The sequence below is a fragment of the Pseudomonas sp. C8002 genome (assembly GCF_013385765.1).
Classification (GTDB): domain Bacteria; phylum Pseudomonadota; class Gammaproteobacteria; order Pseudomonadales; family Pseudomonadaceae; genus Aquipseudomonas.
Map to the genome: position 1 here is coordinate 310,231 of NZ_JACAPJ010000003.1, position 113,787 is coordinate 424,017.

Annotated in this window: 105 protein-coding genes (1 of these 105 only partly in view); 78 read left to right on the top strand and 27 right to left on the bottom strand. The window is 61.2% G+C overall.

The features are described from left to right. The first annotated feature begins 227 nt into the window (after nt 1-227). The 23 genes from HX814_RS04865 (at nt 228) to HX814_RS04975 (ending at nt 21,844) form a co-directional block, all read left to right on the top strand. Nucleotides 228-1,598 (top strand): flagellar hook-length control protein FliK, encoded by a 1,371-nt coding sequence (locus HX814_RS04865; protein WP_177008381.1) that lies wholly within the window; start codon nt 228-230, stop codon nt 1,596-1,598. Nucleotides 1,599-1,821: 223 nt separating this feature from the next. After that, the gene (gene fliL, locus HX814_RS04870; protein ID WP_003214560.1) at nt 1,822-2,322 is read left to right on the top strand and encodes a flagellar basal body-associated protein FliL; all 501 of its coding nucleotides are present in this window, start codon (nt 1,822-1,824) and stop codon (nt 2,320-2,322) included. Nucleotides 2,323-2,331: 9 nt separating this feature from the next. Further along, nucleotides 2,332-3,300: a flagellar motor switch protein FliM gene (gene fliM, locus HX814_RS04875; RefSeq protein WP_003214559.1), complete on the top strand. Its 969-nt coding sequence runs from the start codon at nt 2,332-2,334 to the stop codon at nt 3,298-3,300. 34 nt (nt 3,301-3,334) lie between these two features. Next, a complete protein-coding gene (gene fliN / locus HX814_RS04880) occupies nt 3,335-3,802 on the top strand; it encodes a flagellar motor switch protein FliN (RefSeq protein WP_003214557.1) in 468 nt (155 codons plus the stop codon). A gap of 1 nt (nt 3,803) precedes the next feature. Beyond that, nucleotides 3,804-4,238: a flagellar biosynthetic protein FliO gene (gene fliO / locus HX814_RS04885; RefSeq protein WP_023659254.1), complete on the top strand. Its 435-nt coding sequence runs from the start codon at nt 3,804-3,806 to the stop codon at nt 4,236-4,238. Next, a complete protein-coding gene (gene fliP, locus HX814_RS04890) occupies nt 4,238-4,981 on the top strand; it encodes a flagellar type III secretion system pore protein FliP (protein WP_003214554.1) in 744 nt (247 codons plus the stop codon). The genes fliO and fliP overlap by 1 nt, the downstream gene beginning before the upstream one ends. Before the next feature lie 3 nt (nt 4,982-4,984). Next, nucleotides 4,985-5,254 carry a flagellar biosynthesis protein FliQ gene (fliQ, locus tag HX814_RS04895; protein WP_003214552.1) on the top strand — a complete coding sequence of 90 codons (270 nt, stop codon included), beginning with the start codon at nt 4,985-4,987 and terminating at the stop codon, nt 5,252-5,254. Between the two features lie 13 nt (nt 5,255-5,267). After that, complete coding sequence (gene fliR / locus HX814_RS04900; protein WP_003214551.1) at nt 5,268-6,044, top strand: flagellar biosynthetic protein FliR; 777 nt, start codon at nt 5,268-5,270, stop codon at nt 6,042-6,044. Between the two features lie 3 nt (nt 6,045-6,047). Further along, nucleotides 6,048-7,184, top strand: a complete 1,137-nt coding sequence (gene flhB / locus HX814_RS04905; RefSeq protein ID WP_008430191.1) for a flagellar biosynthesis protein FlhB — start codon at nt 6,048-6,050, stop codon at nt 7,182-7,184. A gap of 388 nt (nt 7,185-7,572) precedes the next feature. Then, complete coding sequence (gene flhA / locus HX814_RS04910) at nt 7,573-9,687, top strand: flagellar biosynthesis protein FlhA (RefSeq protein WP_023659255.1); 2,115 nt, start codon at nt 7,573-7,575, stop codon at nt 9,685-9,687. Between the two features lie 11 nt (nt 9,688-9,698). Next, nucleotides 9,699-11,015, top strand: coding sequence for a flagellar biosynthesis protein FlhF (flhF, locus tag HX814_RS04915; protein ID WP_003214543.1), 1,317 nt, complete (start codon nt 9,699-9,701; stop codon nt 11,013-11,015). A 120-nt stretch (nt 11,016-11,135) separates the two neighbouring features. Further along, a complete protein-coding gene (gene fleN / locus HX814_RS04920) occupies nt 11,136-11,969 on the top strand; it encodes a flagellar synthesis regulator FleN (protein ID WP_003192912.1) in 834 nt (277 codons plus the stop codon). Next, nucleotides 11,966-12,706, top strand: coding sequence for an RNA polymerase sigma factor FliA (gene fliA / locus HX814_RS04925; protein ID WP_177008380.1), 741 nt, complete (start codon nt 11,966-11,968; stop codon nt 12,704-12,706). Before fleN ends, fliA begins: the two co-directional genes overlap by 4 nt. Nucleotides 12,707-12,876: 170 nt before the next feature. Continuing rightward, a complete protein-coding gene (locus HX814_RS04930; protein ID WP_005790040.1) occupies nt 12,877-13,251 on the top strand; it encodes a chemotaxis response regulator CheY in 375 nt (124 codons plus the stop codon). Between the two features lie 18 nt (nt 13,252-13,269). Then, nucleotides 13,270-14,058 carry a protein phosphatase CheZ gene (locus HX814_RS04935; protein ID WP_003214538.1) on the top strand — a complete coding sequence of 263 codons (789 nt, stop codon included), beginning with the start codon at nt 13,270-13,272 and terminating at the stop codon, nt 14,056-14,058. 11 nt (nt 14,059-14,069) lie between these two features. Beyond that, nucleotides 14,070-16,280 (top strand): chemotaxis protein CheA, encoded by a 2,211-nt coding sequence (locus HX814_RS04940; protein WP_177008379.1) that lies wholly within the window; start codon nt 14,070-14,072, stop codon nt 16,278-16,280. A 49-nt stretch (nt 16,281-16,329) separates the two neighbouring features. Further along, nucleotides 16,330-17,451 (top strand): chemotaxis response regulator protein-glutamate methylesterase, encoded by a 1,122-nt coding sequence (locus HX814_RS04945; RefSeq protein ID WP_008434810.1) that lies wholly within the window; start codon nt 16,330-16,332, stop codon nt 17,449-17,451. Then, a complete protein-coding gene (locus tag HX814_RS04950) occupies nt 17,451-18,191 on the top strand; it encodes a flagellar motor protein (RefSeq protein WP_003210645.1) in 741 nt (246 codons plus the stop codon). Before HX814_RS04945 ends, HX814_RS04950 begins: the two co-directional genes overlap by 1 nt. A gap of 15 nt (nt 18,192-18,206) precedes the next feature. Next, nucleotides 18,207-19,094, top strand: a complete 888-nt coding sequence (gene motD / locus HX814_RS04955) for a flagellar motor protein MotD (RefSeq protein WP_003210644.1) — start codon at nt 18,207-18,209, stop codon at nt 19,092-19,094. Between the two features lie 51 nt (nt 19,095-19,145). Next, entirely contained in the window at nt 19,146-19,934 is a 789-nt protein-coding gene (locus tag HX814_RS04960; protein WP_003210643.1) for a ParA family protein, read from the top strand. A 151-nt stretch (nt 19,935-20,085) separates the two neighbouring features. After that, a complete protein-coding gene (locus tag HX814_RS04965) occupies nt 20,086-20,889 on the top strand; it encodes a CheW domain-containing protein (protein ID WP_177008378.1) in 804 nt (267 codons plus the stop codon). 73 nt (nt 20,890-20,962) lie between these two features. Beyond that, nucleotides 20,963-21,448: a chemotaxis protein CheW gene (locus tag HX814_RS04970; protein WP_003210641.1), complete on the top strand. Its 486-nt coding sequence runs from the start codon at nt 20,963-20,965 to the stop codon at nt 21,446-21,448. After that, nucleotides 21,449-21,844 (top strand): DUF2802 domain-containing protein, encoded by a 396-nt coding sequence (locus HX814_RS04975; RefSeq protein ID WP_008434800.1) that lies wholly within the window; start codon nt 21,449-21,451, stop codon nt 21,842-21,844. Between the two features lie 33 nt (nt 21,845-21,877). Here the strand turns inward: HX814_RS04975 and HX814_RS04980 are convergent, their stop codons facing one another. The 3 genes from HX814_RS04980 to HX814_RS04990 all read right to left on the bottom strand — a co-directional run bounded on the left by HX814_RS04980 (nt 21,878) and on the right by HX814_RS04990 (nt 25,177). Beyond that, entirely contained in the window at nt 21,878-23,041 is a 1,164-nt protein-coding gene (locus HX814_RS04980; protein WP_102604690.1) for a hypothetical protein, read from the bottom strand. 226 nt (nt 23,042-23,267) lie between these two features. After that, nucleotides 23,268-23,597, bottom strand: a complete 330-nt coding sequence (locus HX814_RS04985; protein WP_003210638.1) for an EscU/YscU/HrcU family type III secretion system export apparatus switch protein — start codon at nt 23,595-23,597, stop codon at nt 23,268-23,270. Further along, nucleotides 23,594-25,177: a flagellar hook-length control protein FliK gene (locus HX814_RS04990; protein WP_032899324.1), complete on the bottom strand. Its 1,584-nt coding sequence runs from the start codon at nt 25,175-25,177 to the stop codon at nt 23,594-23,596. Before HX814_RS04990 ends, HX814_RS04985 begins: the two co-directional genes overlap by 4 nt. Before the next feature lie 252 nt (nt 25,178-25,429). Between HX814_RS04990 and ccmA the strand changes: the two genes are divergently transcribed. The 10 genes from ccmA (at nt 25,430) to HX814_RS05040 (ending at nt 32,743) form a co-directional block, all read left to right on the top strand. Beyond that, nucleotides 25,430-26,011 carry a cytochrome c biogenesis heme-transporting ATPase CcmA gene (ccmA, locus tag HX814_RS04995; RefSeq protein WP_003210636.1) on the top strand — a complete coding sequence of 194 codons (582 nt, stop codon included), beginning with the start codon at nt 25,430-25,432 and terminating at the stop codon, nt 26,009-26,011. Further along, complete coding sequence (ccmB, locus tag HX814_RS05000; protein ID WP_003210635.1) at nt 26,008-26,676, top strand: heme exporter protein CcmB; 669 nt, start codon at nt 26,008-26,010, stop codon at nt 26,674-26,676. Before ccmA ends, ccmB begins: the two co-directional genes overlap by 4 nt. An 85-nt stretch (nt 26,677-26,761) precedes the next feature. Next, nucleotides 26,762-27,517, top strand: coding sequence for a heme ABC transporter permease (locus HX814_RS05005; RefSeq protein WP_177008377.1), 756 nt, complete (start codon nt 26,762-26,764; stop codon nt 27,515-27,517). Further along, entirely contained in the window at nt 27,514-27,690 is a 177-nt protein-coding gene (ccmD, locus tag HX814_RS05010) for a heme exporter protein CcmD (RefSeq protein ID WP_008434788.1), read from the top strand. Before HX814_RS05005 ends, ccmD begins: the two co-directional genes overlap by 4 nt. Then, on the top strand, nt 27,687-28,142 hold the full coding sequence (gene ccmE / locus HX814_RS05015; RefSeq protein ID WP_008434786.1) for a cytochrome c maturation protein CcmE: 456 nt from the start codon (nt 27,687-27,689) through the stop codon (nt 28,140-28,142). The genes ccmD and ccmE overlap by 4 nt, the downstream gene beginning before the upstream one ends. A gap of 3 nt (nt 28,143-28,145) precedes the next feature. Further along, nucleotides 28,146-30,134: a heme lyase CcmF/NrfE family subunit gene (locus HX814_RS05020; protein WP_087694319.1), complete on the top strand. Its 1,989-nt coding sequence runs from the start codon at nt 28,146-28,148 to the stop codon at nt 30,132-30,134. Further along, complete coding sequence (locus HX814_RS05025; RefSeq protein ID WP_177008376.1) at nt 30,131-30,667, top strand: DsbE family thiol:disulfide interchange protein; 537 nt, start codon at nt 30,131-30,133, stop codon at nt 30,665-30,667. Before HX814_RS05020 ends, HX814_RS05025 begins: the two co-directional genes overlap by 4 nt. Further along, nucleotides 30,664-31,137 (top strand): cytochrome c-type biogenesis protein, encoded by a 474-nt coding sequence (locus tag HX814_RS05030; RefSeq protein WP_003210629.1) that lies wholly within the window; start codon nt 30,664-30,666, stop codon nt 31,135-31,137. The genes HX814_RS05025 and HX814_RS05030 overlap by 4 nt, the downstream gene beginning before the upstream one ends. Then, on the top strand, nt 31,130-32,323 hold the full coding sequence (gene ccmI / locus HX814_RS05035; RefSeq protein WP_177008375.1) for a c-type cytochrome biogenesis protein CcmI: 1,194 nt from the start codon (nt 31,130-31,132) through the stop codon (nt 32,321-32,323). Before HX814_RS05030 ends, ccmI begins: the two co-directional genes overlap by 8 nt. Before the next feature lie 15 nt (nt 32,324-32,338). Beyond that, nucleotides 32,339-32,743, top strand: a complete 405-nt coding sequence (locus HX814_RS05040) for a hypothetical protein (protein ID WP_003210627.1) — start codon at nt 32,339-32,341, stop codon at nt 32,741-32,743. A 185-nt stretch (nt 32,744-32,928) separates the two neighbouring features. Here the strand turns inward: HX814_RS05040 and HX814_RS05045 are convergent, their stop codons facing one another. Continuing rightward, nucleotides 32,929-34,128, bottom strand: a complete 1,200-nt coding sequence (locus HX814_RS05045; RefSeq protein ID WP_087694340.1) for an MFS transporter — start codon at nt 34,126-34,128, stop codon at nt 32,929-32,931. A 135-nt stretch (nt 34,129-34,263) separates the two neighbouring features. Here HX814_RS05045 and HX814_RS05050 point away from each other — a divergent pair, with 135 nt between their 5' ends. Then, nucleotides 34,264-35,160: a LysR family transcriptional regulator gene (locus HX814_RS05050; RefSeq protein ID WP_177008374.1), complete on the top strand. Its 897-nt coding sequence runs from the start codon at nt 34,264-34,266 to the stop codon at nt 35,158-35,160. 130 nt (nt 35,161-35,290) lie between these two features. Here HX814_RS05050 and HX814_RS05055 read toward each other — a convergent pair whose 3' ends face one another. Beyond that, complete coding sequence (locus HX814_RS05055) at nt 35,291-35,713, bottom strand: NUDIX domain-containing protein (RefSeq protein ID WP_177008373.1); 423 nt, start codon at nt 35,711-35,713, stop codon at nt 35,291-35,293. A gap of 394 nt (nt 35,714-36,107) precedes the next feature. On the opposite strand from HX814_RS05055, the gene phnC reads away from it, so the two are divergent. From phnC to HX814_RS05130, 15 genes are all read left to right on the top strand, one after another. After that, the gene (gene phnC / locus HX814_RS05060; protein ID WP_087694468.1) at nt 36,108-36,941 is read left to right on the top strand and encodes a phosphonate ABC transporter ATP-binding protein; all 834 of its coding nucleotides are present in this window, start codon (nt 36,108-36,110) and stop codon (nt 36,939-36,941) included. 32 nt (nt 36,942-36,973) lie between these two features. Beyond that, nucleotides 36,974-37,975, top strand: a complete 1,002-nt coding sequence (phnD, locus tag HX814_RS05065) for a phosphonate ABC transporter substrate-binding protein (protein WP_003210622.1) — start codon at nt 36,974-36,976, stop codon at nt 37,973-37,975. A 148-nt stretch (nt 37,976-38,123) separates the two neighbouring features. Further along, on the top strand, nt 38,124-38,906 hold the full coding sequence (phnE, locus tag HX814_RS05070; protein WP_003210621.1) for a phosphonate ABC transporter, permease protein PhnE: 783 nt from the start codon (nt 38,124-38,126) through the stop codon (nt 38,904-38,906). Between the two features lie 36 nt (nt 38,907-38,942). Continuing rightward, on the top strand, nt 38,943-39,647 hold the full coding sequence (phnF, locus tag HX814_RS05075; RefSeq protein ID WP_023659262.1) for a phosphonate metabolism transcriptional regulator PhnF: 705 nt from the start codon (nt 38,943-38,945) through the stop codon (nt 39,645-39,647). A gap of 11 nt (nt 39,648-39,658) precedes the next feature. Then, the gene (gene phnG, locus HX814_RS05080; RefSeq protein ID WP_003210619.1) at nt 39,659-40,096 is read left to right on the top strand and encodes a phosphonate C-P lyase system protein PhnG; all 438 of its coding nucleotides are present in this window, start codon (nt 39,659-39,661) and stop codon (nt 40,094-40,096) included. After that, nucleotides 40,096-40,686, top strand: coding sequence for a phosphonate C-P lyase system protein PhnH (gene phnH, locus HX814_RS05085; protein ID WP_063028147.1), 591 nt, complete (start codon nt 40,096-40,098; stop codon nt 40,684-40,686). Before phnG ends, phnH begins: the two co-directional genes overlap by 1 nt. Then, nucleotides 40,686-41,762, top strand: a complete 1,077-nt coding sequence (locus HX814_RS05090) for a carbon-phosphorus lyase complex subunit PhnI (protein ID WP_134327103.1) — start codon at nt 40,686-40,688, stop codon at nt 41,760-41,762. The genes phnH and HX814_RS05090 overlap by 1 nt, the downstream gene beginning before the upstream one ends. Then, nucleotides 41,755-42,621 carry an alpha-D-ribose 1-methylphosphonate 5-phosphate C-P-lyase PhnJ gene (locus HX814_RS05095; protein ID WP_177008372.1) on the top strand — a complete coding sequence of 289 codons (867 nt, stop codon included), beginning with the start codon at nt 41,755-41,757 and terminating at the stop codon, nt 42,619-42,621. Before HX814_RS05090 ends, HX814_RS05095 begins: the two co-directional genes overlap by 8 nt. Beyond that, entirely contained in the window at nt 42,582-43,391 is an 810-nt protein-coding gene (gene phnK, locus HX814_RS05100) for a phosphonate C-P lyase system protein PhnK (protein WP_085984643.1), read from the top strand. The genes HX814_RS05095 and phnK overlap by 40 nt, the downstream gene beginning before the upstream one ends. Beyond that, complete coding sequence (phnL, locus tag HX814_RS05105; protein WP_177008482.1) at nt 43,391-44,110, top strand: phosphonate C-P lyase system protein PhnL; 720 nt, start codon at nt 43,391-43,393, stop codon at nt 44,108-44,110. The genes phnK and phnL overlap by 1 nt, the downstream gene beginning before the upstream one ends. Further along, nucleotides 44,100-45,245: an alpha-D-ribose 1-methylphosphonate 5-triphosphate diphosphatase gene (locus tag HX814_RS05110; protein WP_177008371.1), complete on the top strand. Its 1,146-nt coding sequence runs from the start codon at nt 44,100-44,102 to the stop codon at nt 45,243-45,245. Before phnL ends, HX814_RS05110 begins: the two co-directional genes overlap by 11 nt. Beyond that, nucleotides 45,245-45,808 carry a phosphonate metabolism protein/1,5-bisphosphokinase (PRPP-forming) PhnN gene (phnN, locus tag HX814_RS05115; RefSeq protein ID WP_087694466.1) on the top strand — a complete coding sequence of 188 codons (564 nt, stop codon included), beginning with the start codon at nt 45,245-45,247 and terminating at the stop codon, nt 45,806-45,808. The genes HX814_RS05110 and phnN overlap by 1 nt, the downstream gene beginning before the upstream one ends. Further along, nucleotides 45,799-46,548: a phosphonate metabolism protein PhnP gene (gene phnP / locus HX814_RS05120; protein ID WP_003210610.1), complete on the top strand. Its 750-nt coding sequence runs from the start codon at nt 45,799-45,801 to the stop codon at nt 46,546-46,548. The genes phnN and phnP overlap by 10 nt, the downstream gene beginning before the upstream one ends. Before the next feature lie 348 nt (nt 46,549-46,896). Then, nucleotides 46,897-48,393 carry a M10 family metallopeptidase C-terminal domain-containing protein gene (locus HX814_RS05125; RefSeq protein ID WP_177008370.1) on the top strand — a complete coding sequence of 499 codons (1,497 nt, stop codon included), beginning with the start codon at nt 46,897-46,899 and terminating at the stop codon, nt 48,391-48,393. A gap of 388 nt (nt 48,394-48,781) precedes the next feature. Next, nucleotides 48,782-50,821, top strand: coding sequence for a M10 family metallopeptidase C-terminal domain-containing protein (locus HX814_RS05130; RefSeq protein ID WP_177008369.1), 2,040 nt, complete (start codon nt 48,782-48,784; stop codon nt 50,819-50,821). A gap of 157 nt (nt 50,822-50,978) precedes the next feature. On the opposite strand, the gene HX814_RS05135 is transcribed toward HX814_RS05130, so the two are convergent. Then, nucleotides 50,979-52,175, bottom strand: coding sequence for an MFS transporter (locus HX814_RS05135; protein WP_032899318.1), 1,197 nt, complete (start codon nt 52,173-52,175; stop codon nt 50,979-50,981). Nucleotides 52,176-52,353: 178 nt separating this feature from the next. Here HX814_RS05135 and HX814_RS05140 point away from each other — a divergent pair, with 178 nt between their 5' ends. Further along, a complete protein-coding gene (locus HX814_RS05140) occupies nt 52,354-52,968 on the top strand; it encodes a DUF5666 domain-containing protein (protein ID WP_003210601.1) in 615 nt (204 codons plus the stop codon). 160 nt (nt 52,969-53,128) lie between these two features. On the opposite strand, the gene HX814_RS05145 is transcribed toward HX814_RS05140, so the two are convergent. The 8 genes from HX814_RS05145 to gcl form a co-directional block, all read right to left on the bottom strand. Beyond that, nucleotides 53,129-54,133 (bottom strand): sulfate ABC transporter substrate-binding protein, encoded by a 1,005-nt coding sequence (locus HX814_RS05145; protein WP_003210600.1) that lies wholly within the window; start codon nt 54,131-54,133, stop codon nt 53,129-53,131. A gap of 107 nt (nt 54,134-54,240) precedes the next feature. Then, a complete protein-coding gene (locus tag HX814_RS05150; protein ID WP_177008368.1) occupies nt 54,241-55,065 on the bottom strand; it encodes an ion transporter in 825 nt (274 codons plus the stop codon). Between the two features lie 31 nt (nt 55,066-55,096). Then, the gene (locus tag HX814_RS05155) at nt 55,097-55,972 is read right to left on the bottom strand and encodes an urea transporter (RefSeq protein ID WP_177008367.1); all 876 of its coding nucleotides are present in this window, start codon (nt 55,970-55,972) and stop codon (nt 55,097-55,099) included. A 129-nt stretch (nt 55,973-56,101) separates the two neighbouring features. Then, nucleotides 56,102-57,517 (bottom strand): pyruvate kinase, encoded by a 1,416-nt coding sequence (gene pyk, locus HX814_RS05160; RefSeq protein ID WP_177008366.1) that lies wholly within the window; start codon nt 57,515-57,517, stop codon nt 56,102-56,104. Further along, nucleotides 57,507-58,802: a glycerate kinase gene (locus HX814_RS05165; protein WP_003210596.1), complete on the bottom strand. Its 1,296-nt coding sequence runs from the start codon at nt 58,800-58,802 to the stop codon at nt 57,507-57,509. Before HX814_RS05165 ends, pyk begins: the two co-directional genes overlap by 11 nt. A gap of 152 nt (nt 58,803-58,954) precedes the next feature. Further along, complete coding sequence (locus HX814_RS05170; protein WP_003210595.1) at nt 58,955-59,845, bottom strand: 2-hydroxy-3-oxopropionate reductase; 891 nt, start codon at nt 59,843-59,845, stop codon at nt 58,955-58,957. Between the two features lie 176 nt (nt 59,846-60,021). Then, entirely contained in the window at nt 60,022-60,804 is a 783-nt protein-coding gene (hyi, locus tag HX814_RS05175) for a hydroxypyruvate isomerase (RefSeq protein WP_003210594.1), read from the bottom strand. Between the two features lie 10 nt (nt 60,805-60,814). Further along, a complete protein-coding gene (gene gcl / locus HX814_RS05180; RefSeq protein WP_003210593.1) occupies nt 60,815-62,590 on the bottom strand; it encodes a glyoxylate carboligase in 1,776 nt (591 codons plus the stop codon). A 267-nt stretch (nt 62,591-62,857) separates the two neighbouring features. On the opposite strand from gcl, the gene HX814_RS05185 reads away from it, so the two are divergent. Then, the gene (locus tag HX814_RS05185; protein WP_003210592.1) at nt 62,858-63,298 is read left to right on the top strand and encodes a heme-binding protein; all 441 of its coding nucleotides are present in this window, start codon (nt 62,858-62,860) and stop codon (nt 63,296-63,298) included. Between the two features lie 126 nt (nt 63,299-63,424). On the opposite strand, the gene HX814_RS05190 is transcribed toward HX814_RS05185, so the two are convergent. Together HX814_RS05190 and HX814_RS05195 are read right to left on the bottom strand one after the other, a co-directional pair. Beyond that, nucleotides 63,425-63,883, bottom strand: a complete 459-nt coding sequence (locus HX814_RS05190) for a transposase (protein WP_177008365.1) — start codon at nt 63,881-63,883, stop codon at nt 63,425-63,427. 211 nt (nt 63,884-64,094) lie between these two features. Beyond that, nucleotides 64,095-64,700, bottom strand: coding sequence for a TetR/AcrR family transcriptional regulator (locus tag HX814_RS05195; protein ID WP_003210590.1), 606 nt, complete (start codon nt 64,698-64,700; stop codon nt 64,095-64,097). Between the two features lie 241 nt (nt 64,701-64,941). Here HX814_RS05195 and HX814_RS05200 point away from each other — a divergent pair, with 241 nt between their 5' ends. The 7 genes from HX814_RS05200 (at nt 64,942) to HX814_RS05230 (ending at nt 77,747) form a co-directional block, all read left to right on the top strand. Beyond that, nucleotides 64,942-66,069 carry an efflux RND transporter periplasmic adaptor subunit gene (locus tag HX814_RS05200; RefSeq protein ID WP_177008364.1) on the top strand — a complete coding sequence of 376 codons (1,128 nt, stop codon included), beginning with the start codon at nt 64,942-64,944 and terminating at the stop codon, nt 66,067-66,069. Nucleotides 66,070-66,082: 13 nt separating this feature from the next. Continuing rightward, nucleotides 66,083-69,145, top strand: a complete 3,063-nt coding sequence (locus tag HX814_RS05205) for an efflux RND transporter permease subunit (protein WP_177008363.1) — start codon at nt 66,083-66,085, stop codon at nt 69,143-69,145. A 5-nt stretch (nt 69,146-69,150) separates the two neighbouring features. Continuing rightward, complete coding sequence (locus HX814_RS05210; RefSeq protein WP_177008481.1) at nt 69,151-72,276, top strand: efflux RND transporter permease subunit; 3,126 nt, start codon at nt 69,151-69,153, stop codon at nt 72,274-72,276. After that, entirely contained in the window at nt 72,273-73,694 is a 1,422-nt protein-coding gene (locus HX814_RS05215; protein ID WP_134327093.1) for an efflux transporter outer membrane subunit, read from the top strand. Before HX814_RS05210 ends, HX814_RS05215 begins: the two co-directional genes overlap by 4 nt. A gap of 66 nt (nt 73,695-73,760) precedes the next feature. Beyond that, nucleotides 73,761-74,666 (top strand): DUF808 domain-containing protein, encoded by a 906-nt coding sequence (locus tag HX814_RS05220; RefSeq protein ID WP_177008362.1) that lies wholly within the window; start codon nt 73,761-73,763, stop codon nt 74,664-74,666. A gap of 34 nt (nt 74,667-74,700) precedes the next feature. Next, the gene (locus HX814_RS05225) at nt 74,701-75,684 is read left to right on the top strand and encodes a GlxA family transcriptional regulator (RefSeq protein WP_177008361.1); all 984 of its coding nucleotides are present in this window, start codon (nt 74,701-74,703) and stop codon (nt 75,682-75,684) included. 71 nt (nt 75,685-75,755) lie between these two features. Beyond that, nucleotides 75,756-77,747: an FUSC family protein gene (locus HX814_RS05230; protein WP_177008360.1), complete on the top strand. Its 1,992-nt coding sequence runs from the start codon at nt 75,756-75,758 to the stop codon at nt 77,745-77,747. Nucleotides 77,748-77,777: 30 nt separating this feature from the next. On the opposite strand, the gene HX814_RS05235 is transcribed toward HX814_RS05230, so the two are convergent. After that, nucleotides 77,778-78,566, bottom strand: a complete 789-nt coding sequence (locus tag HX814_RS05235; protein ID WP_003210582.1) for a VacJ family lipoprotein — start codon at nt 78,564-78,566, stop codon at nt 77,778-77,780. Next, on the bottom strand, nt 78,559-79,857 hold the full coding sequence (locus HX814_RS05240; RefSeq protein ID WP_003210581.1) for a hypothetical protein: 1,299 nt from the start codon (nt 79,855-79,857) through the stop codon (nt 78,559-78,561). Before HX814_RS05240 ends, HX814_RS05235 begins: the two co-directional genes overlap by 8 nt. Before the next feature lie 236 nt (nt 79,858-80,093). Here HX814_RS05240 and HX814_RS05245 point away from each other — a divergent pair, with 236 nt between their 5' ends. Continuing rightward, on the top strand, nt 80,094-80,462 hold the full coding sequence (locus tag HX814_RS05245) for a hypothetical protein (RefSeq protein ID WP_003210580.1): 369 nt from the start codon (nt 80,094-80,096) through the stop codon (nt 80,460-80,462). A 98-nt stretch (nt 80,463-80,560) separates the two neighbouring features. Here HX814_RS05245 and HX814_RS05250 read toward each other — a convergent pair whose 3' ends face one another. Next, nucleotides 80,561-82,114: a glycosyl hydrolase family 17 protein gene (locus tag HX814_RS05250; RefSeq protein ID WP_177008359.1), complete on the bottom strand. Its 1,554-nt coding sequence runs from the start codon at nt 82,112-82,114 to the stop codon at nt 80,561-80,563. Nucleotides 82,115-82,444: 330 nt separating this feature from the next. On the opposite strand from HX814_RS05250, the gene HX814_RS05255 reads away from it, so the two are divergent. From HX814_RS05255 to HX814_RS05265, 3 genes are all read left to right on the top strand, one after another. Continuing rightward, entirely contained in the window at nt 82,445-83,296 is an 852-nt protein-coding gene (locus HX814_RS05255; protein WP_008433997.1) for a glycine betaine ABC transporter substrate-binding protein, read from the top strand. Nucleotides 83,297-83,535: 239 nt separating this feature from the next. Next, complete coding sequence (locus HX814_RS05260; protein ID WP_003210577.1) at nt 83,536-83,847, top strand: DUF485 domain-containing protein; 312 nt, start codon at nt 83,536-83,538, stop codon at nt 83,845-83,847. After that, entirely contained in the window at nt 83,844-85,502 is a 1,659-nt protein-coding gene (locus HX814_RS05265; RefSeq protein WP_003210576.1) for a cation acetate symporter, read from the top strand. The genes HX814_RS05260 and HX814_RS05265 overlap by 4 nt, the downstream gene beginning before the upstream one ends. A 162-nt stretch (nt 85,503-85,664) precedes the next feature. Here HX814_RS05265 and gltA read toward each other — a convergent pair whose 3' ends face one another. Next, nucleotides 85,665-86,954 (bottom strand): citrate synthase, encoded by a 1,290-nt coding sequence (gene gltA, locus HX814_RS05270; RefSeq protein ID WP_003210575.1) that lies wholly within the window; start codon nt 86,952-86,954, stop codon nt 85,665-85,667. A gap of 363 nt (nt 86,955-87,317) precedes the next feature. On the opposite strand from gltA, the gene sdhC reads away from it, so the two are divergent. The 10 genes from sdhC (at nt 87,318) to brnQ (ending at nt 100,445) form a co-directional block, all read left to right on the top strand. Beyond that, nucleotides 87,318-87,692 carry a succinate dehydrogenase, cytochrome b556 subunit gene (sdhC, locus tag HX814_RS05275; protein WP_008433998.1) on the top strand — a complete coding sequence of 125 codons (375 nt, stop codon included), beginning with the start codon at nt 87,318-87,320 and terminating at the stop codon, nt 87,690-87,692. Beyond that, a complete protein-coding gene (sdhD, locus tag HX814_RS05280; protein WP_003210573.1) occupies nt 87,686-88,054 on the top strand; it encodes a succinate dehydrogenase, hydrophobic membrane anchor protein in 369 nt (122 codons plus the stop codon). The genes sdhC and sdhD overlap by 7 nt, the downstream gene beginning before the upstream one ends. Nucleotides 88,055-88,057: 3 nt before the next feature. Beyond that, nucleotides 88,058-89,833, top strand: a complete 1,776-nt coding sequence (sdhA, locus tag HX814_RS05285) for a succinate dehydrogenase flavoprotein subunit (RefSeq protein ID WP_003210572.1) — start codon at nt 88,058-88,060, stop codon at nt 89,831-89,833. Between the two features lie 11 nt (nt 89,834-89,844). Beyond that, nucleotides 89,845-90,549 carry a succinate dehydrogenase iron-sulfur subunit gene (locus HX814_RS05290; protein ID WP_003210571.1) on the top strand — a complete coding sequence of 235 codons (705 nt, stop codon included), beginning with the start codon at nt 89,845-89,847 and terminating at the stop codon, nt 90,547-90,549. 262 nt (nt 90,550-90,811) lie between these two features. Next, nucleotides 90,812-93,643 (top strand): 2-oxoglutarate dehydrogenase E1 component, encoded by a 2,832-nt coding sequence (locus HX814_RS05295; RefSeq protein WP_003210570.1) that lies wholly within the window; start codon nt 90,812-90,814, stop codon nt 93,641-93,643. A gap of 44 nt (nt 93,644-93,687) precedes the next feature. Further along, nucleotides 93,688-94,920, top strand: a complete 1,233-nt coding sequence (gene odhB / locus HX814_RS05300; protein ID WP_008434003.1) for a 2-oxoglutarate dehydrogenase complex dihydrolipoyllysine-residue succinyltransferase — start codon at nt 93,688-93,690, stop codon at nt 94,918-94,920. 95 nt (nt 94,921-95,015) lie between these two features. Then, on the top strand, nt 95,016-96,452 hold the full coding sequence (lpdA, locus tag HX814_RS05305; protein WP_003210568.1) for a dihydrolipoyl dehydrogenase: 1,437 nt from the start codon (nt 95,016-95,018) through the stop codon (nt 96,450-96,452). Between the two features lie 214 nt (nt 96,453-96,666). Continuing rightward, nucleotides 96,667-97,833 carry an ADP-forming succinate--CoA ligase subunit beta gene (sucC, locus tag HX814_RS05310; protein WP_003210567.1) on the top strand — a complete coding sequence of 389 codons (1,167 nt, stop codon included), beginning with the start codon at nt 96,667-96,669 and terminating at the stop codon, nt 97,831-97,833. Then, nucleotides 97,833-98,714, top strand: coding sequence for a succinate--CoA ligase subunit alpha (gene sucD / locus HX814_RS05315; protein WP_003210566.1), 882 nt, complete (start codon nt 97,833-97,835; stop codon nt 98,712-98,714). Before sucC ends, sucD begins: the two co-directional genes overlap by 1 nt. A 417-nt stretch (nt 98,715-99,131) precedes the next feature. Continuing rightward, nucleotides 99,132-100,445 (top strand): branched-chain amino acid transport system II carrier protein, encoded by a 1,314-nt coding sequence (gene brnQ, locus HX814_RS05320; protein WP_003210565.1) that lies wholly within the window; start codon nt 99,132-99,134, stop codon nt 100,443-100,445. A 149-nt stretch (nt 100,446-100,594) separates the two neighbouring features. Here brnQ and HX814_RS05325 read toward each other — a convergent pair whose 3' ends face one another. Further along, nucleotides 100,595-100,837: a hypothetical protein gene (locus HX814_RS05325; protein WP_003210564.1), complete on the bottom strand. Its 243-nt coding sequence runs from the start codon at nt 100,835-100,837 to the stop codon at nt 100,595-100,597. Between the two features lie 157 nt (nt 100,838-100,994). Between HX814_RS05325 and HX814_RS05330 the strand changes: the two genes are divergently transcribed. From HX814_RS05330 to HX814_RS05345, 4 genes are all read left to right on the top strand, one after another. After that, the gene (locus HX814_RS05330; protein ID WP_003210563.1) at nt 100,995-101,471 is read left to right on the top strand and encodes a PaaI family thioesterase; all 477 of its coding nucleotides are present in this window, start codon (nt 100,995-100,997) and stop codon (nt 101,469-101,471) included. After that, nucleotides 101,468-101,920 (top strand): PaaI family thioesterase, encoded by a 453-nt coding sequence (locus tag HX814_RS05335; RefSeq protein ID WP_003210562.1) that lies wholly within the window; start codon nt 101,468-101,470, stop codon nt 101,918-101,920. The genes HX814_RS05330 and HX814_RS05335 overlap by 4 nt, the downstream gene beginning before the upstream one ends. An 89-nt stretch (nt 101,921-102,009) precedes the next feature. After that, nucleotides 102,010-103,914: a molecular chaperone HtpG gene (gene htpG / locus HX814_RS05340; protein WP_003210561.1), complete on the top strand. Its 1,905-nt coding sequence runs from the start codon at nt 102,010-102,012 to the stop codon at nt 103,912-103,914. Nucleotides 103,915-103,980: 66 nt separating this feature from the next. After that, nucleotides 103,981-104,709: a dienelactone hydrolase family protein gene (locus HX814_RS05345; RefSeq protein ID WP_008434010.1), complete on the top strand. Its 729-nt coding sequence runs from the start codon at nt 103,981-103,983 to the stop codon at nt 104,707-104,709. Between the two features lie 135 nt (nt 104,710-104,844). On the opposite strand, the gene HX814_RS05350 is transcribed toward HX814_RS05345, so the two are convergent. Both HX814_RS05350 and HX814_RS05355 read right to left on the bottom strand, forming a co-directional pair. Then, nucleotides 104,845-105,717: a pirin family protein gene (locus HX814_RS05350; RefSeq protein ID WP_003210559.1), complete on the bottom strand. Its 873-nt coding sequence runs from the start codon at nt 105,715-105,717 to the stop codon at nt 104,845-104,847. A gap of 64 nt (nt 105,718-105,781) precedes the next feature. Next, entirely contained in the window at nt 105,782-106,198 is a 417-nt protein-coding gene (locus HX814_RS05355) for an OsmC family protein (protein ID WP_003210558.1), read from the bottom strand. A gap of 140 nt (nt 106,199-106,338) precedes the next feature. Between HX814_RS05355 and HX814_RS05360 the strand changes: the two genes are divergently transcribed. Both HX814_RS05360 and HX814_RS05365 read left to right on the top strand, forming a co-directional pair. Next, the gene (locus tag HX814_RS05360) at nt 106,339-107,343 is read left to right on the top strand and encodes an amidohydrolase family protein (RefSeq protein WP_008434016.1); all 1,005 of its coding nucleotides are present in this window, start codon (nt 106,339-106,341) and stop codon (nt 107,341-107,343) included. Nucleotides 107,344-107,491: 148 nt separating this feature from the next. After that, complete coding sequence (locus HX814_RS05365; RefSeq protein WP_003210555.1) at nt 107,492-109,117, top strand: methyl-accepting chemotaxis protein; 1,626 nt, start codon at nt 107,492-107,494, stop codon at nt 109,115-109,117. Between the two features lie 503 nt (nt 109,118-109,620). Here the strand turns inward: HX814_RS05365 and fabB are convergent. The 4 genes from fabB to HX814_RS05385 all read right to left on the bottom strand — a co-directional run. Beyond that, nucleotides 109,621-110,841: a beta-ketoacyl-ACP synthase I gene (gene fabB, locus HX814_RS05370; protein ID WP_003210553.1), complete on the bottom strand. Its 1,221-nt coding sequence runs from the start codon at nt 110,839-110,841 to the stop codon at nt 109,621-109,623. An 11-nt stretch (nt 110,842-110,852) separates the two neighbouring features. Then, nucleotides 110,853-111,368 carry a 3-hydroxyacyl-[acyl-carrier-protein] dehydratase FabA gene (gene fabA / locus HX814_RS05375; RefSeq protein WP_003210552.1) on the bottom strand — a complete coding sequence of 172 codons (516 nt, stop codon included), beginning with the start codon at nt 111,366-111,368 and terminating at the stop codon, nt 110,853-110,855. Between the two features lie 248 nt (nt 111,369-111,616). After that, nucleotides 111,617-113,518, bottom strand: coding sequence for an ATP-binding protein (locus HX814_RS05380; RefSeq protein WP_003210551.1), 1,902 nt, complete (start codon nt 113,516-113,518; stop codon nt 111,617-111,619). Continuing rightward, nucleotides 113,515-113,787 carry the end of an ABC transporter substrate-binding protein gene (locus HX814_RS05385; protein WP_052024261.1) on the bottom strand. The gene runs 639 nt beyond the window's last position, so 273 of the gene's 912 nt are visible here — the last part of the coding sequence; the start codon falls outside the window, past its right edge — the gene reads right to left on this strand; it ends in the stop codon at nt 113,515-113,517. Before HX814_RS05385 ends, HX814_RS05380 begins: the two co-directional genes overlap by 4 nt.

The window sequence follows — 113,787 nt, forward strand, 5'->3', positions numbered from 1 at the left end:
CCAGAATGCCAGCGTCATCGTTAACGACCTTCGCGAGCAAGCCCGCTCCCACATTTGGACCGTGCCCGCTTTTGATTGGCTGTTGCTTTTGCTCTTCAACACTCAAGACCCCATACAAGCCATCACCCAAATAACGGATATACACCCTTAAACCAAAACCTGGCCCAACTCTTGCTCTACCTCCTGTTACCGCACCCTCGACCCCTGTGCGGCGGAGACTCTTGACTATGGCAATCACCCCGAATTCGCTCCTTCAGGCAGCCCCTGCGGCCAAGCCTCAAGCGCCCGCTGCCAATCCACCGGCAGTGGCTGCGAACCCGCGGGACAAGGCCCCGGGCTTCGCTCAGGTGTTCGCCAACCAGGCCCCTGCGCCTGCGGCAAAACCTGTCGACACCCCCATCAAATCCACCCGCGACAAGCCTGCGGACAACAGCCCCAAGCCCGCCGCCAACAACGACAAGCCTGCCGCCGGTACCCCATCGGTTGCCGATAACGGCAAGACTTTGCCTGCCAACCCGCCGGCCAAGGCGGACACCCCGGACACCACCGCCAAGTCAGACGACGATGCCCCGGCAGACGATCCGTCCCTGGCCCAGCAACCTCCGGTCGACCCCGCCGTAGACCCGGCGCTGATAGCCGCGGTAGTCCCTGTCCCCGTCCCCGCTACGCCGGCGCCCGTCGAGACCACGACGCCGGCCACCGCGAAGGATGACAAAAACCAGCCAGTCGTGGCGCCACCGATTGCCGCGACCGACGACGCCAAGCCCGCCTTCGACCCCGAGGCCGATCCGCTGGATGCAATGCCTGCCGTGCGCCTGGCCATGGAACAGGGCGGACACGTGTCCGCCAGCAGCCAGGCCCCGGCAAAAACCGCCCCGGCCCCGACCCAGGATCAGCCGACCGCCGCGCAAAACTTCGTCACAGGCCTGGCCAATATGGTCGACCAGCAAGCGTCCAAGGACAGCACCGACCAGGGCGGCGACAAAGCCTTTGCCGGTCTGATCGACGGCGGCCTCAAGGATTTGAAGGACGCCAGCAGCGACACCCGTGTCGATGACTTCGCCAACCGCCTCGCCGCGCTGACCCAGGCTGCCACGCCGAAAACTGCGAATGCCCTGCCGCCGGTGGCCAACGCGCCATTGGCCATGCACCAGAGTGGCTGGACCGATGAGGTGGTGAACCGGGTCATGTACCTGTCCAGCGCCAACCTCAAGTCGGCAGAGATCCAGTTGCAGCCCGCTGAGCTGGGTCGCCTGGACATCAGCGTGAAGATGTCCGCCGACCAGCAGGCGCAAGTCACCTTCATGAGCGGCCATGCGGTGGTGCGTGAAGCCCTGGAAAGCCAGTCGGGCCGCCTGCGGGAGATGTTTGCCCAGCAGGGCATGGGCCAGGTCGACGTTAACGTGTCCGACCAGTCCCGTGGCTGGCAGGGGCAGCAGGGCCAGGACCAGCAACAGCAGAACCAGGCTCGCGGCGTCAGCGGCAGTGGCGGGCGGGGTGATGGGGTTGATGGCGGCGGTATCGGTGAGGTGGCTGAAGTGGCCGCGCCGGTGGTGCAGTCGGTGATTGGCTCCAGTGCCGTGGACTACTACGCCTGATCCGAGGCCTGGCGATGATCAAAAGGTGGGAGCGGGCTTGCTCGCGAATACGGAGTGTCAGTCACCGTTACAGGTGCTGATCTACCGCTTTCGCGAGCAAGCCCGCTCCCACATTGGTTTTGCAGTGTCGGCGAAACCGTGACCGAACTGACAACTCTGGCATAACACTTGCTCTTGCCTTTCCCCAGAACTATGAATCCCAGAATAGTGACGGATTATTGGCATGGCGAAGAGCGACGACGCAGCAAAAGCACCCGCAGGCAAGGGCAAGCTCAAGCTTATCCTGCTGATTGTCCTGGCCTTGTTGCTGGCGATCGGCCTGTCCGTGGGGGCTACCTGGTACTTTATGCACAGTGCCCAGAGCAAACCGGCCGCCACGGCCGAGGTCAACCCCAACGTCAAGCAACCGGCAATCTTCGAGCCGATGCTGCCGGCGTTTGTCGCCAACTTCAATCAGAACGGCCGTCAACGCTACCTGCAGGTGAGCATTACCCTGCTGGCGCGTAACCAGGCAGACCTGGATGCCCTCAAGGTGCACATGCCAGTGATCCGCAACAACCTGGTGATGCTGTTTTCCGCCCAACCCTTCGACACCCTCGCCACCCCGGTGGGCCAGGAAATGCTGCGCCAGAAGGTCACTGCCAGCGTGCAGGAAGTGGCCCAGAAGGAAGTCGGCAAACCGGTGATCGAGCAGGTGCTCTTCACTAATTTCGTATTGCAGTAGGATCACGACATGGCCGTGCAGGACCTGCTGTCCCAGGATGAAATCGATGCGCTGCTCCATGGCGTCGACGATGGTCTGGTACAGACCGAAATGGCTGCCGAGCCCGGCAGCGTCAAAAGCTACGACCTGACCAGCCAGGATCGCATCGTCCGTGGACGCATGCCGACCCTGGAAATGATCAACGAGCGTTTTGCCCGTTACACCCGTATCAGCATGTTCAACATGCTGCGCCGCTCGGCGGACGTGGCAGTGGGCGGCGTGCAGGTGATGAAGTTCGGTGAGTACGTGCACTCGCTGTACGTGCCCACCAGCCTCAACCTGGTGAAGATCAAGCCGCTGCGCGGCACCGCGCTGTTCATCCTCGACGCCAAGCTGGTGTTCAAGCTGGTGGACAACTTCTTCGGCGGCGATGGCCGTCACGCCAAGATCGAAGGCCGTGAATTCACCCCGACCGAGTTGCGGGTGGTGCGCATGGTGCTGGAGCAGGCCTTCATCGATTTGAAGGAAGCCTGGCAGGCGATCATGGAAGTCAATTTCGAGTACATCAACTCGGAAGTGAACCCGGCCATGGCCAACATCGTCGGCCCCAGCGAAGCCATTGTGGTCTCCACCTTCCACATCGAACTCGATGGCGGCGGCGGCGACCTGCACGTGACCATGCCGTACTCGATGATCGAGCCGGTGCGCGAGATGCTCGATGCCGGTTTCCAGTCCGACCTCGACGACCAGGACGAACGTTGGGTGAAAGCCCTGCGCGAAGACCTGCTGGACGTCGACGTACCCCTGAGCGCCACCGTGGCCCGTCGCCAGCTGCGTTTGCGGGATATTTTGCACATGCAGCCGGGGGATGTGATTCCCGTCGACCTGCCGGAAGAACTGATCATGCGCGCCAACGGCGTGCCGTCGTTCAAGGTCAAGCTCGGTTCTCACAAAGGCAACCTGGCGTTGCAAGTGATCGAACCGATCAACCGTCGCTGATCCACCTTAATTTCTGCTCCGCCGAGGACATGTAATGGCTACCGAACACGAAAACACTTCCGCCGAAGACCAGGCCCTGGCTGACGAGTGGGCGGCTGCCCTGGAAGAAACCGGCGATGTCGGCCAGGACGATATCGATGCATTGCTGGCGGCCGATGCGGCCACTGCACCGGTCGGCAACCGCCTTCCCATGGAAGAGTTCGGCAGCGTGCCGAAGAACAATGACCCGGTGACCCTCGACGGTCCGAACCTGGACGTGATCCTCGACATCCCGGTGTCGATCTCCATGGAAGTCGGCAGCACCGAAATCAACATCCGCAACCTGCTGCAGCTCAACCAGGGGTCGGTGATCGAGCTGGACCGCCTGGCCGGCGAGCCGCTGGACGTGCTGGTCAACGGCACGCTGATCGCCCATGGCGAAGTGGTGGTGGTCAACGAGAAGTTCGGCATCCGCCTGACCGACGTGATCAGCCCGAGCGAACGCATCAAGAAGTTGCGTTGATATGAAGCGCTCATTGGTAGGACTGTTATCGACGCTGCCCTTGAGCGTAATGGCAGCAGAACCGGTTGCCCAGGCGGCTGCGCCGGCACTCGGCAGCGGTGTGGGCGGGCAACTCACCCAGTTGGTGCTGGGGTTGTTGCTGGTGGTGGGGCTGATCTTCGTGCTCGCCTGGGTGCTGCGCCGCGTGCAGCGCATCGGCCCGGGCAATGCCCAGGTCATCGAGCTGGTGGGTTCACGCGCCCTTGGCCCGCGGGACAGGCTGGTGCTGGTGCAGGTCGGCGACGAGCAGATCCTGCTGGGCATCACCCCCGGCCGCATCACCCCGTTGCACGTGCTCAAGTCGCCTGTGGAAGTGGCCCAGACCCAAGCGGCCACGCCGGAATTCGCCCAGCGCCTCATGGAGTTGCTGGGCAAGGATCAGAAGGATAAGAAGTAATGCGCGTTTTATTGACGCTCATGCTGTTGCTGGCAGCGCCGCTGGCGTACGCAGCAGACCCGTTGTCGATCCCGGCGATCACCCTGGGCACTAACGCGGCGGGCGCGCAGGAGTATTCGGTCAGCCTGCAGATCCTGCTGATCATGACCGCGCTGAGCTTCATCCCCGCGTTCGTGATGCTGATGACCAGCTTCACCCGCATCATCATCGTGTTCTCGATCCTGCGTCAGGCCCTCGGCCTGCAACAGACGCCGTCGAACCAGATCCTCACCGGCATGGCACTGTTCCTGACGCTGTTCATCATGGCGCCGGTGTTCGACAAGGTGAACCAGCAAGCCCTGCAACCGTACCTGGCGGAGAAAATGACCGCCCAGGATGCGATCGACAAGGCCCAGGGCCCGATCAAGGATTTCATGCTGTCGCAGACCCGTTCCAGCGATCTTGAGTTGTTTGTGCGGTTGTCCAAGCGTACCGACATCGCCAGCCCCGACATGGCGCCGCTGACCATCCTGGTGCCGGCGTTCGTGACCTCGGAGTTGAAGACCGCGTTCCAGATCGGCTTCATGATCTTCATTCCGTTCCTGATCATCGACCTCGTCGTGGCGAGTGTGCTGATGGCCATGGGTATGATGATGCTGTCGCCGCTGATCATTTCGTTGCCGTTCAAGATCATGCTGTTTGTGTTGGTGGACGGGTGGGCGCTGATAATCGGCACCCTGGCCGGCAGTTTCGGTGGGGTGTAGGCCATGACGCCAGAAGTAGCAGTCGACCTGTTTCGCGAAGCCCTGTGGCTGACCACCATGATGGTCGCCGTACTGGTGGTGCCGAGCCTGTTGGTGGGCCTGTTGGTGGCGATGTTCCAGGCCGCGACCCAGATCAACGAACAGACCCTGAGCTTTTTGCCGCGCCTGCTGGTGATGCTGATCACCCTGATCGTTGCCGGCCCGTGGCTGGTGCAAACCTTCATGGAATACATCCTGCAGCTGTACGGCAGTATTCCGCAGTTGATCGGCTGACCCCGTGAATTCGATGCTGGCCTTGACCGACACCCAGATCAGCACCTGGGTGGCCTCGTTCATCCTGCCGTTGTTCCGGGTCACGGCCGTGCTGATGACCATGCCGGTGTTCGGCACCACCCTGGTACCACGGCGCATCCGTCTGTATTTCGCGGTGGCGATCACCGTGGTGATCGTGCCGGGCTTGCCGCCGATGCCACCGGTGAATGCCCTGGACCTCAGTGCAATGATGTTGATCGCCGAGCAAATCATCATCGGCGCCTTGCTGGGCTTCTCCCTGACGCTGTTTTTCCAGGCCTTCGTGATCGCCGGGCAGATCATCTCGATCCAGATGGGCATGGGCTTCGCGTCCATGGTCGACCCTACCAACGGCGTGTCGGTGGCGGTGATCGGGCAATTCCTGACGATGCTGGTGACCTTGCTGTTCCTGGCCATGAACGGCCACCTGGTGGTGTTCGAGGTGATGACCGAAAGTTTCACCACCTTGCCGGTGGGCAGCGGGTTGGTGGTCAATCATTTCTGGGAGCTGGTGGGGCGCTTGAGCTGGGTGCTCGGTGCATCCTTGCTGCTGGTATTGCCGGCGATCACTGCGCTGCTGGTGGTCAACATCGCCTTTGGCGTGATGACCCGGGCGGCGCCGCAGTTGAACATCTTCTCCATCGGTTTCCCGTTGACCCTGGTGCTGGGCATGGGGATTTTCTGGGTCGGCATGGCTGACATTCTCAATCAGTATCAACCGCTGGCGACCGACGCCTTGCAGTTTTTACGTGACTTGGCGCGGGCGCGATAAGCCATGGCCGAGAGCGAGAGTGGCCAGGACAAGACAGAAGACCCCACGGAGAAACGTAAAAAGGACTCCCGGGAAAAGGGCGAGATTGCCCGCTCCAAAGAGCTCAACACCCTGGCGATCATGCTCGCCGGTTCCGGCGGCCTGCTGATCTACGGCGGTGGCCTGGCCCTGGACCTGATGGAGTTGATGCGCCTGAATTTCTCCCTGCCCCGCGACGTGCTGCTGAGCCCGGGCGCCATGGGTTTGTACCTGCTGCACTCGGGCAAGATCGCGATCCTCGCGGTGCAGCCGATCCTCATCACCTTGTTGCTGGCGGCCCTGATCGGCCCGATTTCCCTCGGCGGCTGGCTGTTTGCCGCCGGCAGCCTGGCGCCCAAATTCAGCCGGATGAACCCGGCGGCCGGGCTCAAGCGGATGTTTTCCACCAAGGCCCTGGTGGAGCTGCTCAAGGCCTTGGCCAAGTTCATCCTGATCCTGTTTGTGGCGTTGACGGTGTTGTCGTCCGACATCGACGACCTGCTGCGCATCGCCCATGAGCCGATCGAGCTGGCGATCATCCACAGTGTGCAAGTGGTGGGCTGGAGTTCGCTGTGGATGGCCTGCGGGCTGATCATCATTGCTGCGGTGGATGCGCCGATCCAGCTGTGGGAAAGCCACAAGAAACTGCTGATGACCAAGCAGGAAGTGCGCGACGAACACAAGGACCAGGAAGGCCGGCCCGAGGTCAAGCAGCGGATTCGCCAACTGCAGCGCGAGATGTCCCAGCGCAAGATGATGGCCTCGGTGCCCGATGCTGATGTGGTCATCACCAACCCGACCCACTACGCCGTGGCGCTCAAGTACGACCCGGAGAAGGGTGGGGCGCCGATGTTGCTGGCCAAGGGCAGTGATTTCACGGCGTTGAAAATCCGCGAGATTGCGGTAGCCAATGACATCCTGCTGCTGGAATCGCCGGAGTTGGCGCGGTCGATCTTCTACTCCACCGACCTGGACCAGGAAATTCCGGCCGGGTTGTATCTGGCGGTGGCTCAGGTGTTGGCGTACGTGTATCAGATCCGCCAGTACCGCGCGGGCAAGGGCAAGCGGCCAGATCCGCTCAAAGACCTGCCGATTCCACCGGATCTGCGTCGGGATTCCTGATTTTGTAGCGTCCCTCCTGGCCTCTTCGCGAGCAAGCCCGCTCCCACATTTGACCGTGTATATCCTGTAGAAACGCGGTCAAATGTGGGAGCGGGCTTGCTCGCGAAGGCGTCCGCCCAAACAACAAAAATCCCCCTGAGCGTTCCCGCAATTGCATCTCGCACCGTGTAAGTCGCGGGCGAGGGCGCTACCTCAATCAGCGTGGCGAGGGAGCAAGCTCCCTCGCCACAGGTGATGTGCACGCGGCGGTCTGTCGTTGCTGGCCGCCGGAACGATCTGCTTCCTCAAGCAAAAGTTGGAAGGCTTCTTGCAATACCGCCTCCAGGACGCTTCCCGGCGTCAAAAGTTTGCTTCAAGGAAACGAGGAATACCGGTGGATCGCTCTCAAATGCTCAGCACGGCCCGTGGCACCCTGACTGACCTCTCGCGAGGCAATCTGGGTGTGCCGTTGTTGTTGCTGGTGATGCTGGCAATGATGATGTTGCCGATGCCGCCGTTCCTGCTGGATGTGTTCTTCACCTTCAACATTGCGCTGTCGGTCGTCGTGTTGCTGGTGTGCGTATACGCCCTGCGGCCGCTGGATTTCGCGGTATTCCCGACCATCCTGCTGATCGCCACCCTGCTGCGGCTGGCGCTTAACGTGGCTTCCACCCGGGTGGTGATGCTCCACGGCCAGGACGGCCACGCCGCCGCGGGCAAGGTGATCCAGGCCTTCGGCGAGGTGGTGATCGGCGGTAACTACGTGGTCGGTATCGTGGTTTTTGCGATCTTGATGATCATCAACTTCGTGGTCGTGACCAAGGGCGCCGGGCGGATTTCCGAGGTGAGCGCGCGTTTTACCCTCGACGCGATGCCCGGCAAGCAGATGGCGATCGACGCCGACCTCAACGCCGGCCTGATCGACCAGAACCAGGCCAAGGCCCGTCGCCTTGAAGTCGCCCAGGAAGCCGAGTTCTACGGTTCCATGGACGGTGCCAGCAAATTCGTGCGCGGCGACGCCATCGCCGGCCTGTTGATTCTGTTTATCAACCTGATCGGCGGCATGGCGGTCGGCATCTTCCAGCACGGCATGACCTTCGGCGACGCCGGCAAGGTTTACGCCCTGCTGACCATCGGTGACGGTTTAGTGGCGCAATTGCCATCACTGTTGTTATCTACAGCTGCGGCGATCATGGTGACCCGTGCTTCGGGCTCCGAAGACATGGGCAAGCAGATCAGCCGGCAGATGTTTGCCTCGCCCAAGGCGCTGGCGGTGGCGGCAGGCATCATGGCGATCATGGGCATCGTGCCGGGCATGCCCCATGTCTCGTTCCTGAGCATGGCCGCCATGGCCGCCGGCGGTGCCTACCTGTTCTGGAAAAAACAAAACAACATCAAGGTGATTGCCCAGCAGGAAGTGGCGCGCCAGCAGGAACTGCTGCCATCGCCGGCCCGCGCCCTGGAAACCAAGGAGCTGGGCTGGGACGACGTGACCCCGATCGACATGATCGGCCTGGAAGTCGGCTACCGCCTGATTCCCCTGGTGGATCGCAACCAGGGTGGGCAATTGCTGGCGCGGATCAAGGGTGTGCGCAAGAAGTTGTCCCAGGACCTGGGCTTCCTGATGCCCACCGTGCACATTCGCGACAACCTCGACCTGGCCCCGAGCGCCTACCGCCTGACCCTGATGGGGGTGATTCTGGCCGAGGCCGAGATCTACCCGGACCGCGAACTGGCGATCAACCCGGGCCAGGTGTTTGGCAGCCTCAACGGGATTACCGCCAAAGATCCGGCTTTTGGCCTGGAAGCGGTATGGATCGAAATCAGCCAGCGCAGCCAGGCGCAGTCGCTGGGCTACACCGTGGTCGACGCCAGCACTGTGGTCGCCACCCACCTCAACCAGATTCTGTACAAGCACTCCCACGAGCTGATTGGCCACGAAGAAGTCCAGCAACTCTTGCAATTGCTGGCCAAGGCCTCGCCAAAACTCGCCGAAGAGTTGGTACCGGGTGTGCTGTCCACCTCGCAACTGCTCAAGGTGCTGCAAGCGCTGTTGGCCGAGCAGGTGCCGGTGCGGGACATTCGCAGCATTGCCGAAGCTATCGCCAACAATGCCGCCAAGAGTCAAGATACTGCCGCCCTGGTGGCCGCAGTGCGCGTCGGATTGTCGCGTGCAATCGTCCAAAGCATTGTAGGGCTTGACTCCGAGCTGCCTGTTATCACCTTGGAACCAAGGTTGGAACAAATATTGCTCAATAGTATTCAGAAGGCTGGGCAGGGCGCTGATGAGGGCGTGTTGCTGGAGCCAAGCATGGCAGAGAAGCTGCAGCGTTCGTTGATCGAGGCCGCGCAGCGCCAGGAAATGGAAGGCCATCCGGTGATCCTGCTGGTGGCTGGCCCCGTCCGGGCGATGTTGTCGCGGTTTGGACGCCTGGCTATACCGAATTTGCACGTATTGGCTTACCAGGAAATTCCTGACAATAAGCAAGTGACTATCGTCGCGACAGTAGGGCCCAACGGCTGAGGTAGTGGGATATGCAAGTGAAGCGTTTTTTCGCCGCCGATATGCGTCAGGCCATGAAACTGGTACGTGATGAGTTGGGCGCCGACGCTGCGATTATCGGTAACCGTCGTATTGCAGGCGGTGTGGAGCTGACGGCTGCCCTGGATTACAAACCCTCGGCCCTGGCGCCGCGCGTGCCGAACATGGAACTGGAAGACGAGCTGCGCAAGACCGCTTCGCGCATTGTCTCGGCCCAGGCTGAACTGAGCATGCGTGGCGACAGCGACGCCTCGACCAATCGCCAGCTGTTCGCCGGGCTGCCGTTGACCGCGTCCGAGCCGCTGGTAGAGCCGACTTTTGTTGAACCACCGCGTCCTGCTGCGCCAGCCCCGGCGCCGGCGGTAGACCAGCGGGTGTTCGACTCGATGCGTTTCGAACTCAACGGCCTGCGTGAACTGCTGGAAGTGCAGCTGGGTTCGCTGGCCTGGAACCAGTTGCAGGGCAGCCAGCCACAACAGGCCAACCTGTGGCGTCGCCTGCAACGCATTGGCCTGTCCGGCCCGTTGTCCCGCGACCTGCTGCAACTGACCACGCAAATTGAAGAACCTCGCCAGGCCTGGCGCATGCTCCTGGCCCACCTGGCGCGGATGATCGTCACCCCGGAAATCGAACCCCTGGAAGAAGGCGGTGTGATTGCCATGGTCGGCCCGGCCGGCATGGGCAAGACCACCACCCTGGCCAAGCTGGCCGCACGTTACGTGCTCAAGTACGGCGCCCAGAACATCGCGCTGGTGAGCATGGACAGCTACCGCATCGGCGCCCAGGAACAACTCAAGACCCTGGGCCGCATCCTCAATGTGCCGGTGACCCACGTCGACCCGGGCCAGTCCCTGGCCAACGCCCTCGACCCATTGCTGCGCAAGCGCGTGGTGCTGATCGACACCGCCGGCCTGCAAGCCAGCGACCCGGCCCTGCGCATGCAGCTGGAAAGCCTGGCCGGGCGCGGGATCAAATCCAGAAACTATTTGGTGCTTGCCACTACCAGCCAGAAGCAGGTATTGACCGCCGCCTACCACAGCTACAAGCGCTGCGGGCTGGCGGGTTGCATCCTGACTAAACTGGATGAGACGGCAAGCCTGGGCGAAGTATTGAGCCTGGCAATCAGTCATGAATTACCGGTCGCCTACCTGACCGACGGGCCGCGGATCCCGGATGATCTGCATCTGCCGCGCCGTCATCAGTTGGTCAGCCGGGCTGTCAGCGTGCAAATGCAGGAAGAACCCAGTGAGGAAGCTATGGCTGACATGTTTGCTGACCTCTACCACAGCCCGAACAAGCGAGTTGGCTGAGGCATCATGGCTTTCTATTTAAAAATGACAGTGAAAAGTATCTACATCGATGGCCTGCCAGCAGTTCGCGCGGCCAACTTATGTAGCCTGCGTCTAAGCAAGACAAGGTAAAGAAATAAAATGGGCAGCATGCATCCCGTACAGGTGATCGCGGTGACCGGCGGCAAAGGTGGCGTCGGAAAAACTAACGTGTCAGTGAATTTGTCCCTGGCCCTGGCAGAGCTTGGCCGTCGCGTCATGCTGCTGGATGCTGACCTGGGGCTGGCGAACGTCGACGTTCTGCTGGGACTGACGCCCAAACATACCCTGGCCGATGTCATCGAAGGCCGCTGTGAGCTGCGCGACGTACTGTTGCAAGGCCCCGGCGGGATTCGCATCGTGCCGGCCGCTTCCGGCACCCAGAGCATGGTGCACCTGAGTCCGGCGCAACATGCCGGCCTGATTCAGGCGTTCAGCGACATTGGCGACAACCTCGACGTACTGGTGATCGACACCGCCGCCGGGATCGGCGAGTCGGTGGTCAGTTTCGTGCGCGCAGCCCAGGAAGTGTTGCTGGTGGTGTGCGACGAGCCCACCTCGATCACCGACGCCTACGCCCTGATCAAACTGCTCAACCGCGACTACGGCATGAACCGCTTCCGCGTGCTGGCCAACATGGCCCAAAGCCCGCAGGAAGGGCGGAATCTGTTCGCCAAGTTGACCAAGGTCACGGATCGCTTCCTCGATGTCGCCTTACAATACGTTGGCGCAGTTCCTTACGACGAGTGTGTGCGCAAGGCCGTGCAAAAGCAGCGTGCGGTCTATGAAGCGTTCCCTCGTTCGAAGTGCGCATTGGCGTTCAAGGCTATTGCCCAGAAGGTCGATACCTGGCCGTTGCCCGCCAATCCCCGGGGGCATCTGGAGTTTTTCGTCGAGCGATTGGTGCATCAGACGAGCGCAGGACCGGTGCTATGACAGCCAGCGGCTACAACCTTTACAAGAAGTCGGCACGTGACAGTCAAGTCGAATTGATCGAGCGCTATGCGCCCCTGGTCAAGCGCATTGCCTATCACCTGCTGGCGCGCTTGCCTGCCAGCGTGCAGGTCGAGGACTTGATCCAGGCCGGGATGATCGGCCTGCTTGAAGTGTCGACCAAGTACGACGCGAGCAAGGGCGCGAGTTTCGAGACATACGCGGGTATCCGTATCCGTGGGGCCATGCTCGATGAAGTGCGTAAAGGTGATTGGGCGCCGCGATCAGTGCACCGCAATACGCGGATGGTGAGTGACGCAATTCGCTCAATTGAAGCAAAAACCGGTCGCGACGCTAAAGATCATGAAGTTGCGGCCGAACTCCAATTGAGTCTCGACGATTACTACGGGATTTTGAACGATACCTTGGGCAGCCGGCTGTTCAGTTTCGACGACCTTTTACAGGACGGCGAACATGAAGGGCTGCACGAGGACGGCGCGAGTGCCCATCTCGAACCGTCACGGGACCTGGAAGATGAACGCTTCCAGAGCGCGCTGGCGGACGCGATAGCCAGTTTGCCGGAGCGTGAGCGACTGGTGTTGGCGCTGTACTACGACGAAGAGCTGAACCTCAAGGAAATCGGTGAGGTCCTGGGAGTCAGCGAATCGCGGGTCAGCCAGTTACACAGCCAGTGCGCGGCCCGCTTGCGGGGGCGTTTGGGAGAGTGGCGAGCGCGCTGACAGGCAGTGTGGGGACACTGCGAACGATACCGTCCAGGCCCTGCGCCCGGACGGGCTTGGCCCGTGGTGCGCCCCCGGTAGTCCTTTTTGTGTAACGCCTGTTGATTGATATGGCGCGCCCAGGTGCTGGGCGCGTTTAAGACTGCTTGGAGGTCGAATTGGACAAGAACATGAAAATCCTCATCGTTGATGACTTCTCAACGATGCGGCGGATCATAAAAAACCTGTTGCGTGACCTTGGGTTCACTAACACGGTCGAGGCGGATGACGGTATTACGGCGATTCCGATCCTCAACAGCGGGAGCATCGACTTTCTGGTAACGGACTGGAACATGCCGGGCATGACCGGTATCGATCTGCTGCGCCACGTGCGCGCTGATGAAAAACTGCGCAGCCTGCCTGTGCTGATGGTGACCGCTGAAGCCAAGCGTGAACAGATCATCGAAGCCGCCCAGGCCGGGGTCAACGGCTACGTGGTCAAGCCATTCACTGCACTGGCCTTGAAAGAGAAGATCGAAAAGATCTTCGAACGCATCGGTCATTGATGCTGCCACGGGGGAGCTATGGAGCATAAAGAATCATCGCAGGCCGACTTTGAGTCGACCCTGAAAAAACATGCTCATCAACTCGTCGAAAGCCTTGAAAGAGGCCAGTTCGGCGACGCGGTGCAGTTGATCCATGAGCTCAACCAGACCCGTGACCGCGGCCTGTACCAGGAAGTGGGCAAGCTCACCCGTGAGTTGCACAGTGCGATAGTCAATTTTCAGATTGACCCGCACATGCCCCAGGCCGAGGAAATCTCGCAGATCACGGATGCCACCGAACGCCTGTCCTACGTGGTCAGGCTGACTGAGGCGGCGGCCAACCGCACCATGGACCTGGTGGAAAACGCCACGCCTCTGGTCAACGGTATGGCCAGTGAAGCCAAGGCCCTGAGCACTGACTGGGGCCGGTTCATGCGTCGGGAAGTGGGCGCTGAGGAGTTTCGTGAGCTGGCGCGTCGGGTCGAGGGCTTTTTGTCCCGCAGCGAGCAGGAAAACCGCACGGTTTCCAGCAACCTCAATGACATTCTGCTGGCCCAGGATTACCAGGACCTCACCGGTCAGGTGATCAAGCGTGTGACCCAACTGGTCACCGAAGTGGAAAGCAACCTGCTCAAACTGGTGTTGATGGCGGGCCAGGTCGACCGGTTTGCCGGCATCGAACATGACCGCGCAGCGATCCTTTCTGAAAAAGATCCACAAAAACACCTCGCCAAGGGTGAAGGTCCGCAGATTCATGCCGATAAACGTGAAGACGTTGTATCCGGGCAAGACGACGTAGACGATTTGCTGTCCAGTTTAGGCTTCTAAGGAGCACACCCATGAGCTTCGGCGCCGATGAAGAAATCCTTCAGGATTTCCTTGTAGAGGCCGGCGAAATTTTAGAGCAACTGTCCGAACAACTGGTCGAGCTGGAAAGCCGACCGGATGATGCGAACCTGCTCAATGCAATTTTTCGCGGTTTTCATACTGTAAAAGGGGGCGCCGGCTTCCTCCAGCTCCACGAGCTGGTGGAGTGCTGTCACATCGCCGAGAACGTGTTCGACATCCTGCGCAAGGGTGAGCGGCACGTCGACTCGGAACTGATGGACGTGATCCTGGAAGCACTGGACGCGGTCAACGGCATGTTCAGTGAAGTGCGCGAGCGCGCACCGATCACTGCCGCCACGCCGGAACTGCTGGCCGCCCTGGCGCGCCTGGCGGAACCTGCGGCCAACGCTCCCGTGGTGGAAGCGGTGGCTGAGCCGGTTGCCGAGCCTGCGGGCGACGTGACCGACAGCGAATTTGAACAACTGCTGGACTCGCTGAACGCCGTCAAGGCCGAAGCCGAAGCGCCGGCAGCCAGTGCGCCGGCCATGGTGCCGACCACCGAAGACATTACCGACGCCGAGTTCGAGTCGTTGCTCGACCAGTTGCACGGCAAGGGCCAGTTTGCCCCGGACGCGGTGGCCGCAGCGCCAGCGCCAACGGAAGCCGCGGCGCCCGTCAGCAATGAAATCACCGACGACGAATTTGAAGCGCTGCTGGACCAGTTGCACGGCAAAGGCTCGTTTGCCGCCGAGGCTCTGCCGGAAGTCGCCGCAACGGCCGCCGCGCCTGCGGCACCCGCTGCTGCGCCGGCCGCCGATGGACTGATCTCCGATCACGAATTCGAAGCCCTGCTGGATGAACTGCACGGCAAGGGCAAGTTCACCGAAGTGGTCGGCGCTGCTGCACCGGCTGCTGCCGCGGCTGTCGCAACACCGGCTCCTGCCGCCAAGGCTGCCGCGCCTGTCGCAGCGAAAGCGGCTCCGGCTCCGACTCCAGCACCGGCCCGGGCTGCCGCGGCTGCCCCGGCCCCGGACAAGCAACCGGCCAGTGAAGCCGAAACCACCGTGCGGGTTGATACCGCGCGCCTGGACGACATCATGAACATGGTCGGTGAACTGGTGCTGGTGCGTAACCGCCTGGTGCGCCTGGGCCTGAACAGTGGCGACGAGGCCATGCAAAAGGCCGTGTCGAACCTCGACGTGGTCACCGCAGACCTGCAGACCGCCGTCATGAAGACCCGGATGCAGCCGATCAAGAAAGTCTTCGGCCGTTTCCCGCGCCTGGTTCGCGACCTGGCACGCCAGCTCAAGAAAGAGATCAACCTGGAACTGGTGGGTGAAGAAACCGACCTCGACAAAAACCTTGTCGAGGCCCTGGCCGACCCGCTGGTCCACTTGGTGCGCAACGCGGTCGACCACGGTGTCGAGACGCCGGAAGAGCGCGAAGCCTCGGGCAAGAACCGCCAGGGCAAAGTGATCCTGGCGGCCGAACAGGAAGGCGACCATATCCTGCTGTCGATCACCGATGACGGCAAAGGCATGGACCCCACGGTACTGCGCAACATTGCAGTCAAGCGTGGGGTGATGGACAAGGACGCCGCCGACCGCCTCACCGACACCGAGTGCTACAACCTGATCTTCGCCCCGGGCTTCTCCACCAAGACCGAGATTTCCGACGTGTCGGGCCGTGGCGTGGGCATGGACGTGGTGAAGACCAAGATCAGCCAGCTCAACGGCTCGATCAACATCTACTCGACCAAGGGCCAGGGCTCGAAGATCGTCATCAAGGTGCCGTTGACCCTGGCGATCATGCCGACCCTGATGGTGATGCTGGGCAACCAGGCGTTCGCCTTCCCGCTGGTCAACGTCAACGAAATCTTCCACCTCGACCTGTCGCGCACCAACGTGGTGGACGGCCAGGAAGTGGTGATCGTGCGCGACAAGGCGTTGCCGCTGTTCTACCTCAAGCGCTGGCTGGTGGCTTCGGCCAAGCATGAAGAGCAGCGCGAAGGCCATGTGGTGATTCTTTCCGTGGGCACCCAGCGTATCGGCTTCGTGGTCGATCAACTGGTGGGCCAGGAAGAAGTGGTCATCAAGCCTTTGGGCAAAATGCTGCAGGGAACCCCGGGCATGTCGGGTGCGACCATTACCGGTGACGGTCGGATCGCGCTGATTCTGGATGTTCCGAGCATGCTCAAGCGTTACGCCGCACGGCGTATTTGATTCGGCCCGGGCAGGGCGGTTGTCCCTCGCCCGGCCTAACGGAGTGTTTATGGTAGTCAAGGTCCTGGTGGTGGACGATTCGGGTTTCTTCCGCCGCCGCGTCTCGGAAATTCTTTCATCGGATTCCAATATCCAGGTGGTCGGCACGGCCACCAACGGCAAAGAGGCGATCGATCAGGCCCTGGCCCTCAAGCCGGACGTGATCACCATGGACTACGAGATGCCGATGATGGACGGCATCACGGCGGTGCGGCACATCATGCAGCGCTGCCCGACGCCGGTGTTGATGTTCTCTTCGCTGACCCACGAAGGCGCCCGGGTCACACTGGATGCGCTGGATGCCGGCGCGGTGGACTTCCTGCCGAAGAATTTCGAAGACATCTCGCGCAACCCCGAGAAGGTCAAGCAGATGCTCTGCGAGAAGGTGCACAGCATCTCCCGCAGTAACCGTCGCAGCCTGTTCAGTGCGCCGGCGCCCGCACCCGTTACGCCGCCACCGGCCGCCCCGAGCACCTTTGGTCGCCCGGCGCCGGCACCGGTTGCGCGCCCGGCCGCCGCCCCGGTGCGTACGGCTGCGCCCGCCGCACATTCACCTGCGCCCAAGCGCAAGGCCTACAAGCTGGTGGCCATCGGTACGTCCACCGGCGGCCCGGTGGCCTTGCAGCGGGTGTTGACCCAATTGCCGGCGAACTTCCCGGCGCCGATCGTGTTGATCCAGCACATGCCGGCCGCGTTCACCAAGGCGTTCGCCGAGCGCCTGGACAAGCTGTGCCGCATCAGCGTCAAGGAAGCCGAGGATGGCGACATCCTGCGTCCGGGTCTGGCGCTGCTGGCCCCCGGTGGCAAGCAAATGATGGTCGATGGCCGTGGTGCGATCAAAATCCTGCCGGGTGACGAACGCCTGAACTACAAGCCGTGTGTGGATATCACCTTCGGTTCCGCGGCCAAATCCTACGGCGACAAAGTTTTGGCGGTGGTGTTGACCGGCATGGGCGCCGATGGCCGTGAAGGCGCGCGCCTGCTCAAGCAGGGCGGCAGCGCGATCTGGGCCCAGGATGAAGCCAGCTGCGTGATCTATGGCATGCCCATGGCCATCGTCAAGGCCGACCTGGCCGACGCCGTCTACAGCCTCGACGACATCGGCAAGCACCTGGTGGAGGCTTGCCTCTGATGGATGTATTGAGCCTGATTGGCATCATCATGGCGTTTGTCGCGATTATCGGCGGCAACTACCTCGAAGGCGGCCATCTGGGCGCCCTGGCCAACGGCCCGGCGGCGTTGATCGTGATCGGCGGCACCGTGGGCGCGGCGTTGTTGCAGTCGCCCATGAGTTCGTTCAAGCGCGCGATGCAGATCCTCATCTGGATTATCTTCCCGCCGCGTGTCGACTTGCCGGGCGGCATCGACCGCGTGGTCAACTGGAGCCTCACGGCGCGCAAGGAAGGCCTGCTCGGGCTGGAAGGCGTGGCCGATGCCGAGCCCGACAGCTACGCCCGCAAAGGCCTGCAACTGCTGGTGGACGGCGCCGAGCCGGAAGCGATTCGCAGCATCCTCGAAGTGGACTTCTACACCCAGGAAAGCCGCGACATCAACGCTGCCAAGGTCTTTGAAAGCATGGGCGGCTACGCGCCGACCATCGGCATCATCGGTGCGGTGATGGGCTTGATCCACGTGATGGGCAACCTGGCCGATCCGTCGCAACTGGGCAGCGGGATTGCCGTGGCGTTCGTCGCCACCATCTACGGCGTGGCCAGTGCCAACCTGGTGTTGTTGCCGGTGGCCAGCAAGCTCAAGTCGATCGCCCTGCGCCAGTCGCGTTATCGCGAGATGTTGCTCGAAGGCATCCTCTCGATTGCCGAGGGTGAAAACCCGCGCTCCATCGAATTGAAGCTCCAGGGCTTCATGGATTGATGGGAGGTATTTGTTGTGAGCCGTCGCCGCCGCGAGCCTGAAGAACACGTCAACCATGAACGCTGGCTGGTGTCCTACGCCGACTTCATTACGTTGCTGTTCGCGTTTTTTGTGGTGATGTACTCCATTTCCTCGATCAACGAAGGCAAGTACAAAGTCATTTCCCAGGCGCTGATTGGCGTGTTCAACGACGCTGACCGCGCCCTCAAGCCGATACCCATTGGCGAAGAACGCCCCAAGACCGTGACCCCGGCCAAGCCGCTGGTCAACGACAGCGATGAAACCGCCGCCGGCATCGGTGGCACCAGCGACCCGCTGAAAAGCATCGCCGATAACATCAGCGCGGCCTTTGGCGACCTGATCAGCTCCAACCAGATGACCGTGCGCGGCAATGAGTTGTGGGTCGAGATCGAACTCAATTCCAGCCTGCTGTTCGCCAGTGCCGATGCAATGCCCAGCGACCAGGCGTTTACCATCATCGACAAGGTGGCGGCGATCCTGAAGCCGTTTGAAAACCCGGTCCACGTTGAAGGCTTTACCGATAACCTGCCGATCAGTACCGCGCAGTACCCGACCAACTGGGAGCTGTCTTCGGCCCGGGCGGCGAGTATTGTACGAATGCTCGCGATGCAGGGTGTGAACCCCGGGCGCCTGGCGTCGGTGGGTTACGGCGAGTTCCAGCCGGTGGCCAATAACGCCACGGCGGAAGGCCGTGCGCGCAACCGACGGGTGGTGCTGGTGGTGTCGCGCAACCTGGACGTGCGCCGCAGCCTGACCGGTACCGGCACTGCCAATGCAACACCGGATGCCGCCTTGAAGCGGGCTGGCACACAAACTGCACCAGCGCCCGTAAAGGCGCCGGTTCGCGGGAGTGCCGTCAATTCTCCGTCACCGGCTCTATAACCCCATGCAATTTCTCGGTCGAGCCTGTGCCTGCCGGGAGGAACAATCCGAATGAGAGTCTGGGCAGTTGCCAATCAAAAGGGTGGTGTCGGTAAAACCACCACGTCCATCGCCTTGGCCGGCTTGCTGGCCGAGGCCGGCAAGCGTGTGGTCGTGGTCGACCTGGACCCCCACGGCTCCATGACCAGCTATTTCGGCTATGACCCGGATGCCCTGGAACACAGTTGCTACGACCTGTTCCTGCACAAGGGCAGCGTGCCGGCCGACTTGCCGGGGCAACTGTTGCTGCCTACCAGCAATGAAAAGATCTCGCTGTTGCCGTCCAGCACCGCCCTGGCCACCCTTGAGCGCCAGTCGCCGGGGCAGAGCGGCCTGGGCCTGGTGATCGCCAAGACCCTGGCGCAGCTGTGGCAGGACTTCGACTACGCGATCATTGACAGCCCGCCGTTGCTCGGCGTGCTGATGGTCAACGCCCTGGCCGCCAGCCAACAGCTGGTGATCCCGGTGCAGACCGAGCACCTGGCCGTCAAGGGCCTGGAGCGCATGGTCAGCACCCTGGCGATGATCAACCGCTCGCGCAAGCAAGCGCTGCCGTTCAGCATCGTGCCGACCCTGTTTGACCGCCGTACCCAGGCGTCCCTCGGCACCTTGCGGGTATTGCGCGATGCTTATCCGGACACCATCTGGCAAGGCTACATCCCGGTGGACACGCGCCTGCGGGATGCGAGCCGGGCAGGGCTGACGCCGTCGCAGTTCGACGGCAAGAGCCGTGGGGTGCTGGCGTATCGGGCGTTGCTCAAGCACCTGTTGTCCCAGCAACTTGTGGCGCAGGTGGCGTGATGGTCATAAACAGCCCTGTAGGAGCCTGGCTTGCCAGCGATGCAGACGCCGCGGTTTTCCTGACCAAACCGGCTCTCGATTCAAGTCCGGACACTCACAGGCCGATAACCTCTGAATACAGGGTTGATGGGGCTTGCGCGTGGGCATACAGATGAACCGTCCCGTTGATTTCAAGACCCGGCCGCAACTGGCGCTGGAGTCCTACCTGGACGCCTTGCTCCAGGACGCCACCGAGGACATGCCGGAACCGATTCTGATCCTCGATGAAGTCATCGAGCCTGAACCTGCTGCCCTGGACGAGTTTCAGTTGGCGGTCCTGGAAGAACAGGCCCGTGATGCGTTGGTGGTTCCCGTAGCCGTTCCTGTACCGGTTGCTGTGCCCGTCGAGCCTGTGGTGATTGCGCCTGTAGTGGTGGAGCCGGTGGTTGAGGTTCACCTCCCGCCGAGCATTACGCCGCAGCCGGTACAGGGCGACGGTCGCCCGGTGTGGGCTGCGGAGCCGTTCGAATGTTTGCTGTTCGATGTCGCCGGGTTGACCCTGGCCGTGCCGCTGGTGTGCCTGGGTTCGATCTACTCCCTGGAAGGCCAGGAGTTGACGCCGTTGTTCGGCCAGCCGGATTGGTTCCTCGGGATCCTGCCGAGCCAGCAGGGCAACTTGAAGGTATTGGACACCGCGCGTTGGGTGATGCCCGACCGCTACCGCGATGACTTCCGCCAGGGCCTGCAATACGTTATTTCGGTCCAGGGCTACGAGTGGGGGCTGGCGGTGCATCAGGTCAGCCGCTCATTGCGCCTGGACCCGAACGAAATCAAATGGCGCAGCCACCGGGGCCAGCGGCCATGGCTGGCGGGCACTGTGATCGAACACATGTGCGCGTTGCTGGATGTCGCCGAACTGGCGGAGTTGATTGCCAGCGGCGCGGTAAAAGCCATGCCGCTGAACAAACGCACTTGATAACAAGCAGCAGCGCTAAGGCGCTGCCCAAGAACACACACCGTAACCAACGGTATTTGAAGGGGTCTGGAGTATGAACAAGTCAGTGTCCGCACAAGGTCTGGTGGATGATCCAATCCTGCAATGGGTCACCTTCAAGCTGGACAACGAGTCCTACGGCATCAACGTGATGCGTGTGCAGGAAGTGCTGCGCTACACCGAAATCGCTCCGGTTCCGGGTGCCCCAAGCTATGTGCTGGGCATCATCAACCTGCGCGGCAACGTGGTGACCGTGATCGACACCCGCCAGCGTTTTGGCCTGGTGCCGACCGAAGTCAACGACAACACCCGCATCGTGATCATCGAAGCCGACAAGCAAGTGGTCGGGATCATGGTCGACAGCGTGGCGGAAGTGGTTTACCTGCGCCAATCCGAAGTCGAGACTGCGCCGAACGTCGGCAACGAAGAATCGGCCAAGTTCATCCAGGGTGTCTGCAACAAGAACGGCGAACTGCTGATTCTGGTTGAGCTGGACAAGATGATGAGCGAAGAAGAGTGGCAGGACCTGGAGAATATCTGATTGTTTCTTGAGGTAGCGGTGATCGTCCTGGCCATCCTTTGGGCCGGGACCCTGGGCTTCCTGCTGCGTTATGTTCGCCAGCAACGGGAATTGGCCACTCGACAAGTCGAGCGCGACGCTGTGCGCGACCGGCGGATCCTGGAGCTGGCCAAGCGGGTCGACCACTTCCAGCAAAGTGCGGTGCGTGTGGGTGATGAAGTGCACGAGCTGCGTTCGGTGCTGGCGCCGTTGCCGGACAAGCTGTCGGCACTCGAGCAGCGTGACCCGTCGAGCCTCTCATTCGCCCAGGCGGCGAAGCTGGTGGGCATGGGCGCCACGGTGGATGAGCTGACGCAGTCCTGCGGGTTGACCCAGGCTGAAGCGCAGTTGATGAGCCGGTTGCACAAGGACAACTGAAGGTTACGAGCTGCAAGCGCTATTGCTTGCAGCTTATAGCCGGTGCCGGTTGCTCAGCCATTCGGCCATGGTCGAGTCCTCCAAAGCATATTCACCACGGTTGGCTTTCCAGACCAACTCCTTCTCCCGCAGCACTTCCAGTGCTTTCTGCACGTTTGGTGTGCTGGCGTTCGGCTCGACCTGGGCCTGTTCCAGCTTGCGGTTCACATCCTGGAAGGTTTTCTCCGCAAAAGGCGAGAACGCCTGCTTGCCCAGGGTTCGTTCGCCCATCACTTCAAGTACCGCCTGTTGCAGCGGCGAGAGGTCGTTGTAGGCGCTCTCGTAATCGCTCCAGATGCCGGCCTGGTGATTGAGTGCCCCGGTCCTCAGCAACTCGCCAAGGTTGCTGGCTTCGCCAAGACCCACGCTCACTTCGGTCAGTAGTGTGTTGAGCATTTCCGGGCGCCGGCCAACGAGCTGGAAGGCATAGTCCATGTCCTCCAGGTTGAACTGGTTGGTCGCGGCCAGGCGCTGGTTCCAGAGGTCCGTCACGAACTCGACGAAATCCCGGCTCAACAGCGGGAACGGTGTGATGTGGGCGCCGAAGAACGGTTGTTTGCTCTTGAGTACCAGGTTGGCCAGTTTGTCCCGGCTGGAGCCGGTGAAGACCAGGCGCAGGCCATCGGCCGTGCTGCTGCCGTTGAGATGATCCCGTGCCGCCTTGAGGGCGAACATGGCGTTCACCCCGCCTTCGCTGTTGAGGGCGTGCTGGGCCTCGTCCACGATCAGCACGATCATTTGCCCCGAGACCTGGTGCAGCACGTCCAGGGCGTGGCTGAGTGTAGTGCCGGCGGGCAATTGCGGTTTGGTGAAATCCCAACTCAAGGTGCGCAGCAGGCTGATCTTGTCGATACCGGCTTTCTTGGCCGCCTTGCTCACTGCGCTTTCGAACTCGCCCAGGGCTTTGCCGATGGCGCCGGAGATCAGTTCGGCGGGGTCGACTTCGCGGTTCATCCACAGGTCCACGTACACCGGCAGCCAGCCCCGGGCCTTGCACTCGGGGATAAGGTCGTTGCGCAGGAACGTACTCTTGCCGGTACGGCGCGGAGCCGCGAGGAACATGCCGGAGCTGTAGTCGGCAAATGACTCGCCTGCCAGATCACGGGCGAGCGCTTCGGCGAGTAGCTTTCGACTGAGAATCGGGCGGGTAGGGCTCATGGGTTTATCCTGAACTATCGGGTTCGAGATAATCTATACCTCGAAAGATATAATTGCTATACACCACCCACCGCAACTGATCATTCCCACGCTCTGCGGGGGAATGCATCCCGTGACGCTCCGCGTTACCCCTGCGCAAGACTTGAACGTTGCAGCGCCGGTTGGACGCGGAGCTCCGAGGCGGCGTTCCCACGCAGAGCGTGGGAACGATCAGCCGGCACCCACCTTAATAATCGTCGCCTCTTTCCGTCACATCCCGCTCCACCGGCCCCGCGTCCGGGTCGTAGCCCACCGGGAACTTGCCCTTCAGCGTCCAGGCAAACGCGATGATCTCGGCGACGGTGCGGTACAACTCTTCCGGGATGCTGTCGCCCAACTCCATGCGTGCCAGTAATTTGACCAGCTCGGCATTTTCGTAAATCGGGACTTCGTTCTCCCGGGCCAGCTTGAGGATGGCTTCGGCCAGGGCATCGTCGCCCTTGGCGGTCAGGGTCGGCGCTTGTTGCCCGTCGTATTTGAGGGCGATGGCCTGGCGGGGCGGGTTGGGGTTTTTCATGCGGTTTCATCCACCCAGCGTTGTTCAAGCCCGGTTTTCGGGCCCCGTGGCGGGGTACCGAGGTGGCAGTCGAGGTCGCCGACGTTGAGTCCCGACGACACCAGGCGCTCGCGCAGGCTGCCCAGGTGGCTTTCGATCAGGCTGGCGGTGAAGGGCCGGGTCGCCCACAACTGGCTCGACAGTTTGCCCTGGCTCAGTTGCGCCTGGACCTGCAACGGGCCGAGCGGCTCCATGTCGAGCGCCATTTCCACGCGCCAGAGCATTTGCTTGGGATCCTTGCTGTCCTTGCGTTCCGGCTGTTCCTTGTCGGGCGCCGGTTCTTCCCGCTGGAACTTGACCTGCAACGGCACGATGTCCTGCAAGGTGCGCATGGGGATTTCCAGCTGCCAGGTGGTCAAGAGCTTGCCGTCGGCGGTGGTACCGGTCTGCTCCAGGCTCGACAGCTGATGGCTTTGCAGGCGGGAGATGGCCCCGGCGGCCAGGCGCAGCAGGTTTTCCAGGTCACTTTCACCTTCCAGGCGTTGCATCAGCCGATCGGGCAGCGGAAAGCCTGCGGGCGCCTGCCTGGCGCCGACCTGGCCGAGGGTGCCCAGCGGGCTGCGTACGAAGCTGGGCAGCAATTGCGCCAGGGTGTTGGCAGCGAGGATCGCATTCAGATTGGTGCTGGCGGGCAGGGATGGCAGCAGGTCGGCGACGAAGCGCAGCAGCGCGCCTTTCATGTCCAGCGGCGGTATCTGCGGGTTTTGCCCGGCCAGCAACTTGGCTTCGAGGAAGGTCCCGCTGTTCTGGATCAGTTGCGCCAGCACCTTGGGGTTGCTGGCCTGGGCCAGGTCGGGCAGGCCGGCGAGCAAACGCTCGGCGGCGGCGCGCAGGTCGGCCCCGGTGCTGTCGCTGCTGGTCGCCGGCAGGCTTTGCAGCGCGGTGAACACCACGTCCAGCGAGCCCTGGCGGCTTTGCTGGGTGGAGAGTTGCTGGGCCACGGCCAATTGGTCCTGGCGCCCGCTCAGCGGTACAAAGCTCAAGGTCTGCGCACTTTGCACCACGGCGCTGAGCAGGCTGCCGACGCGCAAGGGCTGCGGGCTTTCGACGGTCAGGGTCGCGCCGCTGAGGACGTTATTGAGCACCGACACCAGTGAGCGATACACCACCGGCTGGTTGGCGCCCTGTGGCAGCGCCTGGGTGGTCAGCACCTTGCCTTGCAGCAGGGTGCCCACCGGTAACTGGCTGGTATCGATACGCGTCAGCGCGGCGACGCTTGAACTCAGGGCCTGCTGCAGGCTGATGGACAAATTGCCCGACGGCGTCTGACTGACTTCCACCTGGGTACCCAGCGGCAGCGGCTGGCTGCTGCTGGCCTGCACCAGGGTTTGCCGGCCGCCTTCCAGGGTCAGCTTGAGCAGCAACTGAAATGCATCGCCGCCTTGTTTCAGTGCCAGCACCTCGGCATTTACGGTTTTTCCGGGGTCGATCAGGCCGGTCTGCGGCTCCAGCAGTTTCAGCAACTCGCCCGCTGCAGGCGCGGGCGCAGGCCCGGCCGGAAGCGTCGGGGGGAGCGTGGGAAGATTGATCTCACCGGTCATCGTGCGCGCCGTCTCAGGGGAAATTGCCCTCTTTAGAGTAGGGCATCACATGTATAATGCCGCCCGTCTTCAAAGAGAGCGTTAAAAACAACACAACTGATTGATCCAGCTCTCTAAAAACGGTCGCCAAAGCAGTTAATGTGCATCTCTTTAACGGCCGTTCCACCGCCGACTTGAACCGTAAAGGCCCGCGATCTCTTGACCAGCCCTCTTCTAGAAGCCGTAGCGCTCGCCTGTGAACGTGACCTGCGGATGCTGTTCGAACACCTCGAACTGCGTCTGGCGGGCGGCGACATGGTGCAGGTCAGCGGCCCCAACGGCAGCGGCAAGACCAGCCTGTTGCGCCTGCTGGCCGGTCTGATGCAGCCGACGGCGGGCGAAGTGCGGCTCAACGGCAAACCGTTGCACGAGCAGCGCACCGAGCTGGCGCGCAACCTGATCTGGATCGGCCACGCCGCCGGAATCAAGGATGTGCTTACCGCTGAAGAAAACCTCAGTTGGCTCAGCGCCCTGCATCATCCCGCCAGCCGCGAGGCGATCTGGCAGGCGCTGGCCGCGGTTGGCCTCAAGGGTTTCGAAGACGTTCCCTGCCACACCCTGTCCGCCGGCCAGCAGCGCCGCGTGGCGCTGGCCCGTTTGTATCTGGACGGCCCGCCGCTATGGATTCTCGACGAACCCTTCACCGCCCTCGACAAACAAGGCGTTGCCCAATTGGAAGAACACCTTGCCGCGCACTGCGAGCAGGGCGGCATGGTTGTCCTGACCACTCACCACACCTTGACGCGCATGCCCGCCGGTTACCGCGACCTCGACCTGGGCCGGTGGGCGGTATGAGCGTATTTGCCCTGTTGGTCGCCCGCGAAGCGCGGTTACTCTGTCGCCGTCCGGCCGAATTGGCCAACCCGCTGGTGTTCTTCGCGATTGTGATCGCGCTGTTCCCGTTGGCGGTGGGCCCCGAGACTAAACTGTTGCAAACCTTGTCTCCGGGACTGGTCTGGGTGGCGGCGCTTTTGTCGGTCCTGCTCTCGCTGGACGGGCTGTTTCGCAGTGATTTTGAAGACGGTTCCCTCGAACAGTGGGTCCTTTCGTCGCACCCCCTGCCACTTCTGGTATTGGCCAAGGTACTGGCACACTGGGCGTTTTCCGGCCTGGCGCTGGTATTGCTCGCGCCGCTGCTGGCGATGATGCTGGGGTTGCCCACCGAATGCCTGCCGGTGTTGCTCCTTTCCTTGTTGCTTGGCACGCCGGTTCTCAGTCTACTGGGCGCCGTAGGTGCGGCACTGACCGTCGGTTTGAAACGCGGTGGCCTGTTGTTGGCCCTGCTGATCTTGCCTTTGTATATCCCGGTGTTGATCCTGGGCAGCGGCGCGCTGCAAGCCGCGCTCCAGGGCATGCCGGCGACCGGTTACCTCCTGTGGCTTGGCAGCCTGGCCGCCCTGGCGGTAACCCTGACACCCTTTGCTATAGCGGCTGGCCTGAAGATCAGCGTCGGCGAATAATGAGGTCTGGTTAAGCGATAGAACCTTAACCAGTAAAGACCCTAAGCTTCTCGCAACGACGAGAAGCAACCGTGATGGAAACAGCATGAACTGGACCTGGTTTCACAAGCTCGGCTCGCCCAAATGGTTTTACGGCATTAGTGGCAAACTGCTGCCGTGGTTGAGCATCGCCACGGTATTGCTGATCGGCATCGGCCTGGTCTGGGGCCTGGCCTTTGCGCCGCCGGACTACCAGCAAGGCAACAGCTTTCGCATCATCTACATCCACGTGCCTGCCGCGATGCTGGCCCAGTCCTGCTACGTGATGCTGGCGGTGTGCGGCATCGTCGGCCTGGTGTGGAAGATGAAACTGGCGGATGTGGCCCTGCAATGCGCCGCGCCCATCGGTGCCTGGATGACCGCCGTGGCGCTGGTCACCGGCGCGATCTGGGGCAAGCCGACCTGGGGTTCGTGGTGGGTCTGGGACGCGCGCCTCACCTCGATGCTGATCCTGCTGTTCCTGTATTTCGGCCTGATTGCCCTGGGCAACGCCATCAGCAACCGTGACAGCGCCGCCAAGGCCTGCGCGGTGCTGGCGATCGTCGGCGTGATCAACATCCCGATCATCAAATACTCGGTGGAGTGGTGGAACACCCTGCACCAGGGCGCCACCTTTACCCTCACCGAAAAGCCGGCAATGCCCGTGGAAATGTGGGCGCCGCTGCTGCTGATGGTGCTGGGGTTCTACTGCTTCTTCGGCGCCGTGCTGCTGATGCGCATGCGCCTCGAAGTGCTCAAGCGAGAAGCCCGCACCAGTTGGGTCAAGGCCGAAGTGCAAAACAGCCTGGGAGCCCGTGGATGAGCTTCAACTCTTTCAGTGATTTTCTCGCCATGGGCCATCACGCCCTGTACGTCTGGACGGCCTATGGCATTTGCCTGGCGGTGCTGGCCCTCAACGTCGCCGCGCCGATCCTGGCCCGCAAGCGTTACCTGCAACAAGAGGCGCGTCGTTTGCGCCGGGAGACCGAAAAGTGAATCCGCTGCGTAGAAAGCGTCTGTTGATCATCCTGGCCATCATGGCCGGTGTCGGCATTGCCGTGACCCTGGCCCTGAGCGCCCTGCGGGAGAACATCAACCTGTTCTACACCCCGACCCAGATCGCCAACGGCGAAGCGCCGCTGGATACCCGAATCCGTGCCGGTGGCATGGTCGAGAAGGGCTCGCTGCAACGCTCCGGCGACTCCCTGGACGTCAAGTTCATCGTCACCGACTTCAACAAATCCGTGACCATCACCTACCGCGGCATCCTCCCGGACCTGTTCCGCGAAGGGCAGGGCATCGTTGCCCTCGGCAAGCTCAACGCCGACGGCGTGGTGGTGGCCGACGAAGTGCTGGCCAAGCACGATGAAAAATACATGCCGCCGGAAGTCACCAAGGCCCTCAAAGACAGCGGCCAATCCGCCCCGACCCCTGCCAAGGAGGGCTAAGTCATGACGTCCGCACTGTTTATTCCGGAGTTGGGCCAGTTGGCGATGATTCTCGCCCTGTGCTTTGCCATCGTCCAGGCCGTGGTCCCGTTGCTGGGCGCCTGGCGCGGTGACCGTTTGTGGATGAGCCTGGCCCAGCCGGCTGCCTGGGGCCAGTTCGCCTTTCTGGTGTTCGCTTTCGGTTGCCTGACCTACGCCTTCATGACCGACGACTTTTCTGTCGCCTACGTCGCCAATAACTCCAACAGCGCCTTGCCCTGGTACTACAAGTTCAGCGCCGTGTGGGGCGCCCACGAAGGTTCGTTGCTGCTGTGGGCATTGATCCTCGGCGGCTGGACCTTTGCCGTCTCGATCTTCTCCCGCCAACTGCCGCAAGTGATGCTGGCCCGGGTGCTGGCGGTGATGGGCATGATCAGCATCGGCTTCCTGCTGTTCCTGATCATGACTTCCAACCCGTTCACCCGCATCCTGCCGCAGATCCCGGTCGACGGGCACGACCTCAACCCGCTGCTGCAAGACATCGGCCTTATCGTGCACCCGCCGATGCTTTACATGGGCTACGTCGGTTTCTCGGTCGCCTTCGCCTTCGCCATCGCCGCCTTGCTCGGCGGGCGTCTCGATGCCGCCTGGGCGCGCTGGTCGCGGCCGTGGACCATCGTCGCCTGGGCATTCCTCGGCATCGGCATCACCCTGGGCTCGTGGTGGGCCTACTACGAACTCGGCTGGGGCGGCTGGTGGTTCTGGGACCCGGTGGAAAACGCCTCCTTCATGCCCTGGCTGGTGGGCACCGCGCTGATTCACTCGCTGGCAGTCACGGAAAAACGCGGCGTGTTCAAAAGCTGGACCGTGTTGCTGGCCATCGCCGCGTTTTCCCTGAGCCTGCTGGGTACGTTCCTGGTGCGTTCCGGCGTGCTGACCTCGGTGCACGCGTTTGCCTCCGACCCGGAGCGCGGCGTGTTCATTCTGATCTTCCTGCTGTTCGTGGTCGGCGGCTCCCTGACGCTGTTCGCCCTGCGTGCGCCAGTGGTCAAGAGCCACGTGGGCTTCAACCTCTGGTCCCGGGAAACCCTGCTGCTGGGTAATAACCTGGTGCTGGTGGTGGCGGCCTCGATGATTCTGCTCGGTACCCTGTACCCGCTGGTGCTGGATGCCCTGAGCGGCGCCAAGCTGTCCGTCGGCCCGCCGTACTTCAACGCGCTGTTCATCCCGTTGATGGCGCTGCTGATGGTGGTGATGGCGGTCGGCGTACTGGTGCGCTGGAAAGACACCCCGGTGAAATGGCTGGTGGGCATGCTCACCCCGGTACTGCTGGGCAGCGCCGCATTGGCGGTGATCGCCGGGATTGCCTACGGCGACTTCAACTGGGCCGTGCTTGCCACCTTCATGCTCGCGGCCTGGGTATTGCTGGCCGGTGTACGCGACCTGATCGACAAGACCCGCCACAAAGGTTTGATCAAAGGCTTGCCGACCATGACTCGCAGTTACTGGGGCATGCAGGTCGCCCACATCGGCATCGCCGTGTGCGCCCTGGGTGTGGTGTTGTCCAGCCAGAACAGCGCCGAGCGCGACCTGCGCCTGGCCCCCGGCGAGTCCATGGACCTGGCCGGCTACCACTTCATTTTCGAAGGCGCCAAGCACTTCGAAGGCCCGAATTTCACCTCCGACAAAGGCACCGTACGTGTGGTGCGCAACGGTAAGGAAATCGCCGTGCTGCACCCGGAAAAACGCCTGTACACCGTGCAAAGTTCGATGATGACCGAAGCCGGGATCGACGCCGGTTTCACCCGCGACCTCTACGTCGCCCTGGGTGAACCGTTGGGCGATGGTGCCTGGGCCGTGCGGGTCCACGTCAAACCGTTTGTGCGCTGGATCTGGTTCGGCGGCCTGCTCACCGGCTTCGGTGGTTTGCTGGCAGCGATGGACCGGCGCTACCGGGTCAAGGTCAAGAGCCGGGTGCGTGAAGCCCTCGGTCTGCAAGGAGCGCCAGTATGAAGCGTTGGTTGATGGTGTTACCGCTGGCGGCGTTCCTGGTGGTGGCGGTGTTCCTGTATCGCGGGCTGTACCTGGACCCGGCCGAGCTGCCGTCGGCCATGATCGGCAAGCCATTCCCGACGTTCTCGCTGCCGACGGTGCAGGGCGACAAGACCCTGACCCAGGCTGATTTGCTGGGCAAACCGGCACTGGTCAACGTGTGGGGCACCTGGTGCATTTCCTGCCGCGTGGAGCATCCGGTGCTGAACAAGCTGGCGGAGAAGGGCGTGGTGATCTACGGCATCAACTACAAGGACGACAATGCTGCCGCCCTGAAGTGGCTGGCTGAATTCCACAACCCGTACCAGCTGGATATCCGCGACGAAGACGGCAACCTCGGGCTGAACCTTGGTGTGTACGGCGCTCCGGAAACCTTCTTCATCGACGCCAAGGGCGTGATCCGCGACAAGTACGTGGGCGTGATCGACGAAGTGGTGTGGCGCGAGCAACTGGCCGCCAAGTACCAGGCGCTGGTGGATGAGGCCAAGCCATGAAGCGTTGGTTAGCCGCCGCTGTGTTGGGCTTGAGCATGGTCGGCGTGGCCCACGCCGCCATCGACACTTACGAATTTGCCAAGGACGGAGACCGCGAGCGTTTTCGCGAACTGACCAAGGAGCTGCGCTGCCCCAAGTGCCAGAACCAGGACATCGCCGACTCCAATGCACCGATCGCCGCCGACCTGCGCAAAGAGATTTTCCGCATGCTCGGCGAGGGCAAGGACAATCAGCAGATCATCGACTTCATGGTCGACCGCTACGGTGACTTCGTGCGCTACAAGCCGGCGCTCACCGGCAAGACTGCGCTGCTGTGGTTCGGCCCCGCCGGGTTGTTGCTCACAGGCTTAGTCGTTATGGCGGTGATTGTGCGCCGCCGTCGTGTCGCCCCGGCCGATGGCTCGGACTCGCTTTCCGTCGACGAGCGTCAACGCCTCGACCAACTGCTGGACAAAAAAACTGATGATTGATTTCTGGCTCGCAGCAGGTCTGCTGCTTCTGATTGCCTTGAGTTTCCTGCTGATCCCGGTGTTACGCGGCCGCCGTGCCCAGCTTGAAGAGGATCGCACCGCGCTGAACGTGGCGCTGTACCAGGAACGTGTGGCGGAACTGCAAACCCAGCAGTCCGAAGGCGTGCTGGATGCGGCCCAACTGGACAGCGGTCGCGCTGAAGCGGCCCGTGAGTTACTGGCGGATACCGAGGGTGTGGAAAAGCCCCGGGAATCGCGCCTCGGCAAACCGTTGCCGTTGCTCGCGGCGTTTCTGGTGCCGGTGCTGGGCGTGGCGCTGTACCTGCATTACGGTGCCAGCGACAAGGTCGAACTGACCCGCGAATTCTCCCAGCCGCCGGTGTCCATGGAAGACATGACCCGCCGCCTGGAGCGCGCCGCAGCGGCCCAGCCGGATTCGCCGGAAGGCCTGTACTTCCTCGGTCGCGCCTACATGGCCCAGGACCGTTCCGCCGATGCGGCGAAAATCTTCGAGCGCACCGTGGCCCTGGCCGGTCGCCAGCCCGAGTTGCTCGGCCAGTGGGCCCAGGCCCAGTACTTTGCCGACAACAAACAGTGGTCGCCCAAGGTCCAGGCCCTGACCGACGAAGCACTGAAACTCGATCCGAAAGAAGTCACCAGCCTCGGCCTGCTGGGCATCGCCGCCTTTGAAGGCCAGCGTTACCAGGAAGCGATCGACTACTGGAACCGCCTGCTGGCGCAACTGCCACCGGACGACAATTCCCGTGCCGCGCTGCAAGGCGGGATCGACCGGGCCGCCGAGAAGCTCAAGGAGAGCGGCGGCAGCGTGGCGCCCGTGAAGGCAGAAAAACAGATGCAAGTGCGGGTGGACCTGGCCGCCGATGTGAAGGCCAAGGCCCTGCCGACCGACAGCGTGTTCATCTTCGCCCGTGCCGTCAAAGGCCCGCCGGCGCCATTGGCGGCCAAGCGCGTGACCGTGGCCGACCTGCCGATCACCGTCGAGCTGGGCGACAGCGACGCGATGATGCCGCAGTTGAAACTGTCCAACTTTCCCGAAGTCCAACTGGTTGCGCGCATATCCCGGGCAGGTGTTCCCACAGCTGGCGAGTGGATCGGCCGCAGCCAACCCCTGGCCAGCAGCACCACTGCGCTGCAGCAGCTGACCATCGACAGTCCGGACCAATAATTCGAGGAAATGCCCATGACCGCTATCGCACGTATCACCCTGCTCAGCCTGGTACTGGGGTTGAGTGCTTGTGCGGTCCATCGGCCTCCGTCGCCTACCGGGCCGACTATTCCACCGACAGGGCCGTCGACCCAGCCGAGCACACAGCCAGGCACCCAGCCCTCAGGCCCGGTGATCAAACCGTCGAAGCCGGTGCCGAGCTCCTCGCCGACCTTCGCACCGCCACCGGGTGCGGCCAGTCACTGGGACGGGAAGATGCAGGTGTACGTGCTGGACGAACAGCCGGATACGTTCTACCGCCAGCGCACCTACTACCGCTGGAGCAACGGCTGGAGCCGCTCCATCAGCCCGAACGGGCCTTGGGAAGAGACCGATGTCCATGGCGTACCGCCGGGGTTGAGCAAGCAGTACGCACAATGAAAAAAGGCGACCTTCGGGTCGCCTTTTTCATGGCTGGTTTGGAATACAGTCCACCCAACAACAAAGCTCAAATGTGGGAGCGGGCTTGCTCGCGAATACGGCGTGTCAGCCAACAAATCGGGCACTGATATACCGTATTCGCGAGCAAGCCCGCTCCCACATTTTGAATCTCGTTTGATTTGAAATTACGCCAGCTCCTCAGTCTGCCTGGGCGCGCTTGTCCAGTGGACCACCCCGGCAATCACCCCCAGCATCACCCCAAACTCCACAATCCCCATCCAGCCCAACCGCGCCATCAACCAGCCGCTGACTGTCGCCCCCACCGCACCGCCAAAAAACGTCGCCGTCATGTACAAACTATTGATGCGGCCCTGGGCTTTCGGGTCCACCGCAAACGCCCGGGTCTGGTTGGAAACCAAGCCCGACTGCACGCCGATATCCAGCACGATCACCCCCAGCACCAGCAAGATAATCGAAGTCTCGGCACCCGCCAGCAGCAGGAACGCCAAGGTCACAATCCCGATACTCGCCCCAATCACCTTGCGCGAACCCAGCCTGTCGGAAGCCCGCCCACCGAGCGACGCCGCCAACGCACCCGCCGCACCGATAATCCCGAAGCCACCGGCCCAGGCACTGCCCAATTGCCATGGCCCATGAGCCAACAGTGCTGCCAGATTCACCCAAAACGCATTGAAGCAAGCCCACAACAACGCCTGCACCATCATTGATTGGCGAATCGGGCTGTTGTCGCGCATCAGCGGCCACAGCGAAGCCAGCAGGCGAGGGTAGGACAGGTTGGTGCTCGGCACGCCTTGTGGCAGCAGCCTGGCGGCACCGATCCACACCGGGATCATGAAGGCCGCCTCCATCGCGTACACCGCCCGCCAGCCATAAGCCTCACCGACCACGCCGGCGATCGTGCGCCCGAGCAGGATGCCGACCATGATCCCGCTGACCACCGTGCCCACATTGCGCCCGCGTTCGTGGGGCTGCGACATCACCGCCGCGAACGGCACCAGTTGCTGCGGCACACAGCTCACAATCCCCAAGCCGAAAGACGCCCCGATCAGCGCCCAGATGCCCGGTGAAAACGCCGCCGCCAGGGCGAAACAGAACGCCAGGGCGATCTGCCCCAGCACCAGCTTGCGGCGGTCAAAACGGTCGCCCATCGGCAGCAGCAACGCCAGCCCGGTAGCAAAACCCAGCAGGGCGGAACCGGCCACCAGATCCACGGTGGTCACGTCCACGCCCATGTCCGAAGCGATCAGCGGCAGGATCGGCTGGGTGCAGTAAATATTGGTAATCACCGCGCCGGCGATCACCGCCATCATGATGATCTTGCCGCGCGGCGCGACCGCAGGCGCTGTGGAAGGTTGGGATGTCATCGGCAGGCCACTCACGGCGCTCTCCTTCAATGCAGATCTCCGGGAAGGAGATGAGTGGCCAACGTTACGCACTCGCGCTTGGCAGGATAATCCCCTAGGATTTGGAATCATCCTTCCAGAATTTGATAGGTTGCCATGAACCGTCTTGAATCCATGTCCATCTTCGTTGCCGTGGTTGATGCAGGCAGCCTGACCGCTGCCGCGCGGCGCCTCGACATGCCGCTGGCCAGCGTCAGCCGCAAGGTGGCCGAGCTTGAGACGCACCTGAAAACCCGCCTGCTGCACCGCACCACGCGCCAGCTGTCGTTGACCGATGCCGGCGCCTCTTACCTCGACGCGTGCCGGCGCATTCTTGAAGACATCAGCGAGGCCGAGCGCGCGGCCACTGGCGAATATTCCCAGCCCCGGGGCGAACTGGTCGTTACCGCGCCAGTGGTCTTCGGGCGGCTGCACATCGTGCCGGTGGTGGCGGAATTCCTCGCGCAGTACCCGGAGATCGACATCAACCTGATCCTCACCGACCGCGTCGTGCACCTGATGGAAGAACACTGCGACGTCGCGGTGCGCATTGGCGAGTTGCCCGACAGCTCGCTGAAGGCCATGCAGGTGGGCACGGTGCGGCGGGTGGTGTGCGCCAGCCCGGCATACCTGGCCGCTCGCGGCATACCCGCTGAGCCCCAGGACTTGGCGGGGCATGACTGCATCACCTTCGAAGTGCTGGCGTCCCAAGGGGCGTGGGGATTTGGCGCGGGTAAAACCGGGCTCTCGGTACCGGTGCATTCGCGGTTGTCGGTGAACACTGCAGAAGCGGCGATTGCGGCGGCGACGTTGGGGGTTGGGGTGATTCGGGTACTCTCGTATCAAGTGGCGGATGCAGTGCGGGAGGAGGCGTTGGCGGTGGTGCTTGAGGCGTTCGAGTCGGCGCCGCTGCCCATTAGCCTGGTGCACAAAGGGCAGTCGCCGTTGCCGCTGAAGCTGCGGGCGTTTCTGGATTTTGTGATGCCGCGATTGCGCGCCCGCACCGCCCAATAACACCGACGAATTTGAACCTGATGAAAATCAAAATGTGGGAGCCGGGCTTGCCCGCGATAGCGGTGTATCAGGTTTTGAAACTGTTGCTGATCCACCGCTATCGCGGGCAAGCCCGGCTCCCACATTGGATTTACGTTGCCAGTTGGATCTCGGCAAGGCGCGGCTTTAGAAACTCCAGGGCATCTTTAAACACCTGATGCCACTCTTCTGACGGTTCGCTCGCCAGCGGGTGCCAGAAGAGCTGGAACTCGTGGCCGCCATCATCCTCTGCAAAATGGGTCCAGGTATCTGGCAGGTCTTCAGGGATCAGGCATTGATGAAAGGCCCATGTATGCCCCGTGGACGCTGAGTGCCAAGTGCCCAGGTCACGTATCACCTTGCCGGTTATCCCGGCCTCTTCAAGCAACTCTTTAACTGCCGCAGCCTCGGTACTTTCGCCAGGCTCCAAGCTGCCCTTGACCAGTTGAAGACCTGCCAGTGGGTGTTTGAAGGCGAGGATTTCCAGGGATTGGCGGGTTCGCAGGATGACCGGACATGCCTTGTCTTTTCCCATCACGTTGTCCTTTTGCACATATTGGCGGCCAGCTATTGCACCACAGTCCGGCACATTTCCAATGCCGGGCGAAGACCTTGTGGCGAGGGAGCAAGCTCCCTCGCCACAGGTTAGGTATGGATCGTTCCCACGCTCTGCGTGGGAATGCATTCCGTGACGCTCCGCGTCACCACTGCGCAAAACTTCAATGGACGCAGAGCGTCCGAGGCGGCATTCCCACGCAGAGCGTTGGGAACGATCAACGTCCTACAGCTACTTCCAACCTTTCATCAAACCTTCATCAAACGGTTTTACTCCAGTCATGTGCAAGTCATAGGGCTGACACAGCCCGCGCCTACTGTCGTTTGAACTCAAACGCAGCCACGGATGGCTGTTCAACCAGACAGAGAAGCCCATGACTCCAGCTATCCATGTCGATCATCTGAACAAGACCTTTGCGAAGAAATCCGCGCTGGTCGACCTCGAACTCACCGTTGCCACCGGTGAGATGGTCGCGCTGATTGGCGCTTCCGGCTCCGGCAAGTCCACCTTGCTGCGCCACCTCGCGGGCCTGGCCTGTTGCGACAAGAGCAACGGCGGCAGCGTCAAGGTGCTGGGCCGGGAAGTGCAGGCCAGCGGGCGGTTGAATGGCAAGGTGCGGCGCCTGCGCGCCGACATCGGCTACATCTTCCAGCAGTTCAACCTGGTCAACCGCCTGAGCGTGCTCGACAACGTACTGCTCGGTTGCCTGGGCCGCATGCCGCGCTGGCGCGGCAACCTCGGTTTGTTCAACACCGAGGAAAAACAGTTCGCCATGGAATCCCTGGCCCGCGTCGGCCTGGCAGACCTGGCCAGCCAGCGCGCCTCCACCTTGTCCGGCGGTCAGCAGCAACGCGTGGCAATCGCCCGCGCTTTGACGCAACGCGCCGAAGTGATCCTGGCGGATGAACCCATCGCCTCCCTGGACCCAGAGTCGGCGCGCAAGGTCATGGAGATCCTCGCCGACATCAACGGCCGCGACGGCAAGACCGTGGTGGTCACCCTGCACCAGGTCGATTACGCCATGCGTTATTGCCCGCGAGCCGTGGCGCTCAAGGGCGGGCGGATTCACTTCGACGGCCAGGCCAGCGAGCTGAGCAGCCAGTTCCTCAACGATTTGTACGGTGCCGATGTCGACACCAGCCTGATGTTTTCCGACCAGACCCGCACACCCGTCGTCCCCGCACGGTTGGCCCTGGCCCGCGCTTGAAACCTTACTAACGACCCACAGGAATCCTCTCCATGTTGAACCGTATCGGTCATGTGTTTCTGTCTGCCGTGCTGCTTGCCAGCGTGGCCATGGGCACTGCCCAGGCCGCCGACAAGGCGATCAATTTCGGCATCATGTCCACCGAGTCTTCGCAGAACCTCAAGAGCATCTGGCAGCCCTTCCTGGATGACATGCACAAGAAGACCGGCCTCACCATCAACGCCACCTTCGCTTCCGACTACGCCGGCCTGATCCAGGGCATGCGCTTCAACAAAGTCGACGTGGCCTGGCTGGGCAACAAGGCCGCGATGGAAGCGGTGGACCGTTCCAACGGCGAAATCTTCGCCCAGACCGCCGCCGCCAACGGGGCTGCCGGTTACTGGAGCGTGCTGATCGTGCGCAAGGACAGCCCGATCAACAACGTCGATGACATGCTCAAGAACGCCAAGAACCTGACCTTCGGCAACGGTGACCCGAACTCCACTTCGGGCTACCTGGTACCCGGCTACTACGTGTTCGCCAAGAACCACGTCGACGCCGCCACCGCCTTCAAGCGAACCCTCAACTCCAGCCATGAAGTCAACGCATTGAGCGTGGCCAAGGGGCAGTTGGACGTCGCCACCTTCAACACCGAAAGCTGGGACCGACTGGAAGTCACCCAGCCGGACAAGGCCGCCATGCTCAAGGTGATCTGGAAGTCGCCGCTGATCCCGGCCGACCCGATGGTGTGGAGCAAGGCCCTGAGCGACAGCGAGAAGACCAAGATCCGCGACTTCTTCGCCAACTACGGTGACACCGACGAAGAGAAGGCCGTGCTGAAGAACATGCAACTGGGCAAGTTCCTCAAGTCCAGCGACGACCAGTTGTTGCCGATCCGCCAACTGGAACTGTTCAAGCAGCGCACCACCATCAGCGCCGACGACAAGCTGGAAGCGGCTGACAAGGCCAGGAAGCTCGCCGACATCGACGCCGACCTGGCCAAGCTGCAAGAGCGCATCACCGAACTAGACAAGAAGACCGCAGCCAACGGCTAACCCCCTGTAGGAATCGGGTTCATGTGGGAGCGGGCTTGCTCGCGAATACGGTGTGTCATTCAACGCATCCGGCGACTGAGTCACCGCATTCGCGAGCAAGCCCGCTCCCACATTAAGCCCAGTTCCAACCCTACACCGAGAGTGACCCATGACTACCTTGCATGCTGAAGCAGTGGGCAAAAGGACTTGGCCGCAATACCTGGGCTGGGGCCTGTTCCTGATCCTGCTGGCCTGGGCCTGGCACGGCGCCGAGATGAACCCGCTGGCGCTGTACCGCGATTCCGGAAACATGGCGACCTTCGCCGCCGACTTCTTCCCGCCGGACTTCCACGAATGGCGCTCCTACCTCAAGGAGATGATCGTCACCGTGCAAATCGCCCTCTGGGGCACGGTGCTGGCGATCGTCTGCTCGGTGCCCCTGGGCATCCTGTGCGCCGACAACATCACCCCATGGTGGATTCACCAGCCGCTGCGCCGGGTGATGGATGCCTTCCGTTCGATCAACGAAATGGTGTTCGCGATGTTGTTCGTGGTCGCCGTCGGCCTCGGTCCTTTTGCCGGTGTCCTGGCCTTGTGGATCAGCACCACCGGGGTCCTCGCCAAGCTGTTTGCCGAAGCCGTCGAAGCCATCGACCCGGGCCCCGTTGAAGGTGTGCGAGCCACCGGCGCCAGTGCCTTGCAGGAAGTGATCTACGGCGTGATCCCGCAAGTGATGCCGCTGTGGGTGTCCTACGCGCTCTACCGCTTCGAGGCCAACGTGCGTTCGGCGACAGTGGTGGGGATGGTCGGTGCCGGCGGGATCGGCGTGATCCTCTGGGAGAACATCCGCGCGTTCCAGTTCGTGCAGACCTGCGCGGTGCTGCTGGTGATCATCGTGGTGGTGAGCTGTATCGACGTGCTGTCCCAACGCCTGCGCAAGCAGTTCATCTGACGACGGAGGGGTGCCCCTGGGCGCTTTTTTTTAAGCATGCAGTTGTCTAGACAAGATGAGCCGGTGTACCGCGAACTCGCTGACATCCTGCGCCGCGAACTGAGCAGCTACCAGGCCGGTGAATTCCTGCCGGGCGAGGTGCAACTGGCTGAACGCTTCGGCGTCAACCGCCACACCCTGCGCCGCGCCATCGACGAGCTGGTGTTCGAAGGCAGCCTGTTGCGCCGCCAGGGCAAGGGCACCCAGGTGCTGGACCGCCCGCTGATTTACCCGATGGGCGCCGAGACCTCCTACAGCCAGTCCTTGTCGGCCCAAGGCGTGGGCGTGGAAGCGATGCTGCTCAAGCGCCGCTACTGCTTTGCCAGCCGCGAAGAGGCCCAGCAACTGGGCATCGCCGAGATGGCGCCGATGATCGAGCTGCAAACCCTGCGCAAGCTCGACCACCAGCCGGTCAGCCTGATCCGCCACCGTTACTGCGCCAGCCATGCGCCGCTGCTGGCGGACTACAACGGCGGCTCGCTGCGCCACTACCTGCGTGAGCGCGACATGCCGTTGACCCGTACCCAAAGCCTGATCGGCGCGCGTTTGCCCAACCGCGACGAAGCCGCACTGCTGATGATGCCCCGGCACTTGCCGGCGCTCACCGTATTCACCCTTTCCCGCGATCGCGACGGCCGCCCGGTGGAGCTGGCGCAGTCCACCAGCCGTTCGGATCGCTTCCAGTACCAAGTGGTGACCTGATGGAGACCCCGATGAACCTGTCCCCGCGTCAACACTGGATCGGCGTGCTCGCCCGCGCCTTTCGCAGTGAATTGCTGCCCCATGAAGACGCCCTGCGTGACGTGGATTACCAACTGATCCGCGCCCCGGAAATCGGCATGACCCTGGTGCGTGGCCGCATGGGCGGCAATGGCGCGCCGTTCAACCTCGGCGAAATGAGCGTGACCCGCTGCGTGGTGCGCCTGGCTGACGGGCGTACCGGCTACAGCTATTTGGCCGGGCGCGACAAGGTCCACGCCGAACTGGCGGCCCTGGCGGATGCGCATTTGCAGGGCGCACACCCGAGCCCCTGGCTCAGCGACCTGATCGGCGCACTGGCCAACGCCCAGGCCGAGCGCCGGGCGCAAAAAGAGGCCGACACCGCCGCCACCAAGGTCGAGTTCTTCACCCTGGTTCGAGGAGAAAACTGATGAATGCCCAACGCTTGCAACCGGCCTTTGTAGACCCGGTGCTGGACGCCCAGCGCGGTTTTCGCGGGGCCCTCAAGGCCCTCGCCGAGCCCGGCCTGATCCAGTCCTTGCCCGCGGCCCCCAGCCTTGAAGGCCTGGCGCCGGCTACCTATGCGCTGTGCCTGGCGCTGCTGGATATGGACACCCCGCTCTGGCTGGCGCCGTGCTTCGACACGCCGCTGATCCGCGCCAACCTGGCCTTTCACTGCGGCTGCCCGCTGACCGCCAACCGGGAAGAGGCCGCGTTCGCCTTGCTCGGTGAACAGGACTTGCTCGACCTCAGCGGCTTCGACCACGGCAATGACCGCTACCCGGATCAGTCCTGCACCTTGCTGGTCCAGTTGACCGACCTGGAAGCCGGTCGCGCCTTGAACTGGCGCGGTCCGGGGATCAAGACCCAGCGTCAGGTCAACCTGCCCGTACCCCAGGCGTTCTGGCTGGAACGCCAGCGCCGGGAAACCTTTCCCCGTGGCCTGGACGTGTTGTTCGCCGCCGGCCATCACCTGATCGGCCTGCCACGCAGCACCCGAATTGCACAGGAGCATGCCTGATGTACGTAGCCGTCAAGGGTGGCGAACAGGCCATCGACAATGCCCACCGCCTGCTGGCGAAAAAACGCCGGGGCGATACTTCCATTGCGGAACTGAGCGTGGAGCAGATCCGCGAGCAACTGCCGCTGGCGGTCGCGCGAGTGATGAGCGAAGGCTCGCTGTACGACACGGAGTTGGCCGCACTGGCGATCAAGCAAGCGGCGGGGGATCTGGTGGAAGCGATCTTCCTGCTGCGGGCCTACCGCACCACGTTGCCGCGCTTCAGCCCGAGCCTGCCGATCGATACCGTGCAGATGTCACTGAGCCGGCGTTTGTCGGCCACCTTCAAGGACGTGCCGGGCGGGCAACTGCTGGGCCCGACCTTCGATTACACCCACCGCCTGCTGGACTTTGCGCTGCTGGCCGAAGGTGAATACCCGGGCCCGCAAACCACGCCGGATGCCACTCTGGAAGCGTGCCCTCGGGTACTCGGCCTGCTGGCCAAGGAAGGGCTGATCAAGAACGAATCCGACGACACCGGCAGCGTCGCCGACATCACCCGCGACCCGCTGGAATACCCGGCCAACCGCGCCCAGCGCCTGCAAGCCCTGGCCCGTGGCGACGAAGGTTTCCTGCTGGCACTGGGTTACTCGACCCAACGTGGTTACGGTCGCAACCACCCGTTTGCCGGCGAGATTCGCATCGGCGACGTCGAGGTGTGGATCGACCCGGAAGAGCTGGGTTTCCCGATCTGCCTGGGCAGCATCGAAGTCACCGAGTGCGAGATGGTCAACCAGTTCGTCGGCTCGGCCACCGAGCTGGCGCAGTTCACCCGGGGCTACGGCCTGGCATTCGGGCATGCCGAACGCAAGGCGATGGGCATGGCCCTGGTGGACCGCTCGCTGCGGGCCAATGAGTTCAACGAAGAGATCGTCTCGCCGGCCCAGCAGGAAGAATTCGTGCTGTCCCACTGCGACAACGTCGAGGCGGCGGGCTTCGTTTCCCACCTCAAATTGCCTCACTACGTGGACTTCCAGTCCGAGCTGGAACTGATCCGCAAACTGCGCCAACCGGCCGAGGGCACCCGCCATGAATGACCTGACTCAAGCGCCTGCGCGTGACCCGGCGTACAACTTCGCCTACCTCGACGAGCAGACCAAACGCATGATCCGCCGCGCCTTGCTCAAGGCCGTGGCGATCCCCGGTTACCAGGTGCCGTTCGGTGGCCGCGAGATGCCGCTGCCTTACGGTTGGGGCACCGGCGGCATGCAACTGACCGCCGCGATCCTGGGAGCTGACGACGTGCTCAAGGTAATCGACCAGGGCGCCGACGACACCACCAACGCCGTGTCGATCCGGCGCTTTTTCGCCCGTACGGCGGGCGTCGCCACCACCGAAAGCACCCCGGACGCGACAGTGATCCAGACCCGCCACCGCATCCCGGAAACTCCGTTGCAGGCCGATCAGATCATGGTCTACCAGGTGCCGATCCCGGAGCCGCTGCGTTTTATCGAACCGTCGGAAACCGAGACCCGCACCATGCACGCCCTGAATGACTACGGGGTGATGCACGTAAAGCTCTACGAGGACATCGCCACCTTCGGCCATATCGCCACCAGCTACGCCTACCCGGTGATAGTGGATGAGCGCTACGTGATGGACCCCTCGCCAATCCCGAAATTCGACAACCCGAAACTCGACATGAGCCCGGCGCTGATGCTGTTCGGTGCCGGTCGCGAAAAGCGCCTGTACGCGGTGCCGCCGTACACCCAGGTCACCAGCCTCGACTTTGAAGACCATCCGTTCGAAGTGCAGAAGTGGGAACACACCTGCGCGATCTGCGGCAGCCATGAATCGTTCCTCGATGAGCTGATTCTCGACGACGCCGGTACCCAGAGTTTTGTGTGTTCCGACACCTGGTACTGCGCCCAACGGGTCAAGGAGAACAACCAGTGAGCCAGCCTCTTTTGCAAGTGCGTGACCTGTCGTTGTTGTACGGAGAAGAGAAGGGCTGCCAGGACGTCAGCTTCGATTTGTACCCCGGCGAAGTGTTGGGGATTGTCGGTGAGTCGGGCTCGGGCAAGTCCACCTTGCTCTCGCTGCTCAGCGGGCGTCTGCCACCGCAGGCCGGCCACATCGGCTATCGCGGCAAGGACGGTGAATGGCTGGATCTGTACAGCGCCAGCGAAGCCGAACGTCGCACCTTGCTGCGCACCGAATGGGGCTTTGTCGAGCAGAACCCTCGGGACGGTTTGCGCATGGGGGTCTCTGCCGGCGCCAATATCGGCGAGCGCCTGATGGCCCAGGGCGTGCGCAACTATGAGCAACTGCGTGGCGCCGGCCTCGACTGGCTGGGCCAGGTGGAAATCGACCCGCAGCGTATCGACGACTTGCCCCGGACCTTCTCCGGCGGCATGCAACAACGCCTGCAAATCGCCCGCAACCTGGTCTCCAGCCCGCGCCTTGTGTTTATGGACGAACCCACCGGCGGCCTGGACGTGTCGGTACAGGCGCGCTTGCTCGACCTGCTGCGCGGCCTCGTTCGCGAGCTGGATCTGGCGGTGGTGATCGTGACCCACGACCTCGCCGTGGCGCGCCTGCTGGCCGACCGCCTGATGGTGATGCGCCGTTCCCGCGTGGTGGAAACCGGGCTGACGGACCAGATCCTCGACGATCCACAGCACCCTTACTCTCAACTGCTGGTGTCTTCGGTATTGCAGCCATGATGAATACCTTGATCGAGGTCCGTGACCTCTCGAAAACCTTCACCTTGCACCAGCAGAACGGCGTGGTGCTGAACGTGCTGCGCGGGGTGGAGTTCAGTGTGAAAGGCGGTGAGTGCCTGGTGCTGCATGGCCAGTCCGGCGCCGGTAAAAGCACGTTGCTGCGCACCCTGTACGGTAACTATCTGCCGGCGGGCGGCAGCATCCGGGTACAGCACCTTGGCGAATGGCTGGAGCTGGTTGGTGCCGAGCCGCGTGAGGTGTTGCAGGTGCGCCAGCAGACCCTGGGCTACGTCAGCCAGTTTCTGCGGGTGATCCCGCGGGTGGCCTGCCTGGATGTGGTGATGGAGCCCGCCCTGGCCCGTGGCTGGTCGAAGGCCAATGCACAGTCGCGCGCCGAGCATCTGCTGACCCGCCTGAATATCCCACAACGCCTGTGGCAGCTGGCGCCCGGTACGTTCTCCGGCGGCGAGCAACAGCGGGTCAACATCGCCCGCGGCTTCATGGTGGATTGGCCGGTGATGCTGCTGGACGAACCCACCGCGTCCCTCGATGACAGCAATCGCCAGGTGGTGCTGGAACTGATGAACGAAGCCAAGGCTGCCGGCGCGGCCTTGATCGGCATCTTCCACGACCGCGCCGCCCGTGAAGCGGTCGCCGACCGCCATTTCGACATGACCCCCGCGCCTGTTGCCCAAGAGGAATACGCCCATGCCCGCTGAACAGATCCTCAGTAATGCCCGGCTGGTGACGGCTGACCGTATGTTCCTTGGCAGCGTCGTGCTGCGTGACGGGCTGATCGTCGACATCGCCGAAGGCCGCAGCCAACTGCCCCAGGCCCAGGACCTTGAAGGGGATTTCCTGTTGCCGGGCCTGGTGGAACTGCACACCGACAACCTGGAAAAACACATGACCCCGCGCCCCGGCGTGGACTGGCCGTCGACCTCGGCGGTGCTCAGCCATGATGCGCAGATCATCGCGGCCGGCATCACCACGGTGTTCGACGCGGTGTCCATCGGCGACGTAAACCCCAAGGGCAACCGCATGCAGAAACTGCCGGCGATGCTCAATGCCATCGCGGCAGCAGAAAGCGCCGGCCTGACCCGCGCCGAACACCACCTGCACCTGCGCTGCGAGCTGTGCCACCCCGACACCCTGAGCGTGTTCCGCGACCTGGTGGAAAACCCGTTGGTGCAGTTGGTGTCAGTGATGGACCACTCGCCGGGCCAGCGCCAGTTCGTGCTTGAATCCAAGTACCGCGAGTACTACATGGGCAAGTACCACCTGAACGACGAGACCATGGACGCGTTCATCAAGCTGCAAATGGCCAACTCCAGGGAGTACAGCGACCGCTACCGCGCCGCGATCGTCGAGCATTGCCTGGAACGCGGCCTGTCGGTGGCCAGCCATGACGATGCGACCCTGGCTCACGTCGAGGAGTCGGCGCGCTACGGCATGACCATCGCCGAATTCCCCACCACCCTGGAAGCCGCCCGTGGCTGCCGGCAACTGAACATGAAAGTTCTGATGGGCGCGCCGAACGTGGTGCGTGGCGGGTCCCACTCGGGTAATGTGGCCGCCGCCGGCCTGGCCGCCGAAGGATTGCTGGATATACTTTCCAGTGACTACTACCCGGCCAGCCTGTTGCAGGCGGCGTTCGTGCTGGCCGATCAACAGGACGGCGGCGACCTTTCTCGGGCGGTCAGGATGATCAGCCTGGCGCCCGCGCACGCGGCGGGCCTCAGCGATCGCGGCGAAATCGCCACGGGTCTGCGGGCCGACCTGGTGCAAGCCAGGAGCCGCGACGGACTGCCCGTGGTCCAACAAGTGTGGCGACAAGCGAAGAGGGTGTTTTGATGGCAGGCAGGTTGATCTATCTCATCGGACCATCGGGTTCGGGCAAGGACAGCCTGCTGGATGCCGCACGACCGCGTCTGGCCGAGCGTGGCTGCCGCATTGTGCGGCGGGTCATCACCCGCTCGGCGGAAGCGGTGGGCGAAGCGGCGCAGGGGGTGAGCCCGGCGCAGTTTGCCGCAATGGAGGCCGAGGGCGCATTTGCCCTCAGCTGGCACGCCAACGGGTTGTCCTATGGCATCCCGCGGGAAATCGATGAGTGGCTGGCGGCGGGGCACGATGTGCTGGTCAACGGCTCCCGCGGCCATCTGGCGCAAACCCGGCTGCGTTACCCGAACCTGCTGGTGGTGCTGCTGACGGTAGACCAAGGGGTGTTGCGCCAGCGCTTGCTGGCGCGGGGTCGCGAATCCCTGGCGGATATTGATCTGCGCCTGGCGCGCAATGCGCGATTCGCCGAGGGATTGAGCGCTGCTGCAGACGTGTTCCTGCTCGACAATTCCGGCCAACTGGAACACACGGTCGAGCGCTTGCTGGGCTGCCTCGACGGGCAACCTGCATGCGCCTGACACTGCTGGGCACCGGCGATGCGCGGCAAGTGCCGGTGTATGGCTGTGAGTGCGCCGCCTGTGGCCTGGCCCGCCATGACCAGAGCCTGCGCCGCCGCCCATGCAGCGCATTGATCGAGTGTGGCGACCAGCGTTGGTTGATCGACAGCGGGTTGCCCGACCTCACCGAACGCTTCCCGCCCCGCAGTTTCAACGGGATTCTCCAGACCCACTACCACGCCGATCACGCCCAAGGCCTGCTGCATTTGCGTTGGGGCCAGGGGCTGGTGATTCCGGTGCATGGTCCGGTGGATCCGGAAGGGTTGTCCGACCTGTACAAGCACCCCGGCATCCTCGATTTCAGCCAGCCGTTTGCCGAGTTTGAAACCCGCCGGTTGGGTGAACTGAGCGTCACCGCGTTACCGCTGCTGCATTCCAAGCCCACCTTGGGGTATCTGCTGGAAGGTGAAGGGCGGCGCATTGCCTACCTTACCGACACCGTCGGCCTGCCACCCGCCACCCGCGATTGGCTGCAACGGGAGCCGCTGGATGTGCTGGTACTCGATTGCTCCATGCCGCCGCAACCGCAGGCACCGCGCAATCACAATGACCTGACGCTGGCGTTGCAATGTATTGAAGAGGTGGGTGCGCAGTTGGGGGTGCTGACCCATGTGGGGCACACGCTGGATGCGTGGTTGTTGCAGCATCGGCGGGAGCTGCCGCGGCATGTGACGGTGGGCTGGGATGGGCGGGTGATTTAACGTGGGAAGTTACGTCAAGCGGTGAAGTCCTGATCGCTGGTGGATTTGGATGAAAAGTTTGAGTGGATGTATCTTTGTTGATGCCGGTTTGGAGTATTCATATTGGCGGCATTGTGTAGGGTTTTGTTTTTTTTCTGATAAACCAAGGCGCTGCCGCAACGGCTGGTGTGTGTTCAGTTGTTTAAATTACAAGTAATTTATTGAGTTTCTTAGCGGGTGTTTCATCGCTTTTAAATGTTTCGGTGAGAACTAAATAAGCGCTGTCCCGTGCTTTCCATGCATGGGAGCTTAATGGCTGATGCCGATTGTTCCGGCTCGTCTATTAATTAAAAGAGAGTGCTCTTTCTCATGAACGTTTTTGACGCGATCTCCATCAGGCCCATGCTTCAAAACTTGCCGGAGTCTGACCCCGGTCCGACTGGCTTCGGCGCGAAAGCCAAGCCGACCTACACCACGGATCAGGCCGGCAAGCAGATCTCGCGGGACAACCTGCGGTTTCACGATCGTAACGGCGACAAGAAAGTTGATCTGTCCTACACCGTCGACCCCAGTTTCACCGCGCAGCAGCAACAACGCGTTCGTCAAGCGGTGCAGTCCTGGCAGGATGTTGCCAACATTAACCTCAAGGAGCAGGCAGATGGGGCAGACGGCACGGTAAACATTAAAAACAACCCTCGCGGTGACCGTGGTGTTGCCACATCACCTACACGCTCCAACACCAGCACGACCGCGACGATAGGCACGCTGAAAGCAGGGAGTAGACCTGGCCTGGGCAGCCACTTTTCGGTGACCGCGGTACATGAAATCGGGCACGCCATCGGCCTGCAGCATCCAGGCAACTACAATGGTGGCGGCTCTACCTACAACAGTGGCGCGGTCTATGCCGGGGATACCAAGGCGCGCAGCGTCATGAGCTACTGGTCGGAGAAAAACCAGGCCGGCCACGACTTTCAGTCTTCGAATCCATCCGCTCCAATGATGGACGACATCGCGGCAGCGCAGCGGTTGTATGGGGCCAATCACCAAACCCGCAATACCGACACCACGTATGGTTTCAACTCCAACACCGAGCGGGAGGCGATGACGCTCAAGAGCGCCACGGACAAACCCGTTTTTTGCGTATGGGACGGCGGCGGTGACGATACGTTGGACTTTTCAGGGTTCTCACAGAACCAGAAGATCAACCTCAATGCCGAGTCGTTCTCTGACGTGGGCGGCTTGAAGGGCAATGTCTCGATTGCCAAGGGGTGCACAATTGAAAACGCAACAGGTGGGGCCGGTCGCGACACCCTGATCGGTAACGAGGCGGGCAATCGACTCAAAGGTGGAGCAGGGGCTGATACGTTGCGCGGTGGCGGCGGAGCGGACATGTTTATCTACGACAAGGCCAGTGATTCCACGCCCCAGGATCCTGACTTGATCGAGGACTTTACCAGCGGTACCGACAAGATCGACCTGTCGGGCGCATTGAAAGAAGCCGGCGTGGGCACCCTGGTGTTCACGGACCGATTCACGGGGCGCGCTGGCGAGGCCTTGCTCAAGTACGACGCCGCCACGGGCCGGTCAAGCCTGGAGGTTGACCTGAACGGCAGTGGCAAAGCCGAGTTGTTGATCAACAGTGTTGGCCAGATCAAGTCGACGGATGTGCAGTGGGCGGGGGCGACGCCTGGGTTCAAGCCGGTGCCATTACCCATGCCAAATGTAGTGCCGTCCCCGGCGCCGCCCCCTGCGCCTGATTCGAAAACGACCACGCTTGCAGTGTTGAACGAGATGATCGCCAAGACATTGTCGACGTTGCTGCAGCTATTGAAAGGTCTGCTTCAACAGCCGGGCGCCCCTGGGTAACCGCCAGAGTGAAGGCAGAGTCTGGCCCTGTTTCCAGTGCCTGGCTCTCAGCCATCAGCACCACGTGGTGCAGCAGCCGGATGTGTAGCAGATTGTTTTCATGCCCTGGTTAGGGCATGGGTAATTGTAGGTTTATATGTCTCCGGTTTTCTTCGTATCGCATATTGAATGCAGAGCTGGCCTGATCTGAAACTTCTGAATATAAATATAGTGCGCTTAAAAAATTGGCGATGTGTTTCTGGCTGTTTGGATATTTAAATTGAAACGTTCATAGGGGTGACATTCGGTTTTTTCATGTGAGATTTTAAGGCGGCTGTTAAGTGAAACAGTCGCGTTGAAAGTCTGTTTCCTAATGAATGAAATTCTCAACTAAAAGGATGTTGTTTTTATGAGAATCACTGCTTCTTTTGTTAATCCGCCTGTATCAAGTCATGAGCTATCTACGTTGAATGCGGCCACTACCAGTGATGGCGCAACCTCAAAAAAAACCTTCACCACGGATGATGCTGCAAAGCAGATCCTGCGAGAGGGTTCGAGGCATTACGATCGTAATGGCGATAACAAAATCGAGCTTTCCTTCACCCTTGACGATCAATTCTCTGTGCAACAGAAAGCGTCCTTGCGCAAAGCCCTGACGTCTTGGCAGGACGTGACAAATATTGTCTTCAAGGAGGGGGCGACAGGTCCGGATGGTTCAATAACCATCAAGGCCAATCCCGATGACAATGGCGGGGTGTCGGGGCTGCCTAATCGCTGGTACGGTGATATGAGCACTACGGTTGGAACGAAAGGCGCTTCTGATGCCCCACGGCATGGCGATGTTTTTTTATCAACGGCCATACATGAGTTGGGACATGCCCTGGGGCTTGGCCACCCTGGGGACTATGGTGAAAGTGTGCACTCTTATGCAGATGCCCTATACACGCAGGACACCAGAGCCCACAGCGTAATGAGTTACTGGCGGGAAACCAATCATACGGGCCATGACTTCAAATCGCGCGAACCTTCAACACCAATGAAAGATGATATTGCTGCCGTACAGAAACTCTACGGGGCCAATCTCAATACGCGGAATACCGATACTACTTATGGCTTTGAATCCAATACTGACCGTGACCACTTCAGCCTTGAGTCCTCGAAGGACGCCCCGATATTTTCGGTATGGGACGGGGGCGGGAATGACACGCTGAACTTTTCGCTATTTTCCCAGAACCAGAAGATCAACCTGAATGCGGAGTCGTTTTCCAATGTGGGTGGCTTGAAGGGTAATGTGTCTATCGCCAAGGGCGTTGTCATTGAAAATGCCACAGGTGGCTCAGGTGACGATGAGCTCATAGGGAATGAGTCCGGCAACCGGCTCAAGGGTGGAGCGGGTTCAGACAGGTTGACAGGCGGCGCAGGCGCGGACGTGTTTGCTTACGATAGAGCGAGTGACTCGACACTCACCAGGCCTGACGAAATCCTGGATTTCACCAGCGGCACAGACAAGATCGACCTTTCGGGCTTATTGAAAAATACCTCAATCAAGCATTTCAACATTGTTGAGCGGTTTACGGGGCGTGCTGGCGAGATTGTCCTGAGCCATGACCCGCGCAGCGGAAACGGTAGTCTGGGTCTTGACACCACTGGCAGGGGCAAAGCGGATTTTCTGATTAAGAGCGTGGGTGGCATTCAGGCCAGTGACATAGTCACTGGCGGGGCATACGAACCTGGAGTTTCCAAGCCGGAGCCCCAACCAGAGCCCAAGCCAGAACCTCAACCGGACCCGAATCCGGACCCTTTTCCTGCTCCGCACGATACTGTCTATGGCTTCAACTCCAACACCGGTGATCCCTTCCTTAGCCTGCATTCCCAGAGTGGCGCTCCCAGGTTCCTGGTGAGGGACAAAGGTGGCGATGACACCCTGGACTTTTCGGGCTTCCGGCAGAACCAGACCATCGACTTGCGCGAGGGCGCAGCCTCCAGCGTAGGCGGCTTGCGCAATAACGTTGGTATAGCCAAAGGTGTCACCGTGGAGAATGCGATTGGCGGCTCAGGCCGTGACACGCTCATAGGCAATACGGTGGATAACGTTCTCACCGGCGGGGCAGGTGGAGATACGCTCTGGGGTGTGGGCGGTAGAAACACGTTCAGGTATGAGAAGGCCAGCGACTCGGCCTATGACGACGCTGACCTGATCATGGATTTCACCAGTGGCCAAGACACAATTGATCTGACGGGTTTAATGACAGAAGTCGGAACGCCCTTGCGGCTGGTGGATAGCTACACGGGCCGTATTGGAGATACCGTCGTCAAATACAACCAGCAGAGCGGGCGTTACTTTGTGGGCATCGACTTACTGGGACGGCGTCAGACAAACTTCCTGCTTAAAAGCACACGCTTGATCCGGCCAGAGGACGTGATCGGTCTGTCTACTCACCTGCGCTGAAAAGCAACGCGCCAGGGCGCTCGCCATCCTCCTGGAGGGGATACCGCCCATAAATCCCTGGGCGGTAATTCCCAATCAGTCAGCAAGCCCTTGACCTCGTCACTCGTCATTTCTGGCGGATGCGGCGTTGGAGCCGTTGATGCGGTTGTAAGGTGGGTCAGGCAGTCGCCACCGCCCCTTGCCGCGAGGCGCTCAAGAAGCGCAGCAACGCCACCAGCGGGAATGCGCTGCCCACCAGCATCACCCCCAGCCAGCCGCCGTGTTCGTACACGCTGCTGGCAATCGCCGAGCCGAAGGCGCCGCCGATGAAGATGCTGGTCATGTACAGCGCGTTCAGTCGGCTACGGCTGTTGGCGTCGAGGGCGTAGATGGCGCGCTGGCCAAGGACCATGTTCATCTGCACGCAGAAGTCCAGGACCACGCCGGTCACCGCCAGGCCGATCACGCTGTACAGCGGGTGCACGAAGGCCGGCAGGAAGCTCAGTGCGGCAAACAGCATCGCCAGCAGCGAAGCGCGGTGGGTGTGGCCGGCATCCGCCAGGCGCCCGGCAATGGGCGCGGCGATGGCGCCCAGGGCGCCGACCAGGGCAAACAGGGCGATCTGGCTTTGGCTCAGGCCGTGGTTGCGGGACAGTTCCAGCGGGGCGGCGGTCCAGAACAGGCTGAAGGTGGCGAACATGCAGCCCTGGTAAAACGCGCGCTGGCGCAGCACCGGCTGGCGGCGCAGCAAGGTGCCCAGCGAGGCGAGCAGCTGGCCATAGCTGGCCGCGTGATCCGGTTGGCGCTTGGGGATGGTCAGCATCAGCACCACGCTGATAAACGCCATCAGTGCCGCAGCGGCCATGAACATGGCGCGCCAGCCGAAGTGGTCGGCCACCACGCTGGACACCGGTCGCGCCAGCAGGATACCCAGCAGCAGGCCGCCCATGATGCTGCCGACCACCCGGCCACGGGATTCAGCCGGCGCCAGGTGCGCCGCCAGCGGAATCAGGATCTGTACCGACACCGAACTGAAGCCGATCAGCAGCGACACCAGCAGGAACAGGTTCGGCTGTTCGGTGAACGCCGCACCCAGCAGGCTGGCGATGGCCACCACGGTGGTGATGATCATCAGCCGGCGGTTTTCCAGCAGGTCGCCCAACGGCACCAGGAAGAACAGGCCCAGGGCATAGCCGATCTGGGTCAGGGACACGATCAGGCTGGCCATGGCCGGCGTGAGGCCGATGTCCGGGGCGATCAGCTCGATGATCGGTTGCGCGTAGTAGATGTTGGCGACGATGGCGCCGCAACAGAACGCAAACAGCATCACCATGCCTCGGGTCATCGTGCTTGTAGCGGGGGGCGTGGCGTTCATGGCGTTCTCATAAAAGCGAAGGATTGTGGCGAGCGAGGATAAAGACTGGCCCCGGGCGCGAGTAGCCTGTCTGTGGTGATAACACTCATGCCGGGAATTAATGACTGAAACGTTAACTTTCGCGCTGAAGGTCGATGATACATTCAGTCACAACTGCATAAACAGGAAATCGACTGCCATGAAGACGACATTCAACAAGATGCTCCTGGCCTCCAGCCTGGCCGCGCTGATGACCGTGGGCGTTGCCCAGGCCGCAGATGCCCCGCGTGTCGGCGTGCGGGGTGCGATTACCGCGATGGACGGCGACGCGATGCACGTCAAGGTCAACAGCGGTGAAGACGTCACCGTGCACCTGACCAAGGACACGCAGGTGCGTGCGGTCACCCTGGCAAAAATCGAAGACATCAAGCCCGGCAGTTACATCGGTTCGGCGGCCATGCCCAACGCGGATGGCACCCTGACGGCGCTGGAAGTGCATGTATTCCCACCGGCGATGGCCGGTACAGGCGATGGGCACCGTGCGTTCGACCTGAAGGAAGGCAGCAGCATGACCAACGGTACCGTGGGTGACCTGGTGGTGAGCGATGGCCGCACGTTGACCGTCAAGTACAAGGGCGGCGAGCAGAAGATCGTGGTGCCGGATGATGTGCCGATCGTCAACCTGGAACCGGGTGATCGCAGCTTGCTGAAGCCTGGGGTGAAGGTGGTGATGTTTGCGGCGAAGGGCGCGGACGGGAGCGTGACGGCCCAGGCGATTTCTGCGGGTAAGGATGGCGTGACACCGCCGATGTAACGGCTGTAGATAGATCGTTCCCACGCTCCGCGTGGGAATACATCCAGTGACGCTCTGCGTCCCCAGCACGGTCCAAGTCTTGCGGCGCGACCTGGACGCGGAGCGTCCTATGATGCATTCCCACGCGGAGCGTGGGAACGATCAGCGATCAGGGTGCGGATTACTGCCCGGAGTAGATCTGGTCAAAAACCCCGCCATCATTGAAGTGGGTCTTCTGCACGGTGCGCCAGTCGCCAAAGGTCTTCTCTACCGACAGGAAGTCGACTTTCGGGAAACGGTCGGTGTACTTGGCCAGCACTTTCGGGTCACGTGGACGCAGGTAGTTGTTGGCGGCAATTTCCTGGCCTTCCGGCGACCACAGGTACTTCAGGTATTCTTCGGCAGCCACTTTGGTGCCTTTCTTCTCGACCACTTTGTCGACGATCGACACTGGCGGCTCAGCTTCTGCGGAAACGCTCGGGTAGATCACTTCGAACTGATCACGGCCGAATTCACGGGCGATCATTTCTGCTTCGTTCTCAAAGGTCACCAGCACGTCGCCGATCTGGTTGGTCATGAACGTGGTGGTAGCGGCACGGCCACCGGTGTCCAGCACGGGTGCGTGCTTGAACAGGTCACCCACGAACTTCTTGGCCTTCTCTTCGTCGCCACCGTTTTTCAGCACATAACCCCAGGCCGAGAGGTAGGTGTAGCGGCCGTTACCGGAGGTCTTCGGGTTCGGCACGATGACTTGCACGCCATCCTTGAGCAGGTCCGGCCAGTCTTTCAGGGCTTTCGGGTTGCCTTTGCGCACGATGAACACCGTGGCCGAAGTGAACGGCGCACTGTTGTTCGGCAGGCGGGTAACCCAGTTGTCCGGCACCAGTTTGCCGTTGTCCGCCAGGGCGTTGATGTCGGTGGCCATGTTCATGGTGATCACGTCAGCCGGCAGGCCGTCGATCACCGAGCGCGCTTGTTTGCTCGAACCACCGAAGGACATCTGCAGGGTCAGCTTGTCGTTTGGATGCTCGGCGGCCCAGTGCTTCTGGAAGGCGGCGTTGTAGTCCTTGTAGAAGTCACGCATCACGTCATAGGAGACGTTGAGCAGGGTGACCGGGGCGGCCTGGACGACGCCAGCCAGTGCGAGGCCGGCGGCCAGGAGAGAGGCACTAACGAGTTTTTTCACTGCTCATTCCTTGTTGTTCGAGAAGGTTTTTGAAACGCATGGGGGCAATATGCCAGCGACTATAACGGGGGGGCGCATAGTCGCTTAAAGATTAAAAAGAACTTTGCTTATTCCAGTTTCTTGAAAAGCGCGCTGCCACACCGTGAGCAAAACGCTGCATTGGGCTCATGGCTGTTTTTCTTGCACACCGGGCAATCCGTTTGCAATTGCTCACCGCGCATGGCGTTGGCCAGTTCGGCGGTGAAGATCCCGGTGGGCACCGCGATGATCGAATAACCGGTGATCATCACCAGCGACGAAATCACCTGGCCCAGCGGGGTCTTCGGCACGATATCGCCAAAACCCACGGTGGTCAGCGTCACGATTGCCCAATAGATGCCCTTGGGAATGCTGGTAAACCCGTGCTCCGGGCCTTCGATCACGTACATCAAGGTGCCGAACACCGTGACCAGGGTGCAGACGCTGACCAGGAACACCACGATTTTCTGCTTGCTGCCCCGCAGCGCCGACATCAGGTAGTTGGCCTGCTTGAGGTACGGGCCGAGCTTGAGCACGCGGAAAATCCGCAGCATCCGGATGATTCGGATAATCAGCAGGTACTGCGCGTCGCTGTAGTACAGCGCGAGGATCCCGGGCACGATCGCCAGCAAATCCACCAGCCCATAAAAGCTGAAGGCATAGCGCAACGGCTTGGGCGAGCAATACAGCCGCAGGCCGTACTCGATGGCGAAGATGATGGTGAAGCCCCACTCGATATAGGCCAGCACGTTGGCGTAGTTGTCGTGGACCTCCTGGATGCTGTCGAGGATCACGATCACCAGGCTGGCCAGGATGATCAGCAACAGGGTGCTGTCGAAGCGTCGGCCGGCCGGGGTGTCACTTTGGAAAACCATGACGTAGAGACGCTCACGCCAGTGCTTGTTGCTGTCCATGGAAGTCGCCTGAATCGAAGATCAGCGAAGCCTAGGGGGATTCGAAGGGGCTGTCCATGCGGGTTTTCTGCATCACCCGCTGACTGGCGCGCACCAGCCAGGTGGCGAGGATAAACGGCGCGGTCAGCGCGGGCAGGTTCAGGCCGGTGAAGCCGGGCGTGAGGATGATCGCCAGCAGGATGCCGATCAGCGGCAGCCAGGGTTGGCGACGATACTGGCTGAGGGCCAGGGCGGCCAGCGCCGGGTTATAGCTGTGCAGGCCGAGCAGGGCGCTGGCGGGCTCGTCCATCAACAGGGCGATCAACACGCCGAGGCTCGCGCCGGTCAGCGCCCACAAGGCCGCGCGGCGGCTGGCTATTACAAGACCGAGGGCGATCAGCAGGCCGGCGAGGGGTTGGTCCATCAGGATGACTTGGGCCAGACCTGTGAACGGCGCGCAGAGTAGCGCCCAGGTGCCGGGTTCGCTGGCGGCAAATGCGGCGGGCGCGGTGGTGCCCAGCAGCAGCCAGCCGAGTACTACAAACGGTGCGGTGTAGGCGGGCAGGTCATCGGGGTTGGCGGCGCGTTTGAGCCACTGGCGAGTGAGGATTGCGCTGAGGCCACCGCAGGCGAGAATCAACGGCGGCAGCAGTGCCGACCAGCTGAAGTGCTGGCTGATCAGCAAGCCGAGCAGCACGCCGTTGTAGCTATAGAGACCGGCCTGGCGTTCGGCCTTGGGATAGCCGCGGCGTTGGGCGGTCAGCAAGCCGGCGACACCGCCCAGCAGCGCGCCGCCGAGCAGGGCCGGGGCGCCGACCAGGATCGCCAGCAGGCAGAGCAGGCCACACAGCGGGTGGCGCTGCAGGAATATCTGGCTGAAGCCGTTGAGCAGGGCTTCGGCCCAGTCGGGGCAGGGTTGGTTGGGCATGATCAATAATCTGCAGGAAAGCGCCGAATCTTGTGGCGAGGGAGCTTGCTCCCGCTGGCGCGCGCAGCGGCCCCAAAAGAAGGGCCTGCTGCGCAGTCCAGCGGGAGCAAGCTCCCTCGCCACAGGGGATTAGATCAATGTCTCGATCCGCAACGAATTGGTCGACCCTGGCTGCCCGAATGGCACCCCAGCAGTAATCACCAACGTATCCCCACGCTCCGCCATACCCTGTGCCTGGGCAATCTCCAACGCCGTGGAACACACCTCATCCACCTGCCGCAGCCGATCGTTCACCACCGAATGCACGCCCCACGCCACGCTCAAGCGTCGCGCCGTCGACAGGTTCGGTGTCAGGTTCAGAATCGGCACCGCCGGCCGTTCCCGCGCCGCCCGCAAGGTGGAGGTGCCCGACTCGCTGTAGTTCACCAGCACTGCCACCGGCAGGATGCTGCTGATACGGCGGATAGCACAGCTGATGGCGTCCGACACCGTGGCATCCGCCTTGGGCCGGCTGACATCCAGCTGGGTCTGGTAATCCGGGCCATTTTCCACCTGGCGAATGATCTTGCTCATCATCAGCACGGCCTCCAACGGGTATTCACCGGAAGCGGTTTCCGCCGACAGCATCACCGCGTCCGCCCCTTCCGCCACTGCGTTGGCCACGTCGGTGACTTCGGCACGGGTCGGCGCCGGGGAGAAGCGCATGGATTCAAGCATCTGCGTGGCCACCACCACCGGTTTACCCAACTGGCGGCACACACCAATGATGTCCTTCTGGATTTGCGGCACGCTTTCCGCCGGCACTTCCACCCCCAGGTCACCTCTGGCGACCATGATCGCGTCGCTCAACTCGGCGATTTCCTGCAGGCGCTGCACCGCCGAGGGCTTCTCGATCTTGGCCATCAGGAACGCCTTGTCGCCGATCAACTCGCGGGCTTCGCGGATGTCTTCCGGGCGTTGCACAAACGACAGCGCCACCCAGTCCACCCCCAGTTCCAGGCCGAAGCTCAGGTCGCGGCGGTCCTTGGCGGTCAGCGGGCTGAGCTCCAGCAATGCCTGGGGTACGTTCACGCCTTTACGGTCCGACAGTTCGCCGCCGTTGAGCACGGTGGTGTCGATGGCATCGGCGTGCTTGGTGATCACCCGCAGGCGCAGCTTGCCGTCGTCCAGCAGCAGGTCCATGCCGGGCTGCAGGGCCGCGATGATTTCCGGGTGGGGCAGGTTGACTCGCCGCTGGTCACCGGGTGTCGGGTCGAGGTCCAGGCGCAGGGCCTGGCCGCGAATCAGTTGCACTTTTCCTTCGGCAAAACGCCCCACCCGCAGCTTCGGCCCTTGCAGGTCCATCAGGATGCCGAGGGGATAATTGAGCTGGCGCTCCACCTGGCGAATCCACTGGTAGCGTTGGGCGTGGTCGGCATGATCGCCATGGCTGAAGTTCAGGCGAAAGATATTCACCCCGGCTTCCACCAGCTCGCGGATGTCGTCGATGCTGTCGGTGGCCGGGCCCAGCGTGGCGAGGATCTTGACCTTCTTGTCAGGCGTCATGTTCAGGGGACTCTCTTTCAGGGCTTTCAAGAATCAGAATGGCGCGGAAATCGTTGACGTTGGTGCGGGTCGGCTCGGTGATGATCAAGCCGTCGAGGGCCGCGAAGTAGCCGTAGCCATTGTTGTTGTCCAGCTCGTCACTGGCGCTCAAGCCCAGGGCTTCGGCGCGGGCGTAGCTGGTGGGCGTCATGATCGCGCCGGCGTTGTCTTCCGAGCCGTCGATGCCGTCGGTGTCACCCGCCAGGGCGTAGACGCCGGGCAGGCCCTTGAGGCTGTCGGTGAGGCTCAGCAGGAATTCGGCGTTGCGTCCGCCACGGCCATTGCCGCGTACGGTGACGGTGGTTTCGCCGCCGGAGAGGATCACGCAAGGCGCCGCCAGGGGTTGGCCGTGCTGGATGATTTGCCGGGCGATACCGGCGTGCACCTTGGCCACGTCCCGCGCTTCGCCTTCCAGGTCGCCGAGGATCAGCGGGCTGAAACCGGCCTGGCGGACTTTCACCGCCACCGCTTCGAGAGATTGCTGCGGACGGGCGATCAGTTGGAAATGGCTACGGGCGAGCACCGGGTCCCCGGGCTTGACGGTTTCCGACTCCGGGCTTTGCAGCCAGGTGCGCACCGACGCCGGGATTTCAATCTGGTAGCGCTTGAGAATCGCCAGCGCCTGTTGCGAGGTGCTGGGGTCGCCAACAGTGGGGCCGGAAGCGATGACCGTGGCCTGGTCGCCCGGTACATCGGAAATCGCGTAGGTGTAGACGGTGGCAGGCCAGCTTGCCTTGGCCAGGCGCCCGCCCTTGATCGCCGAGAGGTGCTTGCGCACGCAGTTCATCTCGCCGATGGTGGCGCCGGATTTGAGCAGGGCCTTGTTGATCGCTTGCTTGTCCGCCAGGGTGATGCCGGCGGCCGGAAGGGCGAGCAGTGCAGAGCCGCCGCCGGAGAGCAGGAAGATCACGCGGTCGTCTTCGCCCAGGTTGCTGATCAGCTCCAGCACACGCTTGGCCACGGCCTGGCCTGCGGCGTCCGGCACCGGGTGCGCGGCTTCGACCACCTCGATTTTCTTGCAGGGTGCGCCGTGGCCGTAGCGGGTGACCACCAGGCCCGAGACTTCGCCTTGCCAGCAGTTTTCCACCACCAGCGCCATGGCGGCGGCGGCTTTGCCGGCGCCGATCACGATGACACGGCCGCTGCGGTCGGCGGGCAGATAGGGTTCGAGGACTTGCCGGGGGTGGGCGGCGTCGATGGCTGTGGCAAACAGCTCGCGAAGCAGGTGTTGCGGATCGACCGACATAAGCGGGCTCCCGGGGATTCTTGTTATTAGGGGTGCATCAGATCGTTCCCACGCTCCGCGTGGGAATGAATCACTGGACGCTCTGCGTCCGCTGTTGTGACGCGGAGCGTCACGGCTGCATTCCCACGCAGAGCGTGGGAACGATCAGGGCGTTATTTATCGCGAATCGAAAAATTCGCCATATGTTCCAGGCCCTTGATCAGCGCCGAGTGGTCCCAGTTGCCGCCACCGATGGCGGTGCAGGTGCTGAACACCTGCTGCGTGCCGGCGGTGTTCGGCAGGTTGATCCCCAGCTCCTTGGCACCGGCCAGGGCCAGGTTCAGATCCTTCTGGTGCAGGTTGATGCGGAAGCCCGGATCGAAGGTGCCCTTGATCATGCGCTCGCCATGCACTTCGAGGATTTTCGACGAAGCAAACCCCCCCATCAGTGCTTCACGCACCTTGGCCGGGTCTGCGCCGTTCTTCGAGGCGAACAGCAGCGCTTCCGCCACCGCCTGGATGTTCAACGCAACGATGATCTGGTTGGCCACCTTGGCGGTCTGGCCATCGCCATTGCCGCCCACCAGGGTGATGTTCTTGCCCATGGCCTGGAACAGCGGCAGGGCGCGTTCGAAGGTGTGCGGGTCGCCGCCGATCATGATGCTCAGGGTGCCGGCCTTGGCACCGACTTCACCACCGGACACCGGGGCGTCGAGGTAACGTGCGCCGGTCTCGTTGATCTTCGCGGCGAAGGCCTTGGTGGCGGTGGGCGAGATCGAACTCATGTCGATCACCACTTTGTTCGGCCCAAGGCCTGCGGCAACGCCGTCGGCGCGGAACAGCACATCGTCGACCTGCGGGGTGTCGGGCACCATGACGATGATGAATTCGGCTTCCTGGGCCACTTGCTGCGGGTTGGCCAGGGCCACCGCACCAGCGCTGATCAGTTCAGCCGGCGCCTTGCCGTGATGCTCGGAAAGAAACAGTTGGTGACCGGCCTTTTGCAGGTTGGCAGCCATGGGTTGGCCCATGATGCCGGTGCCGATAAATCCGATTTTAGCCATGACGAAAATCCTCTTATTGTTAGGTGTGCAGGCCTGGCGCGGCCTGCTAAACACAGGAGATCCACTGTGGGAGCGGGCTTGCTCGCGAATGGGGGCCGACATTCAGCATTGATGTCGACTGATCCACCGCTTTCGCGAGCAAGCCCGCTCCCACATTGGGTGCTGTGTTTGTTCAGTTAGATCGCGTTGTGGCTTTTGAGCCAACCCAAACCCGCTTCGGTGGTGGTCAACGGTTTGTACTCACAGCCGACCCAACCCTGATAACCGATGCGGTCCAAATGTTCGAACAGGAAGCGGTAGTTGATCTCACCGGTCCCCGGCTCGTTGCGCCCCGGGTTGTCCGCCAGCTGGATGTGGTTGATCTCACCCAGGTGCGCAGCCATGGTGCGGGCCAGGTCGCCTTCCATGATTTGCATGTGATAGATGTCGTATTGCAGGAACAGGTTGGCACTGCCCACCTGCTCGCGAATCGACAGGGCCTGCGCCGTGTTGTTCAGGTAGAAGCCCGGGATGTCGCGGGTATTGATCATCTCCATCACAAGCTTGATGCCCACCGCCTGCAGCTTGTCGGCGGCGTACTTGAGGTTGGCGACGAAGGTTTTTTCAAGCGTCGCGTCATCCACGCCGGCAGGACGAATCCCCGCCAGGCAGTTGACCTGGGTATTGCCCAGTACCTGGGCGTAGGCGATGGCCAGGTTGACCCCGGCACGGAACTCCTCGACCCGGTCCGGGTGGCAGGCCAGGCCGCGTTCGCCCTTGGCCCAGTCACCGGCCGGCAGGTTGAACAGCACTTGGGTCAGGCCGTGGGCATCGAGTTGCGCCTTGATTTCAGCTGAGCTGAATTCATAGGGAAACAGGTATTCCACACCACTGAACCCCGCGTCGGCGGCGGCTTTGAAACGGGCAAGAAAGTCCTGTTCGGTAAACAGCATGGACAGGTTGGCGGCAAAACGCGGCATGAGGTTCTCCTTAATCGAGCAGTGAAATGGCAGTCGGCGCGTCGTTGCCCACCAGTGCCAGATCTTCGAATTCGTTGACGGCGTTGATCTCGGTGCCCATGGAAATATTGGTCACCCGCTCCAGAATAATCTCAACGATCACCGGAACCTTGAATTCTTCGATCATTTCCTGAGCCTTGCGCAGTGCCGGCTGGATCTGGCCCGGCTCGAACACCCGCAGGGCCTTGCAACCCAGGCCTTCGGCGACGGCCACGTGGTCGACGCCGTAACCGTTGAGTTCCGGTGCGTTGAGGTTGTCGAAGGACAGCTGCACGCAGTAGTCCATTTCAAACCCGCGCTGGGCCTGGCGGATCAGCCCCAGGTAGGAGTTGTTCACCACCACGTGGATGTACGGCAGCTTGAACTGTGCGCCCACGGCCAGCTCTTCGATCATGAACTGGAAGTCATAGTCGCCGGACAGTGCCACGACGTTGCGGGTCGGGTCCGCCTTGACCACACCCAGTGCCGCCGGAATGGTCCAGCCGAGCGGGCCGGCCTGGCCGCAGTTGATCCAGTGGCGTGGTTTGTAGACGTGCAGGAACTGCGCGCCGGCAATCTGCGACAGGCCGATGGTGCTGACGTAGCAGGTGTCTTTGCCGAACACCTGGTTCATCTCTTCGTACACCCGTTGCGGCTTGACCGGCACGTTGTCGAAGTGGGTCTTGCGGTGCAGGGTGGCCTTGCGCTGCTGGCAATCGTGGAGCCAGGCGCTGCGGTCCTTGAGCTTGCCGGCGGCTTTCCACTCGCGGGCCACTTCAATGAACATGGTCAATGCAGAGCCGGCGTCGGAAACGATGCCCAGGTCCGGGGTGAACACGCGGCCGATTTGCGTCGGCTCGATGTCCACGTGAATGAATTTTCGGCCCTCGGTGTACACCTCCACCGAACCGGTGTGACGGTTGGCCCAGCGGTTACCGATGCCCAGCACCACGTCCGATTTCAACATCGTGGCGTTGCCATAACGGTGGGACGTTTGCAGGCCGACCATGCCCACCATCTGCGGGTGATCGTCCGGGATCGTGCCCCAGCCCATCAGGGTCGGGATCACCGGGATGCCGGTCAACTCGGCGAATTCCACCAGCAGTTCGCTGGCGTCGGCGTTGATCACGCCACCACCGCTCACCAGCAATGGGCGCTCGGCCTGGTCCAGCAGGGCCAGGGCTTTTTCCACCTGGATGCGGGTCGCCAAAGGCTTGGCCAGGGGCAGTGGTTGGTAGGCGTCGATGTCAAATTCGATCTCGGCCATTTGTACGTCGAATGGCAGGTCGATCAGCACCGGGCCCGGGCGACCGGAGCGCATTTCATAGAAGGCTTTCTGGAAGGCATACGGCACCTGGCCGGGTTCCAGGACGGTGGTCGCCCACTTGGTCACCGGCTTGACGATGCTGGTGATGTCGACAGCCTGGAAGTCTTCCTTGTGCATGCGTGCCCGCGGCGCCTGGCCGGTGATGCACAGGATCGGGATCGAGTCCGCCGAGGCGCTGTACAGGCCGGTAACCATGTCGGTGCCCGCCGGGCCCGAGGTGCCGATGCACACGCCGATATTGCCGGCCTTGGTGCGGGTGTAGCCCTCGGCCATGTGCGAGGCGCCTTCAACGTGGCGAGCAAGGACGTGATCGATGCCACCGACCTTCTGCAAGGCCGAATACAGCGGGTTGATCGCGGCGCCCGGGATACCGAAGGCGGTGTCGACCCCTTCACGGCGCATCACCAGGACAGCGGCTTCGATTGCTCTCATTTTGCTCATGGTTTTGGTGCCTCTTGCGTTTTGTAATTGTATACAAGTGGTGTTGGTCCGAAGTGTATTCACGGCGAGCGGGGCAGGTCAATCCATTTTCTTGGGTGGCCTTTACGTTCGTCGGAAGGCTTATGGACGGGAATATTTCGACGTGTGGTGCGTATGTTTCGAAATATTGTATACAAAAAATAAATCTATTGTGTTCTATTTGTTTGATTGAGCTTCTGATCAGACAGAGCCCCACGGCTTTCCCATAACAAGATAAGGACGGCACCCATGAGCGCTTTAACCTTGAAAGTCGCAGTCAACCTGGCCAGCCACGCCATCGCGGCAGGCCGCACCATTTCGGCGGCACCGCTGACCGTTGCGGTACTCGACAGCGGCGGGCATTTGATAACGTTGCAGCGCGAGGATGGCGCGAGCCTGCTGCGCCCGCAGATCGCGATTGGCAAGGCCTGGGGTGCGATAGCCCTGGGCAAGGGCTCGCGCTTGCTGGCGTTGGACGCACAGCAACGGCCGGCGTTTATTGCCGCGTTGAACAGCCTGGGGCAGGGCAGCGTGGTGCCGGCGCCGGGCGGGGTGTTGATCCGGGATCAGGCGGGTGTGGTGCTGGGAGCGATCGGGATCAGCGGGGATACGTCGGATATTGACGAGCAGTGTGCGATCAGTGCGATCGAGGGGTTGGGGTTGTTGGCGGATGCGGGGGTTACTGCTTGATGTGAGGTGACTGGTCGGGCCTCTTCGCGAGCAAGCCCGCTCCCACATTTGACTGCATTCCAAGGCTGGGACTCGGTCAAATGTGGGAGCGGGCTTGCTCGCGAAAGGGGCGACTCGGTCCCGGACCTAAACCCAAACCGCATCCCACAGCGGATAGTCGCCAATCCGCTCCACCAACCCTGCTCTTAATGGGTTGGCCACGACATACCGAGCCATCTTCACCAAGTCATCGTCCTTGCGCAGCGCACGATCATGAAAGCTGGTTTGCCATAGCCGCCCTTTGCGGCCCGTAGCGCCATTAACGGTTCGAGTGCTTTTGGACTTCACCTGGCACATCAGGTCTCCCAATGAGCCTTTTTGCAGCTCAATCAACCAGTGAAAGTGGTCGGGCATGACCACCCAGGCCAGGGAGTTCGCCAGCCCTTGATACTGGGCGAGCCGGAATTGCCAGACCACCAGGCGGCCGAGATAAAAATCACTGAATATCGGCGCGCGTTCGTGGGTGTTGGTGGTGATCAGGTAGATGCGGTTGGACTCGCTGAATCGCCCGATGCGCAGGCGATGTGAAGCAGCTGGATCAGGCATTCCTTTGCCTCTCTTCAGGTGGGGTTCTGAGAGGCTAGATCGGGGAATCTGGAGATGATGGTTTGGCTTTGTGCAGGATGTGTCTGGGAGGGCGCTTTCGCGAGCAAGCCCGCTCCCACATTGGATCTGCGGCGTTTAAACAATTTATGTCTGGCACAAATTCAAATGTGGGAGCGGGCTTGCTCGCGAATCTTGAAGACGCTGCGGTCTATCAGTCCCGCTCACACCCCTTCAACACCAACCGAATAATCGTCTGCGCCGCCGCCTCATAATCCGCTTCATCCAACTTCGCCTTCCCGGTCACCGCCGAAATCTGCCAGTCAAAATCCGCATACGTCTGCGTCGCCGCCCAAATGCTGAACATCAGGTGATGCGGATCAATCGGCGCAATCAGCCCACGGTCCACCCAGCTCTGGATGCAGTCGATGTTGTGCTTGGCCTGGGCATTCAGCTGTTCCACCTGCTCGGGGCTTAAATGCGGGGCGCCGTGCATGATCTCACTGGCAAACACTTTCGAGGCAAACGGCAAATCCCGGGAGATGCAGATCTTCGAGCGGATGTACCCGCTCAGCACGGCCGAAGGGTCGCCATCAGGATTGAACGGTGTGGAGGCCGCCAGGATCGGCTCGATAATGCTTTCGAGCACCTCGCGATAGAGGTTGTCCTTGGACTTGAAGTAGTAGTAGACGTTGGGCTTGGGCAGCCCGGCCTTGGCGGCGATGTCGCTGGTTTTGGTCGCGGCGAAGCCCTTGTCGGCAAACTCCTCACTGGCAGCCCGCAGGATCAGTTCTTTGTTGCGCTCGCGAATGGTGCTCATAGACCAGGAGGTTCCTTGCCAAGACAGGCGGTCTGGCATGGTAGCACCGGCTTTGCGCAGGGCTCAAGAATCCCGCCGCAGCCCTTGCATGGCGGGGCGCCCAGCTGACTTTGTCTGTCTTGATGCTGAACGCATTCACGGTCGTACAGGCACAGCTCGAGCGCGCTGCTAGAGTTCAGGCAGCGAGCGGCCATTTAGCCTGGTCGCCCCTTCCTGTTTTCGGCGTTCGAGAGAGAAACCCGTGGAGAAAAGCAGACGACGTACGTTCGCCTGGGCCGTTGGCACGTTGTTACTGGTAGCGTTGTTGATTGCCCTGGGTTTGCACTTCTTTGCAGGCGGGCACAAAGGCCGGCCGGCCGCCACCGGCGAACCGGTAGCCGTGGTGCCGGTGGTGTTGCAGGACGTGCCGGTGTATATCGACGCCCTCGGCACCGTCACCCCCACCCGCAGTGTGACCGTGGTCACCCAGGTCGATGGCATCCTCAGCAGCGTGGAATTCAAGGAAGGCCAGCACGTCAGCAAGGGCCAGGTGATTGCGCGGATCGATGACCGTGCTCTCAAGGCCCAGCTGGCCGTGGCCAAGGGTACCCTGGCCCACGACCAGGCTGTGTTGAGCAATGCCCAGCGCGATCTGGTGCGCTACCGCGAACTGGTCAAGGCCGGTTCTACCAGCCAGCAAACCGTCGACACCCAGGCGTCCTTGGTCCAGCAACAACTGGGCACCGTGGCCGCCGACCAGGGCAATGTGCAGAACCTTGAAGTGCAGGTCGGCTACTGCACCATCACTTCGCCGGTCGACGGTGTGGTGGGCCTGCGCCTGGTCGACCCCGGCAATTACGTCACCACCACCAGCACCACCGGCATCGTGGTGATTACCCAGATGAACCCGGCCACCGTGGTGTTCGCGGTCCCCGAGGACGACCTGGGTGCAATCAGCCAGGCCCTGGGCCGTGGCGTCGTGACGGTGTTGGCCTACGACCGCAACAAGAAAGCCCTGCTGGCCACCGGCAGCCTGTTGGCCCTGGACAACCAGGTAGACACGACGACCGGCACCATCAAGGTCAAGGCGCAGTTCGATGATTCGGGCAGTGCGCTGTTCCCCAACCAGTTCGTCAATGCGCGCCTGAAGGCCGACACCCTGGCCCAGGTTGCCGTGGTGCCCACCCGGGCGATCCAGCATGGCAGCAAGGGCGATTTTGTGTTCGTGGTGAATGGCGACAAGGCCAGCCTGCGCAACATCAAGACCGGCCCATCGATGGGCGATGTGTCGGCGGTACTCGAAAACGGGGTCAAGCCAGGCGAGCAGGTGATCACCGAAGGCGCCGACAAACTGGATGACGGTTCGGCCGTGAAGGTCGTCGCCCAGTGAGGAGCTGCCGAGCATGAACATTTCGCGGCCCTTTATCGAACGTCCCGTCGCCACCACCTTGATGATGGTCGCGGTGCTGTTGCTGGGCATGTTGGGGTATCACCTGTTGTCGGTGTCGGCGTTGCCTGAAGTCGACTACCCGACCATCCAGGTCTTCACCCAATACCCCGGCGCCAGCCCGGACGTGGTCAGCTCCTCGATCACCGCGCCGCTGGAGCGCCAGCTCGGCGAGATGCCGGGCCTCAAGTCCATGAACTCCACCAGCTCCGACGGCGCTTCGGTGGTGACCCTGCAATTTGACCTGTCGCTGTCCCTGGACGTGGCAGAGCAGGAAGTGCAGGCCGCGATCAACGCCGCCGGCACCTTCCTGCCGGCCAACCTGCCGTACCCACCGGTATACAGCAAGGTCAATCCGGCGGATGCGCCGGTGCTGACCCTGTCCCTGACCTCCGATGTATTGCCGCTGACCAAGGTCGAGGACCTGGCGGATACACGGTTGGCGCAGAAGATCTCGCAGATCACCGGCGTCGGCCTGGTGACCATCAGCGGCGGCCAGCGCCCGGCGGTGCGGGTCGAGGCGAATACCTCGGCGCTCAATAGCCTCGGCCTGTCCATTGATGACCTGCGCACCTCCCTCGGCACGGCCAACGTCAACCAGGCCAAGGGCAATATCGACGGCAAGTTCCAGGCGTATTCGATTGGTGCCAACGACCAGCTGCAATCGGCCGAGCAATACCGCGACCTGGTGATCGCCTATAAAAATGGCGCGCCGATTCGCCTGTCACAGATCGCCAGTTCCACCCAGGGCCCGGAGAACCCGCGCCAGGCAGCGTGGACCAACAGCACGCCGTCGATTGTGCTGAACATCCAGCGCCAGCCAGGCGCCAACGTGATCCAGGTGGTCGACCGCGTGCAGCAATTGCTGCCCAAGCTGCGGGCCAGTTTGCCGGGTACCTTGAAGGTCGATGTGCTGACCGACCGCACGCAAACCATCCGCGCCTCGGTCACCGATGTGCAGTACGAACTGGCGGTGGCGGTGCTGCTGGTGGTGATCGTGATTTTCATTTTCCTGCGCGACGTTGCGGCGACGGTTATTCCGGCAGTCACCGTGCCGCTGACGCTGGTGGGCACCCTGGCGGTGGCTTATGCGCTGGGCTTCTCCCTGAACAACCTGACACTGATGGCGCTGACTATCGCCATCGGATTCGTGGTGGACGACGCCATCGTGATGATCGAAAACATCACGCGCTATATCGAGGCGGGCGACTCGCCGCTGGAGGCGGCGCTCAAGGGGTCGGAGCAAATCGGTTTCACGATTATTTCGCTGTCGATTGCGCTGATTGCAGTGATGATCCCGCTGCTGTTCATGGGCGATGTGGTCGGCCGGCTGTTCCGCGAATTCGCCATGACCGTGGCCGTGACCATCGTTATCTCGGCGTTCATCTCCCTGACCCTCACGCCGATGATGTGCGCGCGGATGCTCAAGAATAAGCACCAGGAACGCCGCGCGGATTTCTTCGACCGCATCAACACCCACTACGTGCGTGGCCTTGACTGGGTGTTGGCGCACCGCACCTTGACCCTGATCTCGATAGCGCTCACCGCCGCGCTGACCCTGATGATTCTGGTGATCATGCCCAAGGGCTTTTTCCCCGACCAGGACACCGGCCTGATCCAGGGTATTTCCCAGGCGGCGCCGACGGTTTCATTCCAGCAGATGCAGACCGAACAACAGCGCCTGGCCGCGCGAATCCTCAAGGACCCGGCGGTGCAAAGCCTGTCGTCCTTCGTCGGTATCGACCAGACCAACCCGACCATCAACCAGGGCAACCTGCTGATCAACCTCAAGCCCCGCGGCGAGCGTGACAGTGCCACCGAGGTGATCCGCCGGCTCTCCGATGCCAACGCCGACGACGCCGGGATCCGCCTGTACCTGCACTCGGTACAGGACCTGACCCTCGACGCCACGGTGTCCACCACCAGCTACCGGCTGGGCCTGCAAGCCACCGATCCGGACGAGCTGGAAACGTGGACCACCAAGCTGCTGGCGGCGATCAAGCAAGACCCGATGTTCACCGACGTGCAAAGCCAGGCGATGCAGTTCGGCAATCGGATCCAGCTGACCTTTGACCGCGCCACCGCCTCGCGCCTCGGTATCACGCCCCAGGCGATTGACGATGTGCTGTATGACGCCTTCGGCCAGCGCCAGGTCTCGACGATCTACACCCAGCTCAACCAGTACCACGTGGTGATCGCCACCGACCATCCGCCGCGCAACTTGCCGGACCTGCTCACCGGGTTGTACGTGGACATTCCGGGTGGCGGTGTGGCGCCGCTGTCGAGCATGGCGACCCTGCAGGTGGTGCGGGCGCCCGTCACCATCAACCGGCTGGGCCAGTTTCCGTATGCCGACGTTTCGTTCAACCTAGCGCCCGGCCAGACCCTTGGCGCGGCGGTCACGCGGCTCAAGGACATCGAGGCCAAGGTCGGCTTGCCGCTGTCGGTGCAGGCCAACCTCGAAGGCTCGGCGGCGACGTTCGAGCAGTCGCTGTCCAACCAGGTGTTCCTAGTGGTGGCGGCGATTGTGGTGGTGTACCTGATGCTGGGGATTCTGTACGAGAGCTTCGTGCACCCGGTGACGATCCTTTCGACGCTGCTCTCGGCGGCGCTCGGGGCCTTGCTGGCGCTGCTGGTGACCGGCACGCAGTTCGACATTATCGGTTTGATTGGCATTGTGTTGCTGATCGGCATCGTGATGAAAAACGGCATCATGATGGTCGACTTTGCCCTGGAGTTGTTACGCGAGGGCGGCCTGAGCCCCACGGCCGCGATCGGCCAGGCGGCAGAGTTGCGGTTCCGGCCGATCCTGATGACCAGCATGGCGTCGCTGTTCGGCGCGGTGCCGCTGGCGCTCGGTACGGGGATTGGTTCGGAGCTGCGTCACCCGCTGGGCATCGCGATTATCGGCGGTCTTTTGTTGAGCCAGTTGCTGACGCTGTTCTCTACGCCGGTGATCTTCCTCGCCATGCACGGCCTGGGGCAGCGCTTCAGCCGCCGCCCGGCTGAAGCGGCCTGATGGCAATGAACCTCAGCGCGCCGTTTGTTCGCCGCCCGATTGCAACCACCTTGATGGCGGCCGGCCTCGCGCTGTTTGGCGCGCTGGCCTTCATGCTGTTGCCGGTGGCGCCGTTGCCGGAGGTGGATTTCCCGACCATCAGCGTCAGCGCCTCGTTGCCCGGCGCCGATCCGACCACCGTCGCCAGTTCAGTGGCCACGCCCCTGGAGCGCCAGTTCGGGCAGATCGCCGGGGTCACGCAGATGACCTCATCCAGCAGCTTGGGCTCGGCGCGGATCATTTTGCAGTTCGACCTGAATCGCGACATCGACGGCGCCGCGCGGGATGTGCAGGCGGCGATCAATGCCGCCCGCAGCAACCTGCCCAGCGACCTGTCCGGCAACCCGACGTACCGCAAGGTCAACCCGGCGGATTCGCCGATTTTGATCATCAGCCTGACCTCCGACAGCGCCACGCCGGGGCAGATGTATGACGTGGCCTCGACCCTGTTGGAGCAGAAGTTGTTGCAGACCACCGGGGTCGGTGACGTGACGGTGGGCGGCGGCGCGCTGCCGGCGGTGCGGGTGGAATTGAACCCCGATCGGCTCAACCAGTACGGCGTCAGCCTGGAGCAGGTGCGCCAGGTGATCAACGCCTCCAACGTCAACTTGCCCAAGGGCAACGTGGCCATCGGTGATCGCAACTACGGCATTGCGGCGAACGACCAGTTGCTCGATGAAAAGGACTACGGGCCGCTGGTGGTCAAGGCCCACAACGGCGACCTGATCCATATCGCCGACCTGGGCTACGTGCGCGAAGACGTGCAGGACCTGCGCAACTTCGGCCTGTCCAACGGCAAGCCGGCGGTGCTGCTGGTGGTGTTCAAGCAGCCGGGGGCCAATGTGATCGAGACGGTGGACGCGGTGAAGGCCTCGCTGCCGTTCCTGCAAAGCTCGATTCCGGCGACGATCAAGCTCAACCTGCTGATGGACCGCACCACCACCATTCGCGCCTCGTTGCATGACGTCGAGATCACGTTGCTGGTGTCGATCCTGCTGGTGACCCTGGTGACCTTCGGCTTCTTCCGCGACTGGCGCAGCACCCTGGTGCCGGCGATTGTGGTGCCGCTGTCGCTGCTCGGCACCTTCGGCGCGATGTACTTCCTCGGCTACAGCCTGAACAACCTGTCACTCATGGCGCTGACGATTTCCACCGGCTTTGTGGTGGACGATGCGATTGTGGTGGTGGAAAACATCATGCGCCACCTGGAGCGCGGCAAGACCCGGGTGGAAGCGGCGCTGGCCGGTGCCCAGGAAGTCGGCTTCACGGTACTGACCATCAGCGTGTCGCTGGTGGCGGTGTTTATTCCGCTGCTGCTGATGGGCGGGATTGTCGGGCGGCTGTTCCGCGAGTTTTCGGTGTCGTTGTCGGTGGCCATCGTGATCTCGATGCTGATCTCGCTGACGGTTACACCGATGCTCGCCAGCGTGCTGCTGCGCGCGCCGAAAGAGATTCATGAAGGCAATGAACACCCGGACTCGCGCTTTCACCGCTTCTACGATCGCACCCTCGGTTGGGTGATCGACCATACGGTGCTGATGGGTTTTGTGACGGTGTTGGTGATCGTGCTCGCCGGCGTGTTGTACGTGCTGGTGCCCAAGGGTTTTTTCCCCCAGGAAGACACCGGGCGCTTGCAGGGCAGCATCCTGGCGAACCAGAGCATTTCCTATGGGGCGATGCAGAAGGACTTCACCGAGATCAACCGCAAGGTGATGAAAAACCCGAACATCGAAACCGTCGCCGGGTTTGTCGGCGGTGGCGGAGGGGGCGGCGGGGCGGTCAACAGCGCGCAGATGTTTGTATTGCTCAAGCCCCTGGGCGAGCGCAAGGACAACGCCACCGAAATCATCGGCCAGATCCGCCGCAGCCTCGGCGACTTGCCGGGCACCAAGCTGTATTTGCAGTCGGCCCAGGACATCACCGTGGGTGGCCGGCAAAGTGGCGCGCAATACCAATACACCCTGACCGCCGATGACCAGGAGTCGCTGGACGAATGGGTGCCCAAGGTGGTGGCGGTGCTGCGCAAATTGCCGCAACTCACCGACCTCAATACCGACCAGCAAGACAACAGCTTGCTGGCCAATGTGCAAATCAACCGGGACACGGCGGCGCGCCTCGGGGTGAGTGTCTCGGCGGTCGACCAGACGCTGTACGACGCCTTTGGCCAGCGCCAGGTCGCGACTCTGTATCGCGCGGCCAACCAGTACCACGTGGTGATGGAAATCGCGCCGGAATACTGGACCGACCCTTCCGCGCTCAAGGGCATTTATGTGCCGACGGGCACCCAGGCCACGACCACCAAGGGCACCACGGCGGCGCCCAACCTGACCACCGGGCAGACCCTGGTGCCACTCTCGGCACTGGCGGATAACACGGTGGCGCGCACCGCAATTTCCATCAGTCACCAGGGCACGTTCCCGGCGGTGACAGTCTCGTTCAACCTGGCGCCCGGCACGTCCATCGGCCAGGCCACGGCGATGGTGGACGATGCGGTGAAGCAGCTGCGCATGCCCGCCAGTGTGGTCGGCCAGTTTGCCGGTACGGCCCAGGTGTTCCAGTCGTCGGTGGCCAGTGAGCCGCTGCTGATCGTCGCTGCGTTGCTGTGCGTGTATATCGTGCTGGGCATCCTCTACGAAAACCTGACGCACCCGCTGACCATTCTGTCGACCCTGCCCTCGGCCGGCGTCGGTGCGTTGATCGCCTTGCTGCTGACCGGCACCGAGCTGTCGATCATTGCGCTGGTGGGGGTGATTCTGTTGATTGGTATCGTGAAGAAAAACGCGATCATGATGATCGACTTCGCGATCACCGAGCGGCGGGAGTTCGGCCTAACGGCCAAGGAAGCGATTCGCCGGGCGTGCCTGATCCGTTTCCGGCCGATCATGATGACCACCCTGGCGGCGATCCTTGGCGCGCTGCCGCTGGTGCTCGGCACCGGTTATGGCTCTGAGTTGCGCCGGCCGTTGGGGATTTCGATTATTGGTGGCCTGCTGTTCAGCCAGGTGCTGACGCTGTACACCACCCCGGTGATCTACCTGTGGCTCGACCGGGCGTCACAGCGCCTGGGCCGGCGTAAGGAAGCAAGGTTATGAACGTGAAATACAGCGTGCTTTGCATCAGCCTGCTGCTCGGCGGCTGCATGGTCGGGCCCGATTACCAGAAGCCCGCCATGGAGCTGCCGCAGTCGTTCAAGGAAGGCGCGCAGTGGCAGCGCGCGGCGGCTAACCCCCAAGGGGCGATGGACAGTCAGTGGTGGCTGGCTTATCAGGATCCGGTACTGAACGATTTGGTGGCGCGCTCGGCCAAGGCCAACCAGTCGATCATCGCGGCGGAGGCCGCGTACCGTTTGGCTCAGGCGCAGGTGGCGTCCAGCCGGGCCGGTTTGTGGCCGACGGTGGGCGTGGGGTTGTCGGGTTCGCGGGGAACGGCGGGCAGCGGCAGCGGTACGTCGACTACCGGCACCACGACGGGCGGCGTCGCGAACAGCGTCAGCGCAACCTTGACCGCCAGTTGGGAGCCGGACCTGTGGGGCCTGGTGCGGCGCGGGATAGAGTCCAGCCAGGCGACGGCCCAGCAATCGGATGCGTTGCTGGCCGGGGTGCGGCTGTCCATCAGTTCCAGCGTGGCGAGTAACTACCTCGCCCTGCGGCAGATGGACATCGACGTGCGCCTGTTGCAGCAACAACAGAAGATCAACCAGCAACTGCTGGACATGATCCAGGTGCAGTTCACCCAGGGCGTCGCCACCAACGACCAGTTGCTGGTGGCTCAGGACCAGTTGACCACCTCGATTGCCGACTTGCAGACCTCCCTGCGCGACCGCGAGCAATACGAACACGCGCTGGCCGTGCTGGTGGGCGTGGCGCCGAGTGAATTCAGCGTGGCGGTGCGCAATGACTACAGCTTCGTGGTCCCGCGGCCACCGTTGACCTTGCCGTCGACCCTGCTGCAACGGCGTCCCGATGTGGTGGCGGCGGAGCGCTCGGCAGCGGCGGCCAACGCGAAAATCGGCGTGGCTGAAGCCGCATTCTTCCCGACCCTGGATCTTACTGCCGAGGCCGGTTACCGCGGCAGTGCGTTGGGCGGGTTGTTCTCCCTGCCCAATCGCATCTGGACGTTGGGCCCGGCGCTGGCGGAAACCCTGTTTGACGGCGGCGCCCGCGAAGCGGCGGTCAAGCAGGCCGAGGCCAGCTATGACCAGATCGCCGCGACCTACAAGGGCACCGTGCTCAGCGCCTTGCAGAACGTTGAAGACAACCTGTCGGCAATCAACCACCTGCAAACCCAGGCCGATGCGTTCCAGCAGGTGTACCAGCGTAATCAGCAACTGTTCGGCAGCCAGGAAGCACAGTTGCGCGCCGGCACCGTGAGCCAGGAGGCCGTGCTGACCCAGCAACTGGTGTTGCTGCAAGCCGAGCAGAATCTTCGCGACACCCAGGGCCAGCTCAGCCAGGGCAGTGTGGCGCTGATCCAGAGCCTTGGCGGGGGCTGGCAAACGCCTGCGCGCTGAACGGCTCGCTAACCCGGTGTGCGCCGCGTTATTCTCGGCGCACTTTGAATCACGGAAGCCTGAGCCATGGCAGGAAGCAGTTTGCTGGTATTGATCGACGACATCGCCGCGGTGCTCGATGATGTGGCGTTGATGACCAAGATGGCCGCGAAGAAAACCGCCGGCGTGTTGGGGGATGACCTGGCGTTGAATGCCCAGCAAGTCTCCGGGGTGCGCGCCGAGCGGGAAATTCCGGTGGTGTGGGCGGTGGCCAAGGGCTCGTTCGTCAACAAGCTGATTTTGGTGCCGGCTGCGTTGCTGATCAGCGCGTTTGCGCCGTGGGCGGTCACGCCGTTGTTGATGCTGGGCGGCGCTTACCTGTGTTTTGAAGGTTTCGAAAAACTCGCCCATAGCTTCTTCCACAAACGCACCGAAGAGCAGGCGCACCTGGTGGAAGCCGTGGCGGATCCGGCCACGGACCTGGTGGCCTTCGAGAAGGACAAGATCAAGGGCGCGATCCGTACCGACTTCATCCTCTCCGCCGAAATCATCGCCATCACCCTGGGTACCGTGGCCGATGCACCGCTGATGCAGCAAGTGATCGTGTTGTCGGGTATCGCCATCGTCATGACCATCGGCGTCTACGGCTTGGTGGCCGGTATCGTCAAACTCGATGACCTGGGCCTGTGGCTCACCCAGAAGCCCGGCCAGGCGGCGCGCAGCATTGGCGGGGCGATCCTGCGGGCGGCGCCGTACATGATGAAAAGCCTGTCGGTGATTGGTACGGCGGCGATGTTCATGGTCGGCGGTGGCATCCTGACCCATGGTGTGCCGGTGGTGCATCACTGGATCGAGACCGTGAGCCAGAGTACTGGCGGCCTGGCGTGGTTGATGCCGACGTTGCTCAATGCAGTGGCGGGGATCATTGCCGGGGCCGTGGTGTTGGCGGTGGTCAGCGTGGTGGGTAACCTCTGGAAGCGGGTGAGGGCATAGGCATTTGATCGAGCGACGGCAATTCAGCGGAGGCATGAAAGGCAAGAACCTCCGCTACCTGAATGAAACTCCCGGCGAGGCCCGTCAGACGGTGCGTGCGGGATTTGTGTTGCTCGAACATTTCTCGCTGCCGGCGTTTACCCAGGCGCTGGATACGCTGATCACCGCCAACCTGCTGCGGCCCGCTTCTTTTTCTACCTCGACCTTCGGCTTGCGGGAAGGCGAGGTGATCAGTGACCTGGGGCTGGTGATCCGGCCCGATGCGCGGCTTGAGTCTTCGGTGCTTAAAGAGTTGGACCTGTTGGTGATATGCGGTGGCTATCGCACTGAACTGAAGGCTGCGGAGGAGTTTATCCACCTGCTGAAAAGCGCCTCGGAGCAGGGTGTGAGCCTGGCCGGTTTGTGGAATGGTGCGTGGTTCCTGGGGCGTGCGGGATTGCTGGGCGGCTACCGCTGCGCCGTGCACCCGGAACATCGCCCGGCCCTCGCTGATTTCTGCAAGGCGACGCAGGTCAGCAGCGAACCCTATGTGATTGATCGCGACCGGCTGACGGCGTCGAGCCCTTCCGGTGCGTTTCATATGGCGCTGGACTGGATCAAGGGGCTGTACGGCAAAGCGCTGGTGGAGGGGATCGAGGACATCCTGGCGTTTGAGGAGTCGCGCTACCGGCGGGTGAAACCCACGGAAAACGTGTGCTTGAGCGCACCCCTGCGCGAGGTGGTCAACCTGATGGACGCCAACCTCGAAGAGCCTCTGGAGCTTGAGCAACTGGCCGTTTATGCGGGCCGTTCCCGACGCCAGTTGGAGCGTTTGTTCAAGGAGCAGCTTGGCACCACGCCCCAGCGTTATTACCTGGAACTGCGCATCACCGAGGCCCGTCGGCTGCTGCAACATACCGAGCTGTCCCAGGTGGATGTGCTGGTGGCTTGCGGGTTTGTCTCGCCGAGCCATTTCAGCAAGTGCTACAGCGCCTACTTTGGCTACAGGCCATCCAAGGAAAAGCGCCTGGTCAAATAGCCTGAGATTGGCATTCGCCACAAATATAGATACGATGCTAATCATTAGCTTGCTATCTATATGTGGGTTTAATGAAATCCTCCACCTTCCAGCTCCCTGATTTCTGGCAGGCGACGTTGACCCCGTCCCGTAGCGATCTGCTGTTTGCCTTGCGCAACATGATCGCCGGCGGGGTCGCGTTGTACCTGGCCTTCTGTTTTGACTTGCAGCAACCGCAATGGGCCCTGACCACCGTATTTATCGTGGGCCAGTCCACCAGCGGCATGGTCCTGGCCAAAGGCGCCTATCGGCTGGTGGGTACGTTTGTCGGGGCCATGGTTTCCATTGCGATGATCGGCGTGTTTGGCCAGGCGCCGTTGTTGTTCCTGCTGTGCATGGCGCTGTGGCTGGCGTTCTGCACCACGGGGGCATCCTTGCTGCGCAATCATGCGTCCTATGGGTTTGTGCTGGCGGGTTACACCACGGCGATTATTGCGCTGCCCGCTACGGCGGCACCGCTGGGAGTGTTCGATGAGGCGGTGGCACGCTGCCAGGAGATCAGCCTGGGGATTCTTTGTGCCTCCATCGCCAGTACGATTCTGTGGCCGCGCCGGGTCGAGCAGGTGCTGGCGGTTCAGGCGCGCGCCGCCTGGCAGGCCGGGGTGCGGGCTGCCGCTTCGGAGCTGTTGGGTACCGACCAGCGTAAAGGCTTGCTCGAAGCATTGAGCCGCCTGGTGGCGGTGGACAGCCAGCGCGACCATGCCTGGTTTGAAGGGCCCAAGGGCCGGCGCCGCTCCCAGGCCTTGCGGGTGCTCAGCCGTGATCTGCTTAGCCTGCTGCGGGCGGCGCGGGGCGTGGCGCGACAGCGGATGATGCTCGATGAAACGGCGGCGGTCGGGCCACTGATTGAAGCGGTGGCTTCGGCGTTGCAGCAGGAGCGTCTTGATGAACTGCCCGGGTTGTCACAACGGCTTGGCCTGGCGTTGCAGGATCCGCAGCTTGGCCAGGAGGCGCACTTTTGCCTGGTGCAACTGGCGCAGGTGTTGCGCTTGATTGAGCGGGGTGCATTGACGCTGTCGGCGGTCGAGCAGGGCAGGGTGCCGCCCGGCGCACCGGGGGCGATGTCCTGGCACCGGGATATCGAGCAGGGGGTGCTTGGCGGGCTGCGCAGTGCGTTGGCGTTTCTGGCGGTCGCGGCGTTCTGGATCTTTACGGCATGGCCTTCGGGTTTGGGCGCGGTATCGATTTGTGGCGTGGTGTTGAGCCTGTTTGCAGCGCGGGAAAACCCGTCGGCCTCCAGCCTGAATTTCCTCAAGGGCATAGCGCTGTCGATCCCGGTGGCCGGTTTTGTGTGCTTCGTGCTGTTGCCCGGCTTCGATGGCTTTCCCTTGTTATGCCTGGCGTTGGGAGTGCCGCTGTTTTTCGCCTCGTTGTGCATGAGCCGCCTCAAGCTGGCGGCCACGGCCTCGGCGTTCTGCATCTTTTTCGTCAACAACGTAGGGCCCAGCAATGTGATGACCTATGACTTCGCCGCGTTCCTCAACAAGGCCATCGCGACGCTGGTGGGGGTCGGGATTGCCGTGGTGGTGTTTCGGCTGATCCAGCTCAATCCCGGCGAGCATCACTATCGGCGGATGTTCAAGGCTTCATTGTTCGACCTGGCGCAATTGACTTCCCGCCCCCTGGAGCAGGCTGAAAGCTGGTTTGGCGGGCGCATGGCGGACCGGCTGATTCGCCTGTCGCGCTACAGCGAAACCTTGCCTGCCGATCGCCGTGTCCACTGGGATAACGGATTGCTGGGGCTGGACCTGGGGGATGAGTTGCTGGAGTTGCGCGCCTGCCTGGCGGACAGCCGGGGTGCGTTGGCGATTGAGCGCGATCGCTATTTGCGGGCATTGGCGTCGGTGTTGGAGGAGGGGGGGCCGAGCGTGGCGAATGAGTCGCTGATGGATGCGGCCAGCGTTGCGATGCTTGAAGCGCTTGAACAGCCTTCGGGATTGGCGGAGCAGGATCGGGAAATGGCCAGGGCGGCCGTGCTGCAACTGCGGTTTACGTGGCGTAAGTGGTGTCGGCGGGGGATGTAGGCGCTGGCAAGCCAGCGCCTACACGGGGCATTACTCGGCGATCTGCAACTTGCGCGCCTCGGTGTACACGTAGCGCACCTTTTCATACTCGAACGGCGAGTTCATCTGGCCGTAGCGGAAGCTGGTCTGGTAGCGCTTGTCGACGGCGCGCAGGGCCCAGATTTCCGGGTGGTTTTCGCTGACCTTGGACACGTTCAGGAAGTTGATCTCGGTCTCGGCGCCGTAGTCCACCAGCAGGCCGGTGGTATCCCGCAGGTTCGACGGACCAAACAGCGGCAGCACCAGGTAGGCGCCGCCCGGTACACCGTAGAAGCCCAGGGTCTGGCCGAAGTCTTCGCTCTGGCGCGGCAGGCCCATGGCGGTGGCCGGGTCCCACAGGCCGGCGATGCCGATGGTGGTGTTGAGCAGCAGGCGGCCGGTGGTTTCCAGGGAACGATGGCCCTTGAGCTGCAGCAGGCTGTTCAACAGGTTGGGCACATCCCCGAGGTTGTTGAAGAAGTTGCTGACGCCGGTACGCAGGAAGCTTGGGGTGACATAGCGGTAACCGTCCACCACCGGCAGGAACACCCACTGGTCGAAGCGGTAGTTGAAGTGGTAGACCCGGCGGTTCCACGACTCCAGCGGGTCGTAGACATTCAGCGCGTTGACCGACGAGCGCTCGAACTCACGCTGGTCCAGGCCAGGGTTGAACTTGAGGTGGCTCAGGGGCTCCTTGAAGCCGTCGGAGTCCACTACGGTCGGCGTGTGGGCCTTGCTGTTGTCGGCATTGGCCACGCCCGCGCACATCAGGGCGGCGAGCAGCAGAAGATATTTAGCCACGGAAGAACTCCAGCATGGCGTCGGCGTTGACGCGGTAGTTGAGGTTGCCGCAATGGCCGCCCAGGGGGTAGACGGTCAAGCGATCGCCGAAGGTTTTACGCAGGAAGCCAAGGTCGCCAGGGCCCAGGATCACGTCGTCGGCGTTGTGCATGACGGCGATTTTCGGGCTGTCGTGCAGGTAGTCCTTGAGGGCATACAGGCTGACCTGGTCAACCAGTTGCAGCAGGCTGCCGCCGTCGGAACGGGCGCGCCACATCGGGATCACCTGTTCGGTGAGGTAGCAGTCGAAGTCGCACTGCAGCGCACGCTTGAGGAACGGCGTGAGGCTGGTGCCTTCGCTGATCGGGTACTTGGGCGGGATGATCAGGCCGCGACGGTTGATCAGGTCCGAGGTGAAGGCAATGTCGGCCGCCGAGAAGCGGAATGAAGTGCCGATCAGCATCGCCATCTGTTCGTTGGTCAGGTGTTCCTTGGAGTTCTGGAAGTCGTACAGCAGGGCATCGTTGAGGTCGATGTAGCCCTTTTGCTGGAAGTAGCGGGTCAGTTTGTTCAACACCAGCTCATAGAAGGTGGTGCTGTTGTTGATGCCCTTGACCTCGGTCTGCACCAGTTTGTCGAGGTTGGTGATCGAGGTATAGAGGTTGACCGGCGGGTTCAGCAGCAGGACTTTCTTGAAGTTGAAGCTGCGACGGGTTTCGTCCAGCTTGCTGACAAAGGCTGCGTCGAGGGCGCCGAGGCTGTAGCCGGTGAGGTAGAAGTCGGTCACGGGCAGCGTCGGGTTTTGCGCGCGTACGGCCTGCATCACGCGGTACATGTCTTCGGCGTCTTCCTGGCTGATGCCGGGAGTGGCGAAGCGCGAGGCGGCGGCGATGAAGTCGAAGCTGGTGGGGGACGACAGCTGGACGACGTGGTAACCGGCCTTGTAGTACAGCTTTTTCAGGTATTCGTTGATGGTGCTGTCAAAGCGTGCGCCGGTGCCGGCGATCAGGAAGATCAGCGGTGCGGCACGGTCCTGCTTGGCGATGCGGTAGGTGAGTTTCTTCACCGCCCAGAAGTTGTCAGGCAGGCTGAACTCGCGCTCGGGGCGCATCGTCAGGGTGTAGTCGGACTGATTGATTTGATCGTCCGATGGCAGTTCCGGCCGCAGGTTCGGCGGGGTGGTGGCGATGGTCGCTTCAAACGGGTTGGTCAAAGGGTAGCCATAGCTGGCCTGGTCGATATCGACCGCCAGTGCTGACGCACTCAGAAAAAGGCTGCCCAACAGGGCCGCACAGCGCAAGGAACGGAGCATGACTAAATCCCTAAGAGGAAAACGTGCTGAAGTGGAGTTCGCAGGCTATGACCACCGCGTTGCTGCCGAAGTGCCAGCCTTCGGCACTAAAAGTCGGAAAAAACGTCGGAATCGGGGTAATAGTAGCGAGACGATACACTTTGGCACGCCTTAATGAACACTTATCTGTTTGCAAAACTTGCCAACGGCCACCGGGGGATTAAGCTGGGCGCCGTTTTCGCCTATCGGAGTGCCCCATGTCCCGCCGTTTTCCGCTGATCCTGTTGCTTATTGCCCTGCCGCTTTGGCTGGCCGCCAGTTATGGCGCGCGTTACGGATTCATGGAGGATGGCCGTTGGGTGGGCATTTGCGCTGACGAAGCCAGCCGCTGGGAATGCCAGGTGCGTTCCAACCTGGGGTTGATGATTCACTTCAAGGTGCTGGGCTGGGCGGCGCTGGTCACGGCGGTGCTGGCGTTTTTCGTGCCGGGCCGGGCCGGGTGGGGTTTGGCGGTGTTGGCGCTGGTGTTCGGGTTTCCGGCGTTGGCGTTGTACAACACGACCTTTGCGGTGTTTGCGGTGGTGATTGCGGGGTTGCGGTTGGTCCGTAAGCCTCGCGTTGCCTGATGGGGCCTCTTCGCGAGCAAGCCCGCTCCCACATTTGACCGAGTACATCCCTTGGAATGCGGTCGAGTGTGGGAGCGGGCTTGCTCGCGAAAGCGGTCTTAAGCCTTGCGCACCCGTAAGCAACGCCACAAGGCTACGACCATGAACAGGCTCACCACCGCCCAACCCCACGCCTGCTGGTTCATCACCCCTTCACGGAACAACTGCGGCGCAATACCGGCACCGATGATGAACGCCAGCAATGCAATCTCCCGCCGCAGCCCGCTCACCGGACGCACCAGGTACACCAGCGCAGGCAGCACCAGCGCGGCACTCGGGAAGCTGCGGTAACGCGGGTCAAATACCAGCGCCAGCATCATGACCGCACCGGCAAACCCGGCGATTGCCACCAGCCAGCCAGCGCGCTGCTCCAGCCAGTTGAAGGCGCGTTCGCGCCAACCTTCTCGCGTACTCAACGCCAGGGCGGCGTGAGCCAGTACCGCAAGGTTCAAGGCCACCAGCAATCCAGCCCACACCCACTCATCCGTGAAGCGCGCGGTGACCCGGTTCAACTCGGCCCAGGTGCCGATCGAGCAGGCCGCCACGGCGCCCAGCAATGGCAACAACAACGCAGCCCGGGTCGTGCGCACGCGGCCACCCAGCAGCAGCGTGCCCAGCAGGATGATCCCGCCAACCCCCAGCCACAGCGGCCAGTACGGCACATTGGTCACCGGGCCGGCGAGCACGCCCTTGTCCTGGCGGTCCGCATCAAACAGGCCCCAGTAACCCCCCACCGCCCCTTCACTGGCGCGTTTCCACGGCTGGTCAAAGGCTTCGATCAGGTTGTAGTGCCAGCCATTGGCTTCGGCCATGGCCACGAACCCGCGCATGAATTTCGCTTCGTTGACCCGGCTCGGCACCGCCGTTTCCCGCTGGCGGCCTTCGCTCGGCCAGCCGGTCTCGCCGATCATCACGTCCTTGGGGGCGAACTTGTTGCCGAAGGTCTGGCGCACATCGCCCACGTGCTTGAGCGCCTGGTCGATGCCCGAGGGGTCATCTTCCCAGTAAGGCAGCAGGTGGATGGTCAGGAAGTCCACGGCCGGGGCGATTTCCGGGTGTTGCAGCCAGAACTCCCACACATCGGCGTAGGTGACCGGTTGCTTGATATGGTCCTTGACGTGATGGATCAGCTTGACCAACTGCGCGGCAGTGACTTCCTTGCGCAGCAGGGTTTCGTTGCCGACGATCACCGAGGTGACGACGTCGGGGTTGGCATTGGCCGAAGCGATCAGTGCCTCGACTTCCTTGGCGGTGGCCGCCGGATCACTGCTGACCCATGCGCCGCTCATCAGCTTCAGGCCGTGTTTGCGTGCCAGTGCCGGCAAGTCTTCAAGGCCGGTCTGGGAGTAGGTGCGTATGCATTCGAAACGGGTGGCCAGCAACGCCAGGTCGGCGTCCATGCGCTCGGGGCGCAGTTTGAACGGCTGGTCGAACGGCGACTGGTCTTTGTCGAAGGGCGTGTAGGACGCACATTGCAGCTTGTGGCTGGCGCTGGCCACGTCCGGCAGCACCACCGGTTGGCCAAGGCCGTACCAATAGCCGCCGAGGGCCAGCACACCGAGGATCAGGGCAAATAAATAGGGCAGGAGCGGGAAACGTGCAGTCGCGGGCATGATCAGGCCGTCTGGGGGCAAAGGCGCGCATCTTACCCGGATTTGAGCCGTCCCAGTGGGGCCGCATAATTTTGACATGCAAAGTTCGGGCGGGATCGTCGGTGAATGTCCTACAAATCATCCTGCTGGCGATGTGATGTCGTTTCTTGCTTACCTGAGGTCGCAGTCAGAGCAGGTCGCTTGTGGCAGCAGGTTGATGATCGAAGTGTCAGCCCTCCACTGATGAGGCACCCACGTGATCGATGCGCGTGAAGGGGGCGCGGTGCACCACATAACAACAGGTTGACGTCGCTCGGCATCCGCCGGGCGCAGCACTTTCGGGGAAGCACTATGAAGATGCGACGACTCTTGGGCGCAGCTGCCACTCTGGTAGTTGCGATGAGCTCCACACTGGCCAGCGCCGACAGCAAAACCCTGAGCATCGGCTATGTGGATGGCTGGTCGGACAGTGTCGCCACCACCCACGTGGCGGCAGAAGTGATCAAGCAAAAGCTCGGTTATGACGTGAAACTGCAAGCGGTCGCCACCGGGATCATGTGGCAAGGCGTGGCCACCGGCAAACTCGACGCCATGCTCTCCGCCTGGTTGCCGGTGACCCACGGTGAATACTGGGCCAAGAACAAGGACAAGGTGGTCGACTACGGCCCCAACTTCAAGGACGCCAAGATCGGCCTGATCGTGCCTGAGTACGTGAAAGCCAAATCCATCGAAGACCTCAAGACCGACACCACCTTCAAGAACAAGATCGTGGGTATCGACGCCGGTTCAGGTGTGATGCTCAAGACCGACGAAGCAATCAAGGCCTATGGCCTGGACTACAAGCTGCAAGCCAGCTCGGGCGCGGCGATGATCGCCGAGTTGACCCGTGCCGAAGACAAACAGGAATCCATTGCGGTCACCGGCTGGGTGCCACACTGGATGTTCGCCAAGTGGAAACTGCGCTTCCTGGACGACCCAAAAGGAATTTATGGTGCTGCTGAGACCGTCAACAGCATCGGCAGCAAAGGCCTGGAAAAGAAAGCCCCGGAAGTCGTGGCGTTCCTGAAGAAATTCCAGTGGGCCTCCAAGGATGAAATCGGCGAAGTCATGCTGGCGATCCAAGAGGGCGCCAAGCCTGAAGCGGCGGCCAAGGACTGGGTGGCCAAGCACCCTGAGCGCGTCGCCGAGTGGACTGCTAAGTAAGTCTCTTGTGGGATCTGGCTTGCCTGCGATGCAGACGCCTCGGTGCACTTGATGTATCGAGGTGATCCCATCGCGGGCAAGCCCGGCTCCCACATTATTTCGCCCCCGCAATTATTCCTGCACCTTCAATATCCCTCGCTACACTCCTTCTACTACTAAGGTCGTCTGGAACCTGTTCCTCAGCCGCATACAGTGGATATGTTCCAATAATAAAAAGCTGTGCTGCGAGGATAAAAACAATGAACGACAGCATTTACCTCTCGATTCAAAACAGCCCGCGTTTCAAGGAGCTGGTTAGTAAAAGGGAAAGATTCGCCTGGATTCTCTCGGCAATCATGCTTGGGCTTTACTCCGCTTTCATTCTTCTGATTGCCTATGGGCCGCAAATACTGGGGGCCAAGATCAGCCCCGGTTCGTCCATTACGTGGGGGATCCCGATCGGGGTCGGGCTGATTGTGTCGGCCTTCGTCCTCACCGGCATCTATGTACGACGCGCCAACGGCGAATTCGACGACTTGAACAATGCGATTCTCAAGGAGGCTGCGCAATGATCCGTCGTCTATTGGCTGTACTCGGCGCTTCGGCCTTTGCACCTGCCGTTTGGGCGGCCGATGCACTGACCGGCGAAGTGCATAAACAACCGCTGAATATCGCAGCGATCCTGATGTTCGTGGCCTTCGTCGGCGCGACCTTGTGCATCACCTACTGGGCGTCCAAGCGCAACAAGTCGGCGGCCGACTACTATGCGGCCGGCGGCAAGATCACCGGGTTCCAGAACGGTTTGGCGATTGCCGGTGACTACATGTCGGCAGCCTCCTTCCTGGGGATTTCCGCGCTGGTGTTCACCTCCGGCTACGACGGCCTGATCTACTCCATCGGCTTCCTGGTGGGCTGGCCGATCATTCTGTTCCTGATCGCCGAGCGCCTGCGTAACCTGGGCAAATACACCTTTGCCGACGTGGCGTCCTATCGCCTGGGGCAAACCCAGATCCGCAGCCTGTCGGCCTGCGGCTCTTTGGTGGTGGTGGCGTTCTACCTGATCGCGCAGATGGTTGGCGCGGGCAAGCTGATCCAGCTGCTGTTCGGCCTGGATTATCACGTCGCGGTGATCCTGGTAGGCATCCTGATGTGCCTCTATGTGTTGTTCGGCGGCATGCTGGCGACCACCTGGGTGCAGATCATCAAGGCAGTGCTGTTGCTGTCCGGTGCCTCGTTCATGGCGCTGATGGTGATGAAACACGTCAACTTCGACTTCAACATGCTGTTTGCCGAGGCGATCAAGGTTCACCCTAAAGGTGAAGCGATCATGAGCCCGGGCGGTCTGGTGAAAGACCCGATTTCGGCGTTCTCCCTCGGCCTGGCACTGATGTTCGGTACCGCCGGCCTGCCGCACATCCTGATGCGCTTCTTCACTGTGAGTGACGCAAAGGAAGCTCGCAAGAGCGTGCTGTATGCCACTGGCTTCATCGGCTACTTCTATATCCTGACCTTCATCATCGGCTTCGGCGCGATCCTGCTGGTCAGCACCAACCCGGCGTTCAAGGATGCTGCAGGTGCCTTGCTCGGCGGTAACAACATGGCGGCGGTGCACCTGGCCAACGCGGTGGGCGGCAGTATCTTCCTGGGCTTCATCTCGGCCGTGGCGTTTGCCACCATCCTGGCAGTGGTTGCCGGTTTGACCCTCGCGGGTGCTTCGGCGGTGTCCCATGACCTGTACGCCAGCGTGATCAAGAAAGGCAAGGCCAACGAGAAGGATGAGATTCGCGTATCGAAGATCACCACCATCGCCCTGGCAGTACTGGCGATTGGCTTGGGCATCCTGTTTGAAAGCCAGAACATCGCGTTCATGGTGGGCCTGGCGTTCTCCATTGCGGCCAGCTGTAACTTCCCGGTGCTGCTGCTTTCCATGTACTGGAAAAACCTCACCACCCGCGGCGCGATGATTGGTGGCTGGCTGGGCTTGATCAGTGCCGTTGGCCTGATGATCCTCGGCCCAACCATCTGGGTCTCGATCCTGCACCATGAGAAGGCGATCTTCCCTTACGAGTACCCGGCGCTGTTCTCGATGATCATTGCGTTCATCGGCATCTGGTTCTTCTCCATCACCGACAAGTCGGCGGCGGCAGAGAAGGAACGTGCGCTGTACTTCCCGCAGTTTGTGCGTTCGCAGACTGGCCTGGGGGCGAGTGGGGCGGTTAGCCACTAAGCCCGTAACAGTTACAAAAAAATGCCCCGGTCGTGAGATCGGGGCTTTTTTTTGCCTTTATTGGTAACAGATACGACAAAACTGTTTCTCAAATCCGGCACAAATAAAAACGGCCTCCCTATCAAAGGAGGCCGTTTTCGGTGTAGCCAAGTAGCGGTTAGCTTACTTGCGGTCTTCCAGCTTGGTGATGTCACGCGACTCGTAGCCAGTGTACAGCTGGCGCGGACGGCCAATCTTGTACGGGCTGGAGAGCATTTCTTTCCAGTGGGAGATCCAGCCCACGGTCCGCGCCAGGGCGAAGATCACGGTGAACATGCTGGTTGGAATGCCGATCGCCTTGAGGATGATCCCCGAGTAGAAGTCGACGTTCGGGTACAGCGAGCGCTCGATGAAGTACGGGTCGGTCAGGGCGATCTCTTCCAGGCGCATGGCCAGTTCGAGTTGCGGATCGTTCTTGATGCCCAGTTCCTTCAACACTTCGTCGCAGGTCTTCTTCATTACGGTGGCGCGCGGGTCGCGGTTCTTGTAGACCCGGTGACCGAAGCCCATCAACTTGAACGGATCGTTCTTGTCCTTGGCCTTGGCGATGAACTTGTCGATGTTCGAGACATCGCCGATTTCATCGAGCATGGTCAATACGGCTTCGTTCGCACCGCCGTGGGCAGGGCCCCACAGTGCGGCGATACCGGCGGCGATACAGGCGAACGGGTTGGCACCCGAGGAGCCCGCCAGGCGCACGGTAGAGGTCGAGGCGTTCTGTTCGTGGTCGGCGTGGAGGATGAAGATCTTGTCCATCGCGGCGGCCAGCACCGGGCTGATCGGTTTGATCTCGCACGGGGTGTTGAACATCATGTGCAGGAAGTTTTCCGCGTACGTCAGGTCGTTGCGCGGGTACATCATGGGTTGACCCATGGAGTACTTGTAAACCATTGCGGCCAGGGTCGGCATCTTGGCAACCAGGCGGATCGCGGAGATTTCGCGATGCTGCGGGTTATTGATGTCCAGGGAGTCGTGATAGAAGGCCGACAGGGCGCCGACTACGCCGCACATGACGGCCATCGGGTGGGCGTCGCGACGGAAGCCGTTGAAGAAGGTCTTCAACTGCTCGTGAACCATGGTGTGGTTCTTTACGGTGCTGACAAACTGGGCCTTTTGCTCAGCTGTTGGCAATTCGCCATTAAGCAGCAGGTAGCAGGTTTCCAGGTAGTCCGACTGTTCAGCAAGCTGTTCGATCGGGTAGCCGCGGTGCAGCAAGATACCGTTATCACCGTCGATATAGGTGATCTTCGACTCGCATGAGGCGGTCGACATGAAGCCTGGGTCGAATGTAAAACGGCCCGTGGCCGTCAGGCCCCGTACGTCGATAACATCGGGACCAACGGTGCCGGTTAAAATGGGCAGCTCGACGGGGGCTGCGCCCTCGATGATCAACTGCGCTTTTTTGTCAGCCATGTGGCCTCCTATTTATGCTTCAAATCATCAGACAGACCCCCCACGCAGGGCCCGCACCACTATAGTGAGATAAATTCAGATGTCAATTTGCCTAAAGTCTTGCTCCAGAAGGCTTTAACCGTACTTTTTCCTCGAAATTACCTGCCGTTTACGCCTTTTATGCCGCCAGCGCAATGCGCTATTAGGGTGAGGAGTGCGCGTTGTCATTAGTTGCCTAACTGTCTATACTCGGCCTCCGACCGCCAGGGGCTTTTGGGCCCGTTTTGATGGGGGTCGCACTCCCTGGGTGGTGGTTACCTGACCAGTGCACTCCCCAACAACTTTGCCCTGATTGTTAGGGGCTCTTCAGTGTGAAAAAAAGCCGTGAATAGCCAACGACCTGTAAACCTAGACCTAAGGACCATCAAACTCCCCATCACCGGCGTAACGTCGTTCCTGCACCGTGTATCCGGCATCATCCTGTTTCTTGGCCTGGGCATCATGCTTTATGCATTGAGCAAATCCCTGGGTTCGGAAGAAGGGTACGCCGAGGTGAAGGCATGCTTGACCAGTCCGCTGGCCAAATTCGTCGCCTGGGGCCTCCTGTCCGCTCTGCTTTATCACCTTGTGGCCGGTATTCGCCACTTGATCATGGACATGGGTATCGGTGAGACGCTGGAAGGCGGCAAGCTGGGCTCGAAAATCGTCATCGCCATTTCCGTGGTGCTGATCGTTCTGGCGGGAGTTTGGATATGGTAACCAGCGTTACGAACCTGTCGCGTTCGGGCCTCTATGACTGGATGGCGCAACGTGTGTCTGCGGTTGTTCTCGCGGCTTATTTCATCTTCCTGATCGGGTACCTCGCGGCGAACCCTGGCATTGGCTACGCCCAATGGCACGGCCTGTTCGCTCACAACGGGATGCGCATCTTCAGTCTGCTGGCCCTTGTAGCCCTGGGCGCTCACGCCTGGGTTGGCATGTGGACCATCGCGACCGACTACCTGACGCCGATGGCGCTGGGCAAGTCCGCGACAGCAGTACGGTTTCTCTTCCAGGCAGTATGCGGCGTCGCGATGTTCGCTTACTTCGTCTGGGGTGTGCAGATTCTTTGGGGTATCTGATTCATGGCTAACACAGTTAATACGCTTTCATTCGACGCCATCATCATTGGCGGCGGCGGTGCCGGCATGCGCGCTGCGCTGCAACTGGCCCAGGGCGGTCACAAGACTGCCGTGATCACCAAGGTGTTCCCGACCCGTTCCCACACCGTTTCGGCCCAGGGTGGCATCACGTGCGCCATCGCCTCCGCCGATCCAAACGATGACTGGCGCTGGCACATGTACGATACCGTCAAGGGTTCCGACTATATCGGTGACCAGGACGCTATCGAATACATGTGCTCCGTAGGCCCGGAAGCGGTCTTCGAGCTGGAACACATGGGTCTGCCGTTCTCCCGTACCGAACAGGGTCGCATCTACCAGCGTCCGTTCGGCGGTCAGTCGAAAGACTTCGGTAAGGGTGGCCAGGCCGCTCGTACCTGTGCCGCAGCCGACCGTACCGGTCACGCGCTGTTGCACACCCTGTACCAGGCCAACCTGAAGGCCGGCACCGTATTCCTCAACGAATACTACGGCGTCGACCTGGTGAAGAACGAAGACGGTGCCTTTGTAGGCATGATCGTTATCTGCATCGAAACCGGCGAAACCTCTTACGTGCGGGCTAACGCCACCGTATTGGCGACCGGCGGTGCAGGCCGTATCTACTCTTCGACTACCAACGCCCTGATCAACACCGGTGACGGTATCGGCATGGCCCTGCGTGCAGGCGTTCCGGTACAAGACATCGAAATGTGGCAGTTCCACCCGACCGGCATCGCCGGCGCCGGTGTACTGGTTACAGAAGGTTGCCGTGGTGAAGGTGGTTACCTGATCAACAAGAACGGCGAGCGATTCATGGAGCGTTATGCTCCGAACGCCAAAGACCTTGCCGGTCGTGACGTTGTAGCCCGTTCCATGGTTAAAGAGATCATCGCCGGTAACGGCTGTGGTCCCGATGGCGACCACGTGATGCTGAAGCTCGATCACCTCGGTGAAGAAGTGCTGCACAGCCGTCTGCCAGGCATCATGGAGCTGTCCAAGACCTTTGCCCACGTTGACCCGGCTGTTGCGCCGATCCCGGTTGTTCCAACTTGCCACTATATGATGGGCGGCGTTGCCACCAACATTCATGGCCAGGCGATCACCCAGGACGCCGACGGTGTCGACCAGATCATCCCTGGTCTGTTCGCGGTAGGTGAAGTGGCGTGCGTATCGGTTCACGGTGCCAACCGTCTGGGCGGCAACTCGCTGCTCGACCTGGTGGTATTCGGTCGTGCCGCCGGCCTGTTCCTGGAACAGACCCTGAAGGAAGGCGTTGATTACGCGCGTCCACGCCAGTCCGACATCGACGCTGCCCTGGCACGTCTGGATGGCCTGAACTCGCGTACCGATGGCGAAGACGTCGCCTCCCTGCGCAAAGAGCTGCAAAGCTGCATGCAGAACTACTTCGGTGTGTTCCGTACCGGCGAATACATGCAGAAAGGTATCGCCCAGCTGGCTGACCTGCGTACGCGCATCGCCAACGTCAAGATCAACGACAAGAGCCAGGCGTTCAACACCGCTCGAATCGAAGCCCTTGAGCTGCAAAACCTGCTGGAAGTGGCTGAAGCGACTGCCATCGCCGCCGAGGTTCGTAAAGAATCCCGTGGTGCTCACGCTCGTGAAGACTATGAAGACCGCGACGACGAAAACTGGTTGTGCCACACCCTGTACTTCCCGGGTGACAAGCGCGTAACCAAGCGTGCCGTGAACTTCTCGCCGAAGACGGTTCCGACGTTTGAACCGAAGATTCGGACTTACTAAGGGTGGCTGCCATGTTGAAAGTCAGTGTTTATCGCTACAACCCTGATCAGGACGCTGCGCCGTTCATGCAGGAATTCCAGGTCGATACCGGTGGTAAGGACCTGATGGTGCTGGACGTGCTGGCCCTGGTTAAAGAGCAGGACGAAGGTTTCTCCTATCGTCGCTCTTGCCGTGAGGGTGTTTGCGGCTCCGACGGCATGAACATCAACGGCAAGAACGGCCTGGCATGCATCACGCCGCTGTCTTCCGTGGTGAAAGGCAACAAGTTGGTTGTTCGTCCGCTGCCAGGTTTGCCGGTTATCCGTGACCTGGTCGTCGATATGAGCATCTTCTACAAGCAATACGAGAAGGTTAAGCCATTCCTGCAGAACGACACGCCGGCTCCGGCCATCGAGCGTCTGCAGACTCCGGAAGAGCGCGAGAAGCTGGACGGTCTGTACGAGTGCATCCTGTGCGCTTGCTGCTCGACTTCCTGCCCGTCCTTCTGGTGGAACCCCGACAAGTTCCTGGGCCCAGCTGCCCTGCTGCAAGCGTACCGCTTCCTGGCAGACAGCCGTGACACCAAGACTGCCGAGCGTCTGGCTTCGCTGGATGACCCGTTCAGCGTATTCCGCTGCCGCGGGATCATGAACTGCGTCAACGTATGTCCCAAAGGCCTGAACCCGACTAAGGCCATTGGTCACGTACGTAGCATGCTGCTGCAAAGCGGCGTGTAACCGACGTTGTAGTAAAAGCAGGACCGTTGTGCCCGTAGATGCTACGGCGCAGGCTTCAACCGGCGCCGTAGTTTTAACTTGAGCAGCGACTTACAAAGACGCGGCTCTTATTTTGAAGAAATGAGACAAGCAGGGGCATTCGGGTTGGTACCCGAACTATCAGCGTGATCCTAAGTGGCTTGTTTTGGTCGCTGCACTTGGCCTTTTGCAAGCAAACTCGGTGTTTTCGCCGGTGGTGTCCCCAAATCGAGGGTGACCAAGCATGCAAGAAAGCGTGATGCAGCGCATGTGGAACAGCGGCTATCTTTCAGGTGGTAACGCTGCCTATGTGGAAGAGCTTTATGAGCTCTACCTGCACGACCCTAACGCTGTGCCAGAAGAATGGCGCACCAAATTTCAGACGTTGTCTTCAGACGGCAACGCTGCCACCGATGTATCGCACGCAACAATTCGCGATCAGTTCGTGCTGCTGGCAAAGAACCAGCGCCGCGCCCAGCCGGTTTCTGCCGCAAGCGTGAGCAGTGAGCACGAGAAGAAGCAAGTTGAAGTACTGCGACTGATCCAGGCCTACCGTATGCGTGGCCACCAGGCAGCCCAGCTTGACCCGCTGGGGCTGTGGCAGCGTCCTGCACCTGCAGACCTGTCGATCAATCATTACGGCTTGACCAATGCCGATCTTGATACGACCTTCCGTGCCGGCGACCTGTTCATCGGCAAAGAGGAAGCGAGCCTACGCGAAATTCACGAAGCGTTGCAGCAGACATATTGCCGCACCATCGGTGCCGAATTTACGCACATCACTGATTCCGAGCAGCGCCACTGGTTCCAGCACCGCCTTGAAGGCGTGCGTGGTCGCCCGGTGCTGTCTGCGGACGTCAAGAGCCACTTGCTCGAGCGCGTCACTGCAGCGGAAGGCCTGGAAAAATACCTGGGCACCAAATACCCGGGCACCAAGCGTTTCGGCCTGGAAGGCGGCGAAAGCCTGATCCCGATGCTCGACGAGCTGATCCAGCGTTCCGGTTCCTACGGCACCAAGGAAATCGTGATCGGCATGGCCCACCGTGGCCGCTTGAACGTGCTGGTCAACACCTTCGGCAAGAACCCGCGCGAGCTGTTCGACGAGTTCGAAGGCAAGAAGAAGGTCGAGCTGGGTTCCGGTGACGTTAAATATCACCAGGGCTTCTCGTCCAACGTAATGACCACCGGCGGTGAAGTTCACCTGGCCATGGCGTTCAACCCATCCCACCTGGAGATCGTTTCTCCAGTGGTCGAGGGGTCGGTACGTGCGCGCCAGGATCGTCGTAACGATTCCACCGGTGAGAAGGTCCTGCCGATTTCCATCCACGGTGACGCGGCGTTCGCCGGTCAGGGTGTGGTCCTGGAAACGTTCCAGATGTCGCAGACTCGCGGCTTCAAGACCGGCGGTACCGTTCACATCGTCATCAACAACCAGGTAGGCTTCACCATCAGCAACCCGCTGGACGCACGCTCTACCGAGTACGCGACCGACGTTGCCAAGATGATTCAGGCGCCGATCCTCCATGTGAATGGTGATGATCCGGAAGCCGTGTTGTTCGTGACCCAGTTGGCCATCGATTACCGCATGCAGTTCAAGCGTGACGTGGTCATCGACCTGGTCTGCTACCGTCGTCGCGGTCACAACGAAGCGGATGAGCCTAGCGGCACCCAACCGTTGATGTACCAGCAAATCACCAAGCAGCGCACCACCCGTGAGCTGTATGCCGATAGCCTGATCAAGGCCGGCGTGGTGGACGATGCACGTGTTCAGGCGAAGATCGATGAATACCGCAACGCGCTGGACAACGGCCTGCATGTCGTAAAAAGCCTGGTCAAGGAGCCGAACAAAGAGCTGTTCGTTGACTGGCGTCCGTACCTGGGCCACGCCTGGACTGCGCGTCACGACACCTCGTTCGATCTGAAGACCCTGCAGGAACTGTCGGCCAAGCTGCTGGAAATCCCAGACGGTTTCGTCGTACAGCGCCAGGTTGCGAAGATCTACGAAGACCGTCAGAAGATGCAAGCCGGCGGCCTGCCGATCAACTGGGGTTACGCTGAAACCATGGCGTACGCGACCCTGGCGTTCGAAGGTCACCCGATCCGCATGACCGGCCAGGACATCGGCCGCGGTACGTTCTCGCACCGTCACGCTGTGTTGCACAACCAGAAAGACGCGGGCACCTACATCCCGTTGCAGAACCTGTACGAAGGCCAGCCACGTTTCGACCTGTACGATTCGTTCCTGTCCGAAGAAGCCGTACTGGCGTTCGAATACGGTTACTCGACCACCACGCCTCAGGCGCTGGTGATCTGGGAAGCCCAGTTCGGCGACTTCGCCAACGGTGCCCAGGTGGTTATCGACCAGTTCATCACCAGCGGCGAGCACAAGTGGGGCCGTCTGTGCGGTCTGACCATGCTGCTGCCACACGGTTATGAAGGTCAGGGTCCGGAGCACTCCTCGGCCCGTCTGGAGCGTTACCTGCAATTGTGCGCCGAGCACAACATCCAGGTGTGCGTGCCGACTACCCCGGCCCAGATCTACCACTTGCTGCGTCGCCAGGTGATCCGCCCGCTGCGCAAGCCGCTGGTAGTGCTGACGCCGAAATCGCTGCTGCGTCATAAATTGGCCATCTCGACCCTGGAAGATCTGGCGGATGGTTCGTTCCAGACCGTTATTTCAGAAATCGATACCCTCGACGCGGCCAAGGTCACTCGCCTGATCCTGTGCAGCGGCAAGGTTTACTACGATTTGCTGGAAAAACGCCGTGCCGAAGGCCGCGAAGACATCGCCATCGTGCGGATCGAGCAGCTTTACCCGTTCCCGGAAGACGACCTGATGGAGGCCATCGCGCCTTACACCAACCTCACCAATGTGGTGTGGTGTCAGGAAGAACCGATGAACCAGGGCGCGTGGTACAGCAGCCAGCATCATCTGCGTCGCAGCATCGGCAATCACAAACAGGCACTGGGCCTGGAGTACGCCGGTCGTGATGCTTCTGCTGCACCTGCGTGTGGTTATGCGTCGATGCACGCCGAACAGCAGGAAAAACTGCTGCAAGATGCTTTCACTGTTTAACGCCTTCGCGCTGACTGAAACCGAATTTTAAGGACCCACAGATAATGGCTATCGAAATCAAAGCCCCGTCATTCCCGGAATCGGTTGCCGATGGCACCGTTGCCACCTGGCACAAGAAACCAGGCGAGGCCGTCAAGCGTGACGACCTGATCGTCGACATCGAAACCGACAAGGTCGTGCTCGAAGTGTTGGCTGAAGCTGACGGCGTGCTGGGCGCAATCGTTGCCGAAGAAGGCGCTACCGTCCTGTCGAACCAGGTACTGGGCTCGATCGAAGAGGGCGGTGCTGCTGCCGCTGCTCCTGCTCCTGCCGCCGCTGCGGCACCGGCTGCTGCCGCAGCTCCAGCTGCTGCACCGGCTGCGGGTGGCGAAGATCCAATCGCTGCACCGGCTGCGCGTCAGCTGGCTGACGAAAACGGCATCAACCTGGCGTCCATCAAGGGCACCGGCAAAGATGGCCGTGTGACCAAGGAAGACGTGGTTGCCGCCGTTGAAGCCAAGAAAAACGCTCCAGCTGCTGCGCCTGCCAAGGCTGCTGCCCCGGCTGCCGCTGCTCCTGTGTTCGCCGCTGGCGACCGCACCGAGAAGCGCGTACCGATGACCCGCGTGCGTGCCACCGTGGCCAAGCGCCTGGTTGAAGCACAGTCGAACATGGCGATGCTGACTACTTTCAACGAAGTCGACATGACCGAAGTCATGGCCCTGCGTTCGAAGTACAAGGACCTGTTCGAGAAGTCCCACAACGGCGTACGCCTGGGCTTCATGTCGTTCTTCGTGAAAGCGGCCACCGAAGCGCTGAAACGCTTCCCGGCAGTCAACGCTTCCATCGACGGCGGCGACATCGTTTACCACGGTTATGCTGACGTCGGCGTTGCCGTCTCCAGCGACCGTGGCCTGGTGGTACCGGTTCTGCGTAACGCCGAGCTGATGAGCCTGGCTGAAATCGAAGGCGGCATCGCCAACTTCGGCAAGAAGGCCCGTGACGGCAAACTGACCATCGACGAGATGACCGGTGGTACCTTCACCATCACCAACGGTGGTACTTTCGGTTCGATGATGTCGACTCCGATCGTCAACCCGCCACAAGCTGCGATCCTGGGCATGCACAACATTCTGCAGCGTCCTATGGCGATCAACGGCCAAGTGGTTATCCGCCCGATGATGTACCTGGCGCTGTCGTACGATCACCGCCTGATCGATGGTAAAGAAGCCGTGACTTTCCTGGTGACCATCAAGAACCTGCTGGAAGACCCGGCTCGTCTGCTGCTGGATATCTGATAAAGCGGCGGTGCGCCGTACCACCCGGTCTGCCGCGAGGCAGGCCGGAGTGCGGCTCACGGCTTGAAGCTTTTAGCTAAAGAGGATTTTTTTTCATGTCGCAGAAATTTGACGTTGTAGTGATTGGCGCAGGCCCTGGCGGCTACGTTGCCGCCATCAAGGCCGCACAACTGGGCCTCTCGACTGCTTGCATCGAAAAATACACCGACAAGGAAGGCAAACTGGCGCTGGGCGGTACTTGCCTGAACGTTGGCTGCATTCCTTCCAAGGCGCTGCTGGACAGCTCCTGGAAATTCCACGAAGCGCAAGACGGTTTTGCCATCCACGGCATCAACCACGCTGGCGTGACCATGGACGTGCCAGCGATGGTCGGCCGCAAGGCCAACATCGTTAAAGGCCTGACTTCCGGCGTTGCTACCCTGTTCAAGGCCAACGGCGTTACTTCCCTGCAAGGCCACGGCAAACTGCTGGCCGGCAAGAAAGTTGAAATCACCAAGCCTGACGGTTCGACCGAAATCATCGAAGCCGAGAACGTGATCCTGGCTCCAGGTTCGCGTCCAATCGACATTCCACCGGCTCCGGTCGACCAGAACGTGATCGTTGATTCGACCGGCGCCCTGGAATTCCAGGCGGTTCCAAAACGTCTGGGCGTGATCGGCGCTGGCGTGATCGGCCTGGAACTGGGTTCGGTCTGGTCCCGCCTGGGTTCCGAAGTGACCGTGCTGGAAGCCCTGGACACGTTCCTGCTGGCTGCCGACACCGCAGTGTCCAAAGAAGCGCTGAAAACCCTGACCAAACAAGGTCTGGACATCAAGCTGGGCGCTCGTGTTACCGGTTCCAAGGTTAACGGCGAAGAAGTTGTCGTGACCTACACCGACAAGGATGGCGAACAGACCATCACTTTCGACAAGCTGATCGTAGCCGTTGGTCGCCGTCCGGTGACCACTGACCTGCTGGCTTCCGACAGCGGCGTGAACATCGACGAGCGTGGTTTCATCCACGTTGACGATCACTGCGCTACCACCGTGCCGGGCGTCTACGCCATTGGCGACGTGGTTCGCGGCATGATGCTGGCGCACAAGGCTTCCGAAGAAGGCATCATGGTTGTCGAGCGCATCAAGGGTCACAAGACCCAGATGAACTACGACCTGATCCCGTCTGTTATCTACACCCACCCGGAAATTGCATGGGTCGGCAAGAACGAACAGCAGTTGAAAGCTGAAGGCGTTGAAGTTAACGTCGGCACCTTCCCGTTTGCCGCTTCTGGCCGTGCCATGGCAGCCAACGACACCGGTGGTTTTGTCAAAGTCATCGCTGATGCCAAGACTGACCGCGTATTGGGCGTCCATGTGATCGGCCCAGGCGCAGCAGAATTGGTTCAGCAAGGCGCAATCGGTATGGAATTCGGCACCAGCGCCGAAGACATCGGCATGATGGTTTTCTCCCATCCGACCCTGTCCGAAGCGCTGCACGAAGCCGCGTTGGCAGTGAATGGCCATGCCATCCACATCGCCAACAAGAAGAAGCGCTAAGCGAGATAATAAGAAACCACGGCGGTTGCCCGTCGTGAGCCTTGTGCGCAAGACTCACCGCGGAATATCCGCTGGACGCAGTCTTGCGCAGTTTCACCACCCAGGGTTCAGGCCTTTGGTGGTTTGACTGTGCAAGCAGCAGTCACAGGTGGCGCGGCACTCAATAAAGAGCGCAGCGCCGAATGCGCAGTACCTAACGAAGACGGTAATAAGCATGAATCTTCACGAGTATCAGGGTAAGCAGCTGTTCGCTGAATACGGCCTGCCAGTATCCAAGGGTTACGCAGTAGACACCCCGGAAGCAGCAGCAGAAGCTTGCGACAAAATCGGCGGCACCGAGTGGGTTGTCAAAGCCCAGGTCCACGCTGGTGGTCGCGGTAAAGCGGGCGGCGTCAAGCTGGTTCGCAGCAAAGAAGACGCCAAAGCCTTCGCTCAGCAGTGGCTGGGCAAGCGTCTGGTGACTTACCAGACTGATGCCAATGGCCAGCCAGTCACCAAGATCCTGGTTGAATCGTGCACTGATATCGCTAAAGAGCTGTACCTGGGCGCTGTCGTTGACCGTTCGAGCCGTCGCATCGTGTTCATGGCCTCCACCGAAGGTGGCGTGGACATTGAGAAGATCGCTGAAGAAACCCCAGAAAAAATTCTGAAAGCCACTATCGATCCACTGGTTGGCGCTCAGCCATTCCAGGGTCGCGAGCTGGCATTCCAGTTGGGTCTGGAAGGCAAGCAAGTTGCCCAGTTCGCCAAGATCTTCGTAGGTCTGGCCAAACTGTTCCAGGATCACGATCTGGCCCTGCTGGAAGTGAACCCGCTGGTGATCAAGGCCGACGGCGATCTGCATTGCCTCGATGCCAAGATCAACATCGACGCCAACGCCATGTACCGTCAGCCTAAGCTGAAGACTTTCCACGATCCGTCGCAAGACGATCCGCGCGAAGCGCACGCTGCCAAGTTCGAACTGAACTACGTAGCCCTGGAAGGTAACATCGGTTGCATGGTCAACGGTGCTGGCCTGGCCATGGGTACCATGGACATCGTCAACCTGCATGGCGGCAAACCAGCCAACTTCCTCGACGTAGGCGGCGGTGCCACCAAAGAACGCGTTACCGAAGCGTTCAAGATCATCCTGTCCGACTCCAACGTCGCTGCAGTACTGGTCAACATCTTCGGCGGCATCGTTCGTTGCGACATGATTGCCGAAGGCATCATCGGTGCAGTGAAAGAAGTCGGCGTTAAAATCCCGGTTGTTGTGCGCCTTGAAGGTAACAACGCTGAACTGGGCGCTAAAGTACTGGCAGAAAGCGGTTTGAACATCATCGCTGCTACCAGCCTGACCGACGCTGCTCAACAAGTTGTCAAAGCTGCGGAGGGCAAATAATGAGCGTCCTGATCAATAAAGACACCAAGGTTATCTGCCAGGGTATTACCGGTTCCCAAGGTAGTTTCCACACCCAGCAAGCCATCGAATACGGCACCAAGATGGTGGGTGGCGTTACTCCTGGTAAAGGCGGCACCGAGCACCTGGGTCTGCCGGTGTTCAACACCGTGAAAGATGCTGTAGCTGCCACTGGCGCCACCGCCAGCGTGATCTACGTTCCAGCTCCTTTCTGCAAGGACTCCATCCTGGAAGCAGCATTCGGCGGCATCAAGCTGATCGTTTGCATCACCGAAGGCATTCCTACCCTGGACATGCTGGACGCTAAAGTTAAGTGCGACGAGCTGGGCGTAGTCCTGATCGGCCCTAACTGCCCAGGCGTGATCACTCCAGGCGAATGCAAGATCGGCATCATGCCAGGTCACATTCACTTGCCAGGTAAAGTCGGTATCGTTTCCCGTTCCGGCACCCTGACCTACGAAGCTGTCAAGCAGACTACTGACGCCGGTTTCGGTCAGTCGACTTGCGTCGGCATCGGCGGTGACCCGATCCCAGGCTCGAACTTCATCGACATCCTGAAGCTGTTCCAGGAAGACCCGAAGACCGAAGCGATCGTAATGATCGGTGAGATCGGCGGTTCGGCTGAAGAAGAAGCGGCTGCCTACATCAAGGCACACGTGACCAAGCCGGTTGTTTCCTACATCGCTGGTGTGACTGCCCCTGCTGGCAAGCGCATGGGCCATGCTGGCGCAATCATCTCTGGCGGCAAGGGTACTGCAGACGAGAAGTTTGCTGCCCTGGAAGACGCAGGCGTTAAAACCGTGCGTTCGCTGGCAGACATCGGCAAGGCTTTGTCCGAGCTGACCGGTTGGGCTGTCAAGTAAGCCTCGCGCTTAACTGACGCTTCACCCCACAAAGGCCACCTTCGGGTGGCCTTTGTGCATTCTGAAGGTTGGTGGAGATCAACATGTGGGAGCGGGCTTGCTCGCGAAAGCGGTGTGTCAGTCAGCTCATGAGTGGCTGATACACCGCTTTCGCGAGCAAGCCCGCTCCCACATTCGATCGTATTTCAAAATTTAGATATAAAAACGCGACATAAAAATGTCGCTTATCGGACAGTTCGCCCCGCAACAGTGCGTTTGACCCGCAAATTCGTTAGGCTAGCCGCCTCTTTATGCGTGTGCCTCCCAAAAGGAAGCCTCGCGCCAGACCGGTCGGTCCCCATCCGGACCGGCAGTATTTCCCTCATCCATAGGGAAGCCCTCTCTAAATTCCGATTCAGTAGTGTGGTATTTCCTCAAATGAAAGTGTTGAAAAGCCAGGACATCCTGGCGTTGGGCTTTATGACTTTTGCCCTGTTCGTGGGCGCCGGCAACATCATCTTCCCGCCAATCGTCGGTTTGCAGTCCGGGCCTCATGTCTGGATGGCAGCGCTGGGCTTCCTGATCACCGCGGTCGGTTTGCCGGTGATCACCGTGGTCGCCCTGGCCAAGGTCGGTGGTGGCATGGACGCGTTGAGCAGTCCGATCGGCAAGATTGCCGGTGGCTTGCTGGCAGCGGCGGCCTACCTGGCTGTCGGCCCGTTGTTCGCCACCCCGCGAACCGCCACCGTTTCCTTTGAAGTGGGCCTGGCGCCGCTGACCGGTGAAAGCCCGCTGGCGCTGTTCCTCTACAGCTCGGTGTACTTCCTGCTGGTGTTCTTCATCTCCCTGTACCCGGGCCGCCTGCTGGATACCGTCGGTCGTTTCCTGGCACCGTTGAAGATCATCGCCCTGGCCGTCTTGGGCATTGCTGCCTTTGCCTTGCCGGCCGGCGATGTGGGTGTTGCCACCCCTGAGTACGTGGCCGCACCGTTCTCCCAGGGCTTTATCAATGGTTACCTGACCATGGATACCCTCGGCGCGCTGGTATTCGGCATTGTGATCGTCAACGCGATCCGCTCCCGTGGCGTCGAGTCGCCGAAGCTGATCACCCGCTACGCGATCATCGCCGGGCTGATTGCCGGTGTGGGCCTGGCGCTGGTGTACATCAGCCTGTTCCGCCTCGGTTCGGGCAGCCATGAAGTGGCGGCCGGTGCCGCCAACGGCGCCGCCGTGCTGCACGCCTACGTCCAGCACACCTTCGGCTCCCTGGGCAGCGGCTTCCTCGCCGTGCTGATTTCCCTGGCGTGCCTGGTAACCGCGGTGGGCCTGACCTGCGCCTGCGCCGAGTACTTCAGCCGCGTACTGCCGCTGTCCTATAAGACCCTGGTGGTGATCCTGGCGGTATTCTCGCTGTTTGTGTCCAACCTGGGCCTGACCAAGCTGATCGCGTTCTCGATCCCGGTGCTGACCGCCATCTACCCGCCGTGCATCGTGCTGGTGGCCCTGAGCTTCTGTAAGGACTTCTGGCAGGAGCAGGGCCGGATCGTTGGCCCGGTGATGCTGGTGTCGTTCATCTTCGGTTGCATTGACGCGCTGAAGGGCGCGGGCCTGGCTGACTGGATGCCATCGCAACTGGCTCACCTGCCGCTGAGCGAGCAGGGCCTGGCGTGGCTGGTGCCTTCGGTGATGACGCTGGTGGTTGCGGTGGTGATTGACCGCCTGCTGGGCAAACGCAGTGAAGCGATGGCTTAAACGTTTAGCCATTAACTTGTGCCGGGGTTTAGTTCGAAGTTTCGAGCTGCCCGGCCGGGTTAAAAGCACCGGACAAAGTAAAGCCCGCTATTAAGCGGGCTTTCTTTTGCAACATGACTTTTCAAGTCACAGTGTTCAAGTCGTCAGACTCAAGAACCGGTTGCAGGTGTTGCTTCTTTCGCTGCAGCTTCGTTCGATTCAGCCTGAGCTTTGGCAGCATCGGCGTTTTCTTTCGCAGCGTCGTTCACTTTATCCTGTGCTTTCGCCATGTCTTTTTGAGCTTGCTCAGAGTGGGCTGCGGCGTCTTGGGCTTTGTCTTCGGATTTTTTGTCGCAGGCAGCGAGGCCGAGGGCAGCAGCCAGCATCATGGAAATAGCTAAAGTCTTGCGCATGGGGTGTTTCTCCTTATTGAAGATATCTACTGGCCTTTCGAGCCTATGCCTAACGCTTAGTTCCTTAAATCTCACAGATATATAAGGCTTTTCCCTAGGGAACTTTCAGCAAGGTTGTCTACTCCGCCGGCTCCACACTAATAAGAGTCTTTAACGAATGACCGAAAATCCTCTTTTATCCCGTGCCACGCGCTTTGTTTCAGCCTTGCGCCACTGCCAAGTGCTGGGCATCCAGGTGCACGCCGCCAGTGAGGACGGCATGACGCTGGTGTTGCCCTATGCTCCGCATATCGTCGGTGACCCGCAGACCGGCGTGATCCACGGCGGCGCCATCACATCCTTGATGGACACCGCCTGTGGCATGGCTACCTTGTGCGTACTGCCGGAGTTCGAGGTTTGCCCGACCCTGGACCTGCGCATCGACTACATGCACCCGGCCGAGCCCCATAAACCGGTATTCGGCTTTGCCCAGTGCTACCGGGTGACCACCGACGTGATCTTCACCCGCGGCTTCGCCTACCAGGACGATCCGCAGCAACCGATTGCCCACGTGGTGGGTACGTTCATGCGCATGGGCAAGCGCCTCAAGGGCAGCCAGGGCCTGGGCAATGCAATCAAGGGAGAACAGGCATGACCCATCAATTCAAGACCCGTCTGCAGCAAGCCCACGAGCGCGGCAACTATGAGGCGCTGCTCAACCTGATTCCCTACGCCAGGCTGATCGGTATCGAATGCACGCGCCTGGGGGATGAATTGCTGTTCCGCATGCCGGCCAACAAGGACAACATTGGTAACCCGATATTGCCGGCGATCCACGGCGGGGTGATCGCGGGCTTCATGGAGCTGTCCGCAGCCTTGCATTTGCTGGTATTCACCGGTGCGCCTGGTGTTCCCAAGATCATCGATTTCTCCCTGGATTACCTGCGCGCCGGCCAGTTTCGCGACACCTACGCCAAATGCCAGGTGTGGCGCCAGGGTCGACGGGTGGCCAATGTGGCGATTACCGCCTGGCAAAGCACCCCGGCCGAACCGATTGCCACCGCCCGCGCGCATTTCAAGATTGAGGAACCGGCCCGCCCTTGAAATCCTGGTCTTAGCCCCCAACTTTGATGACAACCCGCCGCCAACCCTCAAGGGCGCGGCCACTGCCATCCAATTGGAGTTTGATGACCATGAGTGTGGAAACTCAAAAGGAAACCCTGGGCTTCCAGACCGAGGTGAAGCAACTGCTGCACCTCATGATCCATTCGCTGTATTCCAACAAGGAAATTTTCCTTCGCGAATTGATCTCGAACGCCTCTGACGCTGTCGACAAATTACGTTTCGAAGCCCTGTCCAAGCCTGAGTTGCTGGAAGGTGGCGCGGAACTGAAAATCCGTGTGAGCTTCGACAAGGACGCGAAAACCGTCACCCTCGAAGACAACGGTATCGGCATGAGCCGTGACGATGCGATCACCCACCTGGGGACCATCGCCAAATCCGGTACCGCTGATTTCATGAAGAACCTGTCGGGCGACCAGAAGAAAGATTCGCACCTGATCGGCCAGTTCGGCGTGGGCTTCTACTCGGCCTTCATCGTTGCCGACAAGGTTGAAGTATTCAGCCGCCGTGCCGGCCTTGCCGCCAGCGAAGGCGTGCACTGGTCGTCCAAGGGCGAGGGTGAATTTGAAATCGCCACTGTCGACAAGGCTGATCGTGGTACCCGCATCGTCCTGCACCTGAAGTCCGGTGAAGACGAGTTCGCCGATGGCTGGCGTCTGCGCAATATCATCAAGAAGTACTCCGACCACATCGCGTTGCCGATCGAGTTGCCGAAAGAACAAGCGGCGGCCGAAGGCGAAGAAGCCCCAGCCCAGGAATGGGAAGTGGTCAACCGCGCCAGCGCCCTGTGGACCCGTCCTCGTACCGAAGTCAAGGACGAGGAATACCAGGAGTTCTACAAGCACATCGCCCACGATTACGAAAACCCGCTGAGCTGGAGCCACAACAAGGTCGAAGGCAAGCTGGAATACAGCTCGCTGCTCTACGTACCGGCCCGTGCTCCGTTCGACCTGTACCAGCGTGAAGCGCCGAAAGGCCTGAAGCTGTATGTGCAGCGCGTATTCGTGATGGACCAGGCGGAATCGTTCCTGCCGTTGTACCTGCGCTTTATCAAGGGCGTGGTTGACTCCAACGACCTGTCGCTGAACGTGTCGCGGGAAATCCTGCAGAAAGACCCGATCATCGACTCGATGAAGTCGGCGCTGACCAAGCGTGTCCTCGACATGCTGGAAAAGCTGGCGAAGAACGAGCCTGAGCAATACAAGGGCTTCTGGAAAAACTTCGGCCAGGTCATGAAAGAAGGCCCGGCAGAAGATTTCGCCAACAAGGAAAAAATCGCCGGCCTGCTGCGTTTCGCATCGACCAACGGTGACGACGGCGAGCAGAACGTTTCCCTGGCCGAATACCTGGCGCGCGCCAAGGAAGGTCAGGACAAGATCTACTACCTGACCGGTGAAACCTACGCTCAGGTCAAGAACAGCCCGCACCTGGAAGTCTTCCGCAAGAAAGGCATCGAAGTGCTGCTGCTGACCGACCGCATCGACGAGTGGCTGATGAGCTACCTCAGCGACTTCGACGGCAAGAGCTTTGTTGACGTCGCCCGCGGCGACCTGGACCTGGGCAACCTGGATTCCGAAGAAGACAAGAAAGCCGCTGAAGAAGTGGCCAAGTCCAAAGAGGGTCTGGTTGAGCGAATCAAGACCGCCTTGGGCGATGCCGTCAGCGAAGTGCGGGTTTCCCACCGTCTGACCGATTCCCCGGCGATCCTGGCCATCGGCGAGCAGGACCTGGGCATGCAGATGCGTCAGATCCTGGAAGCCAGCGGTCAGAAGGTTCCGGATTCAAAGCCGATCTTTGAATTCAACCCGGCTCACCCGCTGATCGAGAAACTCGACGGCGAGCAGAGCGAAGAGCGGTTTGGCGACCTGTCGCACATCCTCTTCGACCAGGCAGCCCTGGCTGCCGGCGACAGCCTGAAAGACCCGGCCGCTTATGTGCGCCGACTGAACAAGCTGTTGGTTGAACTGTCGGTTTAACACCGTTGTAGAAAAACCCGCTTCGGCGGGTTTTTTCGTTCTGGAGCCTTTCACCTGGAGTAAATGATGAGCCAAATCACCGTGCGTTCCGTGGTCTATCAGATTGATGGCCAGTCTTATGAAAGCCGCCTGGCATTTGATGCCAGTCATAAGGGCCCGCTGCCAGGGTTGTTGATGGCGCCGAACTGGATGGGTGTCAGTGCCGGCGCTGAAGAGATCGCCAAGAGCGTGGCCAGCAAGGGCTACGTGGTGCTGCTTGCCGACCTGTACGGGCAAACCGTCCGCCCTTCGAACGGCGATGAAGCGGGTGCGGCGATGATGCCGTTGAAGAATGACCGGCCGCTGTTGAACAAGCGCATGCAGGTCGCGCTTGATCACCTGAAAACCCAGACTGAAGCGGCGGTGGATACCTCGAAGCTGGCGACCTTTGGTTTCTGCTTCGGTGGTTGCTGCTCCCTGGAGCTGGCACGTACCGGTGCACCGTTGAAAGCTGCCGTTTCGTTCCACGGCAGCCTCGACACGCCGAACCCGGCCGATGCAAAAAACATCAAGGGTTCCGTGCTGGTGTTGCACGGTGCTTCCGACCCGTTGGTGCCGAAGGAGCAACTGCCGGCGTTTGAAGACGAAATGAACGCCGCCGGTGTGGATTGGCAATTGCTGAGCTACGGCGGTGCGGTGCACTCGTTTACCGACCCGCACGCGAATGTGCCGGGCAAGATGATGTATGACGCGAAGACCGCTGCGCGGGCCTTTCAGTCGATGCATAACTTGCTGGATGAAGTGTTCAAGGGCTGATAGTTCGGTTGCCTGAGCTGGCCCCTTCGCGAGCAAGCCCGCTCCCACATTTTAACCGTGTACATCCTGAAGGAACGCGGTCGAAATGTGGGAGCGGGCTTGCTCGCGAAGGCTGTTTCATAGGCAATAAAGCGCTTAAGCCTTGCCTCCAGGCAACTCGATCCGCTCACTTTCCCCCGGCACTGTCGGCCAATCCCCAGCCGCCCAACGCTGCCGAGCCTGCTCGATCAACGCCGGATCACTCGCGACAAAATTCCAGTTAATCCGCCGTGGCCCATCCAGCGCCGCGCCGCCGAACACCACCAGGTGGCAATCAGTCTCGGCAAACAGCCCCATGCTTGCGCCTGCCGGCAACACCACTAGGCTATGCACCTCCAGCGCTTCGCCATCCAACTGCGCCTCACCCTCCAGCACATACACCGCCCGTTCTTCGTGCTCATCCGGGATCAGCAGGGTGGTAGCCGTCTGCATCCGCACCTCGGCATACAAGGTGGGCGACAACACCGGCACCGGCGATTCGAGGCAAAAGCCATTGCCGGCAATCAGGCGAATCTGCACGCCGAGGTTATCGCTCACCGGCAAGCTGGCAGCGGGGTGATGGCTGTAATGCCCAGGCCCTTGTTCATGTTCCTTGGGGGAGGCCAGCCACACTTGCAACCCGTGCAGGCTGAAACCACTGGCCTTCAACGCCTCGGGGCTGCGTTCAACGTGGGCAATGGCACTGCCGGCTGTCATCCAGCTGACGTCCCCGGCCTTGACCACCTGATCGGAGCCGAGGCTGTCCTTGTGCAGGAGTTCGCCTTCAAACAGGTAGGTCAGGGTAGAGAGGCCGATGTGCGGGTGTTGGCGAATGTTCATGCCGGTACCCGGGGCATAACGGGTTTGCAGCATATGGTCGAAAAACACGAAAGGCCCGACGCTGCGGCATTGCCTGGAGGGCAGTGGGCGCAGGATCGGTTGGCCTTCCACATCTTCGGCGCGCGGGCGAATCACGGTCACGGTGGTCATGGTGCTTCCCAGTCTGAGCGGGTCTGATGGTACTGAGCATAACCCGCTCGACGGGAGGTTGCCGCTACTGGCTGAAGGCGCCTTCGGAGAGCCGGGTCTCGATGGTAACTTCGGCCGTGGTCATCAGCTTGTGCACCGGGCAGCGATCCGCCACGCGGTGCAGCTCGTCGCGCTGCTCGTCAGTGAGTACGCCCTTGAGGGTCAGTTTGACGTTGAGCTTGTATTTGCCCTTTTGCTCTTCGGTGCTGTCATGGGTGACTTCCACGGTCACGCCGGTCAGCGGTATGTCTTTTTTCTGCGCATAGAGCTTGACGGTCAGGGCCTTGCAGGACGCCAGTGCGGCGTCGAAGTAATCGTGGGGGGAGGGCGCCGAATCGTCGCCGCCCAAGCTCTTGGGCAGGTCGGTAAACAGCTCGTGGTTATTGATATTGACGCTGTGGCGGAAGTTTTCGGCGTTCAGCGTGTTCACGGTAACAGGCATGGCAAACCTCACAGGGTGGCAGGAAGAAGCTCATGCAGTTATAGAGCATGCTGGCACGTTGGTGTTCCCCGTTGTTTACCGCTGAACCCGCAGGCGCGGTCCGAGGTCTACCGGCATTAGCCCTTGTTTGAGATACCCCCGTGCGCCGGACCCGCCTGAGTATTGCCCTGTTGCTGACCGCCGCAAGCCTTGCGGTGCAGGCTCGCGACTATGCCTACAGCGATGCACACCTGCATTACGTCGATTTCTTCCAGGAGTCGGCGGGCATGGATAAATTACTCAAGGCCATGGCCGATAATCGCATCGAGCACGTGATGATTTCCGGCATACCGGTGGCCAAGAAATGGCATGAGGACGAACCCAAGCGGCCGCGCTATTACGCCGGGGACGACGCCGACGCCTATTGGTACAGCGCCACCGACGTGTTCGTCGCCGATGCGGTCAATAAACTGAGCCCGGAGCAACGTCAGCGCTTTCATCCGTTCCTCAGTGGTTTCAATCCCAACGATAAAAATGCCGCATCCCATATCCAGCGCATGCTCGATCTCAATCCTGGGCTCTGGCAAGGCATCGGCGAAGTCTTCACCCGTCACGACGACCTGACCGCGCTGACCTCCGGCGACACTCCAAGGGCCAACAACGAGGCGATGACCCGCATCTATCACCTGGCCGCGGAGAATGATCTGCCGGTGATGGTGCATTCCAACATCACCTCCAAGCGTGAGAAAAATCCGTTGTACCTGGCGGAAATGGAAGAGCCGCTGCGTAATCACCCGCACACCCGGTTTATCTGGGCCCATGCGGGCAGCAGCATGGAGATCCATCGGCACCAGACGCAGATGGATTTTTTGCTGCCGACCCTGGCGCGCATGCTGGAGGCTTACCCCAACCTTTACGTCGACCTGTCCTGGAGCGTGCTCACGCCTTACTTGCTGGATGAGGCGGGAAAGGCACGCCCTGAGTGGGTAAAGCTGGTGGAGCGCTTCCCGGACCGCTTCATGCTTGGCTCAGACGTGGTAGGACGCTTCAACAAGCTCGGTAAGGAAATGCGCAGCTTTGACCCGTTCCTCGATGCGTTGCCTGAGGATGTGGCCAGAAAGGTCGCACGGGACAATTTCCTGGCGATTCTGCCCAAGCCCAGGTGATGGGTTTAGCTGAATCGCTACAGGCGGGGCGGGGCGATCATAAGGCGTTTTGATATCGCGTTTTCGTCTTAGGCAAACGTCTCAACTCGCCGATACCTTTCAAGAGCCCGCTGCAGGTGGATGCAGCGCTTTTGGAAGGATTCCGAGCATGAATATCAGAAGTCTGAATATCGCCCCTCGCGCCGGCCTGGGGTTTGGTTTGCTGGCGCTGATGGTGTTTGCCCTGGGCGGGTTCGCCTTGTTGCAGATGGGCAATATGCGCCAGCAGTCTGACCAGGTGGAAAACAACTGGCTGCCCAGCGTGATGGCGGTCGGCGAGATGAATCAGGACCTGCTGCGGGTGCGGGCCCTGACGCTGCGGCTGCTGCTTAACCGCGACCCGCAGGCGATCACGCAAAATGAGCAGAAAATCACCGAGCTGAAAAGCGGCCTGCACAAGGCTCAGTCCCTCTATGAAGGCTTGATCGTGCTGCCTGAAGAGCGGGTGCTGTTCGATCGCTTTAAAACCGAGGAAGAGCGTTACCTGCAGCGCCAGGAACAGGTGATGGCGTTTTCCCGGGCGAATCAGTTGGAAGACGCGATCAAGGTGGTCAACGGCGAGATGAACCAGTTGGCCGACGAACTGGCCGGCACCCTGCGTGAGCTGGTGACGTTGAACAAGGTCAGTGCCAATCAGGCGGCGAGCCTGGCGCAAAGTGTGTTCACGCAATCGCGCAGTTGGGTGGTTGGCATGATTGCCGTGACGGCGCTGATCACCATCGGCCTGGCATTGTTGCTGACCCGCAGTATTGTGCTGCCGTTATCCCAGTCTTTGAAAGTCGCCCAGGGTGTGGCCAGTGGCGATCTGACCGGGGTGATTACTGTCAGCGGCCAGGATGAGCCGGCGCGTTTGCAGCAGGCGCTGAAAAGCATGCAGGAGAGCCTGCGGGAAACCATTCGGCGTATTTCCGATTCGTCCAGCCAGTTGGCGTCGGCTTCCGAAGAGCTTAGTTGCGTGACCGAAGATGCCACCCGTGGGTTGCATCAGCAGAGTCAGGAAATCGAGCAGGCGGCTACTGCGGTGAACCAAATGACGGCGGCGGTGGAGGAGGTGGCGAGCAATGCGGTGGCCACTTCACAGGCGTCCCGTGAGTCGGACCGTATTGCCCAGCATGGTCGCGAGCAGGTGCATCAGACGGTGTTGTCGATTGAGTCCCTGGCGGATGATGTGACGGCCAATGCGACTCAGGTGGAGGACCTGGCGCAGAAGGTGTATGGCATCAGTAAGGTGCTGGATGTGATTCGTTCGATTGCCGAGCAGACCAATTTGCTGGCGCTGAATGCCGCCATCGAAGCGGCGCGAGCCGGGGATGCCGGGCGTGGGTTTGCGGTGGTGGCGGATGAGGTGCGTGCCTTGGCCCATCGTACGCAGCAGTCGACCCAGGAAATCGAGCAGATGATCAGTGGGATTCAGCAGGGGACTGATCAGGCTGTCAGCTCCATGCAGCAGAGCAATACTCGGGCGCGGTCAACGTTGGATATCGCCAAGTCGGCGGGGACGGCGCTGGAGGAGATTGCTTCGGCGTTTACCCTGATCAACGAGCGCAACCTGGTGATTGCCAGTGCCTCGGAAGAACAGGCGGCGGTGGCGCGGGAGGTGGATCGCAATTTGATGAATATTCGCGATTTGGCACAGCAGACGTCGGCGGGGGCGAACCAGACCAGTGCGGCGAGCCAGGAGTTGTCGCGGTTGGCGGTGGATCTCAACACGATGGTGGCTCGGTTTTCGGTTTAGGTTGTTGGGGGAGTATGCCCGTTGCTGTGGTAGGGGCTACTTATGGTTTCGCTCTCGCAGCGAGTCACTTTGCAAAAGCGGCAAAGTAAGCAAAGCGCTCTGCCCCGCCTGTCGGCGGGGCGCCTAAGATCAAAAGCAAGAGCACGGCGGCCTGGAAGCCGACCTGAGTGTTAGAAGCAAAAGCAGAACCGCTTTTCTGTCGGAGCCGGCTTGCCGGCGAAAACCTGAGAACGCCGTGTTGAATCAGGATGCCAGCGTCATCGTTAACGACCTTCGCGAGCAAGCCCGCTCCCACATTGGACCGTGCCCGTTTTAGCTTTTGATTTTGCTTCTAAACACTCAAGCCTGAGCGAGGTGCCGAGTGATCGGGCAAGAGCGTTTTGCTTACTTTTGACTGGGCACGCATTCCGGCTTTCAAAAGTGAGCCACTGTAAGCGCGGTAAACGGGTAAAAAAACGCCCCGAACCAGTCGGGGCGTTTTCAGGCGATCAAGCTGCGGGAGCTTACTTACCCTGCCAGCGTTTCAGCACCAGGGTGGCGTTAGTGCCACCAAAGCCGAAGCTGTTGCTCATCACTGTATTGATGGTCGCATCTTCACGAGTCTTGGTCAGGATAGGCATGTCAGCCACGTCCGGGTCCAGTTCCTCGATGTTGGCAGAACCTGCCATGAAGTTGCCTTCCATCATCAGCAGGCAGTAGATCGCTTCGTGAACGCCAGCGGCGCCCAGGGAGTGACCCGACAGGCTCTTGGTAGAGCTGATCGCCGGAGCCTTGTCGCCGAATACCGCACGCACGCCTTCCATTTCCTTGGAGTCGCCGACCGGAGTCGAAGTACCGTGGGTGTTCAGGTAGTCGATCGGGGTATCAACGGTGGACATGGCCATCTGCATGCAGCGGATGGCGCCTTCGCCGCTTGGCGCAACCATGTCGTAGCCGTCGGAAGTCGCGCCGTAGCCGACGATTTCCGCGTAGATCTTCGCACCACGGGCCAGGGCGTGTTCCAGCTCCTCGACCACCACCATGCCGCCACCGCCGGCAATGACGAAACCATCACGGTTCTTGTCATAGGCGCGGGAGGCTTTGTCCGGGGTTTCGTTGTACTGGGTCGACAAGGCGCCCATGGCGTCGAACAGGAACGACTGGCTCCAATGTTCTTCTTCACCGCCGCCGGCAAACACGATGTCCTGCTTGCCCAACTGGATCTGCTCTACAGCGGTACCGATGCAGTGAGCACTGGTGGCGCAAGCGGAGGAGATCGAGTAGTTCACGCCCTTGATCTTGAACGGCGTGGCCAGGCAGGCGGAAACGGTGCTGCCCATGGTCCGCGTGACGCGGTACGGGCCAACGCGCTTGACGCCTTTCTCGCGCAGGATGTCCAGCGCTTCCATCTGGTTCAAGGTCGACGCGCCACCGGAACCGGCGATCAGGCCGGTGCGCACGTTGGATACCTGGTCTTCGCTCAGGCCGGAATCGGTGATCGCGTCCTTCATGGCCAGGTAGGCGTAAGCGGCTGCGTGGCCGACGAAGCGATAGATCTTGCGATCGATCAGTTCTTCGAGGGGCAGGTCGATGGAGCCGGAAACCTGGCTACGCAGACCCATTTCGGCATATTCCGGGTTGAAGCGGATGCCAGGGCGACTTGCACGCAGGTTAGCGGAGACGGTCTCTTTGTCATTGCCCAGGCACGAAACAATGCCCAGACCAGTGATAACGACGCGGCGCATGCGGATAACCCTTAAAAGTTGTCAGTGGAAGTGAATACGCCGACCCGAAGGCCTTCGGCAGTATAAATCTCGCGACCGTCGACAGTCACCGAACCATCGGCAATGGCCAGGTTCAGCTTGCCCTTGAGGACGCGCTTGATTTGAATGTTGTAAGTGACTTTCTTGGCGGTCGGCAAGACCTGGCCAAAGAACTTCACTTCGCCCGAACCCAGGGCGCGACCGCGGCCCGGCAGGCCTTGCCAGCCCAGGTAGAAACCGACCAACTGCCACATGGCGTCAAGGCCCAGGCAGCCCGGCATCACCGGATCGCCTTCGAAATGGCAGGCGAAAAACCACAGGTCAGGGGTGATATCCAGCTCGGCGACCAATTCACCTTTGCCGTACTTGCCACCCTCTTCGCTGATATGGGTGATGCGATCCACCATCAGCATGTTCGGGGCGGGCAGTTGCGCGTTACCTGGGCCGAACAGCTCACCGCGACTGCAGCGCAGCAGGTCTTCCCGAGTAAAGGCGTTTTGTTTGGTCATGCGAGCTCCTCAATAATCCCATGCGGCAGGGCAGGGCAAATCTTCCCGGCCGACTGAAGCGTTCATGCCTCATATCGGCAGCCTACACATAGACTATTGCGTTGTAGTGAAAGTCACAGCGTCAAGGTCATGAATGTACACTTGTGCACTGAAATTATAAACCGGGCCGGTTTACGGGCCCGTTCGGGTGCCTAAGACTGCCGCACTTTCGTCTTTCACGCCAGTCGCAGTTGGCTGATGGCACCGTGTTACTGCACCCATCTCTGCAGGATTTGCTGCAAATCCGTGCGTTTGAACGGCTTTGCCAGGTAATCGTTCATTCCAGCTGCCAGGCAGGCTTCGCGATCGCCCTGCAAGGCATTGGCCGTGAGGGCAATGATTGGCAGCTCGGCGCAACCGGGCAACTGGCGAATCTGCCGGGTAGCCTCGTAGCCATCGATGCCCGGCAGTCGGCAGTCCATCAGGATTGCGGTAAAAATCAGGCTCTCGGCGCTGCGAATCGCTTCGGCGCCGTCGGTGGCGATGCTCACCTCGAACCCCAGGCTGCGCAGCATGGCTTCGACCACCGTGCGATTGACCGGGTTGTCTTCCACCAGCAACACGTTGCGCCCTTCGCCCGCACGGGCATTGCCTTCGGTATTCGGCGCGAGCACCGGCAAGCTCTGCTGGTAGATCGCCAGCGGAATTTCCAGGGTAAACACCGAGCCGTGGCCTTCTTCGCTCTGGGCGCGCAGGGTGCCGCCCATGCGTTCGGCCAGGGTGCGTGCGATAGGCAGTCCCAGTCCGGTGCCGCCGTAACGTCTTGAAATGGAACTGTCGGCTTGCTGGAACGCATCGAACATCAGTTCCAGGCGCTCGGCGGAAATGCCAATCCCGCTATCGCGCACGGTGCAGGTGAACCACAGCAATTCATGGTCCAGGGTCTGCCAGTGGGGTTCGACGGTGACGGTGCCCTGCTCGGTGAACTTCAGGGCATTGCCGATCAGGTTCACCAAAATCTGCCGGATGCGGGTCGGGTCGCCCTGTACCTGCAGCGAGCCCAGGCCCTGGGGGATCGGCACTTCGAGCGCCAGCCCGCGTTGTTGGGCGGCGTGCTGGAAGGCCTGGGCGCAACTGCCGATCAGCTCCACCAGGTCGAACGGAATGTGCTCAAGCTCCAGGGCCGCGCGCTCGATGCGCGAGAAGTCGAGGATGTCGTTGATCACCTTCAGCAGGTGTTCGGTGGACTCCGAGGCCAGCGCCGCGTATTCGGTCTGTTCCTCGGTCATGTCGGTGGTTTCCAGCAGTTGCAGCATGCCCAGCACCCCGTTCATCGGCGTGCGCAATTCATGGCTCATCATTGCCAGGAAGTCCGACTTGGCATTGTTCGCCCGCTCGGCTTCTTCGCGGGTCTGGATCAACTGGGCCATGGCCTGGTGCTGTTCACGACTGGCCTGGTTCAAACCATCGGCGAGGTTATTGATGTGGCGCGACAGGTCGCCCAGCTCCGAGTCATCCACGATGGGCAGCGGCGTCTGGTAATCGCCCTGCTGGATCGCCTTGACCGCATTGCCCATGGCGCTGATCGGTTGCGACAGGCTGGCCGCCAGGCGCCGGGCCAGCAGGAAGGTAAACAGCAGGGCGAACAGCGCGAGAATCCCGGCCTTGAACAGGATTTCCTGCTGGCGCTGGCTGAACGCATCGTTGGACATGCCGACAATCACTCGCCCCAGGTAGTCCGCGCGCGGGGCCTTGGGCTCGGCAGTACTGTCCTGGAAGAAGTCATTGCCCAGCTGGATATGTTGCAGGCGAATCGGCGCCTGGAAGACTTTCACCGACAGCGAGCGATCGTGCTTCTCCGACGGTTGCTCGACATACACCAGGATATTTTCTGCGCTGTCCTGAATCTCCAGGAAGCGCACGTGCGGCGTGGCGAGGGTGGCCCGCAACAGGCTTTCAAGCACGTCGTTGTTGCCGGAAATCACCCCGTATTCGGTGGCCGGCGCCAGTTGGTTGGCGATCAACTGGCCGGTGTGGTCCAGTTCCTGGCGCAGGTCCTGGATCCGCACGAAGGTGAAGAAGCTGATCAACAGCAGCGTCAGCAGGAGTGCCGGGCCCAGGGTAATGAGCTGGGTCCGGGTGTTGATGTCCCAACGGCGACGAAATGTCATGGGCGTTTTTCTCCTTCGGCCAGGCGGGCGGCGACGTTGGTTTCGTCCACCTGTTCGATCCCCAGTGAGCGCGCAACCTGCGGGTTGCCTACGACTTTGAAACGTTCCGGGTACAGCGAGCGCGGCCAACTGGCCGGCGCATGATCCAGCAGGCGGTCGAGCACATCCAGCCAGTCGGTCTGATCGCTGTAGGTGCTGGCCAGGCTGCCGGCCTTGACGAACCCGGCGTTGGGCCCGACCAGTGGCAATTGCCTGGCGTAGCTGCTGAG

What these genes read in the sequence shown, in the direction of transcription:
- HX814_RS04865 (WP_177008381.1), top strand. Translation starts at nt 228, where the DNA reads ATGGCAATCACCCCGAATTCGCTCCTTCAGGCAGCCCCTGCGGCCAAG.
- fliL (WP_003214560.1), top strand. Translation starts at nt 1,822, where the DNA reads ATGGCGAAGAGCGACGACGCAGCAAAAGCACCCGCAGGCAAGGGCAAG.
- fliM (WP_003214559.1), top strand. Translation starts at nt 2,332, where the DNA reads ATGGCCGTGCAGGACCTGCTGTCCCAGGATGAAATCGATGCGCTGCTC.
- fliN (WP_003214557.1), top strand. Translation starts at nt 3,335, where the DNA reads ATGGCTACCGAACACGAAAACACTTCCGCCGAAGACCAGGCCCTGGCT.
- fliO (WP_023659254.1), top strand. Translation starts at nt 3,804, where the DNA reads ATGAAGCGCTCATTGGTAGGACTGTTATCGACGCTGCCCTTGAGCGTA.
- fliP (WP_003214554.1), top strand. Translation starts at nt 4,238, where the DNA reads ATGCGCGTTTTATTGACGCTCATGCTGTTGCTGGCAGCGCCGCTGGCG.
- fliQ (WP_003214552.1), top strand. Translation starts at nt 4,985, where the DNA reads ATGACGCCAGAAGTAGCAGTCGACCTGTTTCGCGAAGCCCTGTGGCTG.
- fliR (WP_003214551.1), top strand. Translation starts at nt 5,268, where the DNA reads ATGCTGGCCTTGACCGACACCCAGATCAGCACCTGGGTGGCCTCGTTC.
- flhB (WP_008430191.1), top strand. Translation starts at nt 6,048, where the DNA reads ATGGCCGAGAGCGAGAGTGGCCAGGACAAGACAGAAGACCCCACGGAG.
- flhA (WP_023659255.1), top strand. Translation starts at nt 7,573, where the DNA reads ATGCTCAGCACGGCCCGTGGCACCCTGACTGACCTCTCGCGAGGCAAT.
- flhF (WP_003214543.1), top strand. Translation starts at nt 9,699, where the DNA reads ATGCAAGTGAAGCGTTTTTTCGCCGCCGATATGCGTCAGGCCATGAAA.
- fleN (WP_003192912.1), top strand. Translation starts at nt 11,136, where the DNA reads ATGGGCAGCATGCATCCCGTACAGGTGATCGCGGTGACCGGCGGCAAA.
- fliA (WP_177008380.1), top strand. Translation starts at nt 11,966, where the DNA reads ATGACAGCCAGCGGCTACAACCTTTACAAGAAGTCGGCACGTGACAGT.
- HX814_RS04930 (WP_005790040.1), top strand. Translation starts at nt 12,877, where the DNA reads ATGAAAATCCTCATCGTTGATGACTTCTCAACGATGCGGCGGATCATA.
- HX814_RS04935 (WP_003214538.1), top strand. Translation starts at nt 13,270, where the DNA reads ATGGAGCATAAAGAATCATCGCAGGCCGACTTTGAGTCGACCCTGAAA.
- HX814_RS04940 (WP_177008379.1), top strand. Translation starts at nt 14,070, where the DNA reads ATGAGCTTCGGCGCCGATGAAGAAATCCTTCAGGATTTCCTTGTAGAG.
- HX814_RS04945 (WP_008434810.1), top strand. Translation starts at nt 16,330, where the DNA reads ATGGTAGTCAAGGTCCTGGTGGTGGACGATTCGGGTTTCTTCCGCCGC.
- HX814_RS04950 (WP_003210645.1), top strand. Translation starts at nt 17,451, where the DNA reads ATGGATGTATTGAGCCTGATTGGCATCATCATGGCGTTTGTCGCGATT.
- HX814_RS04960 (WP_003210643.1), top strand. Translation starts at nt 19,146, where the DNA reads ATGAGAGTCTGGGCAGTTGCCAATCAAAAGGGTGGTGTCGGTAAAACC.
- HX814_RS04965 (WP_177008378.1), top strand. Translation starts at nt 20,086, where the DNA reads ATGAACCGTCCCGTTGATTTCAAGACCCGGCCGCAACTGGCGCTGGAG.
- HX814_RS04970 (WP_003210641.1), top strand. Translation starts at nt 20,963, where the DNA reads ATGAACAAGTCAGTGTCCGCACAAGGTCTGGTGGATGATCCAATCCTG.
- HX814_RS04980 (WP_102604690.1), bottom strand. Translation starts at nt 23,041, where the DNA reads ATGAGCCCTACCCGCCCGATTCTCAGTCGAAAGCTACTCGCCGAAGCG.
- HX814_RS04985 (WP_003210638.1), bottom strand. Translation starts at nt 23,597, where the DNA reads ATGAAAAACCCCAACCCGCCCCGCCAGGCCATCGCCCTCAAATACGAC.
- HX814_RS04990 (WP_032899324.1), bottom strand. Translation starts at nt 25,177, where the DNA reads ATGACCGGTGAGATCAATCTTCCCACGCTCCCCCCGACGCTTCCGGCC.
- ccmA (WP_003210636.1), top strand. Translation starts at nt 25,430, where the DNA reads ATGCTGTTCGAACACCTCGAACTGCGTCTGGCGGGCGGCGACATGGTG.
- ccmB (WP_003210635.1), top strand. Translation starts at nt 26,008, where the DNA reads ATGAGCGTATTTGCCCTGTTGGTCGCCCGCGAAGCGCGGTTACTCTGT.
- HX814_RS05005 (WP_177008377.1), top strand. Translation starts at nt 26,762, where the DNA reads ATGAACTGGACCTGGTTTCACAAGCTCGGCTCGCCCAAATGGTTTTAC.
- ccmD (WP_008434788.1), top strand. Translation starts at nt 27,514, where the DNA reads ATGAGCTTCAACTCTTTCAGTGATTTTCTCGCCATGGGCCATCACGCC.
- HX814_RS05020 (WP_087694319.1), top strand. Translation starts at nt 28,146, where the DNA reads ATGACGTCCGCACTGTTTATTCCGGAGTTGGGCCAGTTGGCGATGATT.
- HX814_RS05025 (WP_177008376.1), top strand. Translation starts at nt 30,131, where the DNA reads ATGAAGCGTTGGTTGATGGTGTTACCGCTGGCGGCGTTCCTGGTGGTG.
- HX814_RS05030 (WP_003210629.1), top strand. Translation starts at nt 30,664, where the DNA reads ATGAAGCGTTGGTTAGCCGCCGCTGTGTTGGGCTTGAGCATGGTCGGC.
- ccmI (WP_177008375.1), top strand. Translation starts at nt 31,130, where the DNA reads ATGATTGATTTCTGGCTCGCAGCAGGTCTGCTGCTTCTGATTGCCTTG.
- HX814_RS05040 (WP_003210627.1), top strand. Translation starts at nt 32,339, where the DNA reads ATGACCGCTATCGCACGTATCACCCTGCTCAGCCTGGTACTGGGGTTG.
- HX814_RS05045 (WP_087694340.1), bottom strand. Translation starts at nt 34,128, where the DNA reads ATGACATCCCAACCTTCCACAGCGCCTGCGGTCGCGCCGCGCGGCAAG.
- HX814_RS05050 (WP_177008374.1), top strand. Translation starts at nt 34,264, where the DNA reads ATGAACCGTCTTGAATCCATGTCCATCTTCGTTGCCGTGGTTGATGCA.
- HX814_RS05055 (WP_177008373.1), bottom strand. Translation starts at nt 35,713, where the DNA reads ATGGGAAAAGACAAGGCATGTCCGGTCATCCTGCGAACCCGCCAATCC.
- phnC (WP_087694468.1), top strand. Translation starts at nt 36,108, where the DNA reads ATGACTCCAGCTATCCATGTCGATCATCTGAACAAGACCTTTGCGAAG.
- phnD (WP_003210622.1), top strand. Translation starts at nt 36,974, where the DNA reads ATGTTGAACCGTATCGGTCATGTGTTTCTGTCTGCCGTGCTGCTTGCC.
- phnE (WP_003210621.1), top strand. Translation starts at nt 38,124, where the DNA reads ATGACTACCTTGCATGCTGAAGCAGTGGGCAAAAGGACTTGGCCGCAA.
- phnF (WP_023659262.1), top strand. Translation starts at nt 38,943, where the DNA reads ATGCAGTTGTCTAGACAAGATGAGCCGGTGTACCGCGAACTCGCTGAC.
- phnG (WP_003210619.1), top strand. Translation starts at nt 39,659, where the DNA reads ATGAACCTGTCCCCGCGTCAACACTGGATCGGCGTGCTCGCCCGCGCC.
- phnH (WP_063028147.1), top strand. Translation starts at nt 40,096, where the DNA reads ATGAATGCCCAACGCTTGCAACCGGCCTTTGTAGACCCGGTGCTGGAC.
- HX814_RS05090 (WP_134327103.1), top strand. Translation starts at nt 40,686, where the DNA reads ATGTACGTAGCCGTCAAGGGTGGCGAACAGGCCATCGACAATGCCCAC.
- HX814_RS05095 (WP_177008372.1), top strand. Translation starts at nt 41,755, where the DNA reads ATGAATGACCTGACTCAAGCGCCTGCGCGTGACCCGGCGTACAACTTC.
- phnL (WP_177008482.1), top strand. Translation starts at nt 43,391, where the DNA reads ATGAATACCTTGATCGAGGTCCGTGACCTCTCGAAAACCTTCACCTTG.
- HX814_RS05110 (WP_177008371.1), top strand. Translation starts at nt 44,100, where the DNA reads ATGCCCGCTGAACAGATCCTCAGTAATGCCCGGCTGGTGACGGCTGAC.
- phnN (WP_087694466.1), top strand. Translation starts at nt 45,245, where the DNA reads ATGGCAGGCAGGTTGATCTATCTCATCGGACCATCGGGTTCGGGCAAG.
- phnP (WP_003210610.1), top strand. Translation starts at nt 45,799, where the DNA reads ATGCGCCTGACACTGCTGGGCACCGGCGATGCGCGGCAAGTGCCGGTG.
- HX814_RS05125 (WP_177008370.1), top strand. Translation starts at nt 46,897, where the DNA reads ATGAACGTTTTTGACGCGATCTCCATCAGGCCCATGCTTCAAAACTTG.
- HX814_RS05130 (WP_177008369.1), top strand. Translation starts at nt 48,782, where the DNA reads ATGAGAATCACTGCTTCTTTTGTTAATCCGCCTGTATCAAGTCATGAG.
- HX814_RS05135 (WP_032899318.1), bottom strand. Translation starts at nt 52,175, where the DNA reads ATGAACGCCACGCCCCCCGCTACAAGCACGATGACCCGAGGCATGGTG.
- HX814_RS05140 (WP_003210601.1), top strand. Translation starts at nt 52,354, where the DNA reads ATGAAGACGACATTCAACAAGATGCTCCTGGCCTCCAGCCTGGCCGCG.
- HX814_RS05150 (WP_177008368.1), bottom strand. Translation starts at nt 55,065, where the DNA reads ATGGACAGCAACAAGCACTGGCGTGAGCGTCTCTACGTCATGGTTTTC.
- HX814_RS05155 (WP_177008367.1), bottom strand. Translation starts at nt 55,972, where the DNA reads ATGCCCAACCAACCCTGCCCCGACTGGGCCGAAGCCCTGCTCAACGGC.
- pyk (WP_177008366.1), bottom strand. Translation starts at nt 57,517, where the DNA reads ATGACGCCTGACAAGAAGGTCAAGATCCTCGCCACGCTGGGCCCGGCC.
- HX814_RS05165 (WP_003210596.1), bottom strand. Translation starts at nt 58,802, where the DNA reads ATGTCGGTCGATCCGCAACACCTGCTTCGCGAGCTGTTTGCCACAGCC.
- HX814_RS05170 (WP_003210595.1), bottom strand. Translation starts at nt 59,845, where the DNA reads ATGGCTAAAATCGGATTTATCGGCACCGGCATCATGGGCCAACCCATG.
- hyi (WP_003210594.1), bottom strand. Translation starts at nt 60,804, where the DNA reads ATGCCGCGTTTTGCCGCCAACCTGTCCATGCTGTTTACCGAACAGGAC.
- gcl (WP_003210593.1), bottom strand. Translation starts at nt 62,590, where the DNA reads ATGAGCAAAATGAGAGCAATCGAAGCCGCTGTCCTGGTGATGCGCCGT.
- HX814_RS05185 (WP_003210592.1), top strand. Translation starts at nt 62,858, where the DNA reads ATGAGCGCTTTAACCTTGAAAGTCGCAGTCAACCTGGCCAGCCACGCC.
- HX814_RS05190 (WP_177008365.1), bottom strand. Translation starts at nt 63,883, where the DNA reads ATGCCTGATCCAGCTGCTTCACATCGCCTGCGCATCGGGCGATTCAGC.
- HX814_RS05195 (WP_003210590.1), bottom strand. Translation starts at nt 64,700, where the DNA reads ATGAGCACCATTCGCGAGCGCAACAAAGAACTGATCCTGCGGGCTGCC.
- HX814_RS05205 (WP_177008363.1), top strand. Translation starts at nt 66,083, where the DNA reads ATGAACATTTCGCGGCCCTTTATCGAACGTCCCGTCGCCACCACCTTG.
- HX814_RS05210 (WP_177008481.1), top strand. Translation starts at nt 69,151, where the DNA reads ATGAACCTCAGCGCGCCGTTTGTTCGCCGCCCGATTGCAACCACCTTG.
- HX814_RS05215 (WP_134327093.1), top strand. Translation starts at nt 72,273, where the DNA reads ATGAACGTGAAATACAGCGTGCTTTGCATCAGCCTGCTGCTCGGCGGC.
- HX814_RS05220 (WP_177008362.1), top strand. Translation starts at nt 73,761, where the DNA reads ATGGCAGGAAGCAGTTTGCTGGTATTGATCGACGACATCGCCGCGGTG.
- HX814_RS05225 (WP_177008361.1), top strand. Translation starts at nt 74,701, where the DNA reads ATGAAAGGCAAGAACCTCCGCTACCTGAATGAAACTCCCGGCGAGGCC.
- HX814_RS05230 (WP_177008360.1), top strand. Translation starts at nt 75,756, where the DNA reads ATGAAATCCTCCACCTTCCAGCTCCCTGATTTCTGGCAGGCGACGTTG.
- HX814_RS05240 (WP_003210581.1), bottom strand. Translation starts at nt 79,857, where the DNA reads ATGCTCCGTTCCTTGCGCTGTGCGGCCCTGTTGGGCAGCCTTTTTCTG.
- HX814_RS05245 (WP_003210580.1), top strand. Translation starts at nt 80,094, where the DNA reads ATGTCCCGCCGTTTTCCGCTGATCCTGTTGCTTATTGCCCTGCCGCTT.
- HX814_RS05250 (WP_177008359.1), bottom strand. Translation starts at nt 82,114, where the DNA reads ATGCCCGCGACTGCACGTTTCCCGCTCCTGCCCTATTTATTTGCCCTG.
- HX814_RS05255 (WP_008433997.1), top strand. Translation starts at nt 82,445, where the DNA reads ATGAAGATGCGACGACTCTTGGGCGCAGCTGCCACTCTGGTAGTTGCG.
- HX814_RS05260 (WP_003210577.1), top strand. Translation starts at nt 83,536, where the DNA reads ATGAACGACAGCATTTACCTCTCGATTCAAAACAGCCCGCGTTTCAAG.
- HX814_RS05265 (WP_003210576.1), top strand. Translation starts at nt 83,844, where the DNA reads ATGATCCGTCGTCTATTGGCTGTACTCGGCGCTTCGGCCTTTGCACCT.
- gltA (WP_003210575.1), bottom strand. Translation starts at nt 86,954, where the DNA reads ATGGCTGACAAAAAAGCGCAGTTGATCATCGAGGGCGCAGCCCCCGTC.
- sdhD (WP_003210573.1), top strand. Translation starts at nt 87,686, where the DNA reads ATGGTAACCAGCGTTACGAACCTGTCGCGTTCGGGCCTCTATGACTGG.
- sdhA (WP_003210572.1), top strand. Translation starts at nt 88,058, where the DNA reads ATGGCTAACACAGTTAATACGCTTTCATTCGACGCCATCATCATTGGC.
- HX814_RS05290 (WP_003210571.1), top strand. Translation starts at nt 89,845, where the DNA reads ATGTTGAAAGTCAGTGTTTATCGCTACAACCCTGATCAGGACGCTGCG.
- HX814_RS05295 (WP_003210570.1), top strand. Translation starts at nt 90,812, where the DNA reads ATGCAAGAAAGCGTGATGCAGCGCATGTGGAACAGCGGCTATCTTTCA.
- odhB (WP_008434003.1), top strand. Translation starts at nt 93,688, where the DNA reads ATGGCTATCGAAATCAAAGCCCCGTCATTCCCGGAATCGGTTGCCGAT.
- lpdA (WP_003210568.1), top strand. Translation starts at nt 95,016, where the DNA reads ATGTCGCAGAAATTTGACGTTGTAGTGATTGGCGCAGGCCCTGGCGGC.
- sucC (WP_003210567.1), top strand. Translation starts at nt 96,667, where the DNA reads ATGAATCTTCACGAGTATCAGGGTAAGCAGCTGTTCGCTGAATACGGC.
- sucD (WP_003210566.1), top strand. Translation starts at nt 97,833, where the DNA reads ATGAGCGTCCTGATCAATAAAGACACCAAGGTTATCTGCCAGGGTATT.
- brnQ (WP_003210565.1), top strand. Translation starts at nt 99,132, where the DNA reads ATGAAAGTGTTGAAAAGCCAGGACATCCTGGCGTTGGGCTTTATGACT.
- HX814_RS05325 (WP_003210564.1), bottom strand. Translation starts at nt 100,837, where the DNA reads ATGCGCAAGACTTTAGCTATTTCCATGATGCTGGCTGCTGCCCTCGGC.
- HX814_RS05330 (WP_003210563.1), top strand. Translation starts at nt 100,995, where the DNA reads ATGACCGAAAATCCTCTTTTATCCCGTGCCACGCGCTTTGTTTCAGCC.
- HX814_RS05335 (WP_003210562.1), top strand. Translation starts at nt 101,468, where the DNA reads ATGACCCATCAATTCAAGACCCGTCTGCAGCAAGCCCACGAGCGCGGC.
- htpG (WP_003210561.1), top strand. Translation starts at nt 102,010, where the DNA reads ATGAGTGTGGAAACTCAAAAGGAAACCCTGGGCTTCCAGACCGAGGTG.
- HX814_RS05345 (WP_008434010.1), top strand. Translation starts at nt 103,981, where the DNA reads ATGAGCCAAATCACCGTGCGTTCCGTGGTCTATCAGATTGATGGCCAG.
- HX814_RS05350 (WP_003210559.1), bottom strand. Translation starts at nt 105,717, where the DNA reads ATGACCACCGTGACCGTGATTCGCCCGCGCGCCGAAGATGTGGAAGGC.
- HX814_RS05355 (WP_003210558.1), bottom strand. Translation starts at nt 106,198, where the DNA reads ATGCCTGTTACCGTGAACACGCTGAACGCCGAAAACTTCCGCCACAGC.
- HX814_RS05365 (WP_003210555.1), top strand. Translation starts at nt 107,492, where the DNA reads ATGAATATCAGAAGTCTGAATATCGCCCCTCGCGCCGGCCTGGGGTTT.
- fabB (WP_003210553.1), bottom strand. Translation starts at nt 110,841, where the DNA reads ATGCGCCGCGTCGTTATCACTGGTCTGGGCATTGTTTCGTGCCTGGGC.
- fabA (WP_003210552.1), bottom strand. Translation starts at nt 111,368, where the DNA reads ATGACCAAACAAAACGCCTTTACTCGGGAAGACCTGCTGCGCTGCAGT.
- HX814_RS05380 (WP_003210551.1), bottom strand. Translation starts at nt 113,518, where the DNA reads ATGACATTTCGTCGCCGTTGGGACATCAACACCCGGACCCAGCTCATT.